A 115343-nucleotide genomic window follows, 5' to 3' on the forward strand; every position below is an offset into this window, starting at 1 on the left:
GGTACTTTTGCTAAAAAATCTAAACCAAAGGTGAATGAAGGGAGGTGATACTATGCAAAAAAATTGGCAAAAACCAGAGTTAGAAACGCTTGATCTTAACATGACTATGGCTGGAAGTCCGAATCAACAATGGGATGCATCATTTACCGATCATAGTCTTGAAGTTCTTGGACCAAATCATAGCTAAGAACAGAATATAACATTAAAGGATTTATAGTAATTTATAGCCCTTATACGAGTCTCTGTATAAGGGCTTTACTACACATTCGCATAAGGGAAGATCAGGTTATTTAGGGGGATTTGCGGTGAAGCAGCTCTTACATTTTGCAAGAAAGCTACATGTGTTTGCAGGGAAGATTATATATATCAATATGATAGGCATGGTTCTGGTTAGTTTGCTAGATGGTGCAGGAGTCATACTCTTAATCCCGTTGATCAGTCTCAGTGGTGTACTTAGCATCAGTTCAGGTTCCGGTACTTTACAGCATATTTTTGGTTTTTTGCAGGATTTTCCTGCGAAATGGAGTTTACTCCTGCTGTTAGGTGCATACGCGGGGATGATCATCTCACAAACACTCATTCAACAAAATTTAAATCAACGAAATCTGCGTATTCTTATGGGGTTCACCAACCATATTCGTATGGAAACCTATCGCTCTTTACTGCAAGCGAATTGGGCTTTTTTTGTTAATAAGAGAAAATCGGATCTCATTAATTCCTTAACGGAAGAAATTTCACATCTTGTGAGAGGGACGAATCTCTTGCTTCAGCTACTGACATCTTTTATTTTCACAGCTATTCAACTGGGTATTGCCTTTTGGCTTTCACCAAAGATTACGGTATTCGTCTTAGCCGCTGGCGTTATTATAGCTTTGTTCTCAAGGCGTTTTATCAAGAAGTCAAAAGTGATTGGGAATGAGACTATTGAAATTGCACAAAGCTATCTAGGTGGAATTACCGACCAATTTAACGGGATTAAAGATATTAAAAGCAACTCTTTAGAAGCATCCCGCTATGCTTGGTTGCGGACGTGGTGCGAACGGGTTGTGGCTGAAAAACTCAAAATAAACAGATTAAAAAACACCTCAGAAACCTTCTACAAAATTACATCAACCTTGCTAATTGCCTCCCTTATTTACGTTTCAATCCAATTATTTAAGGCACAGCCCAGTCAACTCTTATTAATTGTGTTGATTTTCTCGCGATTATGGCCGCGATTTACAGGGATTCAATCCAGTTTGGAGCAAATCGCTTCTTGTATCCCAGCTGTGCAATCGATTCTTCGCTTGCAAGAGGATAGTAAGAATGCTAAGGAGTTTGAAGATGCGGAGAAGTCCGCTAAGCATATCGTGCCCATGGAGGTGAATCAAGGGATCGAATGTAAGCAGATTTATTTTCGTTATAATAAGCAAGAATCTACCTATCAGCTTGAAAATATCCAAGTGCATATTCCGGCTAACCAAACGACAGCCATTGTGGGACGTTCTGGTGCAGGGAAAAGCACATTGATTGATATCATTATGGGGCTTCTTCAGCCAGAGAAAGGTCAAATCTGTATCGACGGTACGCCATTAACCAGCGAAAACTTATTATCCTTTAGACAGGCTATTAGTTATGTTCCACAGGACCCTTTTCTATTTAATGGCAGCATTAGAGAGAACTTATTGATGATTAAGCCGCAAGCAACCGAAGAAGAAATCTGGGAGGCATTAGAATTTTCAATTTCTGCAGAATTTGTGAAACGTCTACCGCAAGGTTTGGATACGCTCATTGGGGACCGTGGTGTTAGACTTTCTGGTGGAGAACGGCAACGTCTTGTGCTGGCGAGAGCCATACTGCGTAAAACGTCCATCCTTGTTTTGGATGAAGCTTCCAGTGCGCTTGATACAGAGAATGAAGCGAAAATTCTAGCAGCGCTAGATCAGTTAAAAGGTAAAATGACCATTATCGTCATAGCTCATCGCCTTTCCACGATACGCAATGCGGATCAAGTGATTGTCGTTGATCAAGGAACCGTCGTCCAGAAAGGTAAGTTTAATCAACTGGCTAACGAGAAGAAAAGCTTGCTGAATCATTTGTTGGAGCAACAAGTTGTTGTTATGCCACATGGTTAGCGTGGGGGAACTTCGCGTAAGAGAGGAGCAAGGAAAGGTGAGTTATATGGTGGATACCGACTTTCGATTAGATGTGTCACAGTTTCCAAAAGAATTAAAGGTACTTCTCATGCTTCTAACCAGTGGACAACATGGAGGGGAATGTAACGCTATCCCGCAAGATTGGCTTGAGGAGCTGGATTGGAATTTGTTCCTTCAGCTAACCTTGCATCATCGGGTGTATCCTGATCTATACAGGAAACTCCAGAATAAGAAAGAATTCGGGGTACCGGTTTTTGTCTTAGAAGCTTTGCGTAAGCAATATCAGAAGAATGCCTTTCAAATGCTGCATTTGAGCGCCGAAATGGAGCAGTTAAGCAAGTCTTTTACAGCGCAGATGATTCGCTCCATCGTGTTGAAGGGGCCAGTACTAGCCGCTGATTTATATGGCGACCTCTCCCTTCGAACCTCTCGAGATTTAGATATTATGGTGCCTATCGATGATTTGGAGCGAGTTGAAGAGCTGCTAGTTAAGCTCAATTATGAGAAGATTGAATACCCGCTAACGATTCTTAATGATTGGAAATGGCGGCATCATCATATTACGTTCTACCATGCAGACAAATGCATTACGGTGGAAGTACATTGGCGCTTAGGGCCTGGCCCAGCGAAAGAACCGAGTTTTAATGAACTGTGGGATAGGAAAAGGATAAGCACGATCACGAGCAGTCCTGTCCACTATTTAGGGAGAGAGGATTTATTTTCGTTCTTGGCAACTCACGGCGCTCGGCATGGCTGGTCGCGTCTACGTTGGTTAGTCGATATGGATCGCATGCTGAGGCAAGATATAGATACGGCCATCCTGTTCAATCAACTCCAGACGAATGGTATCCTTCATATTGGAGCTCAAGCAATCACGTTAGCTGTGCATTTGTTGCAAACACCGCTAACCGAAGAACTGGGATTGCTCACCAAAGGGAATCGCGGAAGGCGTTTAGCCCAAGGGGCGATCTTCTACCTTCGTCAGATGATCAATCTCCATACCGATCCAGTTCCTGAGGATGTATCTAATTATCATAAACGTCATTTGTTCACGCTCATGTCGAATTGGAACAAAGTTTTGTTCGTTCTAAGTTTCATGTATCCCTATCCAGAAGATGTAGAAACCTTACCATTGCCGAAATTTGCACAGTTCCTGTACTTCCCTTTACGCCCGTTCCTATGGGCCTGGAGAAGGACGAAGAAGCAAACGGTCACAACTTGAGTAGGGAGAAAGTCTTATGTTGACACGTTCTCTATAAAGAACTATTATAAGAATATAGACAAATATCCAAGGAATTTCTGCCATGTAAATGTTCTCTATAAAGAAATTCAAGCAAATACTTATTCTCTATCGAGGAGATCCTGATATGACTATTCCTAAGATTATTCACTATTGCTGGTTTGGCGGGAGAGAGAAGCCAGACATAGTAAGACGATGTATAGCAAGCTGGCAGCAGCATCTCTCTAACTATCAATTCATCGAGTGGAATGAGAGGAATTTTGATATCTACTGTCATCCCTACGTAAGTGAGGCGTATGCTGCTGGCAAATTTGCGTTCGTTAGTGATTACGCGAGAGCTCACGCTCTCTATCACGTTGGTGGCATTTATTTAGATACCGATGTGGAGGTTTTCCAATCCTTCGATGACCTTCTGCATCACGAATCGTTCTGGGGTTTTGAACAAGAGAACTACATTGCTACGAGTACGATCGGCGCCAGGAAAGGAAATAAGCTTATCCGCGACTTTCTAGCGTTATATGCAGACATAAAGTTTATTAATAATGATGGGACTTATAATGATCTAACGAATGTAGCAATGATTACTGAAATACTTAAAAGCAGAGGTCTCAAATTGAATGGTGAGTACCAGGTCATAGATGGAGAAGGTGTATTTTACCCTCAGACATATTTCTCCCCTTACGATTATATTAACTGTCGGAAATTTATCTCAAATAACACCTACGCCATGCATCATTTTTATAAGAGTTGGTTGCCGCCTTCAGCTAGGCTAAAGGGTAATATTAAGTTAACATTATCGAAAATTATTGGCGGAGATAATATCGCTAGACTAAGGTCACTTTTACTTAAATAGTTGGGGGGATATCGAATCATGACACTCCAAGTTGTATATTCAAGTGATAATAATTATGCACAACATGTAGGCGTATCTATGTTATCACTCTTTGAAAACAACACAGAATTTAAGGACATTCATGTTAATCTAATCGAAAATAATATCTCAGTAGAGAATAAAAAAAAACTTGAAGAAGTTTGCAGAAAATATAACCGCGGAATTACATTTATTGGATTTGAGGAAATTTCAAATAAATTAAGACTGAATATTGGAAATGCGATTCCTTTGGCGGCATATGCCAGATTATTTTTACCAAGTGCGCTAGAAAGTAATATTGATAAGGTTATTTATTTGGATAGTGATTCCATAATTAATAATTCTCTTTACGATTTATGGCGTACGGACATAAGCGAATATTATGTTGCTGGTGTCTGTGATACGGTGAGCGATCATACAAAAATGAAAATTAACATGAATGCAAAGAGCCCATACATAAATTCTGGCATGCTTTTAATTAACCTTAGTAAATGGAGAGAAGAGGGTATAGAAAGAAAATTTGTTGACTTTATCGCTGCATATGATGGTCAAGTATTTCACCATGATCAAGGAGTCATAAACGGTGTATTGAATCAAAAGTTCTTACTACTCCATCCAAAATACAATGCAATGACTACATACTTTACTATGAGTAGATCTGAGATTATGGCGTATTATGGCCTGAAATCCTACTATAATGAATCTGAATTAATCGAAGCCATAAACAAACCGGTGTTTATTCACTTTACTCCCGCCTTTGTAAATCGGCCATGGATAAAGGGATGTAAGCATCCTTTAGCAATAGTATATAAAGAATATCTAGAGATGAGCCCATGGAGGGGGAAAAGTCTTGACGAGGATAAAAGGAGGTTAATTGAGAAAATTGTATCCAGTTTATATAATCATCTACCGTTTAGGATGGCTCAAGGGATACGAAAGTTAATATTTAAATGAACGAATGAAGATCGGGAGATGTTTATGAAAAAGAAAATACTTATAAGTATGTCTTCGTTACATATTGGTGGAGCTGAACGAAGCTTAATAGGCTTGTTAGAAAGTCTAGATTATACAAAGTGTGAAATTGATTTGTTCTTATACAGACATGAAGGAGAGTTTCTAAAATATATTCCAAGTGAAGTAAAATTGCTTCCAGCGATCAAAGAATATACTACTTTTGAACGACCAGTAAAAGATATTATTAAAGAAGGACACATTTATTTAGGAGTCATCCGGCTTCTAGCTAAAATAAAGGCTGCGATTAAAAATAAAGGAGCCCAGAAAGAGCAAAGAACCTATAAACAAATGCAATATACATGGGATTACTCAATGCCCAAATTACCGAAATTAGAAAAACACTATGACGTAGCGATAAGCTTCTTGGGTCCACACAACTTTATTCTGGATAAGGTGAGAGCGAATATCAAATTGGGTTGGAACCATACAGACTATTTTGCACTCGTAAATCCCGATAAAAAACTGGATGAAAAAATGTGGAGTAGACTTGATTATATCGTCAATGTGTCTAATGACTGTGAGAAGTCGTTTTTAAAAGTATTTCCCAAACTTAATAGTAAGGTAATTGTACTAGAGAACATTATATCCGCATCTTTTGTACGGGAACAATCGCAGGAAAACATATATGGTGAAATGTCTGAAGATGGGTCAATTAAAATTTGCTCAGTTGGCAGATATACGAATTGTAAGGGATTTGATTTAGCCATACTTGCGTGTAAAAGATTAGTACAGTTAGGCTATAACATCACCTGGTATATTATCGGATACGGCACAGAAGAAGATAATTTAAAGCGATTGATTAAAGAAAACAATATGGAGGATAGATTTATTCTATTAGGCAAGAAGATAAACCCATATCCATACATTAAAAATTGTGATATTTATTGTCAACCGTCAAGAAATGAAGGTAAAGCAGTAACAGTTAGAGAGGCCCAGATACTAGCAATGCCCGTTCTCATAACGAATTATCCTACTGCAAATAGTCAACTTGAGAATGGGTTTGATGGGTATATTTGTGAGGCGTCAATAAAAGGGATAACAGACGGAATAGAACATTTATTAAAGGATTCTGAGTTAAAAAGAAGGTTATCTGATAATTGTAAGAGCAGGGATTATAGCAATAGTAATGAAGTGGACAAACTTTATAGTTTGATTAGTTGAATTCAACGAAAGTATGGAGGTACTTATGGCTCCGATTGTAAGTGTTATAGTACCAGTGTATAACTGTGAGAAGTACATTTCAATTTGCTTAGACAGTATTTTAAATCAAACCTACACGAATATAGAAATTGTTATTATTAATGACGGATCGAGAGATGGCAGTGAAAAGATAATAAAGCAATATCAAGAAAGAGATAACCGGATTGTCTATTTACACCAAAATAACAGTGGTCCATCAGCAGCTCGAAATAAGGGGATACTAAATTCAAGTGGTGAATATGTAGTTTTTATTGATTCGGATGATAGCGTTCATGAACTTTATATTGAGAATATGTTAAATAGAATGATTAATTCCTATTCCGATTTAGTTTGTTGTGGATATAGAGATATATCTGTTTCTAGAGTAATGGATTACACGGATTTTCAGTTTGATACGGGTGTCTCCTTATATGATTTTATGAATATGGCTTGTAAAGGTACGGGAGGAGTTCTATGGGGGAAGATATTTAAAGCAGAAATAATAAAAAAGCATAATCTTGAAATGGATATAAATATCTTTATGTCCGAGGATTTAATATTTGTTCTGCAATACGCATCACATTGTAAGTCTTTCGACGCCATAACGGAGTGTTTATATAATTACAATAGACTTAATGAGAATAGTATAAGCTCTAACTTCTCAATGAATTATTTGGAAAATTACTTTTTAGTTTGCGAACATATGGAAAATATATTTAAGTCAGTTAACTTCGGAGAAGAAGAAACAAACCAAATCATTACAAAAATAATTCAAGATGTTGTTATGGACTTAGTAGAACAACAAAGTATGAATATTAAAATTATTGGAATACAAAATGCCATGCATTCCGTAAAGCAGCTAGTCACATCACCATATATCGAGAAGTATAAATATCAATTCTCCACTAGTGTTTCGATGTATAAGCCTTATGTATTTTTTGTTAAAAATAAGTATATCATTGCCTGTATTGCCTATGGAATTATATTAAATATGTTAAGAAGCATTAAAAGGAGAAAAGATGGAGGGAGGTTATTAAGGTATGAGCAAGATGAAACTCCTATTTGTTATTGATTCGCTTATTATCGGTGGTGCAGAAAAAAGTTTGTTATCTTTATTAAGCATGATCGATTCATCAAAATATGAAATAGATCTATTGCTTTTTAAAAAAGGTATGGAACTTGAAAAATTCATCCCCAGTTATGTAAGTGTATTACCTGTTCCGGAGTATTTTAGATTTATAAATAAGGAACAAATTTCTTTTAATAATAAAATTCGCTACTTTTTTTATAGGATCAGAACTTCTGCAAATTTGAGATTTAACAAATATAAAAATAAACCTATACATAGTGAACAAGTAGTGTTCAAGAGCATAAAAAGAATTATTAATTCCTCACCCAAAAAGTATGACGTAGCTATTGCATATAATCAGGGTATGCCAACATACTTTGTTGCGAATAAAGTTGCAGCTAATAAAAAGTTAGCCTGGATTAACACAGACTATGTGAATACGGAATATGACAAAGAAATTGATTACGAATCGTATAAGAAAATAAATAAGATTATTGCAGTATCGCAATATCTTAAAGAGTCGATATCACAGATAAAAGAAGAATATAATAATAAGGTGGATACAATTTTAGATATATTAAACCCAGATGTGATTAATACAATGGCAGAAGAACATCAAATTGAAGAGTTTGATGGATCGGTAATCAATATATTAACAGTAGGAAGATTAGTAGCCGTAAAATCATATGATACTGCTATTGAGGTAGCTAAATTATTAAAACAGTCAGGATATAACTTCAAATGGTTTGTAATTGGTGAAGGTCCCGAGAGGAAAAACCTACTGGAACTCATAACCAAATATAATTTGAAAGATTACTTCATTTTGCTCGGAAAGAAACAGAACCCATACCCATATATGAAGAACTGTGACTTATATGTACAAACATCGATAAAAGAGGGATTTGGGCTAACTGTCTGTGAAGCTAAAATACTCAAGAGGCCTATAGTATGTACGAATTTTCCAACTGCAAAAGAGATAATAAATAATAACGAAGATGGGCTAATTGTTGAGCATGGTGTAAATGATCTGTATGTAGGCATCAAAAGATATTTAGATGATCATATTTTTAAAAATATGATCATGAGAAAGCTTAATTCTATTGAGCAATACAGTTCAGTGGATCAATTACACAAGTTCTATAAAATAATTGAAAAAAAAGAGAGTATGGGGATATCATGAACATTTTTGTGGATATTTATTTAGCATTCAATCTAGGGGACGATTTGTTTTTAGATATTCTTGCAAAGAAATATCCCAATTGCGACTTTACACTAAATTATGTGGGGAAAGATTATGATCAATTTATCTCACAATATAACAATGTAAAGCGAAGGGAATATTCCATATTTGATAAGATCGAACGAAGACTCAAATTATCAGATACGATTACTGATTATGAAAAACTGGCACGGGAGCATGACGCATTGATTTTTATAGGTGGATCGATCTTTAGAGAAGAGGGATATCACCATACATTGTATAGTGATAGGAAGAAAATGGTATTGGAATTCAAGAAATTTAACAAGCAGGTATTTATACTTGGTGCAAACTTCGGGCCATTTTATTCTGAAGAATATTTTAATGATTATAAAGAGTTATTTAAAGTATGTGATGATATTTGTTTTAGGGATGTATACTCCTATGAATTATTCAAGAATTTACCAAACGTAAGATATGCGCCAGATATTGTATTTCAAATGAATGTAGATGATTATAAGGCAACATCAACGAAAGAACGAGTTGGTTATTCGATCATAGATGTTAGACATAAGCAGGGACTTTCCAAATACTATGATGACTATATTACTAGTACTGTAAATTCAATAGAACTCATGGTAAGTAAGGGATATGAGTGTTGCCTAATGTCTTTTTGTAAAGAGGAAGGCGATCTTGGATTAATTGGTGTAATTCAATCTTATCTCTCTCCCAAAGCACTCAGAAAAACCTCTGTTTATGATTACAAAGGAAATTTGAATGAAGGCATTCAATTAATGGCTTCATGTAAGTTGATGGTGGCTGCAAGATTCCATGCAAATATACTAGCGCTTCTGTTAGGTGTTGGAGTCATGCCAATTATTTATAGTTCTAAAACTACACATATGTTCAAAGATATTAACTTTAATGGTCAGCTTATTAATATGTCAGAAATTCATTTGCAGTATGATGATCAGAATGTACAAAGATCCTTCCGAAATAAAGTTGACTTAGCTTCTGTTACCTATGAAGCAAAGAATCAATTTGAAAAATTGACCCATTTTATTAGTGTAGGGTAATTAGTAGGAGGAATATGAAAAAAAAAATAGTTTTTATGATGATAAATATGAATGTGGGAGGAACTGAAAAAGCTTTACTTAATTTGCTCTCAGTGATTCCAATGGATCAATATGAAATTACAATATTAATGTTGGAAGAGTTTGGAGGGTTTTTAAGTTCGATCCCTAAAGAAGTTCATATTGAATATTTGGATGGATATAGGAAGATAAAAGATATGTTGAATAATCCTCCTCAAAGAACGGCACTAGACTTACTTAAGAAGGGGGAGATTATAAAAGCTTTTAATATCATTTTCATCCATAGGATATGTAAGGTAATTAAAAATAGACATCTCTTCTTTAGTTATGTCTTAAAGAATCATCCTTCAATTATTAATCACTACGATGCCGCGGTAGCTTATGCGGGTCCTATGGAATTCATCAGCTATTTTGTATTACATAAAATAAAAGCCAAGAAAAAAATTCAATGGGTACATTTTGACGTATCGAAAATAGGATTTGATCCCAAGTATGAGTCTAGAATGTTCAATAAATTCGATAAAATTTGTGTCGTATCCAATGAGGGGAAAAATAAATTGATTAATATGATCCCTACAATAACCGAGAAAACAGATGTCTTATCAAACATAGTATCATCTGAGTTAATTTGTCGACTAGCGGAAGAAGGGACTGGGTTTTACGATTGCTTTGATGGTCTAAGGATACTGACGGTTGGAAGATTGACATCCGAAAAAGGCCAGGATTTGGCTATACGGGTAATGGCAAGATTAATTGAAGATGGATATAAAGTGAAGTGGTATTGTGTTGGGGAAGGGAATTCGAGGGAGAAGTACGAAGCATTAGTTGCGGAGTATGACTTAAAGGACAAATTCATATTCTTAGGCGCTGATCCAAATCCTTATTCTTACATAAAGCAGTGTGATATTTACGTGCAGCCATCAAGACATGAAGGATTTTGCATAACACTTGCTGAGGCAAGGAGTTTAAAAAGGCCAATTGTAACTACTGATTTTACAGGAGCAAAAGAGCAGATAAAGGATGGAGAAACAGGACTTATTGTAAAGTTCGATGAAAATGAGATGTATAAAGCAATAGTGAATTTAATAACCAATAAGGATTTATGTGAAATGTTTTCCGGTAATCTGGATACAGAAAACTTTGACAATAGACTAGAAATTGATAAACTACAAATGCTTCTATGAGGTAATTACTGGTGTAGAGGCCCAATCAGCCCATGCTTAGCTATGTTTTGATAAGAAAGGTAGTCACTGTATGAAAAGTCAACTAAAAGCAGGTGCAGTTTTATCGTACGTAGCGATGTTTGTTAACAGTGCAATATCAATCCTGTATACACCAATAATGTTACACCAGCTAGGGCAATCTGAATATGGCTTATACAGTTTGGCTACCTCAGTTATGGCTTATTTAGGAGTGTTAGATTTTGGATTAGGTAGTGCTGTAATTAGATATACAGCACATTATAAAGCTCTTAAACAAGAAGAAAAATGCTCGAATTTATACGGAATGTTTTGTGCCATGTATGGTGTTTTAGGAGTTTTAGCAATAATATTCGGTAGTATATTAATATTTACATCGCAACACTATTTTTCAAGCACATTAAGTATCAATGATATCCACGCATTAAAAATTTTAATGGGTATTATGGTGATTAACTTATCTATGGGTGTGGGTTTTGGCCTTTTTAGTGTTCTAATCATAGCACATGAAAGATTTATTATTCAAAAAACAATTGGCATAGTAGTTTCTATTATTAATCCCCTAATAATGTTACCACTTCTATTAATGGGATATGGATCTATTTCAATGGTAATAGTAACAGCAACTTTTAATGTATTAATAATTTCAATCAATATCTATTATTGTTTTAGAGTTATTAAAATAAAAATCACATTTAAAAAATTCGAGATAAGATTATTAAAAGAAATATTATCATTTTCATCATTAATATTTTTGAACTTATTGATTGATAAAATATATTGGTCCACAGATCAAGTTATTCTGGGTATTTTTAGCGGGACAATTGCAGTTTCGATTTATTCAATAGGTGCATCTTTTTCTGGGTACTTTTCAGCATTTTCAGCGGCAATATCCAATGTGTTTCTAAGTAAAGTTACAGGAATGGTGACGAATGAGGTTTCTGATAAAGAAATATCAGATTTGTTTATTAGGATAGGAAGAATTCAGTACATTGTCATCTCGTTTGCTTTAAGTGGATTTATTACTTTTGGACAAGAGTTTATTAATTTGTGGGTTGGAACAAGTTACCGAAGTTCTTTTACCATAGCCTTATTGATACTAATTCCGATGATCATACCTCTCATTCAGGGTATGGGAGGAATCATACTTCAAGCCAAAAATATGTATAAATTTAAAACTATAGTTTATATGGTTATAGCTCTAGCTAATGTATTACTAAGTATACTTTTCGCACAATGGTGGGGCGCAATTGGATGTGCCCTTGCAACTGCAATAGCATTTACTACAGGAAATATAATTATTATGAACATATATTACTGGAAGAAGATAAAAATAGATATTCCAAGTTTTTGGAAGAATATTTTTAATATGAGTGGACCCTTATTCGTAAGTTTTATATTTGGAGTTACAATAAATAGATTTATACATGCCGATAATTGGATATTATTTTTGATGAAGACAAGTATGTTTTCAATTTTATTTATTATTTTGATGTGGTTTACCTCAATGAATAAATATGAAAAGGATCTTTTTAAAGAACCTATGAAAAATGTATTGCTTCGATTTAGAAAGCGAAAATTGGTCGAAATTGAAATTAAGTGAATTGTTGTGATGTTACAAATTGGGGGTTCCTAATGCTAAAATCATTGACATCTTTTAGGTTTGTAGCAGCTATGATGGTGTATATTTATCACAGTGTTGGTATATTTAAGAACTACCAATTTGGATATGTAGGAGTATCATTTTTCTTCGTTTTATCTGGGTTTATATTAGCATACAATTACCATTCGAAGTTTACAGAATTAAACAAATATTCAGTGAAAAGTTTCTATATCGCAAGATTAGCAAAGGTGTATCCTGTCCATTTATTAACACTTGCTTTATCTATACCATACGTATTATTAATCTACCCAAAATCCTTTACCTCAGATTTATTTGGCGGTTTTTTTGCCAACTTATTTATGATACACAGTTTTATTCCCTCGCCCTTTGGCGCTGCTCCTTATGCTTTTAATCTAGTTTCATGGAGTTTGTCTGATGAGATATTTTTTTATCTTGTGTTTCCTTTTATAATTTACATGCTGATAAAATTGAAGATAAATACAGGTGTATTAAAAAAAATATTAATAACAATCTTTATCTTCATAGGTTTTGTCAGCGTTGCAACTTTGTCTTCACTATTAAGAGAAGCGAAAATGGACGATTGGTACTTTTATGTTTTCCCATTGTTCAGATCAATGGATTTTATTATGGGGATTTTGATTGGATTGATTTTTGTTTCAAAAAGAAGACCAATCAGGACTCTAAATAAGTCGATGTTTAGTTTTTTGGAATTATTTTCCCTGATTTTGTTTGTCGGTTGGATTATCCTCTCGCCACATGTTAGTCAAGTATTTAGATTCAGCATTTACTATATTCCTATGTGGTGTATCTTAATTTATATTTTTGCGTTCCAAGGCGGAATTGTATCAAAAGTGCTATCCAATAAATGGCTCGTATTTTTAGGTGAGATTAGCTTTTCATTCTATATGATTCATTTATTAATAATTAATTATGTAGGTATATTTCCCATGGGAAGTTTATTGAATCATATTATTTCTTTCTTTGGCTCCATTCTCTTAAGTGCTGGAATTTATCTTATGTATGAAGAGCCACTAAGAAAGAGAATTCGTTTTGGTGCAAAGAAAAAGGAAATAATACTTCGTGAAGGTTCTGCAATTGCAATAAAAGTATAAATTCAAAGTTTTGATTCAACTACGATTGTATTGGAAAGTCTAAAGATAGAAAGAGTCATCTTTAATTGGCGAACGACTGAGGTCTCTGAGCAGCGAATAGACGAGCTTAGGATAGAAAGTCAAATCATACCGAGGGAGCGGAATGATTCTTACTTCTATCTATGATACGGTTCACCGAACCGTACCCAAACGCAAAGTATCATTTGACCATAAATTATACATTATTGCTATATCTAATAAACCACTCCTAAAGTTGGAGTGGTTTATTAGATATAGTTATTATTTTATTGGCGCCATCGTTCTTCGTTATTCGACTTTTTGACTACCCTTAAATTTATTAATGTGCAACTTTTATAAGCTTGTTCATAACAAACAAATCTTGTCCAAGCATTAACATTAGGACTATTAACTTGAAAGACAGCCTACCTTTAAAATTATTCTTCTCAGAAACCATAAAATTTGAACACTCTTTATTAAACAATATCTGCATACAATATTTTCTGAAAAGTTTGTTTTTAGACGTAGACTTTATACAACTTACTACATATTCTTTGTCTTTTGAAGACCTCAGATGATTTAATGCTGTAGCAAATTGAGAATAAAAGACAACTGGGGCAAGATTAGTAACATTATTTTTCTTTATGTATTCTTCGTATTTACTCACTAATTGAGTTGCATTAAAAATTACATTTGCAGGTACACGACTTAGTGAGCCTGCTCTTTGATAGTAATTAATTAATTCCCTTGACGTTGTATTGATAATATTCGTATGACTTAAGTAAATTAGATTAAATAAAAGATCTTCTCCAAAACTAATTTGTGGATCAAAACTTATTCCGTACCGTTTTATTAAATCATTCCTATACAATTTATTCCAAACAGAAAATGAATGTTTAAACTGTAGAAAACTTATTAAATATTTAGAAATACCAATTTGATCAAACTTAATTAACTCTTCAACCATTTTATGTCTAACTATTCTTCCATTTTCAAATACACTTCGATAGCCGCAGACTACCATATCACTATTATGGTCAATAGCTTTTTTAACTAAAACTTCAAGAAAATTAGAATCAACCCAATCATCTGCATCAATGAAACTAATATACCTACCAGTAGCAATGTCAATCCCTGAGTTCCTAGCTATTGATACTCCACCATTATTTTTATGAATCACTTTTATTCTGTTGTCTTTTCCTTCATACACTTTACATATTTCACTAGATCTATCCAATGAACCGTCATTAACCAAAATAATTTCAATATCTTGGAAAGTTTGACTAATAAGAGAATCTAAACATCTTTCTAAATATTCTTCAACATTATAGACTGGAATAATTACACTAACAAGTGGCATGGTTTTTCCCCTCTGATAATATTTTCTCATGTTATACTAGATAAAAACAGTTAAAGGCTCACTAAGATCTCTATGATTTCGATCTATTTTAATTATACAATAAGTTCTTTATTAAGAACAACTATTTTTAGTTTTTCCTTAACTGGAACGATAGTTGCTTTTAGTCAACAAACATAATGTACTCAGATTTGGGTTGGACACCTCTTCTTATTGCAGCTGCATTTTAAATAGGCACCACAACGCTGACTTTACTCATGGATTGAATTTTCCCCTTTTATAAATCTTATTTACTATTGATGAGATTTCGTTCTTTATAAAGAATTAAACTGAGATATTACTGCTTTACAAGCAAAAAATATAGATATTCTATTTCTATGGATTTTACAAGGGAAGTTAATTCTATTGATAATGTAAGTCAGCCCTCGCATATTTATTTTTAAGGAATATATTAGAACAAATGAGATTAGTTGGAGGTGTATGATATGGCAAAAATCCAAGTCACAACCGAATTAAAAGCAAATTTGCCCATTTTAAGCGTAGGCGAATTTGGATTCTGCTCAGATACTGGTGAGTTATTTATTGGCTCACAAGGTGGAAATGTTCAACTTGGTACAATGAATGATATAGGAATTAAATCGAGTCAGTTAGATAATACAAATAGGACTGAAGGAAAAATTCTTGCAGTTGATTCAACCGGAAAGCTCTCATTTGTAGATAAACCCACTAGTGTAACGAGTCTCGATGAATTAAGTGATGTTGACCTAACTACCTCCTCACCAGTTGGTGGAGATATTTTAAAGTTTGCAAATGGGGTCTGGAAAACTGCAAGTCTAGCTGGAGCTGGAACTAGTCCAACCACCAGCAGTACAATCTATTTTGTTGAGCTTGAACGCTGGGGAATTAAACATGATGGGACCAATGCAATAAACACTACACAAGGTTTAAATAATGCCATTTCATGGGCAAAAGATAATAGTATTAACCAGATCATTTTGCCGAAAGGTAGCTATCTTATAGATAAAAATTCTTCAGTCAATCTATGTAGCGACACTATGTATATGTTTTATGGGTGCACATTTATTAAAGAATCTAATAGTTTTACAGGATATAATATATTGGTGTGTGACAGTGTATCTAACGTGTTAATTCAAGGCGCAACACTAAAAGGTGATAGAGAAACTCATGATTACTCAAGTAGTGGCACACATGAATGGGGTTATGGGATTGAATGCAGAAATGCATGTTACAACATCATAATTAAAGACTGTGATGTGCGTGAATGTACTGGGGATGGACTGGTGACATCTATGGATTTTTCCGCAATAGGTGGAGCACAATTTCCAGGCCATTTTGGAAAAGGAGATATTGATAATCAAGGGAATCTAGATAGCACGAAAACTAATTATACCACAGTAACCAAATATTTCGATGTAACTGGAGAAGTTGTCAAATCTGTTGGTTATTTTTATTATTCTGGTGATGGATATGGTGGATATGGTACGGGAAGTAACCTTAATAAAACGGTCATAAAGGTTCACTTTTACAAAGCAGATGGTTTATATTTAGGCTATAAAAATACAAGGTCTTATGAATTTATTTATTTAGATTCATTACCTATCGGCACGACCCAAGTGAGATTCTCATTCCTTCAAAATTACGATTTAATGGATAATAACTTGCATTATGTAATGTGCGCTAAAATTCCGCAATATATATATTTTGTTAATTGCAAATCGCATAAAAATAGACGACTTGGCGCTTCAGTTAACGGAGGAAGATTTGTTAATTTTGAGAGTTGTGAAATTTATGATAATAGTAATCCGATGAGTATTTCTAATGGTACTGAACCGGGATATGGCATTGATATTGAAGATGGATATATGGCCAATCAAAAAATAACGTTAAGAAACTGCAATATTTATGATAATAGAGCAGGAGCATTTGTATGTGTTAGTACAAGAGGAGTTTATTTAGAAAATAATAAAATTAGAGGAAATGTCAATCTAAGTGGAAGTGGAGATGATTATTTTTCTCTAAATAATATGTACTATGGAGATATTACAGGCAGATCAATTACAAGTGGGGTTGAAAAGGATGGAACGTTTTGCACATTTCGAAATGATTCGGTATTTAATGGAGATTGTAATATAAATGCTGGAAATACTACATTAGAAAATTGTGTTTTTTCAAAAAGCAGCCTTTTATTAGGTGGTGAAACAGCAAAAGTAATTAATTGTAAGCTTACATTTGATGATCCTATCAGACAAGCAATTCGCTTCGCAAGTAAAAATGTAGAAGTTTATCATTCTTTATTTGATATTAGAAGAAGTGGTCCATGGGACGCAGGTTATAATTATAGTGAAAATGTATTATTTTCAAATGTAAAATTCACAACAAATTTTCCAGGCGGATCGTATGCCGGTGGAAATTATGTAGGTAGTAAGAATTTAGTGGTTGCGAACTGTGAATTCATTCATTTAGGTACGAATACAAATTATAGCTCTATGACTGCATCAGAGTCTATGTTAATTGAAAATTCGACATTTAAAAATCATGTATTTAGAATAGAAGGTGGTGGCCTATTTTCTTCAGAGAAGTTAGCTGCTGATCCAGGTTATATTACGCATACCTTCAGAAATAACAATATTATTTGGGACGCGCCTTATAGTTCAGCAGTCCATGAAACCAGAGGTCCCGGGGTTTCCTTCAGTTATATACCGAGGTTAGAAGTTAGCAACAACAAAATTCGTGTTATAGATCAAGGTGTTGATTTAGGCTCCATGCACACCTTACGAGTATTCACTGAAAATCATCTAACGCTAGCAAATAATACGATCGTAACATCAAATAATTCGGGTAATGCTACGAAGGGGAATATTACAATTGAAGGTGCTTATAGAATGGCAGGTTCAACGATTCCAAAACCTAAATCGACCGTAATTTCACAAAGTAATAATCAAATGAACTCAAATATCCTATTTACAAATAACGTTTTATCTCAATTGGAAAAAAATATATTTGGTAGCGATCTAATACCGATATACGCAACATCTGCACCTAATTTTGGTAACTACAGTATTGGTCAACAGGTGTATAACACCGCACCAGCTGCTGGAGGATATGTTGGATGGGTATGCACAGTTCCTGGTACTGCAAATAATAATGCTTGGACAGCGAACAAAGTCTACTCAGTGAATGATTTAGTTAATACGAATGGAAAAGTTTACAAGAGTACTGTGGGTGGAAATAGTGGAACATCAGCCCCATCACATACATCTGGTACAATAACATATGGCAGTGTGACTTGGATGTATGTAAATGTATTGGCGATATTCAAACCGTTTGGAGCAATTACAAATTAGAGCGTATGTTAAATAATATAAGTTGACATGTTCTTTATAAAGAACTACAATAATGATAAGTCAACACAGCTGAATTCCAGCTATTTTTTTTTATGAGAATGTTCTTTATAAAGAATAATTAAGGGGAATATCGTTCTTTATAATGTGTTTAAAGCGGAGATGAACAATATAGTTCTTTATAAAGAACGTGTTGTTATTTGATAAATCCCGGTGATGCCTCCTTACCGTTATCAATGGATGCACTCGATCATGCTGTGGGTTGATAAGACCTTAGACGCGAGTCGTCAAAAGTGTGGTGCGAGGCAGGGTTAGATGCCCTACAACGTATTAAAGGATTTAATTATATGGTCTTGATTCAAAGGCCGTATACTTAAGAACTTTAGTGAGAGGGTGGATTTTATATGTCATATCGCCAACGTTTATCCTTATTAATATTCATTGACTCTTTTATCGTATTAACGTCTATTTTTGTTAGCCGATTTCTATTGAGTGCAGATTTACATGTCGTAACGGTTCCGATGGTTGTGAGTTCCATTACGCTGCTGCTGAGTCATCATATATTTTCATTCAGGTATAAGCTTTATAAAAAAGCATGGGAATATGCGAGTATAGCAGAATTAATGTTCATTGTTAAAGCAGTAAGCTTCTCTATGATTGTGGTCGCGTGTATCCAGCAAGTCATAGCTCAGGATATTTCTTTCCGTCTGCTAGCTGTAACCTGGATGATTCACATTTTGCTAATTGGCGGATCTCGTTTTTGTTGGCGGCTATTTCGTAATACGTATATCAAAAAAGCAGGAAAAAGACGCACATTGGTCGTTGGTGCTGGTTCCGCAGGCCTAATGGTTGCCAGGCAACTGATTAAGAACAACGATGCAGAGCTTGAGCCAGTTGCCTTTATTGATGATAATGCACGCATACATAATCTAGATATTCTTGGAATACCTGTTGTAGGTGGGATTAATCAGATTGAACGAACTGTGAAAGAGATGCAAATTGATAATATCATTATTGCTATCCCTTCTCTTGGTAAAAAGGAACTTAACAACATCGTTCAAGAATGTGCCAAAACGACGGCCAAAACACAAACCTTGCCCATGTTAGAAGATCTTGTTACGGGGAAGCTTTCGGTTAATCAATTCATGGACGTTCATGTTGAGGATCTATTAGGCCGAGAACCGATCCAACTTGATATCGAAAGTATTTCCGAGTTTGTCACGCATAAAGTGGTCTTGGTAACTGGTGCAGGAGGCTCTATTGGCTCTGAAATCTGCAGACAGGTTTCTAAGTTCCAGCCTAGCAAGCTCATCTTATTAGGACATGGAGAGAACAGTATTTATTCAATAGAAATGGAATTGAAGGACATATGTGAATACGCACAAACGGAATTTATTACAGAAATTGCAGACATTCAGGATTCCCGAAAAATGATGGCCATCATGAATAAGCATCGACCTGATGTTGTGTATCACGCAGCTGCTCATAAACATGTTCCACTAATGGAACGAAATCCAGAAGAAGCAGTGAAGAACAATGTAATTGGAACGATGAATGTTGCCATTGCGGCGAGCAAGTACGATGTGAATACATTTGTTATGATCTCAACGGATAAAGCGGTTAATCCAACTAGCGTCATGGGAGCCACGAAGCGTATGGCCGAAATGATCATTCAAGACATGGATAAAAGCAGTACTACAAAATTCGTAGCGGTTCGTTTCGGTAACGTCTTGGGGAGCAGGGGCAGTGTCATCCCAAGGTTTAAGCATCAAATTGAAAAAGGCGGTCCAGTGTCAGTCACCCACCCTGATATGATTCGCTATTTCATGACGATCCCAGAAGCATCTCGGCTCGTTATGCAAGCTGGCGCATTAGCCAAGGGAGGAGAAATTTTTGTCCTCGATATGGGTGAGCCCGTAAAAATTGTTGATTTGGCCAAAAATCTAATTAAGCTTTCGGGTAACTCGGTGGAAGATATCGGTATTGAATTCACCGGAATGCGGCCTGGAGAGAAGCTTTATGAGGAGCTACTAAAGGCTGATGAAATCGAAGAACAACAAGTATATCCGAAGATTTATATCGGTAAAACAGCGGATCTATTTATGGATGAAATCAAAGAGATCATATCCATTTACAGCACGTTAGATAAGGAAAGCTTAAGAGAGCATTTGCTTAATATCGGTAATAGTAATGTCATTCTTTTATCCAAGAAACTATCATCTGTAGGCTGAAAAGGAGCAATCACTTATGAAAGTTAGAAAAGCCATTATTCCAGCTGCTGGTCTGGGGACAAGATTCCTACCTGCAACCAAGGCAATGCCAAAGGAAATGCTGCCCATTGTTGATAAACCGACCATTCAATATATTGTTGAAGAAGCTGTTGAATCGGGCATTGAAGATATTATCATTGTGACGGGTAAAGGGAAAAGAGCTATTGAGGATCACTTTGATAATTCATTCGAGCTTGAGCAAAATTTATTAGAAAAGCAGAAGTTTGAGCTACTATCAGAAGTGAAAAAGTCATCCAATGTGGATATTCATTATATTCGTCAGAAGGAGCCCAAGGGATTAGGGCATGCCATCTGGTGTGCACGCAAGTTTATTGGTAATGAGCCATTCGCCGTATTACTTGGAGATGACATTGTTCGAGCGGATAAGCCTTGCTTGCAGCAATTGATGGAACAATATGAATATCATGATGCATCCATTATTGGCGTGAAGCACGTTCCTGATGAAGAGGTATCCCGATATGGGATCGTGGATGGCTTTGAGTTGGAGAACCGCCTACATAGCGTTAATCATCTTGTTGAAAAGCCACTCAAAGAGTTAGCACCTTCCAATTTAGCGATCATGGGGCGTTATATTTTAACACCTAAAATTTTCGAGATCCTTAATAACCAGCAACCAGGGGCTGGAGGCGAGATCCAGTTAACCGATGCGATCGCACAACTAAATCGGATTGAATCGGTATATGCGTACGAATTTGAAGGTACCCGTTATGATGTCGGGGAGAAAATGGGATTCATTCAAACGACGATCGAATATGCGTTACAGCGTAAAGATTTAAGATACGGGTTAATGAAATATCTGTCCGAACTCATGGAGAAAGAATTAATTAAATAGGTGATGCCACGATGTCTAGAAAAGTGCTGTTTTGCGCAACGGTTGATTATCACTTCAGGGCTTTTCACCTACCTTACTTAAAATGGTTCAAGGATCAGGGCTTCGAGATTCATGTTGCTGCTAGCGGGAATATAGAGCTCCCCTATGTCGATGTGAAGTTTGACATTCCGATACAGAGAACGCCTCTCCACCGTGCAAATCTAGATGCTTATATTGCATTGAAGTCAATCCTTGCTGCGAACAATTATGATATCATCCATTGTCATACGCCAATGGGGGGCGTATTAGCTCGTTTAGCTGCACGATCTGCTCGTAAGAGGGGGACGAAGGTCATTTATACCGCGCATGGCTTTCATTTTTGCCAAGGTGCCCCTTTGTTTCATTGGTTAGCTTATTATCCGCTAGAGAAATTCTTATCTTATTTTACGGATTGTTTGATTACGATTAATGAGGAAGATTACAAGCTTGCTAGGAATCGGCGATTCCGTGCTACTCGCATAGAACATGTGCATGGAGTTGGCGTTAATACAGCGCGTTTTCAACAGATAGACGAATCGCATAGAGCTGAAAGAAAAGTATCCATGGGCTATCAACCAGAGGATATTCTTTTATTTTATGCGGCAGAATTTAATCAGAACAAGAATCAGCAGCAACTCATACGAGCATTAGCTTTAATTCGAAAGGAAGCTCCTCATGTCAAACTTCTGCTCGCTGGAGAAGGAGCACTACAAGTGCAATGTCAAGAGCTTGCTAAGGAGCTTCAAGTTGCCCATCTAGTGGATTTTCTCGGTTATCGTAAGGATATCGATCGCTTGCTGCCTATGTGTGATATTGCCGTTGCATCCAGCCTTCGTGAAGGGTTACCAGTGAACATTATGGAAGCGATGGCATGCGGACTCCCCATCGTTGCGAGTAATAACAGAGGTCACAGAGAACTTGTGCACGATGGAGGTAACGGCTGGTTAACCTCCCCTAATGATCACGAAGGCATGGCAGAGAAGCTCCTGCTCCTAGCTTGTGATCAAGAATTACGAATAAAATTAGGAGCTAGTGGTAGAAAAATGGTTGAAGACAAATACGCAATTGAGCAAGTATTGCATCAAAAAAGTGCGATATATTCCCGATTTATGGACGAAAAGGTGGAGGTCATGTGGGCGATCCAATAAGAATTCTGCATGTCGTTGTAAATATGAATAGGGGTGGAGCAGAGACCCTTCTAATGAATTTATATCGAAATGTAGATCGTACGAAAATTCAATTTGATTTTCTTACTTGTAAAGCAGGTGCCTATGATTCCGAGATTACCGAGATGGGAGGGATTATTCATAGAATCCCCTATGTGTCGGATATTGGCCATGCGAAATATATCCAAGCATTAGATCAATTCTTTGTTAATCATGCGAACTACAGAATTGTTCATGCTCATATGGATAAAATGAGCGGTTTTGTGTTGCGTTCGGCCAAAAGGGCTGATATTCCCATTCGTATAGCACATAGTCACAATACAAGCAGTGAAGGTGGCCTAGCGGCTAAAGCTTATAAATGGCTTGCAGGTACATTTATCGCTTCCTGCGCCACTCATTTTGTGGCTTGTTCCAATAAAGCAGCACAGTGGTTATTCACTAACCAGCGCAACAAAGTTGTGCTGATGAAGAATGGGATCGAGAGTGAGCAATTTGCCTATTCACCCTTGGTAAGGGAAGAGATAAGACGAGAGCTTCAGATTGCACCTGAGTCTTTCGTACTGGGGCATGTCGGCAGATTCAATTATCAGAAGAATCACACCTTTCTCCTGGATGTGTTTGCCCAATTGAATAGAGAGAAACCAGATACGATTCTATTATTGGCAGGTGATGGACCATTGCGGGAAGAGATCGAGAGAAAAGCAAAGGCTCTTGATTTGCAGCATAAAGTCAAATTCCTAGGCGTGCGAAGTGATATCTCCCGCTTACTCCAGGGACTCGATATGTTTGTATTTCCCTCTTTACATGAAGGTTTGCCTGTAACTCTTATTGAGGCACAAGGTGCTGGCTTGCCTTGCATGATCTCGGATGAGATTACGCAGGAAGTGGATATGGGCATTCAATTGGTAGAGAGATTGCCGCTGTCTGACAAAGAGATTTGGGTCCATCAGATGAAGCAAGTAATGGTAAGAAACAAGTCTAGACATATTCCGGCTTTATCCTTATCTAACCAAGGGTACGATATTCGCAATACAGCGGCTTGGACGGAAGGCTTTTATCTAGGCATATCGAGGTGATGAGATGAAAAAACTTACTATTTTTACTCCAACATATAATCGGGCGTATTGTCTTCCGGTTTGTTATGAGAGCTTGAAGAAGCAAACTTCTAAAGATTTCGTATGGCTCATTATAGACGATGGCTCTACAGATGATACGCAACAGGTCGTTGCAGGGTGGATCGAGGAGAACATGATTCAGATCCGATACCACCGACAGGATAACCAAGGCATGCATGGCGCCCACAATACAGCGTATCAATTGATTGATACAGAACTGAATGTATGTATTGATTCGGATGACTACATGCCGCCAGATGCTGTAGAACACATCCTCACTTTCTGGAAGAAACATGGCAGCGAGCGGGTTAGCGGTATTATTGGGCTGGATTCCTTTACGGATGGGCGGGTTATTGGAACCCGATTACCTGAGGCGCTGAAGACTTCGACTTTGTTTGAATTATACAGCAAACATCGCGTGACAGGTGATAAGAAACTAGTTTATCGAAGCGAGTTAACACGAGCTTATCCATACCCCATTTTCGAAAACGAGAAATACGTGGGTCTTGCCTATAAATATTTCATGCTAGACAAGCAGTATGAAATGCTCCTCATGAATGAGGTGCTTTGCTGTGTCGAATACTTACCGGATGGCTCCTCAATGAACATGCTGAGACAGTATCTCAGAAATCCGAAAGGGTTTGCCTTTTATCGAAAAGAACTTATGAAACTCCCTCTAGCAAGCCTGATGTTTAAATATAAACAGTCCATTCACTTTGTATCCAGCAGTATAATCTCAGGTAATCGTCGATTCATGACGGAAACCCCGGCTAAACTCCTCACATTGCTGGCTATTCCTTTTGGCGTCCTTCTCTATTGGTATGTAAGCAGGAAAACAAGGATCTCATAAGATCTGAAAGGAACCTTATATGGCTATTATTTGGCTTAACTTAGTCGTTGTCTATATCGCATCCTATTTCTCCAGGCATATAGCCAAGCCTGTACTTAGCAGCACTGGGGCACCATGGATGAAGCCTAATCAATGGTTGACGGCACTGGTAATGGCAACATTCGTCCTTATCGCCGGACTTCGCAACAATATAGGAGATACATTTTTTTATATGTACTCCTATAAGCTAAGTAATTTTACATGGGCAGAAGTAAAAGCAGAGAAAGATATTGGTTTCGGTATTTTACAAATGATATTGAAATCAATCACAGATAATCCTCAGTTGTTAATTTTTATTACGGCCATGGTGACAAATGTACTTATTGTCTATGTGTTATACAAGTATTCAAAGCTATTTGAACTAAGTATTTATATCTACATTACATCAGGACTCTATATTGTTTCGATGAACGGAGTTCGGCAATTTTTGGCTTCTGCTATTGTTTTCGCGGCAACCAAATTTCTATTTGAAGGAAACTGGAAAAAGTATTTCCTTGTCGTGGGCTTCGCGTCCTTCTTTCATGGTAGCGCACTAATCCTTATTCCCATTTATTACATTGTGAGAAGAAGGGCTTGGACATCCTCTACGATTGTACTCTTGGTAGGTTCTGTGATTTTGATTCTAGGATACGGTGTCATTTCCAATGTTATTTTTTCAGCCATTCAAGATACACATTATAGTGAGTATCAGAATTTTCAAGAGGGCGGAGCTAACATCATTCGAGTTGCGATTAGCGCAGTGCCACTAGTATTCGCCTATTTAGGAAGAAACAAGCTTAGAGAAATATTTCCACATGGTGACTATGTGGTCAACATGTCTCTATTGAATTTTGTTGTCATGGCCATCGCCACACAGAATTGGATTTTCGCTAGGTTTACCATCTATTTTGGCCTATACAATGTGATCCTTATGTCATGGGTTATAAGCCTATTTGTTAAGAAACAGCAGAAATTAGTCTATTTCGCGATCATCGGTTTTTACTTGATCTACTTCTATTATGAGAATGTTGTGACTCTGAACATTATATACAAAAGTGATTTTCTAAAATTCTGAGTATCAAGTAGGAGGGGGATTCAGTTGTCGATCCTAGTAACAGGTGGAGCTGGCTATATTGGGAGTCACACGTGTGTGGAGTTATTAAATGCAGGGTACGAAATCGTAGTTGTTGATAATCTTAGCAACAGCAGCTCTGAATCCATAAGAAGGGTGAAGGAGCTAGCAGGAAAAGATTTCGAGTTCTACCCTATTAATCTGTTACATCGACAGGATCTGGAGATCGTCTTTAGACGTTATCAAATAGAAGCTGTGATTCATCTAGCTGGCCTGAAGGCCGTCGGTGAATCGGTATCCTTGCCGCTGCGCTACTACCAAAATAATATCTCAGGTTCGATTGTGCTTTATGAGCTTATGCAGGAGTATGGGGTGAAGAACATCGTGTTCAGTTCATCAGCAACTGTGTACGGGACGTCTGAAAGTGTTCCAATTTCGGAAAACACTCCATTAGGTGCAACCAATGCTTATGGGCGAACAAAGCTGATGATCGAGGAAATGATGCGAGATCTTCATGTATCAGATCCGACCTGGAGTATTGCGCTGCTGCGCTATTTTAACCCAATTGGTGCACATAACAGCGGACGATTAGGAGAGAATCCCAATGGTATCCCTAATAATTTGATGCCATATATCACGCAGGTTGCGGTAGGTGAGTTGAAAGAGCTCCAGGTATATGGGAATGATTATGCCACATCCGATGGTACCGGAGTAAGAGATTATATCCATGTAGTAGATCTAGCCCGCGGTCACTTGAAGGCGCTGGAGAAGGTTATGTCAACCACTGGGGTGGAGGCGTACAATCTGGGGACTGGACAGGGATATAGTGTACTTGAAATGGTTTCTGCTTTTGAACGTGTAACTGGCAGGAAAGTTCCATACAGGATAACTGCGCGGAGAGCCGGTGACATCGGTGTATGTTACTCGGATCCAACCAAGGCTGAACGAGAACTGGGATGGATTGCACACAAGGGAATTGAAGAGATGTGTTTAGATTCATGGCGTTGGCAAACTTACAACCCACAAGGTTATCTAGAGGAAAATGAAGTGGCTGAAGTGGCAGCAAATCTATGAATAGCATTCGAAGAATTAAAGAGCTTATCTATTCTGTCATATCCGCTTCACTGGAATGATCTTAAGGAGGAACAGTTTTGTCAATGGTTAGTGCAATGAGTCTAAAGAGACTTCAGAATTGGTATGCGCTGTTGCGACAAGGAATGATTGTATCTACCTGGTCTATCAAGGTGTTTCGATCAGACAGTATTATCTCAACAGAGCCACAGCATCATAAATTAACAATACCTAGTTTACAAGCATCAGATGTGACGGATGTACCCGCTGAGTTTGTTGCTGATCCATTTATCATCCAACACGAATCTGACTTTTTTCTTTTCTTTGAAATATTAAATAAGGCATCTGGGCAAGGTGAAATTGGCGTTGCAACGAGTACAGATGGCGTTACATGGAAGTACGGTAGAGTCGTGCTGCGTGAGAAATTCCATTTGTCCTATCCACAAGTATTTATATATAATAACGAATTTTACATGCTGCCTGAAACAGCCGAATCGGATCGCGTAATTTTATATAAAGCCAAAAATTTCCCCTATGAATGGGAAGTTGATTGTGACCTATTAAAGGGCAATTATTTGGATCCTTCGATTGTACATTTCAATGGCAAATGGTGGATATTTACGGGAACAGAAGAGGACAGTTTCCATTTGTTCTACTCGGACCAGTTAAAAGGCACTTGGTCGGAGCACCCTCAAAGTCCAATCATATCAAATAACGACAAAATTAGTAGGCCCGGAGGCAGGCTCATTATTTCAGATGGATGTGTGCATAGGTATACACAAGCGGACTATCCACACTATGGCGAATCTGTCAGAGTATTTAAAGTGAATAAGCTCACTGAGCATGAATATGAGGAAGAAGAGGTTTCTCTTATTTTGAGTGGCTCGAAGGAAGATAAAGACTGGCGTAAGGATGGCATGCACCATATTGACCAGTTAAAGCTTAAGGATAATCAATGGTTAATTGCAGTTGATGGGCATACGTTTAAAAATGTAAATTATATTCTTTGGAAGCTGGATCGGATAAAATCAAAGCTATTTAGTCAAGATCAGTAGGAGAAGATCCCATGAAGCGTGTATTTGATTTATTTGTCGCGGTAACTTTACTCATATTGTTTCTTCCGATTATCGGAGTTGTTGCGATCCTAGTGAGGATGAAGTTGGGATCGCCAATTATTTTTAAACAGCAGAGGCCAGGATTACATGTGAAACCTATTCGAATATTAAAGTTTCGCACAATGACAGATGCCACAGACAAAGATGGAAGACTATTACCTGATTCAATTCGATTAACACCTTTTGGTGAATTTCTTCGAAAGTATAGCCTGGATGAATTATTACAATTGATAAATGTGATAAAAGGTGATTTAAGTTTGGTCGGCCCCAGACCACTATTAAACGAATATTTGTCATTATACACAGTAGAACAAGCCAAAAGACACAACGTTAGACCTGGAATTACAGGTTGGGCACAGGTAAATGGGAGAAATGCGATCTCATGGGAAGAAAAGTTTAATCTAGATTTATGGTATGTTGAAAATCAAAGCTTTCTACTTGATTTGAAAATATTAGTTTTAACATTAAGTAAAGTACTGAGATCAGAAGGAATTCAGAACGGTAAACATGCAACAATGCCAATGTTTGAAGGGAGCATGAAAAATGTTGAACAATAAGATAAATATTTTGTTTACGAGCTCGGGTAGAAGACTATCCTTATTACAACAATTTAAGAAGACGTTCATTCAATATGGTATTAATGGGAGCATAATTACTGCTGATTTAAGACTTACGGCACCTACCGCTTTTATTAGTGATAAGCACTACATTGTACCGAGAGTTACTGATCCTAATTACATGACGAGATTATTAGAGATTTGCCGAAATGAAAAGATTGATATTATTATTCCTCTAATCGACACGGAATTAATGGTTTTATCGGAAAATGAAAAAGTATTTGAAGAAATTGGTGTTAAGTTACTTGTTTCAAGTAAAGAGCTGAACGAAATTTCAGGCGATAAAATAAAGACATACCAGTTTTTTCAAGAAAGAAATATTTCAACTCCGAAAGTTTTTACCGAAGATGAAATTAATAATAAGCAGTATCAATTTCCGCTATTAATTAAGCCTCTCGATGGAAGTTCGAGCGTTGGGGTTACGAAAATCAATAACGAAAAAGAATTGCTATTTTTTAAGGACTATATTCCCAATGCCATGATTCAGGAATTCGTAACGGGTACCGAGTATACGGTTGATGTGATGCTTGATTTTAGCGGAAACATTCGTACTATCGTTCCAAGATTACGAATTGAAACTAGGGCTGGAGAAGTAAGTAAGGGAGTAACGAAGAAAGATGATGACATTATCGCTGCCGTCCAACACGTAGTCAATTTATTACCAGGTCCAGTTGGATGTATTACCTTACAATGCTTCAAAAAGATCGATGGGGAGATTACCTTTATCGAAATTAATCCTCGTTTTGGCGGGGGAATCCCACTTTCTATTGAGGCTGGAGCAAATTTCCCATTGTGGGTCCTCCAAATGTGCAGTGGTGAGAATTTCACCGAAGGGGATTATTCTTGGAGAGGAAATTTGACGATGCTTAGATATGATGATGCCATATTTACGGAGAGTATTCAACATGACCTGTAATGCATTGGTGTTTGATATGGACGATACTTTATATGAAGAAAGACATTATGTGAGCAGTGGTTTTGCAGCAATTGATCGTTGGTTGATCAATACGTATAACCTTTTTGGTTTCTACGAAACAGCAATGGAGTTATTTAATTCAGGTGAAAAAAAATTAATTTTTAATAAAACATTAAATAAGCTCAAGATAGTTTATGATGATTCGACAATTAATGAGATGGTAGAGGTTTATCGCTCTCATAAGCCAGATATTCAGTTATCAACGGATGCCATTTGGATCCTTGACAAGGTGAGGGAAACTGTAAGGATTGGTTTAATTTCAGATGGTTATTTAATTTCACAGGAAAAGAAAGTAGAAGCCCTTAAGCTCGTTGAAAAATTCCATTCCGTTATTCTTACTGATAAATTAGGTAGGGAAAATTGGAAGCCTAGCCTTGTTCCCTATGAACAAGCAAGCCAAGAATTAGGTGTTCCACATAGTCAGTGCGTGTACATAGGTGATAATGTTAATAAAGATTTTTATGCTGCAAAGAAACTCGGATGGACAACTATTCAAATTGATCGTAAAGATGGTATATATTCCGGAATACCTGCAGAAGAGGAATTTACGGCTCATTATAAAATTGATAATTTAAAAAATCTCACGGAATTACCTATGCTCAAACATATGTTTACTGAAGGTGCTGAATAGCACTTTTTTGTATTGTATCCTAATGGAAAAGGGTGTTCATATATCATGTTTACCAACAAAAAAAGAATCTATCTTTCCCCCCCGCATATGAGTGGTAATGAATTAACGTATATCCATGACGCCTTTGATACAAATTGGATCGCTCCGCTAGGTCCGCATGTCGATGCTTTCGAAAAAGAGCTAGCAACTTATGCAGGTCTTGTTGATGCGGCAGCAGTTAGTTCGGGAACAGCGGCCATTCATCTTGCCTTGCGATTATTGGATGTTACAGAAGGGGATACCGTTTTTTGTTCAAGTTTAACTTTTGTGGCTAGTGCTAATCCAATTGTCTATTTAGGAGCTACGCCTATTTTTATCGATTCAGAGCCTGAAACGTGGAATATGTCCCCGCAGGCTTTGGAACGTGCTTTGAATGAGGCATCTCGTAATGGGAAATTGCCTAAAGCCGTTATTGTCGTTAATTTATATGGTCAAATTGCCAAAATGGACGAAATCTCTGCCTTATGCAAATCGTTTCAAGTACCAATCGTTGAAGACGCGGCAGAATCCTTAGGATCGACCTATAAAGGAAGAGCAAGCGGATCATTTGGAAAGTTTGGCATCTATTCCTTCAATGGCAATAAGATTATTTCCACATCAGGCGGAGGTATGCTGGTATCTAATGATATTGAGGGGCTGAACAAGGCGCGCTTTCTAGCCACACAGGCACGAGACTATGCGCCACATTATCAGCATAGCCAGATAGGCTACAACTATCGTATGAGTAACGTATTGGCAGGAATTGGCCGCGCGCAGCTTGCCGTTTTGGAAGAGAGAGTCCTTGCTAGACGGGGGGTATTTGAACGCTATTATCACGAATTAGCACATTTACCAGGCATTCAATTTATGCCGGAGTTAGCGAATACGCGATCTAATAGATGGCTGACCGCATTGACAATCGACGCGAAGGAAGCCGGCGTAACGGTGGAGTCATTAATAAATGTCCTAGCGGAAGAGAATATCGAGGCTCGTCCAGTATGGAAACCGCTGCATATGCAGCCGCTATTCGAGGGGGTTGCCTATTATCCGCATAGTGATAATGACAGTGTGTCGGAGCGATTATTCCAATCAGGTTTATGCTTGCCATCGGGTTCTAGCATGACGGAAGAAGAGCAAGATCGAGTTATTGCTTGTATTCAGAAATCTATAAAAAAAGCCAAGAGTATCAGTGCTTAAGTAAGGGTTTGTCTACTTATTTTCATCCATTTTGGCGCGATGATGAATGATTTTCTGAAATAAGGTTATTTTCATTTGTATGTCAAGACAGTCTCGATAGAGGATATAATTGTAGTCATGCATGAATTTATGGTACGCATGTATCACCTTTTTCCATACGTTGATCCCAAATGAGGTCATAGCATGATTCCCCCTTCTGTACAAACGTATGAGTAAATAGATAAATCTATTCAAGTATTACTAAATACTGTCTTGCTGTTCTTTATTGAGAATCATAGATGAGGAGGCTATAATCATGTGCGGAATTGTGGGATATATCGGGAGTCAGGATGCGAAGGAGATTTTGGTAAAAGGATTAGAAAAACTAGAATATCGAGGGTATGATTCTTCGGGGATTGCGATTTTAAACGACAGCGGCTTACATCTGTATAAAGAGAAAGGCAGGATTGCGGCGCTTCGGGAAGTTATCGACCCTGAGCAAGAGGCGCGGGTGGGCATAGGTCACACGAGGTGGGCGACACATGGCAAACCAAGCCGTCGCAATGCACATCCGCATCAAAGTAATAACGGCCGATTTACGGTTGTACATAATGGTGTCATTGAAAATTATCCAGAGTTGAAAGAGAAATCTCTTGCGCATATCCCCTTCTCTAGCGATACGGACACAGAAGTCATTGTACACAAGATGGAGCAATTGGTGGAGACGGGGCTCTCCGTAGAAGAGGCTTTCCGGCTGCTGCTTCTAGAAATTAAAGGCTCTTACGCTGTTGCCATATTAGATAGTCAGGACACGGAAACGATTTATGTTGGTAAAAATAAGAGTCCATTGCTCATTGGGCTGGGCTCAGATTTCCATGTCATCGCAAGCGATGCGATGGCGATGCTCCAGTTAACCAATCAATTCGTCGAATTGATGGATGAAGAGATGGTTATTCTTCACCAGCATGCCAAGACAATCAAAAACTTGAATGGAGAAATCATTCACAGAAGACCTTTTCAAGTAAAGCTGGACGCCAGCGATATGGAGAAAGGTCTATATCCGCACTATATGCTGAAGGAAATTGATGAACAACCATTGGTTATTCGCAAGGTGATTTCCAAATATCAGGATAGCCAAGGTGGAATCCGAATTGACCCACAGTTGCGTGAACGCATGAAGATGGTGGATCGCATCTATATCATCGCTTGCGGAACCAGTTATCATGCAGGCTTGGTAGGTAAGCAACTGATCGAGAAGATCGCAGAAATTCCTGTTGAAACACATATTGCCAGCGAGTTTCTGTATAATAGGCCAATTCTCTCTGCAAATCCACTGTTTATCTTTATTTCGCAGAGTGGTGAGACAGCAGATAGCAGGGGGGGATTGGTAGCGATTAAACAGATGGGTTATCCGAGTGTAACGATAACTAACGTACCAGGTTCAACGTTATCTCGCGAAGCCGATTATACGTTGCTGACACATGCAGGGCCGGAGATTGCGGTGGCATCAACCAAAGCTTACACAGCGCAGATTGCCGTATTAGCTTTACTTGCCTTCGACAGTGTAAGAGGAATTGGGCAGTTACTGGACATCAATCCTTTCCATGAGTTGAGCATCGCCGCGAACGCGATGGAAATATTAATTAATAAGAAAGAGATGATGGAAGAGGTCGTTTGGCAATATCTCACTTCCTCGCGGAATTGTTTTTTTATCGGTCGGGGTGTAGATTATTATGTTGCTTTAGAAGGCGCGTTAAAGCTTAAGGAGATTTCCTACATTCAAGCTGAAGGGTTTGCAGGTGGAGAGCTCAAGCATGGCACAATTGCTTTAGTGGAGGAGGGGACGCCAGCCATTGCACTCATCACGCAGTCTCATATTCGCGCGAATGTTCGAAGCAATGTGCAAGAAATGATGGCTCGTGGCGCTCATGTGTGTATGATTAGCATGGAAGGAACAGAGGAGAGAAGTGATCAGATTGTTCTGCCTGCCGTTCATGAGCTTCTAACTCCCTTGGTTTCCGTTATACCCTTACAATTAATCGCGTATTACGCAGCCAAATATCGAGGCTGTGATATTGATAAGCCTAGAAATCTAGCCAAAAGTGTCACTGTGGAGTGATGATAACGATGATTGGACACAACATATCGAGTATTCGTAAGCAAAGGGGGTATACATTGTCCGAGCTTTCGGAACGGACAGGTATTTCCAAGTCCTATTTAAGTAATATTGAGAGAAATTTGAAACAAAATCCTTCCATTCATGTGATAGAGAAAATCGCGTTGGTTCTCAAGGTTGATTTGAAAATACTCTTAAAAATTGCTGTTGAAGTGGAAACCAACCAGCAGCATGATCAGGAGTGGATGGATTTTGTTGCGGATTTAAAAAAGTCAGGAATCAAAAAGGAACGGATCCATGAGTTGAAAATTTTAATAGAGTTTATGAAATGGCATAATGATAATGTAACTTAGTTTTGAAGGGATATGGGCATATGAATGTTAAAATAGGTATGCAAATTTTCGGAACTGCGAAGAAGATGGTTAAGGAACAACGGTCTTCTAAAAGTCCAATCATTAGACTTGGAGTATCCATCTTGTGTGTTTTGTGGAATGCATCCAAAACTGCGATACGCGTGTGTGTCGATACAAATTATCGCTCTATCCTTCTTTTGAAGTTGCTAAACTCTAAAAATGTTCATCAAACAACGTCCCTTACCTATATGGATCGGTACCCTACAATCTTCTCAGCATGTCGCGACTATTTTAATGGTAAACAAGATCTAAAGATACTTTCTTATGGGTGCTCGACAGGAGAAGAAGTTCTAACCCTTCGTAAATATTTTCCTACTGCGCAAATAATAGGTGCAGATATTAACAAAAGCAATCTTGAAATATGCAGAAAGCTTCCTGTAGACGAGAAAATTACCTTTGTATATTCTAAACTTAGTGAAATTCAAAAGTATGGAGATTTCGATGCAATTTTCTGCATGGCTGTTTTGCAACGAAAGCCCCATTACATTGCAGAAAAAGGCATCAATAATCTAAATAAAATCTATCCCTTTGAAAAGTTTGAGCGACAGATTTTAGAGTTCAATGAGCTGATCAAACCCCAAGGATTACTGATTGTGCACTTCACGCAATATTCAGTTTGGGACACTACTGTAGCCTCTAAGTATGAAGCTTTAGGTAATCATAATCAAAATGATTATTTATCACCAGTATTTGATAAAAATAGCGATGTAGTAAGAAATCCAGCCCTAATGAACAGTATTTTTATTAAATTGCACAAATAAAATCCTAAAATATAGATTAAAGGTAGGGAAGTAAAAACTAGCCCCTTAGGGGGCTAGTTTTGTTCTTTATTAGGAACAATATTTGTTCTTTACAAGGAATTCTGTTATACTAATAAGAGCAACTACTACATTTAAATAAGGGAAGATCTAATATGATTGGTAAACGTGTACAACAATTAAGGAAAGAGAAGGGCTTGTCCCTCACGGAATTAGCTGAACGGGCAGGCGTGGCTAAATCCTATATTAGCAGCCTGGAGCGAGATATCCAGAAGAATCCTTCTATTCAGTTCCTAGAAAAGATTGCAGCTGTATTAAAGGTGCCTGTCGACCGACTTATTGATGATCAGGAAGAAATCGTTGCAGGTGAACGAGAGTTAGATGAGGAATGGTATGAAATCATTAAAGAAGCGATGACTTCTGGTGTAGATAAGCAGCAATTTCGGGAGTTTTTAGATTTTAACAAATGGAGAATGAAGCGACCTAACGATGAATAACTAACGTTGCTTTACGAATCTATGGGGACATACAAGGATCATTTCCATTCGTGTTCTGCATTTGTTTCTTAGGGTGGAAGGGGCTTTTTAGGAATGAACGGATATCTTCCATGGTAAGTCCCATCTTACGCGCGCTCATGATGAGATTGATCCATTCTGCATCATACTCTTCTGTATCCATTTGCTTTAGCATATTCACAATCGACCCCTCCAAAACTTCCTTTGTAAGATACGCTTTGTATCGTTACAAGTATTATCGCATGTTTTTTCTACGAAATCAATCCCAGTTAGATTAAAATTATACAAATTGTATCATTGATTAAAATGGAGTTTTATTGAGTATTTTGTAGAAGATATATGTCTTTAGACCTAATGAGGAGGGGGATGCAGCTTGGATGACACACCCTTAAGTCGCAGGTCATTCCTCAAGCATAGTCTATTGACCGTTGGTTCCTTAGGTATGTTAGTAGGAATGAGTGGAGCATATGGAATTTTCGGTGAGCGTAATTGGATCGAGACAATAACGGTAAAACTGTCATACAATCGATACCCATCTTCGTTTGCAGGTATGCGAATCGTACAATTTAGCGATACGCATATTAGCCAATATTATGGCATATCTCATTTATCTAAATTGGTTGAGCTGCTACAGCTACAAGAGCCTGACGTCCTTGTCTTTACTGGTGATTTATTTGACTCCAGACAAGGTGAAATAACGAATGAAGTAATCCCTATTCTATCTCGACTCCAAGCTAGGCATGGGAAATTTGCCGTACTAGGCAACCATGATATGCGTATGGGGGCAGAACGAATAACAGAAATACTGGAACAATCTGGTTTCAATGTATTAATCAATGACAGCCGAACAATTAGCCGAGGTGACGAAAGCATACATATCGTAGGCGTGGATGAAATGTTCCATGGTAAACCGAATTTACCCCAAGCGCTAAAAGATATTGAACAAAATGAGTTCACTCTCTTACTTGCACATGAGCCGGATTTTGCCGATACGGCTTGGAGGTATCCCGTCGATTTACAGCTTTCTGGCCACAGTCATGGTGGACAGATACGTATTCCGTTTTATGGGAGTCTATTTACCCCTGACCTAGGCCAGAAATACTCGATAGGTTTGTATAGCTTCGGAGATAGTGAGTTCCATGTGTACACCAATCGCGGTATAGGTACAACGCTATTTCCGATTCGATTTAATTGTCGACCTGAAATCACTGTATTTGTCCTCGAGACAAAGCTCATATAAACGCAAAAACTCCGCTGCAGGGAGACTTCAAGCAGCGGAGTTGTAATCTATTAATAGGAAAACCATCTTCTCCAAATATCAAGCGAGCTCATAGCTTCATCGGTTTCCCAGTTTATATCATTAAAGTCTTGATGATTCCAGTTTGACATATATTCATTTAATTCGTCGTTCAGTTCTGTTGGATCGGTAAAAAAGTTTGTGAAAAAGTGATAAAAACTATGTGACTTACTTTGCAAGGGATTTTCAGAGTAATTAGTACTTGATGAAGCTGAAGAATAGGCAGGAAACATAATTGCGCTTGAGAGCAGGAGGATAAAAGGTAATTTTAAAAATTTATACACGCGCACGACCTCCCTTCATAAATAGTACTGAGAAATTGTTCTTTATTAAGAATTATACAGCAAATAATAGGTTTTGAGAACGGTGAAAGCATAGAACATTTTTGAAATTTATGATACAATATGTAACATATTATATATAAGGAGTGTGATAAAGATATAAAAATAACGGATTCAGTTCTACGTGGATACATAACGTAACATATCCTATGAAACTAATTAAAGTATGGTGAGGTGCAAAGGATGCAAGTTGTTCAACCCATTAGAGAACAAGAAAAGATTGAACAGATTCAGGAAGTGTTGAAGGAACAATCGGTTCGTGACTGGCTACTTTTCACAATTGGGATTAATTCAGGACTCCATCTGAGTGATATTCTCTATTTGAAAGTGAAAGATGTGATGGATCGGAATATTGTGAGCGTAAGAGAGGAGAAAACGGGGAAAGTAAAGACATTCCAGCTTTCTTCGCAGCTGAAGGCTTATATTAAGGAATATGTCCAATATATGGATGAAGACAATTACTTATTTCCTTCCCAACGCACCGGTTACCCTATTAAGCGAATACGTGTGTATCGGATTCTTAATCAAGCTGCAAAGCAGGTAGGCTTAACAGATATAGGCACGCATACCCTTCGGAAGACCTATGGCTATCATTACTACCTCAAAACGAGAAATGTCTCTGTACTTAGAGATTTGTTCAATCAGTCAGCACCATCTGTGACTTTAAAGTATATCGGTGTCAACAATTAAGAGTAGGCTGAGCGTTGTAAACGGTTAGTGATTATTCTAACGAACGCTCAGCCCTAACAAAAGCAATGAATCGTCTAGCTTCCTCAGCAGATAGTCGTTTTCCATCCACAGTTAATGAGAACTTTTGTAGGATGCCCTCATCTGTTAAATCCAAATTTTCGACAAAGTCGCGCACATCTTCATCCAAGACGGTTTGTTGAAGGTTAGTACGCCCCAGCAAATAGTCGATAGAAACATTGAAAAAGTTAGCAATCTTATTAATAGTTTCATAATCAGGTTCGCGGCGATTAGTCTCGTAGTGAGACAGGGATGCTCGGGAAATACCTATTTTGATTGATAAATCCTCTTGGGTTAGGCCTCTTTTTTCACGTAAGAGTGCAATACGATCTCCATACTTCAGCTTGATCAGTCCTCACTGTTCATAATCATTCAATTATTATAGCCACTATCATTAACGAAATATACCAGAAGATAATTATAACAAAGCAGAGATTCATTTGACTAGATACAAAATGTATTTAAAATAATTTATAAACCCTTGATAAGTTACGAAATGTATCATATAATGAATATTATATACATATTGTAACAGGTTACGACATTTAGTCATAGATTAAGGGGTGGGCATAGATGATTATTTTTGAAAAGGTATTTTGTGTGGAATGTAACACAATGATGGATAAGTGTGATGCCAAAAAGATTTTTAAGACAGGCTACTATCATACAACGATTCCTTTGGCTCATTGCATCAAATGCGATACGGTGCAAACGATTTACTTTCCAAGCTTTGTTGAAGGAATGACGGTTGCAAGTTGGATTTGAACAGATAAGATAAGGCGGGATCAACTTGAGAGACCTGAAATGGAATTGTCATTACAAATAAGCCACGTTCTCTTATGCACTATAAGAGTCGTGGCTTATTGTGTGTCGTATTTTCGGATTTCATGGAGTTAAATAACTTACTTGTGTTTCTATAACCTCGATGATACAATACGTATCTAATAAATGGATAAGTTAAAGGGAGTGACTACATGCGTCGTTGGGTAGTTTACACTGCAGGCTTTCTTTTTGTTGGATTCATTGGGGGGGGATTAGGACTTTATTGGAAATATGAGCCTGTTCATCACTTTGAGCAAATCGACGTACCCGTTTTAAGTAAGCCATCAGTTCCGGTTCCAGTTGAGGAGGAAGTGGCGGTCGCCCAGCCTAAAGCTGCAATCGAGTCAACACCTCAAGCCACGCAGCAAGTACCATCTAAAACGATTAAGTCATTCAATGTACTTGTCCTTGGAACGGACGCTAGAGGTAAGGAAAACTCAAGATCGGATGTTGTTATGGTGCTGCACGTTATTCCAAGCACACGTAAAATTAATATGATATCCATCCCCAGAGACAGTCGCGTCTACATTGATGGTGCTGGTTACACCAAGATTAACCATGCGCATATGCTTGGCGAGATGAGGGGAGGCAACGAGGAGGGGACGAAGGAAGCTCTTCAAACCGTATCGAATTTTCTCGATGTACCCATTAATTATTATATTAAAACCAATTTTAAGGGCTTTGAGGATTTTATTGATACGATTGGCGGCGTTAATGTAGAGGTCAAAAAGGATATTTATTTACTTCATTCTGGGGTGACATTGCCTCAAGGCGTGCAGCATATCGACGGCAAATTAGCTTTAAGCTTGGCAAGAGAACGATACGCTTTTCCGGATGGCGATTTCGGTAGGCAAAGTGAGCAAACACAAATTTTAAAAAATGTTGCGCAAGAAATATTGAAACCAGAGCATATTGGCGAAATTGCAGGTTTGCTAACCAAGGTCAAGAAGGATATCGTGGATACCAACTTCCAGGATAACGATATCATAAGCTTAGCTTGGTTATTCAAAGGAATGACAGCTGACGATTTTATAACGAAGCAAATTCCAGGTCACAGCGGTTATGAGATGGATCCGTTAGCGAAGTTACGCTTATATTATTGGATTCCCGATATGGCAAAGGTGAAGGAGATTAGCCGTACATTACTTAAAGATTAAAGGTATTAGGTCAAAAAGGAGTCAACTTTCCCAATTATGATACGGATTGTATTTGGATATTTGAGATTGTTTTTTTTGAAAATGTCATATTGCAAGTGCAGCTGATTCTATCAGACTTGGGTGCGCTTACAAGATTTCTTGCTCAAAACCACGCAGGATTCTTAGCATAACCAAGGACTTACGGGCATAACTTTGAAAACAAAAGATGTTATTTTCATGCTTGCAATACAAGTCTTTGAGGATCTATCTAATATTCATATTTGTGAAATTCTCTTGACAAGATACGAGATGTATCATAAATTGAAAGCAGAATTAAAGCGTAAATGTCATAAAACATAACATGATCAGGAGTGGTGTTCTTTTATGGGAAAAGATAAGCCAGTTACACTTGAGATTAACGATGTTTTAAGACATTTGGGGCTGGATATGCAGCAGTTTCTGTTGTGGAAAGAAGGCCAGTCGAAGAAAACCCTCCAAGTAAATCAAGGCAAATCTCCCCTCACTCACGAGCGATAACACACATCGCATCGCGTCCAAATAGTCCCCTAATAGCTCACTTACGTACTCCACAATTGTCGCACATGAAGTCAGCACCTGTTGTAGTCAGGCTCAAAATGATACATACCGTAACATTAAGGAGGGGAATAGATGACTGCATCTTTTGCTGAAGAATCAGAAATGGCTTTGAAATATCCTTGTTATGGTTTGATGAATATTAAGCAGATCGACCAACACAAGATGGATTCCAAGTATACACCGTTTAAAGTGATTGGCATTAGTGCTTCGCGGATGGGCTTCAATTCTTATTTAAGTTTACCCATAAATGAAAATGTGATTTGGTGTTTTCAATTTAAGTTTCATAACGAAGTATTATCCCTTTGCGGGGTTTTGCGTGAAAGAAGCCTGCTAGCGGATGGATATGTCTACTCTGTCGAGTGGTTAGAAGCAGATCAAAGCACTGGAGCTATCCTGCTGCAAACCTTAAGTTTCAGGAAGCATAAATTTAAGTATGAGTTTGAAAAAGCTGTGCGTGGCTATGTCAATGTAATGGAGCTAGAGAGTAAGGCATTCATGGATGTCTCATGCTAATTGATACACACTGTCATATTTTACCCGGCCTAGATGATGGCGCTGGAAGTCTGGAAGAAGCTATTGAAATGGCGAAACAGGCTTCCTGCGAAGGTATTCATACAATCGTGGCTACTCCCCACCATGGCGACGGGAGACACGATAATGATGCGGATAAGGTCGATCTTGCCGTTCAGGAGTTAAACAGTGAGCTGGAGAAACAACGCATTCCCGTTCGAATCCTCCCAGGCCAAGAGGTAAGAGTCTCTAAGGAGCTGCTTCTTGACTTGGATGCGGGACGTATTCGAACACTCAATCACAGCCAATATATATTGCTTGAACTACCACCAACCGGTATTCCAAGTTATTTTAATGAGTTAATGTATGAATTGCATGTCCTAGGACTTACCGTGATCCTCGCACATCCGGAGAGGCAGATGGATTTTATGATGAATCCTCGCTTGCTTTACAACTATGTTGAACAAGGATGCCTGTGCCAAATTACCTCGCAGTCCATAATGGGTCTATTCGGCCGCAAAATCCAGAAACTCGCTATGTATATATGCAAGTCGCATTTATCTCATTTGATCGCCTCGGATGCGCACAATTTAACCAACAGGAGGAGTACGTTAGCGGAAGCTTTATCATATCTGGAAAAGGTGCAAAGTCGTAAAGCAATGGAGCGCTATTCGATTAACGCGGCATGTGTCATACGAAATGAGACGATCGTGACGGAGAGCCATCCGTATAAACGAAGATTATGGTCCTTCAATGGATGAGAAAAAAATTTCGATATCTATCTGACACGAATGGATATGTTAGTTTACATTAAATTAACTATTGGAGGTCACAATGGAAATTGAACTCAGACAATATTTGACCATTGTTCAAAAAAGAATATGGCTCATTGCGAGCATCGTGTTCCTATCGAGTGTGGTTACTGGGCTTGTGAGCTATTATTTGATTTCTCCGCTATATGAAGCGAGTTCTAAAATAATCGTCAACAAATCGATGGATATGCAAGGCGGGGATAATCTCGATTACGATTCCATACGGACGAATGCTTTGTTAATCAAGACCTATAAGGAAATTATTCTAACACCAGCGATACTCGATAGTGTCGTTACGAAGTACCCTGATCTTGGCCTGACAAGTGCTGAACTCATGGACATGATACGTGTTAGCTCAACGGTGGATACACAAGTAATGACCATATCGATCAGAAGTTTCTCGGCAGAGAACGCAGCCAAAACGGTTAATGCCGTTGCAGAGGTGTTCAAGAATACGATTCCTTCCATTATGAAAGTAGATAATGTTGTCATTTTAAATGAAGCAAAGCCCGAAGATGATCAGGGTCCAGTTTCACCTCATATGACAATGAATGTGGCGATCGCATTCGTGGTATCCCTCATGTTCGCAATTGGCTTCGTATTTCTCTTAGATTATTTGGATGATTCCATCCAGTCCGAAGTCGACATTGAACACTTCCTTGGCTTACCTACACTAGCTACCATCTCCAAAGTTAAAACGGAGGATTTGCTTAGCAGAGCACCTTCTAAATCTCAAAGAATGGTAGGGGATACGGTATATGCGAACGCAAACCAATAAGCATCCGCTCATTACGGAAATACATCCTAAATCTCAAGTATCCGAATCCTATCGGACCTTAAGAACGAACATTCAGTTCTCATCCATTGATCGAATGATGAAGACGATTCTAATTACATCGGCGCAACCAGGTGAAGGTAAATCAACAACGGCTGCTAATTTATCAGTTGCTTATGCGCAGGAAGGGAAGAAAGTGCTTATTGTCGATGCCGATTTAAGGAAACCTACCATTCATCATTATTTTGGCAAATCGAATCGGTATGGTTTGACAAGTGCGATCGTGAATCGAACTCAGTTGGATGAGTTTATCTGTGAGACTTCTATAGAGAATTTATTTCTGATTCCCTCAGGTCCGATTCCTCCGAATCCATCCGAATTGCTAATGTCGCAGAAAATGACCGCTTTTCTAGAAGAAATGGCAACCAAATTTGATGTCATTATTATTGATTCGCCGCCAACCCTAGCTGTCGCAGACGCGCAAATACTAGCAACGAAATGTGATGGCGTCGTCATGGTCATTAGTGATGGGAAAGTCAAACGCGATATGGCTAAGAAAGCTATTCATAACTTAGAACGAGTCCAGGCGAAGATTCTGGGCGTTGTCCTCAACAATAAGCGCCATAGAAAAAGTGATGCTGCGTATTACTACTATTACGGAAATAAGGAATAAATAGACTTCCTTATCTCAGTTCTGGGTTATGTCTACTACACCCTTATCATTGTAGACACTCGTTCATGCTGTGGGCTATTAGCCTTAGACGTTATCGTCAGTGGTGTGAAGTGAGGTGGGGTTAAATGCCCTATAGTTTTTATTTAAAAGATCGAGTCGTGCTGTTTTGGTCCTAAAGACAGCATGCCTGGTTTTTTTAAAACCAAAAAAAGCAGCTAAATAGAGAAGAGATAATAGGAGGAGTATTGGATGGAGAGAACAGTAAGGAAAGCAATCATTCCTGCAGCTGGTTTAGGGACCCGATTTCTACCCGCAACGAAAGCAATGCCGAAAGAAATGCTGCCCATTGTGGATAAGCCGACCATTCAATACATCGTGGAAGAGGCAATTGATTCAGGCATCGAGGACATCATCATTGTGACCGGGCGTAGTAAGAAGCCGATTGAGGACCATTTTGATAAGAATTATGAGTTGGAACAGAACCTGGAGAGTAAGAACAAAAGCGAATTACTGCAAATCGTTCATGATTTAACGAATTTAGTTGATATTCACTATGTGAGACAGAAAGAAGCACTAGGATTAGGTCATGCGATCTGGTGCGCACGAAAGTTTATTGGGAATGAGCCTTTTGCCGTTTTGTTAGGCGATATGATTATTGATAGTCAGGTTCCCTGTTTGAGGCAGATGATGGATGTCTATGAAGCAACGGATGGTTCCAACATTATTGCCGTCGAGTCAGTACCATGGGAAGACGTGAATAAATACGGTGTAATTGAAGGAAAAGAAGTTACGGATCGACTCTCCTTTGTTCATAATTTAGTGGAAAAACCTCAGAAAAACCCGCCATCTAATCTAGCGATTATGGGTCGCTACATTCTCAATCCTGAAATTATGGATCTATTAGAACATACGCATCCAGGCGTCGGTGGCGAGATCCAGCTTACGGATGCCTTAAAGCAATTGGCGCAGCAGCAAGCCATGTATAGCTATATGTATGAAGGTAAATTGTACGATGTGGGCAGTAAAATTGGATTTCTAAAGGCAACTGTGGAATTTGCCATGAAGAATCAGGAATTAAGCGAGGAGTTTGAACGGTATTTGTTGGATTACACATTAAGACAACATGTAATCAAAGCTATTGTGTAAGGAAGTGACTGGGGACTATGGAAATGATCAATATCGAGAGTAGAGCGAAAGTTACGTTATCCTCACAATCGTCGATCGCTGAGCCAAGTGGCATATATGTCCAAATCATCAAGCCGCTTATTGATTTGCTAGTAAGTTTAATACTACTGATCTGCTCATCCCCTCTATTCCTTTGCGTAGCCATCCTGATTAAATGCGATTCCAAAGGTCCTATCCTCTTTAAGCAGCAACGATATGGTAAGCATGGCCGTGTGTTTCACATTTATAAGTTTCGTACGATGTATGCGGATGTTCCAACGGAGGGAAGATCACCGATATCGGGTGAAGACACAAGAATTACACCAATCGGTCGCATACTGAGGAAAACGAGTATCGATGAATTGCCTCAAATGATCAACATTCTGAAGGGGGAAATGAGCTTCATTGGGCCACGCCCAGAGCAAAAATCGATCGTAGAGGCAGAATACACGGATTGGGAGCGCCAACGCTTTTGTATAACGCCAGGTATTACTGGTTTATGGCAAATTAGCCCCGAGCGGAAGCTGCCTATTCATGAGAATTTGCAGCATGATTTCAAGTATGCCCGAGATATTTCTTGGCAAATGGATCTGAGAATCATATGGGGAACATTGCTGGTTATGATGAGAAGTAATACACATTAAAACCTAAGAGGATTTGGATATGAACATATTTGAAAAAGCAGTAGATGTGTATGCCCGAGTTAAAGCTAGCAAGCTTGCAGCTGAATCCTTCTGGATGTTAATTGGTCAAGGAATGAAAATAGTGATTCAAGCCGTATATTTTGTATTTCTTGCTCGTTCATTGGGATTAGAAGGGTATGGCGCATTTGTTGGCACATTGTCAATTCCTCTGATACTGTCACCTTTCAGCAGCTTAGGAATAGGCAATCTATTAATTCAGCATGTTGCAGTAGATAAAAAAGTTTTCAATGAATACTGGGGAAATAGTTTGGTATTGACGGGCATTTCTGGACTATTCAATACAGCACTTGTTGTTTGGATAGCTAGCTTTATTCTCCCACAAACCATTTCCCTGCAAGTCATTTTATTCATTTCCATATCCGAGCTGATTTTCGCCAAAATCGTAGATATCTGCAGTCAAGCCTTCCAGGCTTTTCAAAAAATGAAGTGGACAGCATTCCTAAGTGTGTTCTTAAGCGTCATTCGAATGATTTTTATTCTGCTTGTAGCGAGTATCTATGATCATCCTACTTTGGATATCTGGTGTAAATATTATTTGGTTTGTTCTGCGGCAACAGCACTTGTGGGCTGCTTCTCTGTTCATACAATTCTAGGAAAGCCTGCGATAAATACTAGGAGAATCCTGCATGATTTAAAAGATGGCATTTACTATTCAATTAGTCTATCGGCAGATACGTCCACGATTGAAGTGAACAAAACACTTTTGATCAAATTGTCGAGCCTTGAAGCAACAGGTATTTATGCAACAGCCTATCGGTTAATTGAGGTCATGATAACCCCCGTCCTAGCTGTCATAAAAGCTTCCTATGTAGCGTTCTTTCAACATGGAGCGAAAGGGATAGGTGCAGCGCTCCAATACGCCAGAAGAATACTGCCAGTTAATGTACTTTATGCGGTTATTGTCGGAGTGATCCTATACCTTATTGCTCCGTATGCGCCTTTGCTGCTAGGCAAAAGCTTTGCTCAGGCTGTGGATGCGATTCGGTTATTGTCCGTTGTTCCCTTGCTTAAAACGATTGTTTACTTCGCATCCAATGTACTGACTGGAGCAGGCTATCAGAAGTATAGAACTTACATTCAGTTAGCCAGTTTAGGTGTTAGTGTTGGATTAAATATGATACTGATCCCTACCTACCATTGGATTGGGGCTGGTTACTCAACAATTGGAGCACTTGTGTTCTCCATTATTGGTTTGACATCCTTCATCTATCTGTTGCTCCATAGAGCTTCCTCAAGAACAACCAAAAAGTCATGGCTTGGGAGAGATGCTTGATTGAACACGATGAGAGTAAACCTATTTCTCCGAGTTGAGAGTGCATTTGCCGTACTAAGTGTTTTTATGTTTACTGGGGCGCTCTTACCCTTGTTAAGTAGAAATATAACGGGTTTAAGCTTACTCATTCAGCTGGTGTGGGTATTCATTTATAGTGTGACACTGCTAGTTATTCTACCGAAGCTTAAGATGGTATTCACGACAATCTCCCATGATAAAGTATCACTGGTTCTCGTTATATGTATTATGTGCTCGATGCTGTGGTCAGCTGCTCCTGAAGTCACGTTTACGAAAGCTATTTCTTTGTTAGGTACTACGCTATTTGGTTTCTATTTAATCACAAGGTATCAAATGAATGAAATTCTTAAAATATTAGCTTGGGCATTAGGTATAGCAGCAATTGGCAGTCTTTTGTTCGTTATTTTCCTTCCGCAATATGGCATTTCTACAGGTTATCAAGAGGGAGATTGGCGAGGACTATTCGAGCATAAGAACCATTTGGGTCGATTTATGGCTTTAAGTAATTTAGTGTTCTTGTTGTTATATCTCTACGATAAGAAGAAGGTCGTCTATCTTCTTTTTATGATGACCTCTGTTGCGTTGGTGATTTGCTCGAATTCAAAAACGGCCTTAGTCATTCTTATTATTACGTATCTAACAATACCCTTCCTAGCATTTATGAGAGCTAATAAGATATTAGTGCTCTCCGTTCTATTCTTTGGGTTAACGTTCTTGATATCTGCAACAGTTTGGGTTGTTACTAACCCAGATACCTTTTTCGAGCTGCTGGGGAAAGATGCGACCTTAACGGGAAGAACGGTGATCTGGGATGCTGTGATGGATAAAATAGCCCAAAGGCCTTGGCTGGGTTACGGATATGGCGCGTTCTGGCTAGGTGAAAATGGGGAGTCTGCCTATGTTTGGTCGCTAGCAAGATGGGAAGTACCCCATGCACATAATGGTTATCTCGATTTATGCCTAGATACGGGCATTATGGGAATGCTCGTTATTTCGGCCAGTTTATTACGGAGTGCTGCGAGGACGATCAGCTTAATCATATCCAAAAAGAAGTATAACCATTTCATTTTTCCACTGGTCTTCTTCGTCTTTTTAATTTCGTATAACTTTTCTGAAAGCACCATTTTAAGACAAAACAACTTGTTTTGGGTGCTCCAAATTGTCTGTGTCGTGGAGATTAATAGAACGTATAGGTTAAATAGAATTGCCAAGCGGGTTAGTCCAGAGATCCAATATGCTAACTTTCAAGATAGGGTCTCGTTCAAGGAAAGGAGAATCTAGGTATGCAAGTCGCCATATGCATCATCACTTGTTTGAGACCCAAAGGGTTGCACAGACTGCTTACAAGCTTGAATACGCTCGAATTTAGAAAGGTTGAGTCACCTGATATCGAAGTTATTGTCATTGATAATGATGAGCAAGCGTCATCTAAGTCAATTTTCGACACGTTCAATCACGACTCGAAATGGAAGGCTTACTATGACATTGAACCGCTGAAGGGAATCCCATTCGCAAGAAATAGAGCCTTAAGAAAGGCCGCTGAATCGGACTTTATCGTATTCATCGACGATGATGAGGAGGCTACAACGAATTGGTTGGATGAGTTACTGGATGCGCAGCGAAATGCAAATGCGGATGTGGTGAGTGGTCCTGTGCTTCCCAAATTTGAAGCTGACGAGACGCCAAGGTGGGTTAAACAAGGTAAATTTTTCGAAAGAGCTAGATTTAGAACAGGTGATACCATGAAATACGTTGCGACGAACAATGTGTGTATACGGACTTCTATTTTGCAGGAGATGGATACATGGTTTGATGAAAGACTTGCACGCACAGGGGGGAGTGATACCCACTTCTTTCTTCGAGGATATAAGCGAGGCTGGCATATGATCTCATCTGATGAAGCTATCGTATATGAGTGGATTCCAGTGAGCAGAGCTAATGAGAAATGGTTATTACAAAGAGCTTTTCGATTGGGAAATAGCATCACCTTTTGTGAAAATGATGTTGAATCCAACTATGTCTCAAAAATCATTCGTGTTGGTAAAGGTATTTCTAATATAACTATGGGTCTATTGGCAGCAACGATAACCTGGTTTAGTAAAGCGCTGTTCATCAGAATGAAGCAAAGAGTGTATCGAGGTATGGGCATGATCTATGGCATGCTTGGAAATCAATATGAAGAATATAAGACCATCCATGGTAGTTAGAAAAATAGGAGTGCTTCTATGAAAAAAATTGCATTTTTCCATGTAACTGGCGATTTATATGGTTCTAGCAGGTCGATGCTATCCATTATTAAGAGCTTGGATACTGACGACGACATGAAGCCTATCGTTTTCCTACCTGAAGCGGGTGCGTTAGTAGACGAACTTCTTCAAACCGGCGCGAGCGTGTATGTTCGACCTCAATTAACGATTCTGAGGAGGAAAACGTTTCGTAACCCGAAGGAGCTTGGCAAATTTATCTTATCGATTGTAACCTCAACGATCCAGATTAGCCGCATTTTAAGAAAAGAAAAAATAGATTTGGTTCATAGTAATTCGGCCATTATCCTATCGGGGGCACTTGCAGCGAAGTTGCTTAGAATTCCGCACATTTGGCATATCAGAGAGGTGTTTGATGATTTTCCCTCTATGATTTGGTCCTTGTACAGTTCCTTCATTCAGGCATGCTCACAAGTTGTCGTTTGCATATCTTCGGAGGTTAGGAATCGATTTCGAACGAAACGTGCATCCACTAAGTTCAAGGTTGTACATAATGGGATTGAGAGCGACTATGCCGGGGAGCGAAGTGCACGCGTTCGCACAGCCTTTAGAAGAGCGTATAACATTCCGGAAGATGCTTTGGTGGTCGGTAATGTGGCCCGTATTAGTCAATGGAAGGGACAGGATTTGCTCATACAATCGTTTGCTAAGCTGCCTACGAGGCCCAATACGTATCTTTTACTAGTGGGAGATTGTTATCCAGGGAATGAAGAGGTTCTCATTACTTTGAAGCAATTAGTAGCGGATAATCATCTCGAAGAAAGCGTGATCTTTACGGGTTTTATCAAAGAGACACAAGACGTCTATCAAGCCATTGATATCTTTGTATTGGCTTCAACGACGCCAGAGCCCTTTGGCCGAGTTCTCATTGAAGCCATGAGTCATGCTATGCCTTGCATAGCTACGAACGGCGGAGGACCCGTGGATATTATTCGGCATGGAGAAGACGGGCTGCTTGCGGAACCTACCGTTGAGGCCATGCACCATGCGCTGGATATGTTGATGCTGGATGCTAATCTCCAGGAACGTTTGGGACGTAACGCCAGGCAACGTATTCAGGATTCCTTTCTCGTTGATAACACGGTAGCAGCAGTGAAAGGCATCTATGACGTGTTGCTTCAAGCACCAGAGATAGCCTTAAAATCCAGCGATTTAAGTTTACCTATAACTCATAAACAGAGGAGTGTTGATTAATGTCTATCGTATTGATCACAGGTTCCGCCGGTTTAATCGGTTCCGAGGCAACGGAGTTTTATGCTGGTTTAGGTTACAAGGTCATTGGTATCGATAATAATATGCGTGAACTATTCTTCGGGCCAGAAGGATCTACCATATGGAATCGTAATCGCATGGAGGGAGCACTCGGGAAGAAATATGAGCATCATACGATAGATATTCGAAATGCAGATCAACTCAATGACTTATTTCGTCAATATGGCAATGAGATTTCATTGATTATTCATACGGCGGCACAGCCTTCGCATGATTGGGCAGTCAAAGACCCTTTCGTGGACTTCGGAGTAAACGCCAATGGCACCTTAAATCTGCTTGAGGCGATGAGACATCATTGTCCTGAAGCTGTTTTTATTTTCACCTCCACGAATAAGGTGTATGGAGATCGACCGAATACTCTGCCGCTCATTGAAATGGAGACCCGTTGGGAAATAGACCCTCAGCATCCATTTACGAATGGCATATCGGAAGAGATGAGTGTAGACCAAAGCATGCATTCCTTATTCGGGGCCTCCAAGCTGGCAGCGGATGTGTTAGTCCAGGAATATGGCCGCTATTTCAACTTCAAGACCGTATGCTTCCGAGGTGGTGTATTAAGCGGTTCTAAGCAATCGGGTGTGCAGCTGCACGGTTTTATTAATTACTTAATGCGATGTGCGATAACGGGAACGCCGTATACGATTTTTGGTTATGAAGGCAAGCAGGTCAGAGATGTTATTCATGCTAGTGATGTCATTGCGGCTTTCCACGCATTTTATACGAATCCAAGAAGAGGTGGTGAGGTCTACAACTTAGGAGGCGGCAGAGACTCCAATGTTTCGATGCTTGAAGCTATCCAAATTTCGCAAGAGATTACAGGCAGGGAATTCGTTTATACGTATTCAGATGTAGCTCGAGCAGGGGATCATCAATGGTATGTATCTGATTTGGCCAAGTTTAAGGCTCATTTCCCAGCGTGGAAGCAAGCGTACAACCATATTGAGCTCATTATGAAAGGCATTTATGAAGAAAATAAGGATCGATGGAGCGTGGCGATATGATGGATAAAGGCAAGCATGCCATCTGTGGCGTTCATATTGCGGCTGTTGATTATGACGCTGCCGTCCAGCAAATTACGAATGCTGCTCACCATAATCAACCCTATGCCGTGTCTGCCTTAGCTGTTCATGGGGTGATGACGGGGTATCTAGATGCCGAGCATCGTCGCCGGTTAAATGGGTTGGATTTAGTTGTTCCCGATGGGCAGCCTGTCAAATGGGGGCTGAATCTGTTACATAAAACAGGGCTGAAAGAACGTGTTTATGGTCCTGAATTGACACTGAGGGTGGCTGAAGCCGCTGCGAAAGAGCAATTGCCCATTTATTTATACGGCAGCAAGCTGGAAACGTTAGAGCGATTCGAAAAGAATTTGCAAGAAAGGTTTCACGGTCTGCAAATTGCAGGTAAAGAAGCCTCTAAGTTTAGAAAAGTAACGTCTGACGAGAAAAGGGAGATTATAAACAGGATACATGCTAGCGGTGCTCAGATCGTATTCGTTGGACTTGGATGTCCAAGACAGGAGGTGTGGGTATTCGAGTACAGGGATTTATTAGCGATGCCACTTCTTGCTGTTGGAGCAGCCTTTGATTTCCATGCAGGCACACTGAAGCAGGCACCGCCTTGGATGCAGCAAAGAGGGCTTGAGTGGTTCTATCGCTTCCTTCAGGAACCTAGAAGGCTTTGGAAAAGATATATGGTGCTAAATCCATTGTACGTATTCACACTTTTGGGGGAATTGATTGGTGTTAGAAGGATCCCTGCGCTGCTTCCCACGGGTAGAGAGACTGAGCAATCGTTTGGATAGTGATCTCAATAAATAGGAGGTACATGTCAATGAGCAAAATTATCGTAACGGGTGCAGCGGGTTTCTTAGGGTCACATTTAACGAAGGAATTACTGGGGTTAGGCCACCAAGTTGTTGGTGTTGATAACCTAGTGACAGGAAGACTTTCTAATCTAGAACAGGTACGCGCCCATCCGAATTTTTGTTTTATTGAATATGACGTGTCGAACACTTCTGTTATTGATCTCGAAGGCGTTCAAGAACCAGATGAGATTTATCATCTTGCCTCACCTGCTTCTCCTAAGCTTTATCAAGCGTCATCCATTGAAACGATTTATGTTAATACCATTGGTACTCAAAATATGTTAGAGCTGGCGCGCATGTACAATGCCAAGGTGTTATATGCAAGTACCAGTGAAGCTTATGGTGATCCGGAGGTACACCCGCAGCCTGAAGAGTATCGAGGCAATGTGAATACTTGGGGGCCACGGGCCTGCTACGATGAAGCCAAGAGGCTGGGTGAGGTTTACTGCTATGAATATCATCGCTTATATCAGGTTCGAACCAAAGTTGTACGTCTATTCAATACGTATTCTGCCGGATTACGGAATGATGATGGAAGAGTCATCTCTAATTTTGTCACACAAGCCCTGACGGGAGAAGAGATTACGGTCTATGGGGATGGGAGTCAGACGCGTTCATTCTGCTATGTCGATGATACGATTAGAGCGCTAATGTTAATGATGGAATGCGATGCGGCGACGGGGCTCATCATGAATATTGGCAATCCAACGGAGCATTCAGTTTTAGAGGTTGCGCAACTAGTGAAGGAATTGACGAATACCGCAAGTAAAATTACATTTCATGCACTCCCAGAGGATGATCCGAAGGTTAGGAGACCTGTGATCGATCGGGCAACGGCCGTTTTGGGTTGGCAGCCAGAAGTACCGCTTCGAGAGGGGCTGCGAAGAACCATTGCGGAGTACCAAGAGAAATTAGCACTGATTTAAAGCAATGAGACAAATGAGAGATAATAGGAGGGAACCTACATGAATATCGTGTGTATTGGATCAGGTTACGTAGGAAGTGTAACAGGGGCAGCCTTTGCCGTTCTTGGGCACCACACAACGGTGCTGGATATCGACCACAACAAAATAGATCTGATGAACGCGGGGAAGAGTCCTATTTATGAACCTGGCCTGGATCATCTCATTGAGAAGTATATTGGAAGGACCCTATTCGCAACCACCGATTATCAGGTTATCTATCAAGCGGACGTCGTATTTATCGGGGTGGGTACGCCTTCCAAAGCCGATGGAACGGCTGATTTGAAATTCATTAGACTGGCAGCTGAAAGTATTGGAAAGCATTTAAATCCGAATAAATTCACTGTGATTATAAATAAATCAACGGTACCCGTTGGAACAGCTGATCTGGTAGCTTCGATTATAGAAGAAGCATCGGGTTTACAAGTTAATAAGCATTTTGCCATGGCCAGCAATCCGGAGTTTCTGCGAGAGGGCTACGCCTTAGAGGATGTGTTTTTCCCAGATCGGATTGTGATAGGAACAGAGCATGAAAGATCCAAGAAGGTGATGCAAGCTTTGTATTTCAATTTGTTAAATAGGGTAAACTATGATGATAAATCGTCGGATTTCAAGTTTGCCTACAATCCGCATGCTGCGCTGCCAACCTACTACGAGACAGATATCAAAAGTGCTGAGATGATCAAGTATGCATCTAACGCTTTTTTGGCCGTGAAGGTCAGTTATATTAATGAAATGGCAAGGCTTTGCGAAACGTTAGGAGCGAATATTACCGAAGTAGCCAATGGCATGGGTATGGATTCTAGAATTGGATCGAAGTTCCTTCAAGTGTCTAGTGGCTGGAGCGGCAGCTGCTTTCCTAAGGATACGGCTGAGTTATTAGCGACAAGTCAAAAGTATAGCTGTGAACTTACCGTTGTCCAGGCAGCTGTGGATTCTAATCAACAGATGCATGACTACGTGGTTGACAAGATTAAGCGGAAATTAAAGACGTTGACTGGGAAAAATATTGGCATCCTCGGTCTCACCTTTAAGCCAAATACCGATGATGCACGTAAAACTCAGGCTTCTGTCATAATTAAAGAGCTAATTGATGCTGGCGCTAGAATTAAGGCACATGATCCACATGGGATGGAAATGTTTCAACAATTGAATGCAGCTTTAGACGTACAGTACGTAACTAATGCAATTGATGTTACGAATAACGTTGATGCGGTTGTTTTATTAACGCATTGGGATGAATATTTACTTATTGATTGGTCGCAAGTCTTAACTAACATGCGGAGCCCCTACTTGCTCGATACTCGCAATGTATTAAAGCAAAGTCACTTGCAAAAGTTAGGCTTTGACTATGAGGGACTAGGAATTAACTCATTGAAAAACAAAATTGAATTCGAGGTTAAGGGCGCTTGATCCGTTTCATAACCAATGGCTTCCTCTTTCTACTTGGTAGGATGGGGAAGCCATAATTTAATGCACAAATTGTAAGCGTTTCCACAATAGAACGGCAAGCCCCCGTAAAGGGGATGAGCCTAGTTAATTCAACAAATGCTTGAACGCGCTGTAATCAATCTGCTGCTTCTCCAGAAAGCTCGTCAAACTCCGATAATCTCGCTTCGGCGTTGCTAATATATATCCCTCGATACAGTGATCTCTTGTAACTTCCTCCGCTTTCGCCTCAAGTGCAACTTGTCCAATTCGCGCTGCGATAGAATGCTTGGCAATATCACGGAAGGCCGTTGGCACAGGTGAAACCAATTGGTCGAGAAATGCTTTGGAATCTGCCGTCCATAGATGTCGTGAATTGTCCACGTAATGATTCTGCCAATCCAGCTTGGATTTGCCATCCTCTTTCGGGAGTACCTTGATAAACTTACGGAACATGAAGTATCCGCCCACGGACATGAAGAAAAGCAGCACGCATACCCAGAAAATGATGAACCACATGAATAAATCATTCGCCATTTATTTGTCACCTCACTAATTTGCTTCAAATAGATAGTAAGAATTATACCTTATTTCTAGATTTCTTGCGACAATACGAGTAAAATAGGAGGGTAGCAGCTACTAATAAAGGAGTTATGGACTATGCCTAAAATTGGATCACACGTTTCGTTCTCAGATAAAGGTTTACTAAATGCAGCAGAAGAAGCCGTTTCCTACGGATCATCCACGTTTATGATATACACAGGCGCACCGCAGAATACGCGCCGTAAACCGATCGAAGAGCAGTACATTGAAGAAGGCAAAGCTGTGATGGACAAGCATGCGATGAATGAAATCGTTGTTCATGCACCTTATATCATCAATTTGGGCTCTTATAAGGAAGATACCTTCGAGCTTGCGGTACGTTTCCTTCAAGAAGAAATCCGTCGGACGGATTATATCGGCGTTCGCAATATCGTGCTTCATCCAGGTGCATATACAGACAAGGATGCGGACTATGGGATTGCTAGAATTGCTGATGGCTTAAATGAAGTGCTTGCTGGAGTCAAAGATACGAATGTTAACATTGCCTTGGAAACCATGGCAGGCAAAGGAACCGAAATCGGTCGCAGCTTTGAAGAAATCGCAGAAATCATGGAGCGTGTAGAGTTCAACAACAAACTGACAGTTTGTATGGACACTTGTCATATTCATGATGCTGGCTATGATATCGTGAATGATTTAGACGGCGTTCTGCACCATTTCGATCGCACGATCGGACTTGAGAAGCTCGGCGTTATTCATTTGAATGACAGCAAGAATCCACGCGGCGCAAGCAAGGATCGCCACGCACCGCTTGGCTCAGGATGGATTGGCTTTGAAGCAATGAACAACATTGCGAACCATGAGAAGCTGCAACATTTGCCGATGATTCTAGAAACCCCTTGGATCGGTAAAGAAGACAAAACACAACGTCCGATGTACGAAGCGGAAATTGCGTTGCTTTCCGGCAACCTGAGTGGCCGATTTGGCGGCGAGTTCCTGGATCAAGTGGAGCGAATTGACTTTTTGATGAACAAAAAAGACATTCACTACCGCGATTTCGTTGTTAAAACATGGGAACTGCTCAAAAACGATGCGAAGGCGAAGAAAGCGGACGGACGCGAGCCGTTGGAGCGCTTGTACGATATTCTTCACGAGGAACAACTTTTCGCTGATCTTAGCGAAGAACAAATTAATCAACGATTGATTGTCTGGCTTGCAGGTAATGACATCTTGAAGAAGGCTTAGCTTTCGCTCAGTCCGAAATCAGTAGGGGGATAAACATGGAAGCGGGAACCACGAATAGCTCAACTCGCCGGGAGAGCGAATTGATAAATAGAGCAAGAATGCTGATTTCTTGCCCGGATCAACCGGGTATTGTAGCAGCTGTATCGCAATTTCTATTTGAATATGGTGCGAATATTGTGCAATCTGATCAGTACACGATGGATCCAGAAGGCGGAATGTTTTTCATCCGAATTGAGTTCGATTTAGCGGAGTTGGCCAGCCGCGTTGAGAAGTTACGAGCGGATTTCTCTGTCGTAGCAGAAAAGTTCTCGATGGATTGGAGCCTTTCCTTGGCAAGCCAGAAGAAGCGGATTGCGATCTTCGTCTCGAAGGAAGACCATGCGTTGCTCGAGCTGTTATGGCATTGGCGTGCAGGGGATCTCAACGCAGATATTGCAATGGTGATCTCTAACCATAATGATATGCGGTCCCTCGTGGAGCCATTTGGGATCCCATTCCATCACATTCCGGTTACCGCGGCAACGAAAGCGGAGGCGGAACAGCGCCAGCTTGAGGTTATTGGCGATACCGTAGATGCGATCGTCCTTGCGCGCTACATGCAGATCGTTTCACCATCGTTCATCCAGCATTATGCGAATCGTATCATCAATATCCACCACTCCTTCCTACCTGCTTTCGTAGGTGGAAAGCCTTATGCGCAGGCGCATAACCGCGGGGTGAAAATTATTGGGGCGACAGCGCACTATGTGACTGACGAATTAGACGGCGGACCGATTATTGAGCAGGATGTGCAGCGTGTAAGTCACCGGGATAATGTCGAGGATTTGAAAAGAATCGGTCGTCACATCGAACGAATCGTTCTTGCACGGGCAGTCGCTTGGCACGTTGAGGATCGGATTATTGTCCACAATAATAAAACGGTTGTTTTTAACTAGAGGTGAACCAGGTTGTATCCGATTATGGGTACAGCCTATTTACATATAGGAGAGAAGTATAAGGTTTTAATGAGTTATTGTGGCAATGCCTTAAAGCAAATGGTACAATAATGCAAGCGAGAAAAGTCACTTGTATGTACAAGTTAATGGCTGATGAAAATACAGATATCATGGAGGGAAATTTCGAATGACTGCATCAAACAAAACAATTGAACAATTAGCCGTCGACACGATCCGTACACTCGGTATCGACGCGGTTGAGAAAGCAAAATCAGGCCACCCAGGTATGGTAATGGGAGCTGCACCAATGGCTTACGTGCTGTGGAAACAACATATGAAGCACAATCCTTCGAATCCTAAATGGGTTAACCGCGACCGTTTCGTTTTATCTGCAGGACACGGTTCCATGCTTCTATACAGCTTGCTTCACTTGTGCGGATATGATCTGCCAATGGAAGAGATCAAGAACTTCCGCCAATGGGGAAGCAAAACGCCTGGTCACCCTGAGTACGGTCACACAGCAGGTGTTGACGCAACGACAGGTCCACTTGGACAAGGTGTTGGTATGGCAGTCGGTATGGCAATGGCAGAAGCTCATTTGAGAGAAACATACAACAAAGAAAACTTCCCAGTGATCGATCACTACACGTATGCAATTTGCGGTGATGGCGATATGATGGAGGGCGTTTCCTCTGAAGCGGTTTCCCTTGCAGCGCACTTGAAATTGGGCAAATTGATCATGATGTACGATTCCAACGATATTTCGCTTGATGGCGAATTGAATATGGCATTCTCTGAAAACGTGCAAGCACGTTTCGAAGCTTACGGCTGGCAAGTATTGCGCGTAGAAGAGCAAAACGACCTAGCGGCGATCTCCAAAGCGATTGCAGAAGCGAAAGCTGACACAACGCGCCCTACGTTGATTGAAGTAAAAACGACAATCGGCTTCGGTTCCCCGAACAAAGGCGGTAAAGGCGGTCACGTTGGACCTCATGGTTCACCACTTGGCGGCGACGAAGTGAAATTGACGAAGCAAGCTTACGGCTGGCCGGAAGAGCCGGACTTCTTAGTTCCGGATGAAGTACGTGCACATTATGCCGAAATTCAAAAAGAAGGTTCTGCAGCCGAAGAAGCTTGGAGCCAACTTTTGAACGATTACATCAAAGCTTACCCAGAGCTTGGCAACCAATTCAGCGCTGCTGTGAATGGCGAGCTTCCAGCTGGTTGGGATGCTGACCTACCTAAATACACAACAGAAGACAAGCCTATGGCTACGCGTGTTGCTTCTGGTAATGCGATCAATGCTGTTGCAGGCAAGTTGCCGCAATTAATTGGGGGTTCCGCGGATCTAGCGAGCTCGAACAACACGATGATCAAAGGCGAATCCAACTATAGCGCTAGCAACTATGCTGGACGCAACGTATGGTTCGGTGTTCGTGAGTTCGGTATGGGTACAGCGATGAACGGTATGGCTCTTCATGGTGGAGTCAAAATATACGGAGCAACTTTCTTCGTATTCTCAGATTATCTACGTGCTTCCATCCGTCTTGCAGCGCTTATGCAGCTTCCAGTCATTTATGTACTAACGCATGACAGTATTGCTGTTGGTGAAGATGGACCGACGCATGAGCCGATTGAACAACTACCGGCACTTCGCGTGATTCCAGGCATCACAGTAATCCGTCCAGCTGATGGTAACGAAACGTCCGAAGCTTGGCGTTATGCGATTTCCGAAGCCAAAGGTCCAGTTGCGCTCGTTTTGACTCGTCAAAACTTGCCGATCCTTCCAGGTACAGTTGAAGGTGCAAAAGCTAACCTAAGCAAAGGTGGATACGTCGTATCTGATGCTGCAAATGGTAAACCGGATGCACAAATCCTAGCAACAGGTTCTGAAGTACAACTAGCTGTGGCAGCTCAAAAATTGCTTCAAGCAGAAGGTATCAACGTTCGCGTTGTCAGCCTACCGAGCTTGGAGTTGTTCGAGAAGCAATCCAAAGAATACAAAGATTCCGTTATCTTACCAGGTGTGAAGAAGCGTCTTGCTGTTGAGATGGCTTACCCACTTGGCTGGGAACGTTATACAGGTGACGAAGGTTCCATCCTTGGTATCACGACATTTGGAGCATCTGCGCCAGGGGATACCGTGTTGAGAGAATACGGCTTCTCACCAGAGAACGTTGCAGCACGCGTGAAAGCTTTGTTAGGTTAATAAAAATGGTTGGGGCTCAGCACGTCTGAGCCTCGGCTTGCCATCATTCGTATTCATTTTAGAGGGGGAAATATTAATCATGTCCAGCTTTGAAAATGTAACCGTACTTACGAAAGCCAATGTTTATTTCGATGGAAAAGTAACTAGCCGCACTGTGCAATTCGCGGATGGCACGAAGAAAACACTAGGCATCCTGCTTCCAGGTGAATACGAATTCGGAACAGATGTGAAAGAAATCATGGAAATTCAAGCTGGTGAGCTGAACGTATTGCTTCCTGGCAGCAGCGAGTGGATTACGATCAGTGGCCAAGGCGAATTTACTGTGCCAGCTAACGCGAAATTCAAGCTCGAAGTGAAAACAGTGAGCGACTACATCTGCTCCTATATCGCAGAGTAATTCAAGCTAACCGCAGACTCCCCTTCTCCTTCTGGATGCATGATTCCAGTGGCGAAGGGGAGTCTTTTTCATTTAAGGATAGGACCAGACACACCATATGCAGCATATAACCAATGTGCAGGAGACAACTTCTTTCTTCATTTGTGCTGCACATGAAACCTGGGAGCCCTTATGTAGCAAGCTCTAAGGTTCAGTTGGCAAATTGGTTGTCTGGAGTGCATAGCTGATCAAACACTTTTCCTTAATAATAAGATTAACAATATTAGGTAAGGAGAGCATACATCATGACAGAGAAAGTTCAATCTGTGAAAGTACCTGATTTTCCGAATAGACACTATGTGATTACTGATTTTGGCGCTGTAGGGGATGGACGCCACTCCAACACAGTAGCGTTCAACAAGGCGATTGAGACCTGTGCAGCATCGGGCGGAGGAACGGTTGTCATCCCGCGCGGGATTTGGTTAACAGGTCCCATCCAATTGCAAAGCCGAGTTCGGCTTCATACGGATGAAGGGGCGCTAGTTACGTTCAGCCGTAAATGGGAGGAGTATCCGCTCATCCTGAGCAACTACGAAGGCCTGAAAGCGGTGCGGGCCATGCCGGCCCTGTATGGGGATCAGCTGCAGCAAGTGGCGATAACAGGGAGAGGTATTTTCGACGGTTCAGGAGATGCATGGCGTCCAGTAAGGAAACATGAAATCCCCGAGCAGCGATGGAACGATATCGTGCGATCTGGCGGCGTTGTGGACGACAATGAGCTGTGGTGGCCAACCGAGGAAGCGATGATCGGGAGAAAGCACACAGAAGCACTTCAAGCTGAAGGAAATTACGAAATTGCTCAATATGAGCCCTATCAAGTTTACTTACGTCCTGTACTCTTAGGGTTAACGGCTTGCACCGAGGTCCTATTGGATGGACCAACCTTCCAAAACTCAGGCAGCTGGTGCCTGCACCCACGCTTGTGTGAGCATGTGACGATTCGCAACGTCAAGGTGCGGAATCCATGGTATTCCGTCAATGGAGACGGGCTTGATCTAGAATCATGTCGATTCGCGAACATTCATGATTGCATGTTTGATGTGGGGGATGACGCGATCTGCCTGAAATCAGGTAAAAACCAACAAGGCCGCGAGACGGCCGCGCCTACTGAATATGTCTCCATTCGCAACTGCACTGTTTACCATGGACATGGCGGATTTACCGTGGGGAGTGAAATGTCGGGCGATATCCGTCATGTTGATGTATCAGATTGTACGTTCATAGGCACAGACAACGGACTTCGTTTCAAGAGCACGAGAGGTCGCGGCGGCATCGTCGAACATATCCAGATAACAAATATTCAAATGAAGGATATCATCCACAGTGCGATTGTTTTTGATATGTATTATGAAATCAAACAGGATGAGGTGGACTGGGTCGAGGTCACAGAGGAAACGCCTTGCTTCCGTCATATCTCGATTAAGGATACGGTGAGTGAGGGCTCGTCCAAGGGTATTTTTATCCGGGGACTACCGGAAATGCCGATTCAGGATCTACATTTTGAACGAGTAACCGTTGCCGCAGATACAGGTATCATCTGTATCGACGCGCAAGATATCCTGTTTCAGGACGTTCGTATCACCCCGAAATCAGGTGATGTGCTGACACAAAGGAACTGCCGTAATATCCGAATTATAGATCGCCATCGGAAACCAACCTGGTTTGCTGATTTGGGAGATGGTCAATTCCGCAACCCCATTCTGTATGCCGATTACTCGGATCCTGATGTCGTACGTGTCGGGGAAGATTTCTATATGACGGCTTCCAGCTTTAACAGCTCTCCTGGCTTACCTATTCTTCACTCGAAGGATTTGGTGAACTGGACCGTCATCGCCTATGCGATTGATCGTCTACCCGATAGTTATGATGCGGTGCGTCATGGAGAAGGTGTCTGGGCTCCGAGCATTCGTTATCATAATGGCAAGTTTTGGATTTTCTTTAGCGCGCCGGATGAGGGGATATATATGACAACTGCCGAGAATGCGGCGGGTCCATGGTCACCTTTGCACTTGGTTAAAGAAGTGAAAGGCTGGATTGATCCATGTCCATTGTGGGATGAAGACGGCAAGGCCTACCTGGTTCATGCTTTTGCAAAGAGTCGTACGGGCATTAAAAGTATGCTGAAAATTTGCCCAATGCGTCCTGATGGGACGGCACTTCTGGGCGATGGTGAGATAATTTTTGATGGTACAGAGCATCACCCAACGATTGAAGGTCCTAAGCTATATAAGCGAAATGGCTATTACTATATCTTTGCCCCTGCCGGGGGCGTGCCGATTGGTTGGCAGACGATTCTGCGCTCCAAACAGATTATGGGCCCTTATGAGGATAAGATTGTTCTGCACCAAGGAGATTCTCCGACCAACGGTCCTCATCAAGGCGGTTATGTTGAACTGGATTCAGGTGAGGCATGGTTTCTTCATTTCCAGGATCGTGAAGCATACGGAAGAATTGTACATCTTCAGCCAATGAGCTGGGAGAAGGATTGGCCAGTCATGGGCATCGATACGAACGGCGATGGCATAGGCGAGCCTGTACTTATTCACGTTAAGCCTAACGTAGGCCGGGACTATCCATTTACGGTGCCGGAAACCAGCGACGAGTTCGATGCTCCATCCTTAGGGCTGCAATGGCAGTGGCAAGCGAACTATCGAAATGAGTGGTATTCACTCACAGCGAATCCAGGCAGTTTGCGCCTCTACGCTCAACAGCTCCCTGAGCAAGCGGCTACGTTATACGGGGCTCCGAATGTGCTCTGTCAGAAGTTTCCTGCGCCTGTATTTGCGGCGACAGCCAAGCTTTCATTCCAGCATATGGCTAAACATGAGCTGGCGGGATTGACCGTTTTTGGGCATTCGTACCGATACACAGCGTTGCAAAAAACAGATCTAGGGTTTAAGCTAGTTTTTGGCGAAGGCAGCGGGAATAAAGAATTTTCAAGTGAAGAGATGACGGAAAGTGTAGCTGTACCGTATGGAGCTCACGAGATCTATTTGCGTGTTGACGTAGAATTAGAGGCATCCTGCACGTTTAGCTATAGTTGGGATGGGAAGAATTACTCACCAATTGGCGGGGGGTTCGAAGCAGTACCCGGCGGCTGGGTAGGTGCCAAGCTTGGGTTATTTTGCCTCAACAAGGGTGAACCGACAGTCCAAGGGTATGTGGATATCGATTGGTTTCATGTGGATTAATTAAGACTGGTTGAAGGCATCGAGGATTCCGCATGCCGGTCTTTACTAAATAGGAAGGGAATCGTGCTGGCATGCAAAAGTACTTACTTCGATTACTCGGTTTCACTCTTATCCTCGGTGCGCTTCCAACAGTCATCATTGGTATTGCTTCTTACTATATTGCTACACAGGATATCGAAGAGAAAGTCAATGAGGGTAACTTGCAGCTATTGCAGCAAACGCAGATGCGTGTAGAACAAACCTTAAGATCGATGGAATTGTCCGCCCTTCAGTTCGTCAACTCCTCACTCGTTAAGGGAAGTATGAATGAATCATTGACGGGTGAAGATTTCATACAAGTTCGAGAGCTCATGACGGGATTATATAATATGCAGTCCAAAGCCGTCGTCAAGCAAGCCTATCTCATGAATATTGAGAAAGATTGGGCGGTTTCCTTAAATGGACTAAAGCTAGCAGACAATATGGACAACAAGAAAGAATTTCTAGCCTATGCGAAGCAGCCGGAAAGTATTTTTTGGAATACAAGGGATATAGGGAGTGTTAATACGGCACTTGAGGATGATTCGACATCGGAGCTTACTTCTGCCCCTAGTGAAACGATCAGTCTCGTGTACAAGATCCCGCTTTCTCCGAAGACGAATACACCCAAGGGACTGCTCGTCGTTCAGATATCAACCTCTGAAATTCATGGCGGGTTGACGGCCAAAAATACGCTAGGCAACAATTATGTGCTGGACAAAACGGGGATGGCCTTCCTGTCAACAGCTAGCGACAAAGAAGCAAATAGTGAAATCAATCGTATCATTCAGGATCGTGTGAGCAATCAACTGCAAAAACAAGGCTTTTTCAAAGCGAAAATCGGTGATAAGAACATGGGAGTTTCGTATCTTGCTTCTGGGAACAATAGCTGGACCTTTGTTAATGTCGTTTCGATCGAGGAAATTACGAAAGGAAGTAAGAAAATTGCCTTATTCACTGCCGGTGTATGTGGGCTAATCTTACTACTTGTCCTCATCTTTGCTTTCTATGGAAGCCGACGCATGTATTCACCAATCCGCAGCCTGCTTGAATTCATGAAAAAGATGGATACCGATGCCAATCCAGAGCGTTTGGGTACAGATGAATGGAGTTATATCAAGGAAAGCTTGCAATCTTTATTCGTATCAAGAGGACGGCTAGAGAAGCAAATGCAGGGGCAATCGGCTCATTTGAAGGAATTTTTTGTGTTGAAACTGTTTACGGGCCAAATCTCCGATAGTGATTTCATGTACCGCTCTAGAATGTATGGGTTTCCGACAGAGTGGGATCATCTGGGTGTTCTTACGATACAAATCGATAACCTTCAGGACACACGCTATCAGGAACAGGATCGAGAACTGCTGTTGTTCGCTATTAATAACATTGTAGGGGAGCTTCTTCCGCAGCAAGCTAGGTTTAGTCCCATCCTATTGAATGAATCCCAAGTTACGTTGCTGGCGGTGTCAGCGGATCAAACTCAGGATCTGAAAACGTATTTCTATCAAACGGCTGAGCTGATTAAATCGACTGTGGAACAGTACCTTCAACTGCAAGTGAGCATTGGCATCAGCGGTGCCTTTGATAAGCTTTCCTACACGGTTAAAGCTTATGGTGAGAGTCTGACGGCGTTGAAATCTCGGATTAGTCTTGGGGCCGATATCATTGTTCACTATGAGGACATGGAGCAGAACGGGAATACGGAAACCGCCGTATATGCGCATCTGAAGGTCGTGGAAGATCAGTTGATTCAGGCGCTGAAGGATGTTCAGTTACCCAAAGCGGTGGACATCTTTAACCAATACTTATCTTCGATTCTGCATAAGGACGGGTTTCTACATGAGCATCATATTTTATTAATGCAGGTCATGGCTCGTATCTTATTAATCGTGCAGGACCGAGGCGTATCTGTGAAAAAGGTGTTGGACGGCGAGGGAGATATTGAGCGATTCCTCAAGCTGCAGACGCGCGAGGAAATTTCCTTATGGTTTCAATCACGGTTATTCGCGCCAGTCGTTCGCATTCTCACCGAGAAGGCGGATACACAGTTCCTGAATATTGCTGATCGGCTAATGCGAATGATTCATGAACAGTACGATCAGGAAATGACGTTGGAATCGTGTGCATCTGCGCTCAATTTCCATCCTGTCTATTTAAGCCGCGTATTCAAGAAAGAAATAGGCGTATCCTTCAGCGATTATTTGTCGGAGTACCGCATGAACATGGCGAAAGTGATGCTGGAGACGACGAACCTGAAGATATCAGAAATCGGGGAGAAATTGCAGTATAAAAATATTAGTGCATTCATCCGGACCTTCCGTAAAACCTTCGGTGTGACACCAGGCAGCTATCGGGAGCTGCTGGATCAGAAGTAGCTGTCGCCTAAGATCATGAAGACTATCTCTTATCGGTTAGATACCGGTTAATGAGGTAGTCTTTTTCCTTTTCACTCTTGTTAAAGCAGGTTTCTTTCGGCATATGCCAAGTTGTATGCAAGCTATGTCTGACTTCAAAAGGCTATAGATCGGTGGTTCTCTTCCTCATTTCCAATCAAGTTATCTGCAAGGTATTTCTTTACATGTGGGCATCACACATACTCGAGTCATATCGGATGGATGGCAGAAGGAGAGAATGGACATGAAGCTAGATACAGGGTTGAAAGTGGCTCCACTCAAAAAAGTGAAAATCAAACAGCGCAAGCATGTTTGGATGCAAGATCTTATTCGGGACAAATGGCTTTACTATATGTTGCTGCCAGGGGTCGTTTATTTCATTATTTTCAAATACATTCCGATGTATGGCATCCTGATGGCTTTTCAGGATTACAAGCCTCATTTGGGATATATGGGAAGCCCCTGGGTAGGTTTGAAGCATTTTCAGCGTTTCTTTAGTGAACCGCAATTTTTGGGATTATTCCGTAATACCGTGTTGCTCGCCTTATACAATATTGCTTTCTTTTTCCCCTTACCTATCGTGCTCTCCTTAATGATGAACGAAGTACGCAGGGAGAAGTTCAAACGGTTCGTGCAAACGCTGGTTTATATCCCCCATTTTGTTTCATGGGTCGTGGTCGTAGGTATATTTTACATTTTGTTGACGACAGAGAACGGTATACTCAACGAATTATTGTTTAAGCTGACGGGTGAGAAGATCGCCTTTCTCATGGAGCCGGAATGGTTCCGAACGATGATCGTGTCACAGTCGATTTGGAAGGAAGTTGGTTGGGGGACAATCATCTTTTTGGCAGCGCTCGCCGGAGTTGATATGCAGCTATATGAAGCGGCAAGAATGGATGGTGCCTCCCGTTGGCGCCAGGTGTGGCACATCACGCTGCCTGCCATCAGCTCTACAATTGTTATTCTCTTCATCCTCCGCTTGGGCAACTTTCTTGATGCGGGCTTTGAGCACATCTTCTTGATGCTTTCGCCAACAAACCGCGAGGTTGGGGAAGTGTTTGATACTTACGTGTATATGAAAGGCTTGGAGCAAGGCCAGTTCGGATACAGCGCGGCTGTCGGCCTTTTCAAATCTATGGTTGGTTTGTTACTAGTCCTAGGCTCTAATTGGCTCGCCAAACGATTCGGGCAAGAGGGCGTCTACTGATAATGTATAAAATGGAGGAATGACTGCAATGTCTTATGATAAAACTCTCGGGAACCGCATCTTTGATGCGATTAACTATACGGTGCTGCTCATTGTCGCACTCGTCTGTATCTTGCCCTTTGTGTATGTATTAGCCATTTCGTTTACAAGCCCATCCGAGGTGGCCAGTGGCGGCATCCTATTATTTCCCAAGGAATGGTCGCTTTCTGCCTACAAATATATTTTTTCCACGAATACCCTGATTCGCAGCATGATGGTTTCCATTTACATTACGGTCGTAGGAACGCTTATCAACTTATTATTTACAGCCCTCATGGCCTATCCGTTAGCGAAAAAGAAATTGAGAGGACGTCAAACGATTTTACTTGGCGTTCTGATCACGATGTTGTTCAGCGGTGGTATGATTCCAACGTATTTTGTAGTCAAGGACTTGCATCTGACGAATACGTTGTGGTCGCTGATGATCCCAAGTGCCATTAGTGCCTTCAATCTCATCGTTTTGAAAAACTTCTTCCAAGAGATTCCGGACGGGTTAGAAGATTCGGCCAAAATTGATGGCTGTACAGACCTCGGTGTCTTGTTCAGAATCGTGCTGCCGCTCTCTATGCCAGCGATGGCCACCTTCGGCTTATTCTATGCGGTGGCGCACTGGAACCAATTTTTCAACGCGATTATTTATATCAATGATAATGCGAAGTGGCCGATTCAAGTGCTTCTACGGGAAATTGTTATGCTGGCACAGAGCCGTATTGGTGACACGGGATTCGATGAGGCGGAAATTCAACCTTTGACGATCCGCATGGCGGTCATTGTGTTTGCGACATTGCCGATCTTGATTGTGTATCCGTTCTTGCAAAAGCATTTTACAAAAGGCGTCATGCTAGGCTCTGTCAAAGGATAGAAGCTTGGCGCTAATAAACGACAAATAGCCCTTTCATGAAGAGGAGATGAGTACACATGTCTACATTTCGTAATCCGATATTACCTGGATTTTATCCTGATCCTTCGATTTGCAGGGTCGGGGAAGATTATTACATGGTGACATCCACGTTTGAGTATTATCCAGGGGTTCCTATTTTTCATAGTAAGGACCTCGTTCACTGGCAGCAGTTGGGGCATGTGCTGGATCGTCCCTCCCAATTGAACTTAGATGGAACGCCTTGCTCCAAGGGGATTTACGCACCAACGATTCGCTATGTGAATGGTGTCTTCTATATGATCACGACATTCGTTGTTAGCGCGACAGGAGAGCGGAGAAATTTCTTCGTAACGGCTGACAATCCGGCTGGCCCTTGGTCAGATCCATTCTGGCTGCAAGGTGCGCCCGGGATAGATCCATCTTTGTTTTTTGATGAGGATGGCAAAGCGTATTACACGGGTAACCGTATGCCGCCAGCCGGGCAGCAGTATCCGAAGCATATGGAAATATGGTTGCAAGAGCTCGATCTGGAGACGAAACAACTCGTTGGTCCAACCTTCAGCTTATGGGACGGCGCGTTGAAGGGCATTCATGCGCAGGAAGGGCCGCATTTGTACCGTATCAACGGCTATTATTACTTGATCATTGCAGAGGGTGGAACTGGACATACGCATTCCGTGACGATTGCTCGCTCGGAGACATTGACTGGACCTTACGAAGTTGGCAAAACGAACCCGATTCTGACGCATCGCCATTTAGGGCAAGCCTATGGCATCGTAAACGTCGGGCATGCGGATATTGTGGAGACGCAAAACGGGGAGTGGTGGATGGTCTGTCTAGCATCCCGGCCTTACGGAGGGCACTACCGGAACATGGGGCGTGAAACGTTCCTAGTTCCGTTTATATGGGAAGAAGGTTGGCCAGTTGTCAATCCAGGCAAAGGCATCGTGGAATTGGAGCTGCGTCGGCCAGATTTACCGCAGTATCGTTGGTCCTCGAAGCCAGCGTGCGATCATTTCGACGCACCTGAACTGGATCAGCGGTGGAGCTTTCTGCGAACACCGAGGGGCGATTTCTGGAGCCTCACGGAGCGGCCAGGGCATCTCAGGCTGCGGCTGAAGCCGGATTCCATCACGAAGTATGAGAATCCAAGCTTCGTAGGGCGGCGTCAGCAGCACTTCTCATTTGCCGTGCGAACTTCGGTGGCGTTCACGCCGGGAAGCCCTCATGAAGCTGCAGGAGTGGTGCTGCTGCAGAACAATGACTTCCAATTCAGGCTGGAGATCAGCATGAATGAGAGTTCGCAACCGATCCTGCGGCTCGTACGCAGGGAGAATGGCATCGAGACGTTACTTGCGTCTCAGAGTCTTCATGCCGATCGCGTCTATCTGAAGGTGGAAGCGCTCGAGCAAAGCTTACGCTTTGACTATGCTGAAACTGCTGAAGTTTGGACTTTGTTATGTGATGATGTCGACGCAACCATCTTGAGTGCGGATAAAGCGGGTGGATTTGTCGGCGCTTATATCGGCCTGTTTGCGGAGAGTAATGGGCAACCGAGCAATAACCACGCGGATTTTGATTATTTTGAGTACGTTGAACTCGATACGAATTGATCTTCAGCCACACAGTAACGGCTCAAGCTTCATTTAGCGTATAATCATTCATTGGAGGGGTTAAAAAGAATGAACAGAAGAAAACAAATTGCGATGCTTGTGGGAACAGCTCTAATGACAACGACCGTATTAACAGCTTGTTCGAGTACGGGAGATCAAGGTGCAGCGAGCGCGACGAAGGAGCCAGACAATACGCCATTTCCGCTCTCCCTTGTGGTGAATCAAGTTGGTGAAGTCCCTTCGAAAGACAGTGAAATGGAGAAAGCGATTAGAGCCTACACGAAAACAGATCTGCAAATTCAATGGATCCCTCAGGCTGCGTATGATGAAAAGGTCAATGTTATGATCGCCTCAAATGAGCTGCCTAAGTTGATTAAATTAAACTACAACAATCCGAGCATCATTAGCTCCGTCAAATCGGAATTATTCTGGGAGATTGGCCCCTACCTCAAAGAGTACAAAAACCTGTCTGCTCAGAACCAGCAGTTCTATGACAATATTGCGGTTAACGGCAAAGTGTATGGTGTTCCGCTGTTCCGGGATTTAGGGCGTTCTGTCGTTCATTATCGCAAGGATTGGATGGACGCGCTCGGGCTTAAATCACCCAAAACCTACGAGGATTGGTACAATGTTGCCAAAGGGATGACGACAGGTGACCCAGATAAAAATGGAAAGAACGATACCTACGGACTCTTTTTATCAAAAAGATATAATCAAGAAGCGGATTCCTTGTTGACGCGTATTACGGTTTCCCAGGGCGGTCCGAACAAATGGCAAGTCGTGGATGGCAACTTTACACCAGAATTCGTAACGGAGCCATTCTTCGAAACGATGAAGCTGTTCAAGCGTCTATACGAAGAGAAGTTGATTAATCAAGACTTTGCAGTAGTTGATGTGACGGAGGTCGATAAACAATATCAATCAGGACGCGGCGGTATTCAAATTAGCGGAGGCAATGCCCAAACTTGGCAGGATAAGATCTCTAAAGTTGTACCGACAGCGGTTATTGATGCTGGACCTTTAGAAGGCCCGAACGGGATCAAATTACCGAGTGAGAGCGGGAACAATGGTTTCTTGGCGATTCCGAAGTCATCTGTGAAGACCGAAGCTGAAATGAAAAAGGTATTATCCTTTGTAGACAAGCTCATGGATCCAGCTATGGCGACGCTGCTGGTAAAAGGGATTGAAGGTAAGCATTGGGTGGATAAGGGTGAATTTACCGAGCCACTTGATCGCGACGCGGATGCGAAGGAAGTGAAGCCTTACCGTGATAATTTGCCACAACGCAGCGAGGCATACAATATAGCGAAACCTATGAAACAGCCCGATCTGTTCAATAAAAACAAGAAGATCGGACAAGAAAATGAAAAGTATATTGTGGTGAATCCGGCTCTTACGCTAGATTCGGCTACGATTTCAGAGAAAGGTAAAGAGCTTGATCAAATGATCACAGATGCCGAAACGAAATTCATCATGGGTAAAATTGATGAAGCGGGCTGGAAGGCTGAAATTCAGAAGTGGAGAACAGCTGGCGGAGATAAAGTGATTCAAGAATTCAAAGAGTCTTATGCAAAAGCGAAAAAGAAATAACGGTTACCCGAAAGAGCTGTCCCTTAGGACGGCTCTTTTGCATAACGCAAAAACCGTCTCTCCCAAGCTGGGAAAGACGGCATGCAACACACTTATATTAGGTGACGCTTTGATCTCTTACACTGTACTCGCAATATGATCCTCAATATACTGCTCCAACTTAATCCGTACGTATGGCGGAAGTCCTGAGAGCATACAGCCATATCGGAAGCTGCGGCCCTCTGTCACGATGCGAATGACGCGACCCGTGATAGGCGGTAATCCTGCTTCCTGCGGGAAGTGAATGACAACGAACATATCCGGAGCTAGCAGCACATTGGTTGTGATCTGCAGTCCGCTCTCAGATAGATCGAAGAGAGTACCGTCGATGTTTTGCCCGGAGAAAGAGCCTTCTTGCTCCCATTGATAAATGGACAGCTTCAGGTTAATATCCAACTGAACACGTGTATTCTTGCGACGTTCGCGACCAGAGAGCGGTGAGGCTGGCTTCTGAGCTTCATGGATATGCTCGCTAGGCTTAACAACGGGTTGTCCCATCCATTCCTCGTAGCACTTAATGACAGCACTAAGATCTTCTTCCCCTAAGCCCTTGCTGAGGCCGATTTGGAATAGATTTGTAGCCGATTGCAGCATTGGAGTTGGTAATTGGAATTTAGCCGTTATTTCTTGCGCTAGGAGCAAATCTTTCAGCATCAGCTTCAAGGAGAATTGATTGCTGAAATCGCGATCGAGAATTTTCTCGCCTTTGAGCTCGACTTGTTTGCTATTGGCTCCGCCAGAGCGGACGATTTCTAAGAATTGGCTAGGGTGAATCCCAGCTTTCGTTGCAATAGACAAGCCTTCAGCAAGCCCTGCAAGGTTAATACCGACCATCGTATTGTGAGCGAGCTTCGCATAGGAACCAGAACCGCTTGGACCTAGGTAAAGTGCTTTGCTGCCAAGGGCGTGGAACAAATCAAGCTGCTCCTCGAACACTTCTTGGCTGCCGCCGACCATGAACGTAAGCGTACCTGCTTCAGCAGCCGGCTTCGTCCCTGTAACAGGCGCATCTAGGAAGTCGACGAAGTGCGCAGCGAGCTCTTCCGCGAGCTTTTGACTTGTTTGGGGAGATACGGTACTCGAGTCAATAATAGTGAGTGCCGGGTGAATACCGCTCAGAATGCCCTGCTCACTGTAAAATGTTTCAAGGAGCGCAGCATCATTGCTGAGCATCGTGAATAAGACATCTGAATGGCGAGCGACTTCCGCAGGAGTAAGGCCAACTTCAGCACCTAGTTGCGCAAGCTCGTCCACTTTTCCAGATGTTCGATTATACACAGTTACCATAAACCCTTTTTGAATAAGGTTAGCAGCCATGGGCTTACCCATTGTGCCAAGTCCAATAAAGCCGATACGTTTCATGCCCTTCACCTCTGAGTTCATTTTAGCATGGGAATTAATACCTGTGAATTCCTTTCTCGCTTGCTTTTGGACAAGCAAATAAGTATGCTAGGAAAAGGTAAAAAATAGAGATGGAGGCGAACCTATTGAGTAAAAAACTACAATTTGATTACAGTAAGGCATTATCCTTTTTATCCCAGCATGAGGTCGATTACTTGGCGGCTCAAGTCGAGTTAGCCCATAATCAACTGCATAACAAAACAGGCGCTGGCTCTGATTATTTGGGCTGGGTGGATCTTCCTGAGAACTACAATCGTGAAGAGTTTGCCCGTATTCAAGCATCCGCGAAGCAAATTCAATCGGATTCCGACGTACTTGTCGTGATTGGTATTGGTGGCTCTTATCTAGGCGCTCGCGCTGCACTAGAAATGTTGTCTCATTCCTTTTATAACATTTTGCCAAAAGATAAACGCAAAACGCCTGAGATTTATTTCGTGGGAAATAACATCTCTTCGACATATGTCACACACTTGCTTCAATTGCTAGAAGGTAAAGACTTCTCCGTGAATGTGATTTCCAAATCCGGTACGACAACTGAGCCAGCGATTGCTTTCCGTATTTTCCGCGAACTATTGGAGAAGAAATACGGTAAGGAAGCAGCTCGCAAACGGATCTATGCAACAACGGATCAAGAGAAGGGTGCGCTCAAAACACTAGCAACAGCAGAAGGTTACGAGACTTTTGTTATTCCGGATGATGTAGGTGGACGTTACTCTGTACTTACAGCGGTTGGTTTACTTCCAATTGCAACAGCTGGCATTGACGTTGAAGCGATCATGAAAGGTGCGGCAGACGCGCAGCAAGAGTTCTCCAATCCGAAGCTGAGCGAGAATCAAGCTTATCAATACGCAGCTGTACGTAACTCCCTATATCGTAAAGGGAAAACGATTGAAATCCTTGTGAACTATGAGCCATCCTTGCACTTCGTTTCGGAGTGGTGGAAGCAATTGTTCGGGGAGAGCGAGGGCAAGGACTACAAAGGGATTTACCCTGCCTCTGTTGATTTCTCAACGGATCTTCACTCGATGGGACAATTCGTTCAAGATGGCAATCGCATTTTGTTCGAAACCGTTATCCAAGTTGACCAAGTGGCAGATCATATCACCATCGGTACAGATGCAGATGATTTGGATGGTTTGAATTTCCTTAGCGGTAAAACAATGGACTTCGTGAACAAGAAGGCGTTCCAAGGCACGATGCTTGCGCACACAGACGGTCAAGTACCGAACCTGATCGTAACATTGCCGGATATGACGCCTTACTCTTTCGGATACATGGTCTATTTCTTTGAAAAAGCTTGCGGCATCAGCGGTTATTTGATGGGTGTGAATCCTTTCGATCAACCGGGGGTTGAAGCGTACAAAAAGAACATGTTTGCTCTGTTGGGCAAGCCTGGTTACGAGAAAGAAAAATCGGAACTTGAAGCTCGCTTGCAGCAGTAATTAGTCTTGAAAACGAAAAACGATTTATCCTATCGGATAGGTCGTTTTTTTGCACCTTTTTTTCCATTATTTATGTGGTAAATTTTCTTTCTATATTGTCGAAGTCCTATGTTGTGTGTAGAATATAGTGAAACAGTTGTTTCCTTCTACCGAGAAAGGTTGGCTATGCTAGCACATTATAAAACAATCCATTCGTATGGTTCGTCTGAGATTATCATCAAGAAGTCACGTTTCATCGGTCATGCTAAGCCCGTAGAGTCAGAAGAAGAAGCAATCCAGTTTATTGAAGCGATCAAGAAGGAACACAGGTCGGCAACGCACAATTGCAGTGCATATGTCATTGGTGAGCGGGATCAAATCCAGAAGCAATCCGATGATGGAGAACCCAGCGGTACCGCAGGGAAGCCGATTCTGGAAGTGATGAAGCATCAAGGGCTCAAGAATACCGTTGTCGTAGTTACTCGTTATTTTGGTGGCATCATGTTGGGTGCTGGCGGACTTATTCGTGCTTATACGGATGGGGCTGTGGCAGGCATAGAAGCAGGAAAGCCGATTTATAAAGTAAATCATCAGCTCGTGCTGATTGAAGTCGATTATACATGGTATGGCAAGCTGGAAAATGAACTGAGAAATCAAGGGATGCTGCTTGGAGACATCGGGTTTACGGACAAGGTGACCGTTCCTTGTTATCCTTTGGCTGCTGAAGCGGAAGCATTCATGAATTGGGCAACTGATGTTACACAAGGTCAAAGCATGATCGTCGCTGGTGAGAACGAATACATCGTTCACGAGAGCTTGCCTGAATAGGCAGGCTCCCCAGAAGACCAAACAAATTTCATATGAGCTGAGGATGCGGAGGGATAGGAATGGCTAGGAAAGCAGTCGCGCAAGAGCTTAGCAGAGAACGAATTCTTACGGAGGCGCGGGAATTATTCGCTACTTTTGGCTATCGCGCTTTAACGATGCGAAGCATTGCTAAAGCAATGGGGTACAGTCATGGTGCGTTATATTACCATTTTAATGAGAAAGCTGAATTATTTTATGCACTAATTAAAGACGATTTTGCCTTACTGCTGCAGCGTCAGCGGGAAATGATTGTTCGTGAGCATGGGTTTAGCGTGAATTTGCTTCAGAAGTTAATGATGGAATTCGTATGGTTTGGATTAAGCAATCCGAATCACTACGAAATGATGTTTATGATTAACGAGCCAGAACTACAACAGTACTCGCGTACCGAACAAGCACAATGCTTGGATATGTTTGCCATTGTGATCCGTGAAGTCTTGGTAGATCAACCGGGAGCCGAAGGTCGGAAGTTTACACTTCCTTGGAATTTGTTTATGTCTTTACATGGCTTTATCTCTTATTGTATTCAGTTTAAGCTATCCTACGAGGAAGCACGCAAATTGGCAGATGAGCATATCCGCTTGATCTGTGTTAGCCTCGATGTGGATTCGATTGAATTGCAGCGTCCGCTAGTCAAAATGGTTGGGCCGAATGTACGGAAATCATTCGTTATATAGAAGAAATGAAGGAAGCGAGACGATGTGTCTTTGCTTCTTTTTGCGTACTGGGGCAATCTGTATTTTACATTACCCTGACTGTGCTTTAAAATGATGAAAAGACAGCGATGGAAGGATGATTACGATGGATTTGAATATATGGTCGGAAGCGAACGTTGAATTTATGTTTGAAGGTATTACGAGAAAGCTGCGCATGGCAACAGGGGGATCTATTAAAGCCTCCAACGTGAAAGAAGAAATGTACGAGGATTTGAAAGATCTTTATGACATGGTCACGAGCAAGGATCGCTTCAGCATCAGCGAGATTGATGCGATTACAACCGAGCTTGGGAAGATTCGTAAGGCATAATAAACAAATACACCTGCCATAAGAATGCCGCTGTATCTGACCTTGAGTTGGAACGGCGGTTTTTTTGTCTTTGCGAAGCGAGTACGCGACCCCGAGCCCGACCCCGAACCCGAACCGAACCCGAATCGAACCCGACCCCGACCCCGAACCCGAACCCAAACCCAAAGCCAAACCCAAACCCAAACCCAAACCCAAACCCAAACCCAAACCCAAACCCAAACCCAAACCCGAACCTCGCCCCCGAACTCGAACCGAACCCGAACCCGAACCCGAGCCCCCGAACCCGAACGGAACCCGAACCCGAACCCGAACCCGAACCCGAACCCCAACCCGAACCCCAACCCCAACCCCAAACCGGAGCCCCAACCCGCCACCGAACCCATGCGCCACACGCCTCGTTGTGGCCTGCTGAACAGAATAACTGGATTTTCTGCATCTAATTCGCATGAAATCCCTTCATTTGAGCAAATAACTGGATTTCCTCCCGTTAATTTCAGCCGATTTCGTCAAACGGGTCACTTTGAGCAAAATTAACTGTACAAAATCCATCTAATCGCCGCCAGTAGGATATTTCCCTGAAATTAGCTGTATGAAATCCAGTTAATCCATAAAACAGCCCCAGCAAGGAACCCGAGAGAGTTCCGGCTGAAGCTGCTATTACACTAGTGTCGTTTTCTCATTTGTAAAGCTGATAATAGATATAACAGAAGCGTCACGCTAAATAAATTCCAGATGCTTGGTATGCTTGCTACAGACATATAGAGTCCGTAGGGGAGTGACCAGAGAAAAGCTACCAATATGAGTTTCCAACTTCTCACTAACGAACCAATCAACCCTAGTCCCGCAGGTGCAACTAACATCACGAGAAGGATTAGTACAGTATCCGAACTCGCAACTGTCTCTGAATAGGGATTCCAAAAAAGGAACCAACAACAGAGCAGAATGCTGCCTAATGAAGCATAAACGCCAACGTGGGAAATTGTCCTTTTCATAATGCCCCCTTATTAATTACCAGTAAGCTCTAATCGCCAATCATGACATTGCATGAAATGTCCTGGTGGGTACTCGAATTCACACTCACGCGTAAGGACAAAGTTAAGCTTTCGACACACGGCATTTGATGCAGGATTGTGAATGGAAGGGAACGCATGCATCCAACGAAATTTAGCCTCTGAGCTTGCGTGGGAAATAGTTGCCTGTAAGGCCGCACTGGCTAGCCCTCGCCCTTGAAAGCCGGGAAGCACGCTCCAACCGACTTCGTAGACATTTTCCCCTTGCCAATGGCTATCCCAGTATCCAATACTGCCTACGACTTCACGTTCAGGCAGCAATACGATGCTAAACATATGTCCTTTACCTTTTTCGCTGATGGTAAGATACCGTTGATGTCGAGTCAGAAGCTGCTCATCCGTTTCGGGGCCTCCAAGATGCTCCATCATATCAGGCGCATTGATGAGCCGCAGAAGTTTAAGATCCGATTCGGACCAAGGAACGATATTAACCTGTGACGCACTCACTTTCTCTGACATTTTCTCACTCCTAGTATACATAGTAAACTCGCAATTTGGTTCTAATGTTATCTCTATCATAGTGGAACGTATGTTCCGTGGCAAGGCGTTATCGATTCCTCATACATACTATCAACACTCCTAGGACAAAATAGGTAGAAATTGGTACAAAAGGAGAACGTAAATTGACTCAACATGGAGAGGCTTCTACCGCAGCTTTACCACAATTCCCTAAATCATTCTGGCTCGACTCAGTGGACAAGATCCCTCAGTTTACCACCCTGACAACTGATCTGAAGACCGATGTAGTCGTCATCGGCGCAGGTATTACTGGGATCACCACGGCGTATTTACTCGCTAAACGAGGTGTTAAAGTTGTTGTTCTGAATGCAGGTCCTATCCTCGAAGGTACGACAGGACACACCACTGCTAAAGTTACCACGCAGCATGGACTTATTTATCATGAGTTTCTTTCCCATTTTGGCGAGGAGAAGACCCGTCTGTATTATGAAGCGAACAACGAAGCGCTGATGCTCGTCAAACAAACGGTTAATGAGCTAGGCATTGAGTGTCAGTTTACCGAAGAAGATGCTTATCTGTATACGAGTGATGATACTTATTTAGAGCAACTACAAGACGAATATCTGGCATATGGGCAGATGCAAATTGGTGGTGATTATCTGGAATCAACCCCTCTGCCATTCGCGACGAAAGCAGCCATCAGAATAAAGGATCAAGCTAGGTTCAATCCTGTGCCTTACTTGATCAGACTCATCCAGGAGATTACCCAGCTGGGTGGCCAAATTTTTGAAGGAACAACGGTCGTCGGTGCATCCCATGAGCAGCCATCCGTTGTCACAACAAAGCAGGGGCATCAGGTCACTTGTAATTACGTTGTCACAGCCTCGCACTACCCGTTCAACGATATCAAGGGCGCATACTTCACTCGTCTGCATGCCGAGAAGTCATACGTGATCGCTGCACGCACGGAGAAAGCTTTCCCTGGCGGGATGTATATCAACGTGGAGAAGCCAAGTCGGTCTCTCCGAGCAGTTACGATACATGGAGAGCCAGCGGTTCTTATTGGCGGCGAGGGGCATAAGACGGGGCAAGGGCTTTGTACCCATCAGTACTATGAGAATCTACAGAAGTTCGGAGAAGAGACGTTCGGACTCCGGGAGATTCTGTATCGCTGGTCAGCGCAAGATGTGTTCACGTTAGATAAAATGCCCTACATTGGGCAGCAATTCTCCGATGCTCCTCATCTCCTTATGGCGACTGGATATCGCAAATGGGGAATGACGAACAGCATGGTAGCGGCGATGCTGAATACGAAATTAATTCTAGGGGAGCAAAGCCCCTATGAAGACGTATTCACACCACATCGTTTCCATGCCGATCCTAGCATCAAAACATTTATCATGCAGAATGCCAACGTCGCGAAAGAGTTTGTTGCTGGTAAGTTTGATTTGGTGCATAAGCAACCGGAAGAGCTGTCACCAGATGAGGGCGCTGTCGTTCGTGTGAAGGGCAAGAGAGCTGGCGCTTATCGAGAACCGAATGGGGAGCTGCATGTGGTCGATACGACTTGTACCCATTTGGGATGTGAAGTCGAATGGAACGATGCGGAGCGAACATGGGATTGTCCATGCCACGGGTCCAGATATTCCTACCAAGGTGATGTGATCGAAGGACCTGCGAAAAAGGCATTGACTAAACTCACCGTAGAGACATGAGCGTATTTTTGCGTAAAAATGGACAGCTATCCATGCGATGTTACCCCATTAGCCATACACTGTAGAGCAATGTATCTCTGTTGGGTGAAGGAGGTGGACGTTCGTGGCATCCAGAATTCGTAAAGACGAAGTGCGTAAATTGATCGGAAAAGACATTTTGGCTGTTAAGAAAGATGGTACACAGGTGACTGGTAAATTGGTGCGGATCAGCGGTAACACGTTGATTGTTGCTCCACAAAACGGCAAAAAAGTGCAAATTAAAGCGATTATCCCATTGGTTTTATTTGATTTGCTGGCTATTGGCACTGCACCTTATGCGTATGGTGGTTTCGGTGGTGGTTATGGCTTTGGCGGTGGCTTTGGTGGCTATCCGTATGGCGGTGGCTTTGGCGGCTTCGGTGGTCCAGGACTCTGGTTCTGAGGATGATCGAAATCAAAGACTCTTTCCCTCTGGGGAAGAGTCTTTTGGTTGTTGTGAGAACCAATTCGAAATGCCGCACCAATCCGCTGCCCCCTGAATAGGCTAAGATACAGGTTTACGGCAGAGGCACCGTACATAGGGTGATGCTCTGGAAACCACCGCGGATAGGGAGTGAGCAGCATGCCGAGTTCCATCGTGTTTAACATGATCAATATTAATAATCAGAATACGAATGCAACGATCGGGATTGGAGAGAATGCCCAATCCAGCTGGGATTCCCATAGCAAAAACAATTACGGCACCGGTGAATTCATCGGTAATTCAGTCACTTGCAACATCGTCAATTTCATTTATGATAATGACTTTATCGATGCACCAATTAATGATCAGGACTTTAAACCAGCCATAACCAATCAAGTTTAGGGAAAGGGTGGTTGTAAGCCATGATGAATCTGCCTGGACCCTTAGATCCACCATTGATTCAATTTGACTCTATTCATGTCAATTCGATAGCGGATGCCTCTGGCATATTCATTGGCACCAATGCACAAGTGAATTGGTCAACGAGCGGTAAAAGCAATAGCGGCCTCGGTGAAGTGAGCGGTGAGCACAATCTGGTGTGGAACAATGTGAACACCGTATATGATAACGATATCATTGATGCGCCGTATACCAAAGGTGATTTAATCATTGGTCGTGTTTAAAAAAAGCTCCGCGACAGCCTTATTCGGCTGTTTGCGGAGCTTTGGTCGTTGCTTCTGTTGGAGGAGCTGAAGCTGCTGCTGTGTTAGCCGTGAAGCCTGATGCCTGTGCTTGCACAGTAATCATCTCTTGCAGCCACTCCGGCGTCTCGTTATCACCGACATTGAGCATATCGAGGAAATCCGAATCGTTCAGCATCGAGCGGGTACCAACCAACTGATTATGATCGCCTTCGACAGCGCCAAAGCCTTGAACTGTTTTTTGATTACTTTGAAAATCAGTGGGCCAATTATTTCCCATATTGATGCAGGATGCACTTTCGACGGATCCAATACGGATCGAGCCGATGATAAAGGTTGGGGACATGAACGACGACACGGTCAATCACCTCATCTTTACGCTTTAGACTGGGGCGGGGTATAGCGATAGCCGGTTGAGGTTCGCTCGGGACCTGAACCCTCTTGTGCAGTTGATGAATTCGAAGCACCGTCGGTGGATCTCTCTGGTTTCGATTCTTTGGTCACCTGTGAACGTTGGAAAGCCTTATCCACCGCATCATCATGTGCTTTCCCATTCGGCTTAGCGCCGAAATTGTTCCCTAAATTCAACGAACCGCTCAATTCCTTAATATCGAGCTGGTCGAGTCGAAAGGTCAAATTTTCGAGAACAGGCTGATGGACGTGAAGGTTATCAATATGAATGCGCGGGTGCTTGGCAGAGAGATCGGCCAGTTGTTCTTCAAGCCTTCTCAGCCGTTGTTCCAATAGGTGGACGGTTTGGGTGTGAACGGAAGACGACACAGTCTCGTTTCTCATTAGAGATGCCCCTTTTGGAGGTAAAACTGGTGATTCAGATGGTGGCCGCGATGCTTTCTTTTTTGGAAACCACATAGGCAGAGTCAGCTCTTTCGTGTATTCGGTATATAATCAAACGTATCATTATCCAGGACTGAATGTTTCCCGCCTAACACCACATTGTGATCACCTGTTAATTCACCGATCCCTTGATTCGTCTTGACTGAATGCCTTCTGCCGCTGATCCGATTGCTGCCTTTATTCACGCTGGAATTTTCCGTTATGTCATCGATATGAATGGATTGAAATTGGATCCGAACCATCGTCATTCCCTCCAAATCCTCAGTTTCGCATAGATCTCCTTTTATTTATATGGGGACAAACGAAGAATCATTTCTCTTTTTGCAAAAACAAAAAGATCACCGTTCTCCCCAAGAAGTGGAGTCGGTAATCTTCATCAACCATTGTCTCATGTAAACTGTATCGGGATGACCTTCTCCCCATCAGGTGGTGCAAGTGGAATACGAATAATGAGCAAGCCATTATGATATTGCGCTCGCATCTGATCAGTCAAAGCCCTGCCAGGCAAGCGAATCGCTCGCTCAAATGTGCCAAAATAACGCTCGGACAGCCGCATTTGCTCATCGCTAACCTGATAAGGCCGAACGAGCATGCCTCGAATCAAGAGCGATTGGTCGCGAAAAGATAACTGGATGTTCTCAGGGGACGACAGTCCTGGTACCTCTGCGACGACAACGAGTTCTTGTGGTGTCTCATACATATCAACTCTAGGTCCGGTTAGTGGAATAATACTGGCAATATCCTGCCAGAATTCGGGGCCAAGCACATCGCCGGCTTGCGCCGACAGTCCCTTCCAATCGGGCTTTGACGAACGATTGCCTGGAGGATTCATCTGCCATCATCACCTGACTTCACCATTAAAAGTAGAGCTGCGAGCAGCTCGCTACTAGTTTATGTGCAATCGCGGCAGATTATGGCTGACTTCTAGATTCGGACATGTTTCCTATTGCGGTGGCCGCTGATTGGCGAGCTGCTGTTGGGCCATGCGAACAAGCTCTCTCACCATCGCGCCGCCGATTGGACCTCCGACTCTGCCGGCATCTTCTGAGCTGAGTTGTCCATTATAGCCTTGCTGTAAGGGAACGCCGAGCGTGCGCGCGACCTCATATTTCACAAGATCTGGCCGTTCAGGATTTACGGCGTACCCTTGATTTTGCATGACGTGAGCCTTCAAAAGCCCTAAGCCATGTTCGGATCCGGGCACCATGGCCCGGTTTCTTCTTCTTCGTGACATCGTCTATCACCTCTTAGGCGTTAGGATGCCCTGTCACTTTTCAGATCATGAGTACGGAAGGTGAAATATTTATGCCCGATATAATTGCCAATCGTGTACAAGCCGTTGCCAGCCAATATGGCGCCATTATGGAGCCAGCTCGCACTAGCATTCGTCAGATACGATCCTAGCGCATCGGCAAGCAGCCAGCTGACCCCATAGGAAAATCCGTAGCAGACGAGGATAACAAGTCCAAATTTCCACCAACTGCTGCCGATACTGGCATTCGAGCGAAACGTAAACGTGCGATTAAGCAGGTAACTCACCACGGCACCGATCGTATTGCCGCCAAAGGTCGATACCCAATAATTTAGATCAAATAGGTTGAAGAGTGCGAAACTGGCGGACAAGCCGACCAACGTATTCAAAACACCAACGAGTAAGAAACGCGCGAAGCTGCCTGTTAAGATAGGTTTCAAAGAACTCATCCCATTACCGCCTTGATGAAACAGGTCGAACCGCCTGCGAAGTGGCAGATTCTATCTCCTGAGCGTGTTCCGTCAATTCCTTTTCGATAACAAATAGGGGACGCTGCTTCACTTCTTTATAAATTTTACCTATGTATTCGCCGATCAACCCGATAGCAAGGAGCTGCACACCGCCTATGAACCAAACGGAGAGAACAAGGGAGGTCCAACCCGTTACGTTTGCGCCTAGAAATTTGCCTACGATCGCATAGATAGCAGCAACCACGCTAAGTGCAAAGAGCAGAAAGCCCATAACTGTGACGAAACGTATAGGAGTTACGCTGAATGAGGTAATGCCGTCGAAGGCAAAAGCAAGCATTTTGCGCAGCGGATATTTGGATTCACCAGCAAATCGTTCTTTTCGGTCATAATAGACCTGTGTGGAGGGAAATCCTAGCAGAGGGACTAAGCCGCGGAGGAATAAGTTAACCTCTTGAAATTTCTCCAAATTATCAAGCGTGCGTTTACTCATTAAGCGGAAATCTGCGTGATTGTAATGTATTTTTACACCTAAGGATGTCATGAGTTTATAAAAGCCTTGCGCGGTAGCTCGCTTGAACAAGGTATCTGATGAGCGATCCTGACGAATACCGTAGACAATATCGTAGCCTTCATGAAATTTTACGAGAAATTCTCGAATGACAGCTGTATCATCTTGGAGATCCGCATCGATGGAAACGACACAGTCGGAATACGCTTTCGCTTTCATAAGTCCGGCGAGTAAGGCACTTTGATGGCCGGCATTTTTCGCGAGCTTAAGTCCCGTAACGAACGAATTGGAGAGATGGAAACGCTCAATCAACGACCAAGTTGCATCTTTACTGCCATCATCTACAAACAAGACCGTACTATTGGGGGCAATCAATTGATCTGTTATTAGAGAATCTAGGACCTCACTGAGCTGAAAAACGGTTTCCGGGAGTACTTCTTCTTCGTTATAACAAGGGACCACAATGGTCAAAATCGGTTTAGACACAGTACCTCGTCTCCGTCCTGAGTTGGGAATAAATGATATTCATTGCTTAAGTTTTAATTATAGCTAAAAGGACTTAAAAAAGTAAGCGGCCGGTACGGAAATCATCCGTCCCAGCCGCCATGATACTATCTACCTATTGATTACCAACCAAATCCGAACGTAGCTAGAACAATAACCAAGAGGACGTATAGAACGAGGACTACAGCAGTGCTTGAACCAGCAGGGTATCCACAACTCATGTCAATCCCTCCCTTCACAAAATTACTATATGTCATACGACTAGAGGGTGTATGGATGAATGCCCGATTGCGAAATAAATATTTGGGCAACGTGTCCACCTTTGTGGGACTGGTTGGGAGTGATTAGAGCAACAGAACAATGTAGAGACATCATGCAAGGAAAGGAGGCAATCATACATATGCTTTACGAGGAACGTCAACCGGATGAGACATTGCATCGATATGTGAAATGTTATTGGTATTTGGAGCGGGATTACAGTGCAGTGGAAGAGGGAGAAACCCTATGGCCAGATGGCTGCCAAGAGTTGATTTTTCATTTTGGAGCTGATTATTCCGTAGGTGGGCAAGTTCTGCCAAGAGCGTTTTTTGTCGGCACACTATCCCATTATCATCCGCTTACCGCAGAAGGTCCCATTCGTTTATTCGGAGTACGGTTGCTGCCATGGGGATTGCGTGCTTTCAAAGAGATGGATCATCGTGAGTTGATCGACAAGTTTCTTCCGCTCTCAGATTTATTTCCCGAACATGAACTTACTGAGCTAGTTCCGCAGTTGGCAGAGGCTGATTTAGACGAGGGGGTCGCATTATTAACGGCCTATTTGTACCGTCATTTTCAACCGGAAACCAAGCATGCCGCTATGATTAATATATTGTCCAAGCTATATCGAACTCCGATGGAACAGGATGTTCCCATCAGTGTTGCTGAGAGTGGCTACTCCCAGCGGCACTTTGAGCGAATTTGTGCAGAGCTCGTCGGCATGTCGCCCAAGCGATTAAATTCCGTATCCCGATTTAATCTGGCCCGGCTTCAAATCTTCTTCAATCCCACGGTGGACATAGCAAGCTGTATGGGGCAGTTTGGCTATTATGATTATGCGCACTTCTCCAAGGAATTTAAAAGGTGCCTTGGTATTACGCCAACGGAATATAAGAAGTGGCTGTTGCGACTTGCGGAGATGTGAGAGTAACACGAGTAACACCGATACAAACAGTAAAATCGATAAGACCGATAAGACCGATAAGACCGATAAGACCGATAATAGCAGTAATACCAGCAAAACGGCCATACCAGCAATACCAACAACACCGATACAGACAACTCCGGGGGCCGTTTAAGGAAATAACTGGATTTTCTCCATCTAATCGCAGAGCAAATGGGCAAATTTATGAAATAGCTGTATTTTCTCCAGTTAATATTGGCCATTCCCTTCTACAGGAGAGTTTTAGGCGAAATTAACTGGAGTTTTTCCATTTAAATTTCAAAAATAGTGGAAAGTTCCGAAAATAACTGGAGTTTTTCCATCTAAAGTTACTCAGAGGAACTGGAGGGTAGGTAGAAACAGAAAAAACAGAAGGAACAGAAGGAACAGGACAAGGACAATCGTGGGGTGTCCTAATTCAAGATAAGGTTTCCCACTTCGCCCACATTTCCCTAGGGTTCAACTCATAGATTTCACTTTCCCGAAACATAAACTGGTGCATAATCAACTCTCGGCGCAAGGTTGCAAAATCCGGATGATAATTTTTGAGAATGATGTTTAGTTCTTTCTCGGCATAGGAGCGCCCTTTTTCAAGCTCGGTAACCAGATGCTCGAGGACAATCAATTTCTTCTTAAGTTGAGCAGGAATATGTTTGAGTTTGCCATCTAACGTGAAAAAATTCCGTATAACCGACTGCTTGAGATTCGAGTTTTTGTCTGCTATTTCCATGGATGCAGGTACCTCCTTTTTATTTTTGAAAATAAGATCAGCAGTTGCCTGACCGTGACTGCGAATGAACGCGTCATTCAAGGTGAAATAAATCGTATTCTTATCACGACGCTCATGAATGAGGTTGGCTTCGCGAAGTTTTGCAGCGTGATGTGTTACGGTCGCAGGGGTCACGCCCAATTTTTCAGCGAGTGTTAGCCCGTTGGATTCACCGTCCGCAAGCAGAATAAGCATTCGTATACGAGTCGCATCGGAGAGCGCTTTATGATAGGTGATAATTTTATCCAGTTGCATAGGTGGCAGCTCCTAAGTTTAAATTAGATGTATATCTAATTAGATAATATTTAAATTAGTTGAGTGTGTCAAGCGCGAAAGTTTCCTTCTGGACAGGGGTCATGTAAAATACGAGTATAGAAGTCAAAGCTTAAAGGGGAAAAACCATGCGAATACTTGTCATGACAGCAGTCGCTCCTGAACGAGATGCCATTCAGCGGGGTCTTGGTCAGGATCGTAGATTCGAATATGCGTTAGCAGGCGTGGGTATTGCCGCGGCAGCGGTGAATGGAGCCCTCGAGCTTGCCAAAGCCGATTATGACCTATTGATTATCGCCGGTATTGCAGGCGGTTTCGTGGGTCAAGCGGAGGTTGGCTCGCTTGTTATCGCGAGCGAGATCATCGCCGCTGATCTGGGTGTTGAGCTGCTGGACGGCTTCAGCAGCCTAGACGAGCTGGGCTTCGGCTCAACGCGCATCAGCGTTGCGTCCGACCTGGCCCAGCGCGTGACGGCGGCGCTGCAAGCAGCCGGCCTGAAGGCGCAAGCGGCGCCGGTGCTGACGGTGGCAACGGCCACCGGAACAGCGGCAACCGCCGCTGCGCTGGCAGCGCGCGTGCCTGGCGCTGCGGCCGAAGCCATGGAAGGCTTCGGCATTGCGACAGCTGCGCAGCAGCGCGGCGTGCCCGTGCTCGAGATCCGCGCGATCTCCAACGCGGTGGGGCCGCGAGACCGAGACGCCTGGCGGATCGGCGATGCCTTGAAAGCTTTAGAAGCAGCAGGTTCAGTCTTAGCGGAGGTGCTTTAATATGAAAATAGCGTTCTCACCTTGTCCAAACGATACCTTTGTTTTCCATGCCTGGGCGCATGGCTTAATCCCAGGAGCGCCAGAGCTCGATGTCCTCTACGCGGACATCGACATAACGAACCGTCTGGCCGCCGAAGGCACTGGCCCCGACGTGCTCAAGATCTCCTATGCAGCACTCCCTTGGGTGCTGCAGGATTACGCCCTGCTGCCCTGCGGCGGCGCCTTGGGCAGAGGCTGCGGGCCGCTTGTGCTGACGAAGCCAAGCGAAGGCTTTACGGCTGACCCGGCTGCACTTAGCGGCCGCCGTGTTGCTGTGCCAAGCGAGCGCTCGACCGCGTACTTACTGTTCCGCCTATGGGCCGAACAGAACGTACCTGGCGGCGTAGGCGAAATCGTGGTCATGCCGTTTCACGAGATCATGCCCGCCGTGCGGGACGGCCTCATCGATGCCGGCCTCGTTATTCATGAAGCGCGGTTTACTTACCCGTCGTACGGGTTAGCGCTTCTAACAGATTTGGGCAGCTGGTGGGAGTCCGACACCGGGCTGCCAATCCCGCTCGGCGCCATCATTGCTCGGCGCACCATGGATCTGGAGGCTCTCGCAGGTTGGGCTCGCGCCTCGGTTGAGTACGCGTGGGCGCATCCGGAAGCTTCGCGCGACTACGTCATGCAGCACGCGCAGGAGATGGATCCGCAGGTCGCGCAGCAGCACATCGACCTTTACGTCAACGAGTTCACTGCTGATCTCGGCGATAGCGGCTATGGCGCTGTCTTGACCTTGCTTCAGCGTGCTGCTGAGACAGGCCTTGTGCCACAGATGGATTATGCGGCCTTATTGAAATAGTCCTTACATTGGATCGTTGGATGAAGTGTCCAATAGCAACATCAAAAAAGCTGTCTATCCCGTAGATGAAATCTACTGGAAGACAGCTTTTTGGTATTTCCGAACCTACCCGATCACATTCACAGGCGTACCCTGAGCAAAACTCCGCGCATTACTGCTCGCAACAGCCATCAACCTAGCTCTGGCTTCTTTCGTTGCCCATGCAATATGCGGCGTAATGATCACGTTCTGTGCATGCAGCAAGGGATTATCTGGTTTCGGTGGTTCAACCGTTAGTACGTCAAGCCCAGCACCAGCAAGGCGGCCTTCATTCAAAGCTTGCGCGACATCCGACTCGTTAAGCAGCCCGCCTCTGGCTGTATTAATCAGAATAGCTGATGGTTTCATCAAAGCGATCCGCTCCGCATTGATCAGCTCGCTCGTCGCTGGTGTCAGTGGACAATGCAGACTAATCACATCTGCACGGTGGAGCAGTTCTTCAAGCGATACCCATTCAATGCCTTCCACAGGTTGTGGAACACTTCGCCCGCTGCCTGTAGCAATGACCTTCATACCCATCGCTTGAGCGATCAGCGCCGTTTGTTTGCCGATCTGACCAAGCCCGATCAGGCCCATGGTTTGGCCGCTTAGCTCCACAAGGGAGGACCTGCTGTAGCTGAAATCGATCGACGCAGCCCAATCGCCTTGAAGCACACTGTCGCTATGGCGCTGCACCCGATGACAGATCTCCAATACCAATGCAAAAACCAACTGAGCAACCGAATGCGTGCTGTACGCAGGAACATTTGTAACTAAAATGCCTTTCTCCTTCGCCGCTTGGATATCGACAATATTGTAGCCAGTCGCCAGAACACCAATGTAGCGGAGTTTCGGCAACTGTCCGATTGTTTGCGCTGAAAGAGGAGTCTTATTCGTCAACACCATGTCTGCATGTGCGGCGCGTTCTACAATCTCAGATTCAGAAGTACGTTCATAGACTGTCAACTCACCTAGCGCTTCCAAACTGCTCCAGTCCAAATCACCTGGATTTAATGTATAACCATCAAGTACAACGATATTCATGTGGATTTACTCCCCTAGCGTTTTATTTCTTCACACCTGGTTCTTTAAAAGGGTTTAAAAACATCTTCGGAATATGCGTCTCGAAACGCATTAACTTGCCTGTCGTCGGGTGCAAAAAGGCTAGCACACGCGCATGAAGACCAAGCCGATTGATCTCCTTCGATTTGGAGCCATACTTTTTATCCCCAGCAACGGGATGCCCGATATCCTGCATATGAACGCGAATCTGGTTTTTACGGCCGGTTTCCAAGTTCACCTCAAGCAGGGAGAAACTCTTGTTCGCTTGCAGCGTTTTGTAATGTGTGACCGCATGCTGTCCGTCGTTCGGGTACGGTGTAGAGAACATTTTGAGCGACTTCGCGTGCTCCTTGAGCCACGAAGAGATTGTTCCCTCAGGCTTGCGCACCATGCCTTCCACTAGTGCAACGTATGTGCGCTCCTTAACGCTTTCCTGCCAAGTGTTCTGTAGGTGCTGTTGGGCCTGTTCGTTTTTGGCAAACATCATCACCCCTGAAGTGTCCCGATCTAGACGATGAACGACAAAAATCCGTGCCTTCGGATCATGATTCCGTACATGCGCCGTAAGCTGGCGATAGGCCGTAATTTGATTTTCCTGCGTATCCGTTGCTATGGATAGAAGGCCAGCATCCTTTTGAATCACAATGACATCGTTATCTTCGTGCAAAATCGTCATACCTGCTAGCGGGATATCCTCCACGACTTTATCTTTGTTAATCGTTACGGTCATCTCAGGTTGCAAGGGGTAATTATAAGCGGTGACCGCTTTACCATTCACTGCGACTTGTCCACGAGCGAGGATAGCTTTGACCGCATTTCGACCTAGACTCGATAGCTTTTCTAACAAAAAGGGCAAAAGTTCAATAGATTCCTTTACCGTATACTGGCGAGTGCTCGACTCCTGGCTCACCTTAGCTGTGTGCGAGGGTTGGCCCTGCGGTTTATGCGTACCGAATTTGGGTTTATAGTTTGGGTTGGATTTTGGACGTGAACCTTGTTTTTTTTGCATATTAAAATACCTCCTAGTGCGATGGCTTACCTTCCGGTCAGATCATTCGACCTCCAATATACCACGTTCGTAAAAGCAAATGAAATGATAGACCATTACATTTATATATGAGTTACCAAGTGTTTCCATGTTTAACCTAGAGCTTCTGAATCGTACTCCCTGTGAAAAAATCACCCTGCAGCCGCACATGCTCAAAAGGTAAATGCGGATTCGCAATCCGCCATAGCATGCGATCTGCTGCGCGATAGCCAGCCTCTCGAATCGGCAGCTGAGGGCGAGAGCAGAGCGGCAGCGTGTCGCTCTGCTCATTCAGCAGCGCAACCAGCGAGCATTGCTGAGGTACGTTAACGCCTAATCGGCGAAGCGTGTGATACACAGGCGCTGCCTCCTCATCAATGCCGCAAATCACAGCCGTCGGTTGACGCAGATGATACTTCCTCTCAAAATCCTGCAGCCATGCCTCCGAGCCATCTCGGTCAATCGCGTGCTCACCAGGATCCACATTTATCCCAGCTTCCTTCATTGCTTCCGAGAAAGCCTGCCAACGGATGACGAATCCGCGTTGATCCTTCGTGTCACCTACATAAAGGATGTTTCTGTGGCCCATGCGCACCAGCCTTCGCACCGCCTGATAAACCGCCTCATACACATCCCAAATGACACTGTCGACCTTAGACTCAGGTGGCGGAAAATTCAATAGAATCCGTGGGAGCTGCAGTTCCAGCAGCTTTTGCTCCAAGAGATCCCAATTCATCCGTGGTGCAATAAACACACCTTCTGCATACAGCAGTCCTTGATCCTCGGCCCAGTCATCGAATTGAGAGGGCTTCAGTTGAGGCGGTATGAGAAGAGGCTGAACCGTGTGGCCAAACTCCATGAAGCGTTCATGCAAGCCTTGCAGCAGCAGGCGATTGAAGTTTAACGATTGTTTGTTCTGAACGAGCACGAATCTGCGTTGTACAACGGGATACGGTGAGATGAGATCCTGCTGAAGGGTCTGTTTCTGATCTTTGGTCATGTAGCCAAGCTCACGCGCGAGCTTGAAAACCTCACTTCTTGTCTGCTCTGACATACCAGGCAGTCCGCGCAGCGCTTTGGATACCGTTTGAATCGTTAAGCCGAGCTGGGCGGCCAAATCGTGGAGTGTAATTCGTTTGCGCATACGTCTGAGATGTCTCCTTTTCTGCTACCTTCTGTATCTCTAATTTTAAACTAAATTTAAACTAAAAAGAAGGTTGTTTTTAAACTACACTAAGAGAGAAGAAGTGAACTGAGAGGCATATGGCATGCCAATAAATGAACAAAGGGAGCGAAGTCAGATGATCAAACAGATAGAAGCAGATGTGGTTGTTGTAGGGGGAGGTCCAGCGGGTGTTAATGCAGCAATTGCGGCAGGTCGAAGCGGGGCCAAAACCGTTCTCATAGAGAAATACGGCTTTATTGGCGGGATGTCCACCGCAGCGCTGGTGTATCCTTGGATGACGTTTCATACAACGGATGGCAAGCAGGTTATTGCGGGTCTCGCGCAAGAAATCATTGACCGCCTCATGGCGATGAACGCATCCCCAGGACACCTTCGTGATACCGTCGGTTTTGTGAATACGATAACACCTTATCATCCAGAGATTTATAAAGTGCTTGCGGTAGATATGTTGAAAGAAGCTGGCGTTAAGCTGCTTTTCCATAGCTTTGTGGATCATGTTGAGACCGTGGACAATCGCATTCAATCGGTGCAGCTAACGTCCAAATCCGGCAGAATTGATGTACGTGGCAAAGTGTTTATTGATACAACAGGTGACGCTGATCTTGCATACTTGTCTGGTGCGCCGTGCTTAAAAGGACGTGATGGGGATAAAGCAACACAGCCGATGACTATGAAATTTAGAATGCGCGGTGTAAATCTGCCTGCCGTGAAACAATACATGATCGATCACCCGGATGAGTTTTATAAAAAGACGCCTTTCTCCGAGCTCGCTGATCTCCCTCTGTCTGGTGTACTCGGCTATTTCAAACACTGGAAGGAAGCGAATCTGCCGATTAATCGCGATCAAGTTCTTTTCTTCACCGGCCCAGAGGATGACGAAGTACTGGTCAATACCACGCGTGTGCAAGGACTCGATGGCACCAATGTGGAAGATCTGACAGAGGCTGAGGAGCTTGGACGTAAGCAAGTGTTGATGGTTGCTGAGTTTATGCGAAATAACCTGCCAGGCTTTGAAAAAGCCTCCATTTCCAACGTTGGCGCACAAATTGGTATTCGTGAAACGCGCCGGATCGACGGTCAGTATGCGCTGCAAGTGGATGATGTCGTGCAAGGCCGTCATTTTGATGACGTTATCGCACGCAGCGGCTACCCGATCGATATCCACGATCCGTCGGGCAAAGGCGTAACCGCAGCGTGGGTCAAAGGGGACGGCGCCTACGACATCCCGTACCGCTGCCTGCTGCCGCAAAAAATCGAAAACCTGCTCACCGCAGGTCGCTGCATCTCGACTACGCATGAAGCGCTTGCGACCACGCGACTTACGCCGAGCTGTATGGCCACGGGTCAAGCTGCAGGCTCCGCAGCCGGACTCGCTGTGAAGCACGGCGTGCTTCCAGCGGAGATTAATGTTGCCGAATTGCAGGCCGTCCTTGAGAAGGATGGGGCCTTGTTGAAGTAATTAGTTGTTCAATTTAAATTTAACGTGAAAACCTACAGTTAATTTTCTGCACTTTTAATGTTTTTCCACATGAAATGGAAAACCTCCAGCTATTTTTCGAGTTACTACCGCATTTGCGGAAAATCCTCGGAATTAACGGGAGGTTTTCCATTTATTTTACTATTTCAAGCGAAAACCACAAAATTAGCTGTAGCTTTTCCAGTTAATCCTGCCAAAGGACGTGATGGAGGTTAGGCGCCCGAATACACCCCCTCCAATCAGGGAACACTAGCACATACATCATCAATCGTGTGAGAGAGGCGAGTCCCTATGCTACTATACCAATTAACCCAGTGGTTCGAAGAACGCTCTACCTTACAGCAAGCGCTGCAACGTGAACCGGCAGAATCCGCCGATGTCATCCATCAGAAAATCCAGGAAGTCGAACAACAGCTACACGCTCACGCCGAACGTTGGAAAAACGCCATCGAAGAAGCCTCTTACCTGCAATTCCCCTATGAAGCCCCACATTTGGACGACGACATGGTCCTTTAACGATCCCTTGTTTGTCTATCCATGGTTCATACCGGCTCAATAATTCGATGAAACGCTGCACAAGTCGTCCCTCATGGGAGGGCTTACCTTTGTATTTCTTCCATTTTCGTGTAGAATTAGAGGGCACGATAATTGAGAATAGAACGAGGTTTTTTGCATATGAAGGTACTTGTATCCACACTGAACGCCAAATTCATTCATACCTCCTTGGCTTTGCGCTATCTGAAAGCGTTCTGCGAGAAGGATTTTGATGTTGAAATATCCGAATATACGATTAAAGACCCCGTCATGAATGTCGTCTCTGACATCTACCAGAAGGCGCCGGATGTGCTGGGCTTTTCCTGTTACATATGGAACATCGAAGAGACGATTAACATTATCAAAATGATCAAAAAAATCAGACCCGAAATCCTCATCGTCCTTGGTGGACCTGAGGTTTCTTATGACACGGACTACTGGATGGAGCGCATTCCAGAGGTTGATTTCATCGTCATGGGCGAAGGGGAAGAGACGTTCCACCAACTGCTTACCGAGATCTCAACAACTCGCAAATACCACTTTGTCTATGGCGTTGCTTATCGGAAGGAACAAGAAGTGATTCTGATGCCGGGCAGACCGAAGCTGAAGCTTGATGATATCCCATCGCCGCATCGCTTCAAGGAAGATCTTCCGAGCCTAGCCAATCGTGTTGTCTACTTCGAGACGAGCCGCGGCTGTCCTTTCTCATGTCAATTCTGCCTATCGAGTATCGAGGTGGGTGTGCGGTATTTTGACATGGAGCGGACGAAGGCGGATCTGCTGTACCTGATTGATTCGGGCGCGAAGCTGATCAAATTCGTAGATCGTACGTTTAACATTAAGCGGGATTATGCGATGGAGATTTTCGAGTTTCTGATCAAAAATCATCGAGGCACCGTTTTTCAATTCGAGATTACGGCGGACATCATGCGTCCAGAGGTGCTTGACTATTTAGCTGAAAATGCCCCTCTAGGGACGTTCCGTTTCGAAATCGGCGTTCAATCGACGAATGACACGACGAATGACCTCGTGCAGCGGAGACAGAATTTCTTCAAGCTGAGCCGTACGGTGTCTAAGGTGAAAAACAGTCTCAAAATCGATCAGCATCTTGATCTCATCGCTGGACTACCAGAAGAGGATTATAACTCGTTCCGTAAGACGTTTAACGACGTATTCGAGCTAGGACCGGAAGAGCTGCAACTCGGCTTCCTCAAAATGCTGCGCGGTACAGGCATGCGTAACGATGCCCATAAATATGGCTATATTTATATGGATCACGCACCTTACGAGATTCTCGGCAACGACATCCTGCCATTCACGGACTTGATTCGCATCAAGCGCGTGGAGGATGTGCTCGAGAAGTATTGGAACGCCCACCGTATGGATCACACGGTGAAGCACTTGATCGCCCACGAATTCGCTTCGGCGTTCGATTTCTTCCAAGAGTTCGGCGACTTCTGGGAAGGCCGCGGCTGGCAGAAGATCGGGCATCAGCTCGAGGATCTGTTCACGCGTTTGCACGAGTTCCTGATGCATCGCGGAACGTCAAACATGCACATCATCGAAGGCCTGATGAAGCTCGATTACTTCCTCGGCCATAAATATAAGCCGCGCAAAATCTGGTGGGACTTCACCTTGGAGAAGTCCGAACAGAATGCGTACCTCAAGCTGATTGCTGAGCAGCCTGAGCTCGTCAGCGGAGACTTCCATAGCCTCCGCATCAACGAAAAAGACCTCCACAAGCATGCGATGCTTGAGGTTTTGCCCTTTGCTTTGCAGACGTATCTGCAAAGCGGCGAGATCGACCAAAGCAGCAAGGAGCTGCTTGTCGTGCATTTTCCGCCTGACGCGCAGAAGCCGGCGTCCTACTATACGATGCCGCTGCAACAGCTGGCAACGATCTAATCTTCCATGCCCTTCACGAACGCCGTGAGGGGTATTTTTTGTCCCAAACTGGGTAATCTAGGGTAGTTAAAGCAGATTGAGATTGAGAGGAGAGCGAAATATGATTGAAACGAAACATTCACAACTTGAAGAACAAATCATCCAGGTACTGAACGCCAATCGCGTCTGCTCCTTCGCTACGATTGACGGTAACAAGCCTAAAGTGCGCTACATGGCCTTGTTTCACGAAGGGTTGGAGATCTATTTAACGACGAGTAAAAAAACAGATAAGGTGGAGGAACTCCAAGAGAATCCCCATGTGAATATTCTTGTGGGATATGACGGTAAGTCTACGCCAAATATTTTGCAAATTCAGGCTACAGCTACGATTTCTTCGGACAATGCCCTTCGGGAGAAGCTATGGAATGAGGATATGAAGCAATGGTTTGAGGGGCCGCATGATCCTAACTACGTCGTGATGGACATTACTCCGACTTATATCGAATATTCGAGTCATGGCTCCGAGCCACAGGTTTGGAGGAAATAACACTGATTCGCAGCCTACTGAACATTTCCCTAAAAAATCCATTGACCACAGGCAAGGTTCAGTGATAAGATTATAAAAATTTACCTATGGATCAATCAAAGGAGAGACTTTGAGCTACGCTCAAAGATCCCTATATTTAGGAGGGAATTGTAAAGTGGCTACGTATTATATGGAACCATCGCGTACGTTTAGTGAGTTTCTGTTGATTCCTAACCTGACGACGAAGGCATGTACACCGGCGAATGTAAAGCTGAAGACTCCGCTAGTCAAGTTTAATAAAGGTGAGGAGCCTGCGATCTCACTGAATATCCCGTTTTCTTCTGCTGTCATGCAAGCCGTATCCGATGATGGAATGGCTATTGCATTGGCGCGTAGTGGCGGGATTTCGTTCATTTTTGGCTCTCAGTCGATCGAAGAGCAAGCACTGATGGTGCGTAAGGTAAAAGGGTACAAGGCTGGTTTCGTAGTAAGCCGCTCCAACCTGACGCCTGAGCATTCGCTTAGTGATGTGCTAACCTTGAAAGAAGAGACAGGCCACTCGACAGTTGCGATCACAGATGATGGCACAGCGAACGGAAAATTGCTGGGGATCGTAACGGGCCGTGACTACCGCAAGAGCCGCGATCCGCTAGATCGTAAGATTTCGGAGTTCATGACGCCTTTTGAGAAATTAATTTATGGCAAGTCTGGCATTTCTCTGTCGGAAGCAAACAACCTAATCTGGGATCATAAGCTGAACTGCTTGCCGATTGTCGATGACAATGGAAATCTCGATACGCTTGTTTTCCGTAAGGATTATGATGAGCACAAAGAGAATCCGATGGAACTTCTCGATAAGAATAAGAGCTATATTGTTGGTGCTGGAATCAACACGAAGGATTATTTGGAGAGAGTACCAGCACTGGTTGAAGCGGGCGTAGACATTCTAGTGATCGATTCTTCGGACGGTTACAGCGAATGGCAGCATGAGACCGTGCAGTATGTGAAACAGAATTTTGATGTGAAAATTGGCGCGGGTAACGTTGTTGATCGTGAAGGATTCCGCTATTTGGTAGAGTCAGGTGCTGACTTTATTAAAGTGGGGATCGGCGGCGGTTCTATCTGTATTACGCGTGAACAAAAGGGTATCGGCCGCGGTCAAGCTTCCTCTGTGATGGAGGTTGTGGAAGCGAGAGACGAATACTTTAGAGAAACTGGTACGTATATTCCGATTTGTTCGGATGGTGGTATTGTACACGACTACCATGTGACCCTTGCTTTGGCGATGGGAGCTGACTTTGTTATGTTGGGCAGATATTTCGCTCGTTTCGATGAGAGCCCGACAAGAAAGCTTAAAGTGGGTAACAACTACGTGAAAGAATACTGGGGCGAAGGCTCCAATCGTGCCCGTAACTGGCAGCGTTATGATACAGGCGGCAAGAGCAAGCTTCTGTTCGAAGAAGGCGTGGATTCCTACGTTCCTTATGCGGGAAGTCTGCAAGAAAACTTGGACAAGACGCTGGGTAAAATCAAATCCACGATGTGCAACTGCGGTTCCTTGACGTTGGATGAACTGAAAGCTAATGCGAGAATCGCGCTAGTTTCCGCGACAAGCCTTGTTGAAGGCGGAGCACATGACGTTATTCTCAAAGAAAGCAGCCTTTCAGAAGAAGGGTAGCTCAAAATAAAAGCTCTCTGACAGTACCCGTTAACCGCGGCTGCTATCAGAGAGCTTTTTTCATTTTAGCTAACAAAAATCAATTATGGTAAGTAACTGCGAATCACCGTCATGCTGCCTTCGAGGGAATAGCTGCCCAAATCGGCAGGAAGCAAGAAGCAGTCGCCAGGCTTAGTTGCGATTTGACCATCAGCCCATTGCAAAGTCCCGTTGCCATCGGCAATCACAAGGATTACGAAGCTATCTGGCGTCGTTGTGAGCTCCCATTGCGGTCCTACAAGACCCTTTTCCACGGTGAAAAAAGGAGAAGAAGCGAGCGTCAGCCATGTGCCAGCTTCCGTCAAATCTGTCTTCATGCGTGTGGAGCCTGAACCTTCATAGGCGATGACATTCAGCGAGTCTTCGATATGCAGCTCACGCATTTTTCCGTCCAAGCCAGGACGGTTATAATCATACAATCGATACGTTGTATCGGAGTTTTGTTGGATTTCTGCTACCAGCACACCTGCGCCTAGCGCATGGACCGTACCAGCAGGTATGTAGAAGGAATCGCCAGCTTCAACAGGTACTTCTTGCAAGCAGTCCATGATGCGGTTCTCTGCGATGGCTTCTGCTAAGCTTTCCCGTGTTACACCTTCTTTCATCCCGTATATAATTTTGGCACCTGGTTTAGCGTCAAGAATGTACCACATTTCTGTCTTGCCAAGTTCACCAGCTGCAAGATTCTCATAGTGATCGTTGGGATGAACTTGAACGGATAGATCGTCTTCACAATCCAACAATTTGATGAGAAGCGGGAAACGACCATTTTTCTCTGAAAATCCTTTGGTGCCGAATAACGTTTTACCGTACTTCTCACGAATTTCGTCTAGACCTAAGCCAGCTAATTCGCCGTTGATGACTTTCGTTGTTCCGTTCGGATGATCACCTATCATCCAACCTTCACCGATCGCACCTTCCGGTAGCTCAAAGCCAAATCGTTCGAGGGTTCTGCCTCCCCAAACACGTTCTTTCATTTCAGGTTGAAATTGCAGCGGGTATGATTTCAAAAACAATCCCTACTTTCCCCTAGTCTCTTCTATGTTTCTGTCATTTATACTCTCTAGCATTATATCATGTAGCTATCTTTTTTCTAGAGCTAAGAGATACGGCGCGGAGGCGCTGCGATTGGCAAATTGATACCGCAGCACTTGAAACTCTGCGAGCGGCAGGCTCTCTGCCCAGCGTTCGACCGCTGCGGCTTCTTCAGACCCGCCATCGTGCCCGCTGTACAGCACGACGGTCACGATCCCGCCTTTGCGCAGCAGGCGGAGGGCAGCTTCTAGAGCAGGAATCGTCGATGCCTGCTCGGTGATAATAGCTGTATCGGCTCCTGGCAAGTAGCCGAGATTGAAGGTGACCGCGGCGACCTTGCCGTGGCGGTCTTGGGGCACCGCCGCTTCCATGAGCGCATGGCTGCATAAGCTCATGGTTACTGGCGCGTCTGGCAGCTCTTTCGCCAGACGCTGCTCGGTTTGATCCAGCGCGGCCTGCTGGATATCGAAGCCGTAGACGCTGCCGCGAGCGCCTACGAGCTTCGCCATGAACAAGGCGTCCACGCCAGTACCGAGCGTGGCATCGATAACGATATCACCAGGCCCAACGCGCTGTCCGATTAGCTGGTGTACATAACTCAGAACTGAAACGAATCCCATGTGTTGAGTGCCTCCAATGATTGCTTGCTAACGCATTTCTCGACAATTTCCCAGGAAATATGGAACGAGAGGACGCAACCTCAAAATTTCCGCGAATGGTCAGCTGTTAGCAACGCTTGCTTTCTCAGCCCAATATTTCCCTTGCCATGTATTTCTCTCCAACAACAACTTGTCGAAAGCATTCAACACTTCCCACTTCTTGAGACTCCACATCGGTCCGATCAATAGATCCCGCGGGGCATCTCCTGTGAGTCGATGAACGATCATTTCAGGTGGCAAAATTTCAAGTGTATCTACTATTAACTTGACGTATTCATCCTTTTCCAAGAATTGCAGTAAGCCAGCTTCATATTGTTTCACCATCGGTGTTTTGCGCATGAGATGAAGCAAATGGATCTTGATGCCTTGTACATCCATTTGAGCAACAGCTTTGCCTGTATCCAGCATCATTTCTTGGGTTTCCCCTGGTAAGCCATAAATAATGTGTGCACACACGCGGATATTATGTTTGCGCAGCTTAGCTACAGCATCCAGATAACATTGGGTATCATGAGCACGATTGATCAGCACCGAGGTGGATTCATGTACCGTTTGCAGACCCATTTCCACCCATAAATAGGTACGTTGATTCAATTCTGCCAAGTATTCAATAACATCATCCGGCAAGCAATCCGGCCGCGTGGCAATTGACAAGCCGACGACACCAGGCTGCTTCAAAATCTCTTCATAATATTCTCGCAGCTCCTCAACGGGCGCGTAGGTATTCGTATAAGCCTGGAAATAGCCAATATAGTTGGCTTCGGTCCATTTTTGATGCTGCAAATCGCGAATCTTATTAAATTGTGTGACGAGATCATCGCGGCGGCTCCCTGCAAAATCCCCTGAACCTCGGGCGCTGCAGAAGGTACATCCGCCTGTTGCAATCTTACCGTCGCGGTTTGGGCAGGTGAAGCCAGCATCTAGCATAACTTTGAAAACTTTTCCTCCGAAAGCATCGCGCATTTCATAATTCCATGTATGGAAACGCTTATCGCCCCAAAGCTGAGGTGATTCCTGAATCATTGTAGACATAGGACATGTATCCTTTCTTTCTGTTGCTTCAAATATGAGAATATAGGTTTTACCTAATAATATGGCTATATTTCTCCATAAACGCCCCGTCTTTGGAGGACAGTGTTGTCGTTTATTTTGTTTCAAGCTATATTGTAGCGAAATTTACGCATGAAAGCGACCCCTGCCTTTCCAACAAGTTCCCCGATAAAACCTCTCATATGCGAGCATGATAACCTTGCACCACAATTACGAGCTGAGAGGGGAAATTGACTACATGAAAAAGTTTCGTACGATAACTTTGGCGGTAGCATTGACAACAGCTTTAAGTATGGGGGCAGCAGGGGTTCAGGCAACGCATATGGATACCGGGAATGCGATCGGAACGGGATCACCAATTGGGACATTGGGGACTACGACATCAACGGGTTATACGGGAAGCAATTATGATGCGACTTCACCGGGAATGGGACTTGGCATCGGCTCTCAGAATTTTAGTGGAAATGGAACGAACGGAGTCTATAATGGAAATTTAACGACTCCTAACACGTATTCAGGCTATGGAACAACCACAAGGGGTACAGGTGTCATGGACCATATCAATGGGTATGGAACAAACCCAGTTGAAAAAGGGGCAAATGCGGTTGAGAGAGGTGTCGAACGCGGAGCCAATGCGGTTGAGAGAGGTGTCAATCGCAGCGCGAACATGGTTGACAGAATGAGTACGAAAAGCATATCGACAACCCCTCCAAGCACTACTTCTTCTTATCGAGCTTATTCAACAACCGATACGTCTAGGGGCATGAATTGGGGTTGGTTAGGTCTAGTAGGTCTATTAGGCTTAGCTGGATTGCGAAGCAATAATAGTAAAAGAGACGAAAGCTATAAATAAACATTTGAACTTCTAAATTAGCGGAGCACCTTCCATTTTGGAGGGTGTTTTCTTTCATTCTTCCATTCATCTACTAGAGGAAAGCTTTGATTTTTTTTATAGAATCGACTATGATTTGTATTCGAAAGCATGTACGTGTAGGAGGCAAATGAATAATGCGTTTACGGGGCAGAAAAGGTATCAGAGAAGATATAGAACGTCAAAAAGAACTCGTTGTATTAAATGCCAAGGATTATAAGGGCAAATGGGCCGAGTTATTCGGAAACAATAACCCGATTCATGCCGAGCTTGGGATGGGCAAAGGGCGCTTTATTAGTGAAATGAGCAAGAAGTATCCGAACATCAATTTCATTGGTGTGGATATGTATGATGAGTTGATTCGAAAAGCAAGTGAGAAAGCCAAGGTTGCTCACGAAATTACAGTGGAAAATGAAGAAGATGCTGTGCTAAGTATTCCAAATCTTAGGTTGATGCTTTTCAATATCGAGCATATTGAGGAGGCTTTTGCTGAAGGTGAGCTAGAGCGTGTGTATTTGAACTTTAGTGATCCTTGGCCGAAGAAAAAGCATGCCCGCAGACGTCTAACGCATCCAGGATTTGTTACTAAATATCAACAAATTTTGAACGCGAAAGGCGAAATTCATCTGAAAACCGACTCGCAATCCTTATTCGAATTCTCTTTGAATTCGTTTGCTGATATGGGTCTAAGAATGCGCAATATTTCGCTGAATCTTCACGTGGATGGGATTCATCCTGATCACGTGATGACCGAGTACGAAACGAAATTCGCTGGGCAAGGCATGAATATTCATCGTTGTGAAGTTGTGATCGGACAAGAAGCATTATCCACACATCAAGAGCAGTTGAAGCAAGCCGCTGCTTCTGCCTTAGCCGCTGAATCGAAAGAATCAGCTGAATAAGCTGCAAGCCAAACAGACTTATCCAGGTTGCCAATGAGCAGCAAGGATAGTCTGTTTTTTTATCCTAAAAGTTGGAGAATCACTTCCGAACCATCACCCGCAGGCAAGTCGCTCCTCTTATGTCGAATGGAAACCCGTTTGGCCTGCACTTCTGCATAGCGGCTAGCCAGCATGGACAACCAATGAGAGATCGTATCTGCCGATTGGATCGATTCCCCAAAGCCATGTCTGGTGAAATAATGTACATTTTCTTCCTCTTGTCCTGGAAGGGGATCATAGAATAACATGGGAATCGACTTGGCCAGTCCTTCTGAGCACGTCATCCCACCTGGCTTCGTAACGAGTAAGTCGGAGACTTCCATAAGTTTACCTATCTCTTGCGTAAATTCGAGCAGGTGAATATGCGGATGTTGATACCGCGGATCTGCTGCTAACTTCGAAATGGCTTTCTTATTATGTCCTAAGCAGAAAATAAATTGAATTTGTTCCCGCCAGGTTAGCAGATGTTCACTCAATGAATCGCCGCCGATGAGGCCCCAACCACCGCCCATGACCAATACAGTAGGCAAGGAAGACAGTCTGAACTGTTGTCGAATCAGTGTTCGATCGTGTGCTTCCCGAAAGCTTGGATGCACGGGGATTCCTGTGATTTCGACATGTGCAGCTGCGATGCCATGCACGATGAGCTTATGTTTCACATCCTCAGAAGACACCATGTATTTATTAACCTCATGACTGATCCATGTCCCATGAACATCATAGTCTGTGATAACGGTGCATAGGGGGATGTGTAAGCCTGCCCTCTTCAAACGAGAAACAACGACACTGGGAAAAGGATGTGTACACACAATGGCTTGTGGCGCCCAATGTCGGATCATTGCTGCCGTTTGGGCATAGAAAATGCGATGAAGCGCGAGCTGAGTAAGTGGATTGAGCGATTTTTGATATTGGGAACGATATAATCGTCCGTACAATTTGGGCTGCGTAGAAATAGTCTTCTTATAGGCGCTAAGAATCCATGGTGCCAATGTCGGATGGAGGAAGGAGCCGAGCTCTACCACACGCGTTTCTATGTTAGAACAGCGCTGTTCGAGGCTGCTAGCCAGCGCGAATGCAGCTTGCGTATGGCCGGCACCGAATCCTTCTGAAAGAATGAGCACTCTTCTTTTTTGCGATTGTTGTTCCATGATTTACCCCCAGAAGGCTACTGTCACTAATGATGCTGTCGTTCCAAGCAAACAACCTACGATACAATCTGAAGGGTAGTGAAGCCCCAGGTAAATCCGCGATAGCCCAACGATACCAGCAAGTGGGATCAGTACGAGTCCGAGCATGGGTAAAGCATATACGATGGGAATCATAACAGAGAAAATCGCAGTAGTATGTCCAGAGGGAAAGGAATGATCTGTCAGAGGGTTTTTATGTGTAATGGTTTGAGGATGGACGAGATAAGGGCGCAGTCTAGGATATCTTTTTTTCATTATGGCAACAGGGATATGGCTGATTGTCAAAGCGATCAGTGCTTGAATACCGGCTATACGCAGCGAGCCTTGCCCAAAGCATGCCAAGCATATGGAAATCATAATAGATGCTGTGGCACCGCCTAGATGCGTCAATTTAGTAAATAAATGATCGAGGAAATGATGTTGGATACGTTGGTTGACGAAGTGGAATAGACGTGTTTCATGATGCTGAAGCCAATGAACAACTTTGCTGCTCATGAATAACCTCCTCCTTCTTATCTAGAATTTCTCTCATCTTTATTGTACGAAGGGTTTATTAGAGGAAGATTAAATGAATGATAAATATGAATAAATTCAAATTAATGTTGCACTAATCTGGCGTTAACATTTCTATGTTAGGATGACAATTATCTTACGACACGACTCGGCGCAATATCTGCGTATGTCTAGTAATTATTCCCTGAATCTGAAGGGGATATCCGGCTCGAGTCACGTATGATATGTCCTTATTGTGAACGACGGACTCTTTCCGACTTCGATATGCGAATGTTTTTAAGGTGGTAAGTTCCATCCATTAACAGGGTAATTAAGCAAAAGTTGTCAGCATTACGTTGATTGACTTATAATAATGACGTTGCCACTTAGAAAAGCTAGTGTTCGTCTAAATGGTGAACTTTTGGTACACAATAAATGAAAAACGATGAAAACAAGACATTTTCGACCTGATTTCAAGCGCATGCTCTATTTCGCGTGTGCGAACCTCCATAATATCAAAGAACTGCCGCTTTTTCGTAGTTTGCAGACTTTGACAAACGGGGGGAAAGAGAGGAAAATCAAAAACGATTGTTTCACCGTTAGGATTGTTAACATGAATGACCTGTACATAAAAGCACTAGGCATACAAAAAGATAGCTGACGTGCACAAAAAAAGGGGGACTTTGCTTCATGCTAGACAAGATTATGCTTTCCGTTCAAGTCTTTTTGGCTTTGATCGGTGCGTATCAGTTGTTTTTAACGTTTTTTGGTTGGTATCGTCCCAAAAACAAAAAGATGTTTGCTCCGCAGAAATCGTTTGCTGTATTGGTTGCCGCTCATAATGAGGAACAAGTTGTTGGGGCTTTGATTGAGAATTTGAAGGCGTTGGATTACCCGAAAGAGTTATTTGATATCTTCGTGATCTGTGACAACTGTACAGATAACACAGCTGACATTGCACGCCACCATGGTGTGTACGCAATGGAACGCCGGAACCCGAACCTCAGAGGCAAAGGTTACGCGATTGAATGGATGCTCAAAGAGTTATGGAAACGTGAGCGTCAGTATGACGGGATCGTGATGTTTGATGCGGATAACCTGGTTAGCCCTGATTATTTGATCCACATGAATAATGATCTGTGTTCAGGTTCCCGTGTTATTCAAGCTTATCTCGATACGAAAAATCCGAATGACTCATGGATAACGGGGTCTTTTGCTATCTCGTACTTCTATGCGAACCGTTTTGTCCAAACGCCTAGATCGAACTTGGGACTAGCCAATTATCTTGGTGGTACGGGCATGTGTTTCGACTCTAATTTGCTCAAAGAAATCGGATGGCGCGCAACTAGCTTAGTTGAGGATCTTGAGTTCTCAATGAGATGTATCCAAATGGGGATCAAACCTACTTTCAATTATGATACGCGAGTTTACGATGAGAAGCCGTTATCCTTTAACGCTTCCGCTAAGCAGCGTCTACGCTGGATGCAAGGTCACTTTGAAGTGGCCAAACGCTTCTTCTTCCCATTGCTGTGGCAGGGGATTAAAACGGGAAGCTGGATGAAAATTGACGCGGCGATCTATTCGGCGAATGTATACAATTTCTTCTTTGGTGCAATTCTAACGGTTATGCTATGGATCCAATCCATGACATCACATGGGACAGCTGATTCAGCTTTGGTTCATATCAATCCAGCTGTTATCAATTCACTCAGCTTGGCGATCTACGTATTGCTTCCGATGTCGATGTTGATTGAAAAGGCTCATAAGAAGACCTACAAGTATTTACTGCTATATCCAATTTTCATGCTATCTTGGTGGCCGATTACGTTCTATGCGTTCTTCACGCAAAACAACAAACAATGGAGTCACACCGAGCATACACGTGTCATTCGTTTGGATGAAATGAAAAGTAAACAAGTGAGTTGACTTTTCTAGAATGAGATGATATTATATTTCGAGTAAAGCAGAAGCGCCCGCTTCTCACCTGACTAACGTAACGTTGGCTGGTTTGAATGAATCATCATGTACATTCAATAGGTTTGTTATAAACCTGTTATTGATGAAGATGTGGGCCCACTGCGCCCGCATCTTTTTTATATTTGGAAGAGAGTTACATACTTTATGGAGGTGGAACACAATTAGCAAAGACCATATGATTAATGACGAGATTCGTGTGAAGGAAGTACGCCTTATTGGGGCGGACGGAGAACAACTTGGTATTACGCCAATTCGCGAAGCTCTTCAAATTGCACTTGACGCGAACCTTGATTTAGTAAACGTTGCACCGACGGCGAAGCCGCCTGTCTGCCGCATTATGGATTACGGCAAGTTCCGTTATGAAACGCAAAAGAAAGAAAAAGAAGCTCGTAAGAACCAGAAGATTGTGGATATCAAAGAGATTCGCCTAAGTGCGACGATCGATGAACATGATTTCCAAACGAAGCTTCGCAACGCAGTTAAGTTTCTTGGCGAAGGCGATAAAGTGAAAGCCAGCGTCCGTTTCCGTGGTCGTGAAATTGCGCACTCGGAGATTGGTCGCAAAGTGCTTGAGCGCCTTGCTACAGAAACTGCTGAAATCTCCTCGCAGGAGCGTGCTCCAAAGCTTGAGGGAAGAAGCATGATCATGATCTTAACGCCAAAAGCGACAACTTAGGCGAGTATACTAAATTAGGAGGAACAACAACATGCCGAAAATGAAAACACACAGCAGCCTGAAAGGCCGTTTCAAAATCACTGGCACAGGCAAAGTGATGAGATACAAACAAGGTAAGAACCACTTGCTTTCTGGTAAATCATCCAAGCAAAAACGCGTATTGTCCACGAACCCAACAATGGCTCCTGGCGATGTACGTCGTTTGCAACAACAACTGTCCCTGATCAAAGGTTAATTGTAACGTAACATAAAATTCGAACATCATTTATATATCCCAGGAGGTAGTTCACAATGGCAAGAGTCAAGGGCGGATTTATTCGCGCTCACCGTCGTAAGAAAATTTTGAAATTAGCAAAAGGTTATTTCGGTTCCAAACACCGTTTATTTAAAACAGCTAAAGAGCAAGTAATGAAGTCATTGGTATATGCATACCGTGACCGTCGTCAAACAAAACGTAACTTCCGTAGACTTTGGATTACTCGTATCAATGCAGGCGCTCGTCAAAACGGCTTGAGCTACAGCAAATTGATGCACGGCCTTAAATTGGCTGGTATCGAAGTTAACCGTAAAATCTTGGCTGACCTAGCTGTGAATGATTCCAAAGCGTTCAACGATTTGGCAACAGCTGCAAAAGCGAAAGTAAACGCGTAAGCTTAGCTTCGCGTCAGAGAGCTTGTCCCCATCAGGGGGCAGGCTCTTTTTTCATATAAAAAAGAATTGCTGGCAGAACTCAGATGTCTGATGAGGCCTGTGGGGCTGGGAGTTTCCGAAAACGGATCACGATAAACATGAGTATCGGAATGATTACCTGGAAAAGTGGGTAAAGCTTCACACTAAACTTAAGCCCTAGCCAAACGTGTACGGAGTAGTTGGGTTCAAGGAATGAAGTGAAAAAGATAAGGCTGCCGACAATGACAAGCCAGGTAGCTTTCCGTAAGGAAGGAAAGATGTGCGCGAAGGCATAAACAGCTCCCCAGAAGAAGGTTGTCATTTTGACAAACAGGCCAAGAAAGAGCAGTAACGTGACGAGAACATCCAAGCGTTCGAATATATCGCCAACCTCAATGAGCTGCACAGTTTGCAAGAAAGGTAATGTGCTGTTGGCAGCAAGGGTGGTGCCAAGTACCGTAATGTTGATGATATTCATCATAATCAAGAAGAGGGAGACGATCGTGTAAGCCGTAAGACTTAGCTTTTTCACTTTTTTTTGTTCAGGCAGCATATGCCATATCATGAAGAAGATGATTGTTTGTCCGAAAGGGAACGAGACCATGTCAGGGAACGCCGCATGAAGGACCGGTTTGAAACCATTTTCCAGGATGGGCAGCATATGATCGAAATGAATTAAATGTGCGATGCTAATGAGGAAAATAAGAATGCCGTAACTGATAGCTACGATGGGAAGCAGCGCTTCTGTCACCCGAAATAGCGTGTCTACCCCCATCATGATGGCATACGAAGCTAATAATAGGATAATGAACATGGTGATGTATTTAGGTGTTGTGTTTAGTAATGTTAAATTCGAGATTTCACCGAAATCACGGACATTTCTCATGGACTCATAAGCAAAATAGATCGCGAACAGAACCCCGAGGATGCTGCCGGCGATTTTGCCGAAACAGATCCGAAGGATTCCTGTAATGTCCTGCTCAGGAACTCGTCGTTGAATGGTAACAAACATCAGCAGTAAGAGAAATCCGGCTGCGGCTGCAGCAAACATGGCAAGCCAAGAGTCCTGCTTCGCACTGCTCCCTAGCGCAAATAGCGGGGTGCTCCCGATTTCGAATAGAATGATCATAACAACGAGTTGATAGTTCGTAATGCGATCTTCCATGTCCCTCGGCACCTCCTCTTATAACGAACGGATTACTCAGCTGAATCTTTGGTCATTTCCATGAAGGATTTGCCGCTCATGCCGATTCTTGCGATTTTCACCTTGACGTGAGACTCGAATTGAAGGTTTGCAAAATGCTCATCCCAATCGGGTTTTATCTGTTTCCAATACTTGGGATCATGCTTGTGGATCTTGTCTGCGAGATGGAATACGTCTAGATTTTTCTTTACAGCCGTCTGAAAGGATTCGGCCATGAGGCGTGTAATTTCCGCACTTGCGACTTGCTCAAAAGCCTGCAAATCTTTCGGCTGTGTGAGGTCATTGGGACAGGAATTTTCATTGATGGTACCAACGGTGTCTACATCAACATGCATAATCAAGCGCCCATCGCTTGTGTGAATAGGCTTCATTTTACTTGTGTTATGATCGACTCGTAGTGCTGCTTTAATGTCTTTACTGCCTGGCGTACAGCCAAAAAACAAGGTTGTCCGTTTAATTGTATTCCGAATCCAACTGATGCCGTATTCTTCATCGGGAGTAAACCAACCGGCTAATTTATCTTTTTTGAAAACAGCCATTCTGCCAAGCTTGAGCTTATTGGTAAAAGAGGTTTTTTTGAGCGTGGCAATGGTATTGTTTTCACCTTCGCCTGAAATGACAATTTCAGGAACTAACGTATAGGGTGCGTCACTAGCAATTCCCATCATCATTTGATGAATGGATACTTGCTTAAAATTCGAGCTGTTCTTATCCTCATTGGTAATCATGTTTTTAATGGCGGCTCCTGGAACTTTCTCCAGTGGAACAATTTGTTCGAGAATCTTGCGCCCTTCGCCACTTGTAACTAATAAGCCTACCGTCTCGCGTGAATCTGAATTGCGCAGGTAGACGTCCAATAGCTGGGAAATTCCTTCTTTAGCGGCCTTTTCACCAATGACAATCACACGATTATGTGCAAAAAATAGAGATCTGGGCATCTCCAAGCTCGATTTCTGCACAGCACCACGAATCGAACCGCCGCTTGTTGAGAAAACCATGACGGGTGCTTGCTGCCCAGAGCCCCCCATATTGGAACTTGCGATGGATTGCGGAATAACAACCTGATACGAAACGGTCCAGACCTTCCCGTCCCAATCGACGGCGGTCGCTGAGGTGATAGCAAGTTGGTTCAATTCTTTGCGATCCCAACAGCCTGTAAGCAGTAAACAGCATGTACTGAGGATCATCAGACACTGCATGCAACGGTTGAACTTCTGACTCATGTCGATAACCTCCCAGAGAATGTCTTAGAAGCGATCTTTTCTAGGTGGAGAAGGCTTATCGTAGGGTTTATTTCTAGTTGTGTTCGAGCGCGTAAACGGACGTAAGCCTGTTAACCAGCGCGGTACCCGAAACAATGTGTCCTTGAATGAACTTACTGTGAGTGGTGCGACAGGCGATAAATAAGGAACACCAAAGGAACGCAGCGAAGCCAGATGAATCAAGATGGCCATACAGCCCGTAAGGATGCCGAATAATCCAAAGGAACCCGCAAGCAGCATCAGCCCGAACCGAATTAATCGCGCAGCGACGGCCATATTCAGTGCTGGAGTCACGAAGTTCGAAATGGCTGTAAAGGAAACAATGATAACCATGGCGGCAGAAACTAACCCAGCCTGAACAGAAGCTTGTCCAAGTACAAGCGCACCTACGATCGAAATGGCGGATCCAATCACACGTGGCATGCGCACTCCTGCTTCACGAAGTACTTCAAAGGTGACTTCCATGAGCAGCGCTTCTAGTAAAGCTGGGAATGGAACGCCTTCGCGTTGTGCGGCCAAGGAGATGAGCAAGGTTGTCGGCAGCATTTCCTGGTGAAACGTCGTGATTGCGATATAAAGGGACGGAAGCAGCATCGAGACGAAAAAGGAAATATATCGAATGGCTCGTATGAACGTTGCAATATCAAAGCGCTGATAGTAATCCTCACTTGATTTCAAAAAGCTAAAAAAGGTAACGGGCGCCTGTAAAACGAAAGGTGTGCCATCGACAAGGATCGCAATCTGACCTTCGAGGATACCTGCAGCTACCGCATCAGGTCGTTCGGAATTCATAATAGTAGGAAACGGGGAATAGGTGACATCCTCGATATATTCCTCAATAAATCCGCTTTCTAGAATACTGTCCGTATCAATTCGCTCTAATCGCGATGTAGCTTCTATGACGACGCGTTCATCGGCAATGCCTTCCAGGTAGGCAATGATAACCTCTGTTTGGGTTTGCCGGCCGATGCGCAGGGAGATAAAACGAAGATCAGGTGATCTTATTTTTCTCCGTAATAAAGAGGTGTTCGTACGAATATCCTCCGTAAAGCTTTCCTTTGGGCCACGGACTACGGTTTGCGTTTGTGGTTCTTCAATGGCCCTCTTGTCCCAGCCCGAGGTGCCAGCGATGATAACCTCGTCATAGCCATCCGCAATAAGAATGGTATTTCCCCCGAGAAGGGCTGCGAGGACGGCGGTTCCTTCATTACTGAAGGATAGCTCGCTGATTGTGATCGCCTGACACAGCAAATCATGGAAGCATAGATCTTGCTGCCAATAGGATGCATTCTCATGAGCGCTAAGGAGAGGCTTTGAAACATGTTCATTCAAAATGTCATTCTGAACGAGCCCATCGATGTAAAATAAAGCAACGCTATTCGTTTCAGGGTACACGCCGATTTCCAATTGGCGATAGTACACATCTGAGCTTTTTCCTAATTTATCTCGAAGCCATTTGACATTGTCTTGTAGCGATGTGGACATAGGGAAAGGGACTTGCAGAGACGTTTTCATTGTTAGCCTCCTCAGAACTTTCCATAGAATTGGTATTATCTTCTCTCACTTCCCATTGTTTTATTCGATCTACCTATTGACTATTGGCCTTCGGATGCATATAATAATCTTTAATCATATTTGATATGGTGAAGCATACGAATGAATCGCTATGAAGAGGAAGAAGTAATAAGGGCACTTATGCGCAGAGAGCGTTGGACTTGCTGAAACCATCGCCTTAATCCCTTACGTACGAAGTCACCTCGGAGCTGTTTTCCTGAAACCTACAGATTGCTTGTAAGTAATAGGGAGAATCGGAAGAGCACACGTTATCGTGCTGAGGGTAATGTTCATTTATGAACATACCTGCTAAGGTTATGTGCTGTGAGGCATATAGCAAATTTGGGTGGTACCACGGAAGCTTAAACCCCTTTCGTCCCGTTGAACACGTTAAGTGCGTGTCCGGGATGATAGGGGTTTTTCTTATTTTCATGGCATGGTAGACGATGACACGAATTGACTTTTCGAGAGGAGGATCACAATGAATGTTCAAACTGAACCAAAACGCTCTAAAGAAGAACTAATTGAAAAGCTGTCGCAGCCTGACCTGATTACAGGTTCCGAAATCTTGCTAAGAAGCTTATTGCTGGAGGGTGTGGACTGCGTCTTTGGATATCCAGGCGGCGCTGTATTGTACATCTATGATGCGATGCATGGTTTTGACGATTTCAATCACTTGTTGACTAGACATGAACAAGGCGCGATTCATGCGGCTGATGGCTACGCTCGTTCAACAGGTAAAGTTGGTGTATGTATCGCAACTTCCGGACCGGGGGCTACGAACCTCGTCACAGGGATTGCTACAGCATATATGGATTCTGTTCCTATGGTTGTTATTACAGGTAACGTGGCAACAAGCTTTATCGGTACGGATGCTTTCCAAGAGGCTGACATTACCGGCATTACAATGCCGATTACGAAGCACAGCTATCTGGTTAGAGACGTAAATGACTTGCCGCGAATCATTCATGAAGCCTTCCATATTGCGAACACAGGTCGTAAGGGGCCGGTTCTCATTGACATACCAAAGGATGTCTCCGCTCATAAAACGATATTTAAGCCTGCAAAGGATGTAAGCATTCGTGGTTACAACCCTACGGTGCAACCTAACAAGCTGCAAGTCGATAAGCTGATCAAAGCCATCGAAGAGGCTGAACGTCCAGTTATCATTGCAGGGGGCGGCGTTGTTTATGCCAATGCTTCCAATGAATTGATCGAATTTGTTAATAAAACAAGGATCCCTGTTGCAACAACATTGCTTGGCTTAAGCGGCTTCCCGAGTGCACACGAGCTATGGCTCGGAATGCCGGGAATGCACGGAACGTTTACAGCTAACACAGCGATCCAAAATGCAGATCTATTGATTTCAATCGGTTCCAGATTCGATGATCGGGTAACGATGAATTTGAATGGTTTTGCTCCAAAGGTGAAACTAATCGCGCATATCGATGTGGATCCAGCGGAAATCGGTAAGAACGTGAAAACGGATATCCCTTGCGTAGGTGATGTGAAAGCCGTTCTCGAGTATGCGAATACGAAAGCAAAGCCTGCGAATAACGCAGCGTGGATCGCTGAGTTACAAGAAAGCAAAGAGAAGTTCCCGTTGAAATACGGCGAAACTGAAACTGAGCTTAAACCGCAATACGTTATTGAAATGATCAGTGAAACAACTAAAGGTGAAGCGATCATTACAACTGACGTTGGTCAACATCAAATGTGGGCCGCGCAGTTCTATAAATTCAAAAACCCGCGCTCCTTAGTAACATCAGGTGGACTTGGCACAATGGGCTTCGGATTCCCATCCGCGATCGGCGCTCAAATGGGGAACCCTGATAAGCTGGTTGTTTCCATTAATGGAGATGGCGGCGTTCAGATGTGTGCGCAAGAGCTTGCGATCTGTGCGATCAACAACATTCCGGTTAAAGTTGTTATTATCAACAACCAAGTACTTGGGATGGTTCGCCAATGGCAAGAAATCATTTATGATAATCGCTATAGTCACATTGATTTGGCAGGAAGCCCTGATTTCGTGAAGCTTGCAGAAGCTTACGGCGTGAAAGGCTTGCGTGCAACGACGAAAGAAGAAGCTAGAAGAGCATGGCAGGAAGCCCTCGATACACCGGGGCCTGTCGTTATTGATTTCGTCGTACCGAAGGGCGAGAATGTATTCCCAATGGTTAAAGCGGGCGATACAATTAGTGACATGTTAATGGGGGATTCGGAATGACAACTAAACATACAGTTTCCGTACTCGTAAACAATCAGCCTGGTGTTCTACAGCGTGTATCTGGTCTGTTTGGACGTAGAGGCTTTAACATTGAAAGCATCACCGTAGGAGAGTCCGAGGAAATCGGACTTTCTCGGATGGTCATTGTAACCACAGGTGATGATAATACGTTGGAGCAAATCTCCAAACAATTGTACAAGTTGATTGATGTCATCAAGGTTATAGATCTGAGCTCCAATCCAATGGTAGCCAGAGAACTCGCACTTATTAAAGTAAATGCTGAACCGATCATGCGCCCAGAAATTCTAGGCATCGTTGAAACGTTCCGCGCGGCAGTTGTCGATATCGGTCCGTCTTCATTGATCGTGCAAGTTGTTGGAGATTCAGATAAAATAGATGCTATGGTCGAATTGCTTCGTCCTTATGGCATTCGTGAGCTTTCCCGTACGGGCGTTACTGCGATGATTCGCGGTTCCGTTAAATAAATAGAAACACCCATTTTCAATGAGAAGTAAGCTCTCTTTGAGTGGGGGTTTCAGCGAAGTACCACGGTAAATCGTTGAAACACCCACTCAAGGGGTAGACAAAACGGATTCATTATATCAAAGGAGGATTTATTCGAATGGCAGTTACTACTTACTATGAAAAAGATGCAGACTTAGCGGTACTTAAAGGTAAAACGATTGCGGTAGTTGGTTATGGTTCCCAAGGGCACGCACAAGCACAAAACTTGCGTGATAGCGGGTTGAACGTTATTATCGGGCTTCGTGAAGGCCGTTCATGGAACGCAGCTAAAAACGATGGTTTCGAAGTTGTATCTGTAGAAGAAGCAGCACGTCGCGCTGATGTTATCCAAATTTTGATGCCGGATGAAACACAAGCTCGCGTTTACCGTGAGTCCATTCAACCGAACATGAAAAAAGGCGCAGCAATCATGTTCTCCCACGGATTTAACATCCATTTCGGACAAATCGTTGCTCCTGAAGGTACAGATGTATTCTTGGTAGCTCCTAAATCCCCTGGTCACATGGTACGTCGTACGTACGTTGAAGGCTTTGGTGTACCTGGCTTGATCGCAATCGAGAAAGATGCGACTGGCAATGCAAAAGCAATCGGTCTTGCTTATGCAAAAGGTATCGGCTGTACACGTGCAGGCGTTATCGAAACTTCTTTCCGTGAAGAGACAGAAACTGATTTGTTCGGTGAGCAAGCTGTTCTTTGTGGCGGTGCTTCTGAACTAGTAAAAGCTGGTTTCGAAACATTGGTTGAAGCAGGATATGCACCTGAAATGGCTTACTTTGAGTGCTTGCACGAATTGAAATTGATCGTTGATATGATGTATGAAGGCGGACTTGCTTCCATGCGCAGTTCCATCTCCAACACAGCTGAGTATGGTGACTATGTAACTGGTCCTCGTATCATCACAGCTGAAACGAAAAAAGCGATGAAAGAAGTTCTTTCCGACATCCAACAAGGTAAATTCGCTCGCGACTTCATCTTGGAAAACCAATCCAACTTCGCATTCATGAACGCAACGCGTCGTAACGAAGCTCAACATCCAATTGAAGTTGTTGGCGGACAATTGCGCGAAATGATGCACTGGATCAAAAAATAATCTTCGGTATTATTGAATCTTATAGGTTGTACATCCCACAGGGAGTGATTGAGGAGAATTTCCCAATTGCTCCCTGTGAATACTATAACGACTTGGAAAAAATATCTTAGCAAAAGCTTACGAAGCAAGTTTTCTATTGAGAACTTTTAGGAGGTGACATGGTGCGTAAAATTTACATTTTTGATACAACCCTTCGTGATGGAGAGCAATCACCAGGTGTGAACTTGAATACACAGGAGAAGGTTGAGATCGCCTTGCAGCTGGAGAAGCTGGGTGTGGATCGTATGGAGGCTGGTTTTCCTGCGGCATCACCAGGGGATTTGGCGGGTGTGAATGCGGTCGCTAGAGCGATTAAAAATGCTTCTGTTATCGGTTTGTCCCGTGCGAGAGAGAATGATATCGAGGCTGTGCGTGAAGCCCTTCAAGGTGCACAAGATCCATGCATTCATCTTTTCCTTGCTACGTCTCCGATTCACCGTCAGCATAAGCTGCGGATGGAGAAGCACCAGGTGCTGGAAACGGCTGAGGCGGCAATTAAATATGCGAAGAAGTATTTCAGCAAAATCGAGTTCTCACTCGAGGATGCTGGACGTACAGAGCTGGACTTTATCGCTGAAGTGACAAGCATGGCGATTCGTGCTGGCGCTTCTGTCGTGAATATTCCAGATACGGTCGGATTTATGACACCGTATGACTACGGTAATATTTTCAAAATGCTGAAGGAAACAGTACCAGGCATTGAGAAAATTCAATTGAGCGCGCACTGCCATGACGACTTAGGCATGGCGACTGCGAACGCGCTCGCTGCTGTTCTGAATGGTGCAGATCAAATCGAAGGCACTATCAATGGAATTGGCGAGCGAGCAGGGAACACCTCGATCGAGGAAGTAGTTATGGCGCTGGAAACACGCCAAGACTTCTACCAAGCGAAGACTTCGCTTGTGCTGAACGAGATCTACCGCACCAGCCGTCTTGTCAGCAAGCTGACAGGCATGGTGGTTCCAGGCAACAAGGCGATTGTTGGCGCTAACGCCTTCGCGCATGAGTCCGGCATCCATCAGGATGGTATGCTCAAAGAGAAAACCACATACGAGATTATGTCTCCAGAAACGATCGGCGTGAAGGAAAGTAAGCTCGTCATGGGCAAACATTCCGGACGTCATGCATTCCGTGAGAAGCTCATTGATCTCGGCTATGAGCTCGGCGACGAGCAAGTAAACGTGGCTTTCGCTAAGTTCAAAGATTTGGCGGATCGCAAGAAGCAGGTAGAAGACGAAGATATTCGTGCTTTGATCGAAGAGAAATTGATCGAGACACCGGAAGTTTTCGCACTTGGCACGCTTCAAGTTGCCTACGGCAACCAAATGACGCCAACCGCAACAGTTCATGTTCGCTTCCAAGATGGCAGCGAAGTGGCTGAAAGCGCGGTAGGTAACGGTTCGGTTGACGCGATTTACAACGCGATTGATAAAGCCACGAAGGAAAACGTGGAGCTTGATGACTATTCCATCAAATCCGTTTCACACGGGAAAGATGCGCTTGGTGAAGTTCACGTGGTTCTGAAACAGGACACCATTTCCGTTCAAGGGCGCGGTATTTCAACAGATATTCTGGAAGCTAGCGCGAAGGCTTACCTAGACGCTGTGAACAGACTCATCGAGAAACGCAAAAACCCAACAAGTAACAGAAGCAACGTTACGTTAATATAATCTCTTAGCTATCATGGCAA

Annotated in this window: 112 protein-coding genes, 1 pseudogene and 1 other annotated feature; of the genes and pseudogenes, 85 read left to right on the forward strand and 28 right to left on the reverse strand. The window is 43.2% G+C overall.

Annotated elements, in window-relative coordinates:
* The first annotated feature begins 52 nt into the window (after window positions 1-52).
* From AC58QG_RS30885 to AC58QG_RS30940, 12 genes are all read left to right on the forward strand, one after another.
* Window positions 53-187 carry a paeninodin family lasso peptide gene (locus AC58QG_RS30885; RefSeq protein ID WP_497364354.1) on the forward strand — a complete coding sequence of 45 codons (135 nt, stop codon included), beginning with the start codon at window positions 53-55 and terminating at the stop codon, window positions 185-187.
* A 118-nt stretch (window positions 188-305) separates the two neighbouring features.
* Entirely contained in the window at window positions 306-2114 is a 1809-nt protein-coding gene (locus AC58QG_RS30890; RefSeq protein WP_497365881.1) for an ABC transporter ATP-binding protein, read from the forward strand.
* A 49-nt stretch (window positions 2115-2163) separates the two neighbouring features.
* Window positions 2164-3357: a nucleotidyltransferase domain-containing protein gene (locus AC58QG_RS30895; RefSeq protein ID WP_497366022.1), complete on the forward strand. Its 1194-nt coding sequence runs from the start codon at window positions 2164-2166 to the stop codon at window positions 3355-3357.
* A gap of 145 nt (window positions 3358-3502) precedes the next feature.
* Window positions 3503-4228 carry a glycosyltransferase family 32 protein gene (locus tag AC58QG_RS30900; RefSeq protein WP_497365882.1) on the forward strand — a complete coding sequence of 242 codons (726 nt, stop codon included), beginning with the start codon at window positions 3503-3505 and terminating at the stop codon, window positions 4226-4228.
* An 18-nt stretch (window positions 4229-4246) separates the two neighbouring features.
* Entirely contained in the window at window positions 4247-5200 is a 954-nt protein-coding gene (locus AC58QG_RS30905; RefSeq protein WP_497365883.1) for a glycosyltransferase family 8 protein, read from the forward strand.
* A gap of 24 nt (window positions 5201-5224) precedes the next feature.
* Window positions 5225-6421, forward strand: a complete 1197-nt coding sequence (locus AC58QG_RS30910; RefSeq protein ID WP_497365884.1) for a glycosyltransferase — start codon at window positions 5225-5227, stop codon at window positions 6419-6421.
* A gap of 25 nt (window positions 6422-6446) precedes the next feature.
* Entirely contained in the window at window positions 6447-7511 is a 1065-nt protein-coding gene (locus AC58QG_RS30915) for a glycosyltransferase family 2 protein (RefSeq protein ID WP_497365885.1), read from the forward strand.
* Window positions 7480-8688 carry a glycosyltransferase gene (locus tag AC58QG_RS30920; protein WP_497365886.1) on the forward strand — a complete coding sequence of 403 codons (1209 nt, stop codon included), beginning with the start codon at window positions 7480-7482 and terminating at the stop codon, window positions 8686-8688. The genes AC58QG_RS30915 and AC58QG_RS30920 overlap by 32 nt, the downstream gene beginning before the upstream one ends.
* A complete protein-coding gene (locus tag AC58QG_RS30925) occupies window positions 8685-9782 on the forward strand; it encodes a polysaccharide pyruvyl transferase family protein (protein ID WP_497365887.1) in 1098 nt (365 codons plus the stop codon). The genes AC58QG_RS30920 and AC58QG_RS30925 overlap by 4 nt, the downstream gene beginning before the upstream one ends.
* A gap of 14 nt (window positions 9783-9796) precedes the next feature.
* Complete coding sequence (locus AC58QG_RS30930; protein WP_497365888.1) at window positions 9797-10984, forward strand: glycosyltransferase; 1188 nt, start codon at window positions 9797-9799, stop codon at window positions 10982-10984.
* 70 nt (window positions 10985-11054) lie between these two features.
* Window positions 11055-12602 carry a lipopolysaccharide biosynthesis protein gene (locus tag AC58QG_RS30935; RefSeq protein ID WP_497365889.1) on the forward strand — a complete coding sequence of 516 codons (1548 nt, stop codon included), beginning with the start codon at window positions 11055-11057 and terminating at the stop codon, window positions 12600-12602.
* Window positions 12603-12634: 32 nt separating this feature from the next.
* Window positions 12635-13735 carry an acyltransferase family protein gene (locus AC58QG_RS30940; protein ID WP_497365890.1) on the forward strand — a complete coding sequence of 367 codons (1101 nt, stop codon included), beginning with the start codon at window positions 12635-12637 and terminating at the stop codon, window positions 13733-13735.
* Between the two features lie 337 nt (window positions 13736-14072).
* Here AC58QG_RS30940 and AC58QG_RS30945 read toward each other — a convergent pair whose 3' ends face one another.
* Window positions 14073-15092 (reverse strand): glycosyltransferase family 2 protein, encoded by a 1020-nt coding sequence (locus tag AC58QG_RS30945; protein ID WP_497365891.1) that lies wholly within the window; start codon window positions 15090-15092, stop codon window positions 14073-14075.
* Between the two features lie 482 nt (window positions 15093-15574).
* On the opposite strand from AC58QG_RS30945, the gene AC58QG_RS30950 reads away from it, so the two are divergent.
* The 13 genes from AC58QG_RS30950 to AC58QG_RS31010 all read left to right on the forward strand — a co-directional run bounded on the left by AC58QG_RS30950 (window position 15575) and on the right by AC58QG_RS31010 (window position 31438).
* Entirely contained in the window at window positions 15575-18454 is a 2880-nt protein-coding gene (locus AC58QG_RS30950; RefSeq protein WP_497365892.1) for a right-handed parallel beta-helix repeat-containing protein, read from the forward strand.
* 401 nt (window positions 18455-18855) lie between these two features.
* Window positions 18856-20682, forward strand: a complete 1827-nt coding sequence (locus tag AC58QG_RS30955; protein WP_497365893.1) for a polysaccharide biosynthesis protein — start codon at window positions 18856-18858, stop codon at window positions 20680-20682.
* 16 nt (window positions 20683-20698) lie between these two features.
* A complete protein-coding gene (galU, locus tag AC58QG_RS30960; RefSeq protein ID WP_497365894.1) occupies window positions 20699-21574 on the forward strand; it encodes a UTP--glucose-1-phosphate uridylyltransferase GalU in 876 nt (291 codons plus the stop codon).
* Window positions 21575-21585: 11 nt separating this feature from the next.
* Entirely contained in the window at window positions 21586-22740 is a 1155-nt protein-coding gene (locus tag AC58QG_RS30965; protein WP_497365895.1) for a glycosyltransferase family 4 protein, read from the forward strand.
* On the forward strand, window positions 22725-23834 hold the full coding sequence (locus tag AC58QG_RS30970; RefSeq protein ID WP_497365896.1) for a glycosyltransferase family 1 protein: 1110 nt from the start codon (window positions 22725-22727) through the stop codon (window positions 23832-23834). The genes AC58QG_RS30965 and AC58QG_RS30970 overlap by 16 nt, the downstream gene beginning before the upstream one ends.
* A 4-nt stretch (window positions 23835-23838) precedes the next feature.
* Window positions 23839-24723, forward strand: coding sequence for a glycosyltransferase family 2 protein (locus tag AC58QG_RS30975; RefSeq protein WP_497365897.1), 885 nt, complete (start codon window positions 23839-23841; stop codon window positions 24721-24723).
* 19 nt (window positions 24724-24742) lie between these two features.
* Window positions 24743-25816 carry an EpsG family protein gene (locus tag AC58QG_RS30980; protein WP_497365898.1) on the forward strand — a complete coding sequence of 358 codons (1074 nt, stop codon included), beginning with the start codon at window positions 24743-24745 and terminating at the stop codon, window positions 25814-25816.
* A gap of 24 nt (window positions 25817-25840) precedes the next feature.
* Window positions 25841-26887: a UDP-glucose 4-epimerase GalE gene (gene galE / locus AC58QG_RS30985; RefSeq protein ID WP_497365899.1), complete on the forward strand. Its 1047-nt coding sequence runs from the start codon at window positions 25841-25843 to the stop codon at window positions 26885-26887.
* A gap of 83 nt (window positions 26888-26970) precedes the next feature.
* Window positions 26971-27939, forward strand: a complete 969-nt coding sequence (locus AC58QG_RS30990) for a glucosamine inositolphosphorylceramide transferase family protein (RefSeq protein WP_497366023.1) — start codon at window positions 26971-26973, stop codon at window positions 27937-27939.
* Between the two features lie 11 nt (window positions 27940-27950).
* Complete coding sequence (locus tag AC58QG_RS30995; RefSeq protein ID WP_497365900.1) at window positions 27951-28556, forward strand: sugar transferase; 606 nt, start codon at window positions 27951-27953, stop codon at window positions 28554-28556.
* Window positions 28543-29532: an ATP-grasp domain-containing protein gene (locus AC58QG_RS31000; RefSeq protein ID WP_497365901.1), complete on the forward strand. Its 990-nt coding sequence runs from the start codon at window positions 28543-28545 to the stop codon at window positions 29530-29532. Before AC58QG_RS30995 ends, AC58QG_RS31000 begins: the two co-directional genes overlap by 14 nt.
* Window positions 29522-30223, forward strand: coding sequence for an HAD family hydrolase (locus AC58QG_RS31005; protein WP_497365902.1), 702 nt, complete (start codon window positions 29522-29524; stop codon window positions 30221-30223). Before AC58QG_RS31000 ends, AC58QG_RS31005 begins: the two co-directional genes overlap by 11 nt.
* Before the next feature lie 45 nt (window positions 30224-30268).
* On the forward strand, window positions 30269-31438 hold the full coding sequence (locus AC58QG_RS31010) for a DegT/DnrJ/EryC1/StrS family aminotransferase (protein WP_497365903.1): 1170 nt from the start codon (window positions 30269-30271) through the stop codon (window positions 31436-31438).
* A gap of 12 nt (window positions 31439-31450) precedes the next feature.
* Here AC58QG_RS31010 and AC58QG_RS31015 read toward each other — a convergent pair whose 3' ends face one another.
* Window positions 31451-31618, reverse strand: a complete 168-nt coding sequence (locus AC58QG_RS31015) for a hypothetical protein (protein WP_497365904.1) — start codon at window positions 31616-31618, stop codon at window positions 31451-31453.
* 115 nt (window positions 31619-31733) lie between these two features.
* Between AC58QG_RS31015 and glmS the strand changes: the two genes are divergently transcribed.
* The 4 genes from glmS (at window position 31734) to AC58QG_RS31035 (ending at window position 35201) form a co-directional block, all read left to right on the forward strand.
* Window positions 31734-33536 carry a glutamine--fructose-6-phosphate transaminase (isomerizing) gene (gene glmS / locus AC58QG_RS31020; RefSeq protein WP_497365905.1) on the forward strand — a complete coding sequence of 601 codons (1803 nt, stop codon included), beginning with the start codon at window positions 31734-31736 and terminating at the stop codon, window positions 33534-33536.
* 8 nt (window positions 33537-33544) lie between these two features.
* Window positions 33545-33886 (forward strand): helix-turn-helix domain-containing protein, encoded by a 342-nt coding sequence (locus tag AC58QG_RS31025; RefSeq protein ID WP_497365906.1) that lies wholly within the window; start codon window positions 33545-33547, stop codon window positions 33884-33886.
* 20 nt (window positions 33887-33906) lie between these two features.
* A complete protein-coding gene (locus tag AC58QG_RS31030; protein ID WP_497365907.1) occupies window positions 33907-34707 on the forward strand; it encodes a class I SAM-dependent methyltransferase in 801 nt (266 codons plus the stop codon).
* A gap of 152 nt (window positions 34708-34859) precedes the next feature.
* Window positions 34860-35201, forward strand: coding sequence for a helix-turn-helix domain-containing protein (locus AC58QG_RS31035; protein WP_497365908.1), 342 nt, complete (start codon window positions 34860-34862; stop codon window positions 35199-35201).
* 19 nt (window positions 35202-35220) lie between these two features.
* Here AC58QG_RS31035 and AC58QG_RS31040 read toward each other — a convergent pair whose 3' ends face one another.
* Window positions 35221-35394, reverse strand: coding sequence for an anti-repressor SinI family protein (locus tag AC58QG_RS31040; protein WP_497366024.1), 174 nt, complete (start codon window positions 35392-35394; stop codon window positions 35221-35223).
* 198 nt (window positions 35395-35592) lie between these two features.
* Here AC58QG_RS31040 and AC58QG_RS31045 point away from each other — a divergent pair, with 198 nt between their 5' ends.
* On the forward strand, window positions 35593-36459 hold the full coding sequence (locus tag AC58QG_RS31045; RefSeq protein WP_497365909.1) for a metallophosphoesterase: 867 nt from the start codon (window positions 35593-35595) through the stop codon (window positions 36457-36459).
* Between the two features lie 50 nt (window positions 36460-36509).
* Here the strand turns inward: AC58QG_RS31045 and AC58QG_RS31050 are convergent, their stop codons facing one another.
* Window positions 36510-36800: a hypothetical protein gene (locus tag AC58QG_RS31050; RefSeq protein WP_497365910.1), complete on the reverse strand. Its 291-nt coding sequence runs from the start codon at window positions 36798-36800 to the stop codon at window positions 36510-36512.
* 240 nt (window positions 36801-37040) lie between these two features.
* On the opposite strand from AC58QG_RS31050, the gene AC58QG_RS31055 reads away from it, so the two are divergent.
* A complete protein-coding gene (locus AC58QG_RS31055; protein WP_497365911.1) occupies window positions 37041-37547 on the forward strand; it encodes a tyrosine-type recombinase/integrase in 507 nt (168 codons plus the stop codon).
* 31 nt (window positions 37548-37578) lie between these two features.
* On the opposite strand, the gene AC58QG_RS31060 is transcribed toward AC58QG_RS31055, so the two are convergent.
* On the reverse strand, window positions 37579-37947 hold the full coding sequence (locus AC58QG_RS31060) for a helix-turn-helix domain-containing protein (RefSeq protein ID WP_497366025.1): 369 nt from the start codon (window positions 37945-37947) through the stop codon (window positions 37579-37581).
* Between the two features lie 272 nt (window positions 37948-38219).
* Between AC58QG_RS31060 and AC58QG_RS31065 the strand changes: the two genes are divergently transcribed.
* From AC58QG_RS31065 to AC58QG_RS31145, 17 genes are all read left to right on the forward strand, one after another.
* On the forward strand, window positions 38220-38369 hold the full coding sequence (locus AC58QG_RS31065) for a hypothetical protein (RefSeq protein ID WP_497365912.1): 150 nt from the start codon (window positions 38220-38222) through the stop codon (window positions 38367-38369).
* Window positions 38370-38578: 209 nt separating this feature from the next.
* The gene (locus AC58QG_RS31070; protein ID WP_497365913.1) at window positions 38579-39583 is read left to right on the forward strand and encodes an LCP family protein; all 1005 of its coding nucleotides are present in this window, start codon (window positions 38579-38581) and stop codon (window positions 39581-39583) included.
* A gap of 363 nt (window positions 39584-39946) precedes the next feature.
* On the forward strand, window positions 39947-40099 hold the full coding sequence (locus tag AC58QG_RS31075; RefSeq protein ID WP_497365914.1) for a hypothetical protein: 153 nt from the start codon (window positions 39947-39949) through the stop codon (window positions 40097-40099).
* Window positions 40100-40231: 132 nt separating this feature from the next.
* Complete coding sequence (locus tag AC58QG_RS31080; RefSeq protein ID WP_497365915.1) at window positions 40232-40672, forward strand: hypothetical protein; 441 nt, start codon at window positions 40232-40234, stop codon at window positions 40670-40672.
* Window positions 40666-41430 carry a tyrosine-protein phosphatase gene (locus AC58QG_RS31085; RefSeq protein WP_497365916.1) on the forward strand — a complete coding sequence of 255 codons (765 nt, stop codon included), beginning with the start codon at window positions 40666-40668 and terminating at the stop codon, window positions 41428-41430. The genes AC58QG_RS31080 and AC58QG_RS31085 overlap by 7 nt, the downstream gene beginning before the upstream one ends.
* Window positions 41431-41503: 73 nt before the next feature.
* Window positions 41504-42259 carry a YveK family protein gene (locus tag AC58QG_RS31090; protein ID WP_497365917.1) on the forward strand — a complete coding sequence of 252 codons (756 nt, stop codon included), beginning with the start codon at window positions 41504-41506 and terminating at the stop codon, window positions 42257-42259.
* Window positions 42240-42929, forward strand: a complete 690-nt coding sequence (locus tag AC58QG_RS31095; protein WP_497365918.1) for a CpsD/CapB family tyrosine-protein kinase — start codon at window positions 42240-42242, stop codon at window positions 42927-42929. The genes AC58QG_RS31090 and AC58QG_RS31095 overlap by 20 nt, the downstream gene beginning before the upstream one ends.
* A gap of 249 nt (window positions 42930-43178) precedes the next feature.
* A complete protein-coding gene (galU, locus tag AC58QG_RS31100; protein WP_497365919.1) occupies window positions 43179-44075 on the forward strand; it encodes a UTP--glucose-1-phosphate uridylyltransferase GalU in 897 nt (298 codons plus the stop codon).
* Between the two features lie 17 nt (window positions 44076-44092).
* Window positions 44093-44737, forward strand: a complete 645-nt coding sequence (locus AC58QG_RS31105; protein ID WP_497365920.1) for a sugar transferase — start codon at window positions 44093-44095, stop codon at window positions 44735-44737.
* Window positions 44738-44756: 19 nt separating this feature from the next.
* The gene (locus tag AC58QG_RS31110) at window positions 44757-46070 is read left to right on the forward strand and encodes an oligosaccharide flippase family protein (protein WP_497365921.1); all 1314 of its coding nucleotides are present in this window, start codon (window positions 44757-44759) and stop codon (window positions 46068-46070) included.
* Window positions 46071-46079: 9 nt separating this feature from the next.
* The gene (locus AC58QG_RS31115) at window positions 46080-47369 is read left to right on the forward strand and encodes an O-antigen ligase family protein (protein ID WP_497366026.1); all 1290 of its coding nucleotides are present in this window, start codon (window positions 46080-46082) and stop codon (window positions 47367-47369) included.
* 2 nt (window positions 47370-47371) lie between these two features.
* Window positions 47372-48295 carry a glycosyltransferase family 2 protein gene (locus tag AC58QG_RS31120; RefSeq protein WP_497365922.1) on the forward strand — a complete coding sequence of 308 codons (924 nt, stop codon included), beginning with the start codon at window positions 47372-47374 and terminating at the stop codon, window positions 48293-48295.
* A gap of 18 nt (window positions 48296-48313) precedes the next feature.
* The gene (locus tag AC58QG_RS31125) at window positions 48314-49546 is read left to right on the forward strand and encodes a glycosyltransferase family 4 protein (protein WP_497365923.1); all 1233 of its coding nucleotides are present in this window, start codon (window positions 48314-48316) and stop codon (window positions 49544-49546) included.
* Window positions 49546-50625: an NAD-dependent epimerase/dehydratase family protein gene (locus AC58QG_RS31130; RefSeq protein WP_497365924.1), complete on the forward strand. Its 1080-nt coding sequence runs from the start codon at window positions 49546-49548 to the stop codon at window positions 50623-50625. The genes AC58QG_RS31125 and AC58QG_RS31130 overlap by 1 nt, the downstream gene beginning before the upstream one ends.
* Window positions 50607-51428, forward strand: coding sequence for a WecB/TagA/CpsF family glycosyltransferase (locus tag AC58QG_RS31135; protein WP_497365925.1), 822 nt, complete (start codon window positions 50607-50609; stop codon window positions 51426-51428). Before AC58QG_RS31130 ends, AC58QG_RS31135 begins: the two co-directional genes overlap by 19 nt.
* Window positions 51429-51457: 29 nt before the next feature.
* On the forward strand, window positions 51458-52417 hold the full coding sequence (locus tag AC58QG_RS31140) for a UDP-glucuronic acid decarboxylase family protein (RefSeq protein WP_497365926.1): 960 nt from the start codon (window positions 51458-51460) through the stop codon (window positions 52415-52417).
* A gap of 39 nt (window positions 52418-52456) precedes the next feature.
* Window positions 52457-53866 (forward strand): UDP-glucose dehydrogenase family protein, encoded by a 1410-nt coding sequence (locus AC58QG_RS31145; protein WP_497365927.1) that lies wholly within the window; start codon window positions 52457-52459, stop codon window positions 53864-53866.
* Window positions 53867-53989: 123 nt separating this feature from the next.
* Here the strand turns inward: AC58QG_RS31145 and AC58QG_RS31150 are convergent, their stop codons facing one another.
* Window positions 53990-54418 (reverse strand): DUF2621 domain-containing protein, encoded by a 429-nt coding sequence (locus AC58QG_RS31150; protein WP_497365928.1) that lies wholly within the window; start codon window positions 54416-54418, stop codon window positions 53990-53992.
* A gap of 123 nt (window positions 54419-54541) precedes the next feature.
* On the opposite strand from AC58QG_RS31150, the gene AC58QG_RS31155 reads away from it, so the two are divergent.
* The 11 genes and pseudogenes from AC58QG_RS31155 (at window position 54542) to AC58QG_RS31205 (ending at window position 70180) form a co-directional block, all read left to right on the forward strand.
* Window positions 54542-55669, forward strand: a complete 1128-nt coding sequence (locus AC58QG_RS31155) for a deoxyribonuclease IV (protein WP_497365929.1) — start codon at window positions 54542-54544, stop codon at window positions 55667-55669.
* A 35-nt stretch (window positions 55670-55704) separates the two neighbouring features.
* Window positions 55705-56604, forward strand: a complete 900-nt coding sequence (gene purU / locus AC58QG_RS31160; RefSeq protein ID WP_497365930.1) for a formyltetrahydrofolate deformylase — start codon at window positions 55705-55707, stop codon at window positions 56602-56604.
* Window positions 56605-56791: 187 nt separating this feature from the next.
* The gene (tkt, locus tag AC58QG_RS31165; RefSeq protein WP_497365931.1) at window positions 56792-58813 is read left to right on the forward strand and encodes a transketolase; all 2022 of its coding nucleotides are present in this window, start codon (window positions 56792-56794) and stop codon (window positions 58811-58813) included.
* Between the two features lie 79 nt (window positions 58814-58892).
* The gene (gene ppnP, locus AC58QG_RS31170; RefSeq protein ID WP_173113861.1) at window positions 58893-59210 is read left to right on the forward strand and encodes a pyrimidine/purine nucleoside phosphorylase; all 318 of its coding nucleotides are present in this window, start codon (window positions 58893-58895) and stop codon (window positions 59208-59210) included.
* Window positions 59211-59494: 284 nt separating this feature from the next.
* A pseudogene (locus tag AC58QG_RS31175) lies at window positions 59495-60598 on the forward strand (glycoside hydrolase family 28 protein); the annotation flags it as partial.
* A gap of 282 nt (window positions 60599-60880) precedes the next feature.
* On the forward strand, window positions 60881-62440 hold the full coding sequence (locus AC58QG_RS31180; RefSeq protein ID WP_497366027.1) for a glycoside hydrolase family 43 protein: 1560 nt from the start codon (window positions 60881-60883) through the stop codon (window positions 62438-62440).
* Window positions 62441-62511: 71 nt separating this feature from the next.
* Window positions 62512-64830 (forward strand): helix-turn-helix domain-containing protein, encoded by a 2319-nt coding sequence (locus AC58QG_RS31185; RefSeq protein WP_497365932.1) that lies wholly within the window; start codon window positions 62512-62514, stop codon window positions 64828-64830.
* A gap of 334 nt (window positions 64831-65164) precedes the next feature.
* Window positions 65165-66058 carry an ABC transporter permease gene (locus AC58QG_RS31190; RefSeq protein WP_497366028.1) on the forward strand — a complete coding sequence of 298 codons (894 nt, stop codon included), beginning with the start codon at window positions 65165-65167 and terminating at the stop codon, window positions 66056-66058.
* Between the two features lie 28 nt (window positions 66059-66086).
* On the forward strand, window positions 66087-66959 hold the full coding sequence (locus AC58QG_RS31195; protein ID WP_497365933.1) for a carbohydrate ABC transporter permease: 873 nt from the start codon (window positions 66087-66089) through the stop codon (window positions 66957-66959).
* Between the two features lie 56 nt (window positions 66960-67015).
* The gene (locus tag AC58QG_RS31200; protein ID WP_497365934.1) at window positions 67016-68590 is read left to right on the forward strand and encodes a glycoside hydrolase family 43 protein; all 1575 of its coding nucleotides are present in this window, start codon (window positions 67016-67018) and stop codon (window positions 68588-68590) included.
* A 69-nt stretch (window positions 68591-68659) separates the two neighbouring features.
* Window positions 68660-70180, forward strand: a complete 1521-nt coding sequence (locus AC58QG_RS31205; protein WP_497365935.1) for a type 2 periplasmic-binding domain-containing protein — start codon at window positions 68660-68662, stop codon at window positions 70178-70180.
* A 117-nt stretch (window positions 70181-70297) separates the two neighbouring features.
* Here the strand turns inward: AC58QG_RS31205 and AC58QG_RS31210 are convergent, their stop codons facing one another.
* Window positions 70298-71659: an NAD(P)-binding domain-containing protein gene (locus AC58QG_RS31210; RefSeq protein WP_497365936.1), complete on the reverse strand. Its 1362-nt coding sequence runs from the start codon at window positions 71657-71659 to the stop codon at window positions 70298-70300.
* A gap of 47 nt (window positions 71660-71706) precedes the next feature.
* Here AC58QG_RS31210 and AC58QG_RS31215 point away from each other — a divergent pair, with 47 nt between their 5' ends.
* The 4 genes from AC58QG_RS31215 (at window position 71707) to AC58QG_RS31230 (ending at window position 74934) form a co-directional block, all read left to right on the forward strand.
* On the forward strand, window positions 71707-73062 hold the full coding sequence (locus AC58QG_RS31215) for a glucose-6-phosphate isomerase (RefSeq protein ID WP_497365937.1): 1356 nt from the start codon (window positions 71707-71709) through the stop codon (window positions 73060-73062).
* Window positions 73063-73227: 165 nt separating this feature from the next.
* Window positions 73228-73869 (forward strand): YigZ family protein, encoded by a 642-nt coding sequence (locus AC58QG_RS31220; RefSeq protein ID WP_497365938.1) that lies wholly within the window; start codon window positions 73228-73230, stop codon window positions 73867-73869.
* 59 nt (window positions 73870-73928) lie between these two features.
* Entirely contained in the window at window positions 73929-74585 is a 657-nt protein-coding gene (locus tag AC58QG_RS31225) for a TetR/AcrR family transcriptional regulator (protein ID WP_497365939.1), read from the forward strand.
* A 124-nt stretch (window positions 74586-74709) separates the two neighbouring features.
* Window positions 74710-74934: a DUF1128 domain-containing protein gene (locus tag AC58QG_RS31230; RefSeq protein WP_497365940.1), complete on the forward strand. Its 225-nt coding sequence runs from the start codon at window positions 74710-74712 to the stop codon at window positions 74932-74934.
* Window positions 74935-75938: 1004 nt separating this feature from the next.
* On the opposite strand, the gene AC58QG_RS31235 is transcribed toward AC58QG_RS31230, so the two are convergent.
* On the reverse strand, window positions 75939-76463 hold the full coding sequence (locus AC58QG_RS31235; RefSeq protein WP_497365941.1) for a GNAT family N-acetyltransferase: 525 nt from the start codon (window positions 76461-76463) through the stop codon (window positions 75939-75941).
* A gap of 164 nt (window positions 76464-76627) precedes the next feature.
* Between AC58QG_RS31235 and AC58QG_RS31240 the strand changes: the two genes are divergently transcribed.
* The 4 genes from AC58QG_RS31240 (at window position 76628) to AC58QG_RS31255 (ending at window position 79303) form a co-directional block, all read left to right on the forward strand.
* Window positions 76628-78178: an FAD-dependent oxidoreductase gene (locus AC58QG_RS31240; RefSeq protein WP_497365942.1), complete on the forward strand. Its 1551-nt coding sequence runs from the start codon at window positions 76628-76630 to the stop codon at window positions 78176-78178.
* 103 nt (window positions 78179-78281) lie between these two features.
* The gene (locus AC58QG_RS31245) at window positions 78282-78599 is read left to right on the forward strand and encodes a hypothetical protein (protein ID WP_497365943.1); all 318 of its coding nucleotides are present in this window, start codon (window positions 78282-78284) and stop codon (window positions 78597-78599) included.
* Between the two features lie 180 nt (window positions 78600-78779).
* On the forward strand, window positions 78780-79022 hold the full coding sequence (locus AC58QG_RS31250) for a spore germination protein (protein ID WP_436238391.1): 243 nt from the start codon (window positions 78780-78782) through the stop codon (window positions 79020-79022).
* 20 nt (window positions 79023-79042) lie between these two features.
* The gene (locus AC58QG_RS31255; RefSeq protein WP_497365944.1) at window positions 79043-79303 is read left to right on the forward strand and encodes a hypothetical protein; all 261 of its coding nucleotides are present in this window, start codon (window positions 79043-79045) and stop codon (window positions 79301-79303) included.
* Window positions 79304-79322: 19 nt separating this feature from the next.
* Here the strand turns inward: AC58QG_RS31255 and AC58QG_RS31260 are convergent, their stop codons facing one another.
* The 8 genes from AC58QG_RS31260 to AC58QG_RS31295 form a co-directional block, all read right to left on the reverse strand.
* Window positions 79323-79667, reverse strand: coding sequence for a hypothetical protein (locus AC58QG_RS31260; RefSeq protein WP_497365945.1), 345 nt, complete (start codon window positions 79665-79667; stop codon window positions 79323-79325).
* A gap of 29 nt (window positions 79668-79696) precedes the next feature.
* Window positions 79697-80116, reverse strand: a complete 420-nt coding sequence (locus tag AC58QG_RS31265; RefSeq protein WP_497365946.1) for a hypothetical protein — start codon at window positions 80114-80116, stop codon at window positions 79697-79699.
* 83 nt (window positions 80117-80199) lie between these two features.
* On the reverse strand, window positions 80200-80418 hold the full coding sequence (locus tag AC58QG_RS31270) for a hypothetical protein (protein ID WP_497365947.1): 219 nt from the start codon (window positions 80416-80418) through the stop codon (window positions 80200-80202).
* A 146-nt stretch (window positions 80419-80564) separates the two neighbouring features.
* The gene (locus AC58QG_RS31275) at window positions 80565-81008 is read right to left on the reverse strand and encodes an Hsp20/alpha crystallin family protein (RefSeq protein ID WP_171631165.1); all 444 of its coding nucleotides are present in this window, start codon (window positions 81006-81008) and stop codon (window positions 80565-80567) included.
* A 111-nt stretch (window positions 81009-81119) separates the two neighbouring features.
* Window positions 81120-81410 (reverse strand): alpha/beta-type small acid-soluble spore protein, encoded by a 291-nt coding sequence (locus tag AC58QG_RS31280; RefSeq protein ID WP_497365948.1) that lies wholly within the window; start codon window positions 81408-81410, stop codon window positions 81120-81122.
* 20 nt (window positions 81411-81430) lie between these two features.
* On the reverse strand, window positions 81431-81877 hold the full coding sequence (locus AC58QG_RS31285) for a GtrA family protein (protein WP_497365949.1): 447 nt from the start codon (window positions 81875-81877) through the stop codon (window positions 81431-81433).
* A gap of 4 nt (window positions 81878-81881) precedes the next feature.
* Window positions 81882-82892 (reverse strand): glycosyltransferase family 2 protein, encoded by a 1011-nt coding sequence (locus AC58QG_RS31290; protein ID WP_497365950.1) that lies wholly within the window; start codon window positions 82890-82892, stop codon window positions 81882-81884.
* 140 nt (window positions 82893-83032) lie between these two features.
* Window positions 83033-83131, reverse strand: coding sequence for a YjcZ family sporulation protein (locus AC58QG_RS31295; protein ID WP_497365951.1), 99 nt, complete (start codon window positions 83129-83131; stop codon window positions 83033-83035).
* Between the two features lie 179 nt (window positions 83132-83310).
* Here AC58QG_RS31295 and AC58QG_RS31300 point away from each other — a divergent pair, with 179 nt between their 5' ends.
* Window positions 83311-84093: an AraC family transcriptional regulator gene (locus tag AC58QG_RS31300; protein ID WP_497365952.1), complete on the forward strand. Its 783-nt coding sequence runs from the start codon at window positions 83311-83313 to the stop codon at window positions 84091-84093.
* 436 nt (window positions 84094-84529) lie between these two features.
* Here the strand turns inward: AC58QG_RS31300 and AC58QG_RS31305 are convergent, their stop codons facing one another.
* Window positions 84530-85135, reverse strand: coding sequence for a DUF2087 domain-containing protein (locus AC58QG_RS31305; protein WP_497365953.1), 606 nt, complete (start codon window positions 85133-85135; stop codon window positions 84530-84532).
* A 146-nt stretch (window positions 85136-85281) separates the two neighbouring features.
* On the opposite strand from AC58QG_RS31305, the gene AC58QG_RS31310 reads away from it, so the two are divergent.
* Window positions 85282-85920: a futalosine hydrolase gene (locus AC58QG_RS31310; protein WP_497365954.1), complete on the forward strand. Its 639-nt coding sequence runs from the start codon at window positions 85282-85284 to the stop codon at window positions 85918-85920.
* A gap of 1 nt (window position 85921) precedes the next feature.
* Window positions 85922-86764, forward strand: a complete 843-nt coding sequence (locus AC58QG_RS31315) for a 1,4-dihydroxy-6-naphtoate synthase (protein WP_497365955.1) — start codon at window positions 85922-85924, stop codon at window positions 86762-86764.
* 105 nt (window positions 86765-86869) lie between these two features.
* Here the strand turns inward: AC58QG_RS31315 and AC58QG_RS31320 are convergent, their stop codons facing one another.
* The 3 genes from AC58QG_RS31320 to AC58QG_RS31330 all read right to left on the reverse strand — a co-directional run bounded on the left by AC58QG_RS31320 (window position 86870) and on the right by AC58QG_RS31330 (window position 90015).
* Complete coding sequence (locus AC58QG_RS31320; protein ID WP_497365956.1) at window positions 86870-87826, reverse strand: D-2-hydroxyacid dehydrogenase; 957 nt, start codon at window positions 87824-87826, stop codon at window positions 86870-86872.
* Window positions 87827-87848: 22 nt separating this feature from the next.
* Complete coding sequence (locus AC58QG_RS31325) at window positions 87849-88853, reverse strand: RluA family pseudouridine synthase (RefSeq protein WP_497365957.1); 1005 nt, start codon at window positions 88851-88853, stop codon at window positions 87849-87851.
* A 136-nt stretch (window positions 88854-88989) separates the two neighbouring features.
* Window positions 88990-90015 (reverse strand): LacI family DNA-binding transcriptional regulator, encoded by a 1026-nt coding sequence (locus AC58QG_RS31330; RefSeq protein ID WP_497365958.1) that lies wholly within the window; start codon window positions 90013-90015, stop codon window positions 88990-88992.
* Between the two features lie 157 nt (window positions 90016-90172).
* Between AC58QG_RS31330 and AC58QG_RS31335 the strand changes: the two genes are divergently transcribed.
* The 5 genes from AC58QG_RS31335 to AC58QG_RS31355 all read left to right on the forward strand — a co-directional run bounded on the left by AC58QG_RS31335 (window position 90173) and on the right by AC58QG_RS31355 (window position 96156).
* Window positions 90173-91516, forward strand: a complete 1344-nt coding sequence (locus AC58QG_RS31335; RefSeq protein WP_497365959.1) for an FAD-dependent oxidoreductase — start codon at window positions 90173-90175, stop codon at window positions 91514-91516.
* Window positions 91517-91825: 309 nt separating this feature from the next.
* The gene (locus AC58QG_RS31340; RefSeq protein ID WP_497365960.1) at window positions 91826-92050 is read left to right on the forward strand and encodes a hypothetical protein; all 225 of its coding nucleotides are present in this window, start codon (window positions 91826-91828) and stop codon (window positions 92048-92050) included.
* A 159-nt stretch (window positions 92051-92209) separates the two neighbouring features.
* A complete protein-coding gene (locus AC58QG_RS31345) occupies window positions 92210-93973 on the forward strand; it encodes a B12-binding domain-containing radical SAM protein (RefSeq protein WP_497365961.1) in 1764 nt (587 codons plus the stop codon).
* Between the two features lie 100 nt (window positions 93974-94073).
* On the forward strand, window positions 94074-94499 hold the full coding sequence (locus tag AC58QG_RS31350) for a pyridoxamine 5'-phosphate oxidase family protein (protein ID WP_497365962.1): 426 nt from the start codon (window positions 94074-94076) through the stop codon (window positions 94497-94499).
* A 154-nt stretch (window positions 94500-94653) separates the two neighbouring features.
* Window positions 94654-96156: an IMP dehydrogenase gene (locus AC58QG_RS31355; protein ID WP_497365963.1), complete on the forward strand. Its 1503-nt coding sequence runs from the start codon at window positions 94654-94656 to the stop codon at window positions 96154-96156.
* Between the two features lie 83 nt (window positions 96157-96239).
* On the opposite strand, the gene AC58QG_RS31360 is transcribed toward AC58QG_RS31355, so the two are convergent.
* The 3 genes from AC58QG_RS31360 to mnmL form a co-directional block, all read right to left on the reverse strand.
* The gene (locus AC58QG_RS31360; RefSeq protein ID WP_497366029.1) at window positions 96240-97205 is read right to left on the reverse strand and encodes a type I phosphomannose isomerase catalytic subunit; all 966 of its coding nucleotides are present in this window, start codon (window positions 97203-97205) and stop codon (window positions 96240-96242) included.
* A gap of 72 nt (window positions 97206-97277) precedes the next feature.
* Window positions 97278-97850 (reverse strand): tRNA 5-(aminomethyl)-2-thiouridylate-methyltransferase MnmM, encoded by a 573-nt coding sequence (gene mnmM, locus AC58QG_RS31365; RefSeq protein ID WP_497365964.1) that lies wholly within the window; start codon window positions 97848-97850, stop codon window positions 97278-97280.
* A 99-nt stretch (window positions 97851-97949) separates the two neighbouring features.
* The gene (mnmL, locus tag AC58QG_RS31370) at window positions 97950-98921 is read right to left on the reverse strand and encodes a tRNA modification radical SAM protein MnmL/YtqA (protein ID WP_497365965.1); all 972 of its coding nucleotides are present in this window, start codon (window positions 98919-98921) and stop codon (window positions 97950-97952) included.
* Between the two features lie 256 nt (window positions 98922-99177).
* On the opposite strand from mnmL, the gene AC58QG_RS31375 reads away from it, so the two are divergent.
* Together AC58QG_RS31375 and trmB are read left to right on the forward strand one after the other, a co-directional pair.
* On the forward strand, window positions 99178-99792 hold the full coding sequence (locus AC58QG_RS31375) for a WGxxGxxG family protein (RefSeq protein WP_497365966.1): 615 nt from the start codon (window positions 99178-99180) through the stop codon (window positions 99790-99792).
* A gap of 155 nt (window positions 99793-99947) precedes the next feature.
* The gene (gene trmB, locus AC58QG_RS31380; RefSeq protein WP_497365967.1) at window positions 99948-100712 is read left to right on the forward strand and encodes a tRNA (guanosine(46)-N7)-methyltransferase TrmB; all 765 of its coding nucleotides are present in this window, start codon (window positions 99948-99950) and stop codon (window positions 100710-100712) included.
* 59 nt (window positions 100713-100771) lie between these two features.
* Here the strand turns inward: trmB and AC58QG_RS31385 are convergent, their stop codons facing one another.
* Window positions 100772-101899 carry an MGDG synthase family glycosyltransferase gene (locus AC58QG_RS31385; protein WP_497365968.1) on the reverse strand — a complete coding sequence of 376 codons (1128 nt, stop codon included), beginning with the start codon at window positions 101897-101899 and terminating at the stop codon, window positions 100772-100774.
* Window positions 101900-101902: 3 nt separating this feature from the next.
* Complete coding sequence (locus AC58QG_RS31390; RefSeq protein ID WP_497365969.1) at window positions 101903-102433, reverse strand: phosphatase PAP2 family protein; 531 nt, start codon at window positions 102431-102433, stop codon at window positions 101903-101905.
* A 687-nt stretch (window positions 102434-103120) separates the two neighbouring features.
* Here AC58QG_RS31390 and AC58QG_RS31395 point away from each other — a divergent pair.
* From AC58QG_RS31395 to rplT, 4 genes are all read left to right on the forward strand, one after another.
* Window positions 103121-104356: a glycosyltransferase family 2 protein gene (locus AC58QG_RS31395; protein WP_497365970.1), complete on the forward strand. Its 1236-nt coding sequence runs from the start codon at window positions 103121-103123 to the stop codon at window positions 104354-104356.
* Window positions 104357-104385: 29 nt separating this feature from the next.
* Window positions 104386-104530 (forward strand) — a sequence feature (ribosomal protein L20 leader region).
* Window positions 104531-104582: 52 nt separating this feature from the next.
* Complete coding sequence (infC, locus tag AC58QG_RS31400; RefSeq protein WP_056609101.1) at window positions 104583-105083, forward strand: translation initiation factor IF-3; 501 nt, start codon at window positions 104583-104585, stop codon at window positions 105081-105083.
* A gap of 31 nt (window positions 105084-105114) precedes the next feature.
* On the forward strand, window positions 105115-105318 hold the full coding sequence (gene rpmI, locus AC58QG_RS31405) for a 50S ribosomal protein L35 (RefSeq protein ID WP_028553997.1): 204 nt from the start codon (window positions 105115-105117) through the stop codon (window positions 105316-105318).
* Window positions 105319-105374: 56 nt separating this feature from the next.
* Window positions 105375-105734 (forward strand): 50S ribosomal protein L20, encoded by a 360-nt coding sequence (gene rplT, locus AC58QG_RS31410; protein ID WP_028553998.1) that lies wholly within the window; start codon window positions 105375-105377, stop codon window positions 105732-105734.
* 79 nt (window positions 105735-105813) lie between these two features.
* Here rplT and AC58QG_RS31415 read toward each other — a convergent pair whose 3' ends face one another.
* The 3 genes from AC58QG_RS31415 to AC58QG_RS31425 are packed head-to-tail and all read right to left on the reverse strand — an operon-like array spanning window position 105814 to window position 109733.
* On the reverse strand, window positions 105814-106917 hold the full coding sequence (locus AC58QG_RS31415; protein ID WP_497365971.1) for a GerAB/ArcD/ProY family transporter: 1104 nt from the start codon (window positions 106915-106917) through the stop codon (window positions 105814-105816).
* Window positions 106918-106949: 32 nt separating this feature from the next.
* The gene (locus AC58QG_RS31420; RefSeq protein ID WP_497365972.1) at window positions 106950-108179 is read right to left on the reverse strand and encodes a Ger(x)C family spore germination protein; all 1230 of its coding nucleotides are present in this window, start codon (window positions 108177-108179) and stop codon (window positions 106950-106952) included.
* A 24-nt stretch (window positions 108180-108203) separates the two neighbouring features.
* Window positions 108204-109733 carry a spore germination protein gene (locus AC58QG_RS31425; RefSeq protein ID WP_497365973.1) on the reverse strand — a complete coding sequence of 510 codons (1530 nt, stop codon included), beginning with the start codon at window positions 109731-109733 and terminating at the stop codon, window positions 108204-108206.
* Between the two features lie 520 nt (window positions 109734-110253).
* On the opposite strand from AC58QG_RS31425, the gene ilvB reads away from it, so the two are divergent.
* The 4 genes from ilvB (at window position 110254) to AC58QG_RS31445 (ending at window position 115323) form a co-directional block, all read left to right on the forward strand.
* Window positions 110254-111999: a biosynthetic-type acetolactate synthase large subunit gene (gene ilvB / locus AC58QG_RS31430; RefSeq protein WP_497365974.1), complete on the forward strand. Its 1746-nt coding sequence runs from the start codon at window positions 110254-110256 to the stop codon at window positions 111997-111999.
* Entirely contained in the window at window positions 111996-112484 is a 489-nt protein-coding gene (gene ilvN / locus AC58QG_RS31435; protein ID WP_497365975.1) for an acetolactate synthase small subunit, read from the forward strand. The genes ilvB and ilvN overlap by 4 nt, the downstream gene beginning before the upstream one ends.
* A gap of 137 nt (window positions 112485-112621) precedes the next feature.
* Window positions 112622-113614: a ketol-acid reductoisomerase gene (gene ilvC / locus AC58QG_RS31440; RefSeq protein WP_056609110.1), complete on the forward strand. Its 993-nt coding sequence runs from the start codon at window positions 112622-112624 to the stop codon at window positions 113612-113614.
* A 161-nt stretch (window positions 113615-113775) separates the two neighbouring features.
* Window positions 113776-115323: a 2-isopropylmalate synthase gene (locus AC58QG_RS31445; RefSeq protein WP_497366030.1), complete on the forward strand. Its 1548-nt coding sequence runs from the start codon at window positions 113776-113778 to the stop codon at window positions 115321-115323.
* Window positions 115324-115343: the final 20 nt, after the last annotated feature.

It is taken from the genome of Paenibacillus sp. J22P169, assembly GCF_059691995.1.

What these genes read in the sequence shown, in the direction of transcription:
- AC58QG_RS30885 (WP_497364354.1), top strand. Translation starts at nt 53, where the DNA reads ATGCAAAAAAATTGGCAAAAACCAGAGTTAGAAACGCTTGATCTTAAC.
- AC58QG_RS30900 (WP_497365882.1), top strand. Translation starts at nt 3,503, where the DNA reads ATGACTATTCCTAAGATTATTCACTATTGCTGGTTTGGCGGGAGAGAG.
- AC58QG_RS30905 (WP_497365883.1), top strand. Translation starts at nt 4,247, where the DNA reads ATGACACTCCAAGTTGTATATTCAAGTGATAATAATTATGCACAACAT.
- AC58QG_RS30910 (WP_497365884.1), top strand. Translation starts at nt 5,225, where the DNA reads ATGAAAAAGAAAATACTTATAAGTATGTCTTCGTTACATATTGGTGGA.
- AC58QG_RS30915 (WP_497365885.1), top strand. Translation starts at nt 6,447, where the DNA reads ATGGCTCCGATTGTAAGTGTTATAGTACCAGTGTATAACTGTGAGAAG.
- AC58QG_RS30920 (WP_497365886.1), top strand. Translation starts at nt 7,480, where the DNA reads ATGAGCAAGATGAAACTCCTATTTGTTATTGATTCGCTTATTATCGGT.
- AC58QG_RS30925 (WP_497365887.1), top strand. Translation starts at nt 8,685, where the DNA reads ATGAACATTTTTGTGGATATTTATTTAGCATTCAATCTAGGGGACGAT.
- AC58QG_RS30930 (WP_497365888.1), top strand. Translation starts at nt 9,797, where the DNA reads ATGAAAAAAAAAATAGTTTTTATGATGATAAATATGAATGTGGGAGGA.
- AC58QG_RS30935 (WP_497365889.1), top strand. Translation starts at nt 11,055, where the DNA reads ATGAAAAGTCAACTAAAAGCAGGTGCAGTTTTATCGTACGTAGCGATG.
- AC58QG_RS30940 (WP_497365890.1), top strand. Translation starts at nt 12,635, where the DNA reads ATGCTAAAATCATTGACATCTTTTAGGTTTGTAGCAGCTATGATGGTG.
- AC58QG_RS30945 (WP_497365891.1), bottom strand. Translation starts at nt 15,092, where the DNA reads ATGCCACTTGTTAGTGTAATTATTCCAGTCTATAATGTTGAAGAATAT.
- AC58QG_RS30950 (WP_497365892.1), top strand. Translation starts at nt 15,575, where the DNA reads ATGGCAAAAATCCAAGTCACAACCGAATTAAAAGCAAATTTGCCCATT.
- AC58QG_RS30955 (WP_497365893.1), top strand. Translation starts at nt 18,856, where the DNA reads ATGTCATATCGCCAACGTTTATCCTTATTAATATTCATTGACTCTTTT.
- galU (WP_497365894.1), top strand. Translation starts at nt 20,699, where the DNA reads ATGAAAGTTAGAAAAGCCATTATTCCAGCTGCTGGTCTGGGGACAAGA.
- AC58QG_RS30965 (WP_497365895.1), top strand. Translation starts at nt 21,586, where the DNA reads ATGTCTAGAAAAGTGCTGTTTTGCGCAACGGTTGATTATCACTTCAGG.
- AC58QG_RS30975 (WP_497365897.1), top strand. Translation starts at nt 23,839, where the DNA reads ATGAAAAAACTTACTATTTTTACTCCAACATATAATCGGGCGTATTGT.
- AC58QG_RS30980 (WP_497365898.1), top strand. Translation starts at nt 24,743, where the DNA reads ATGGCTATTATTTGGCTTAACTTAGTCGTTGTCTATATCGCATCCTAT.
- AC58QG_RS30990 (WP_497366023.1), top strand. Translation starts at nt 26,971, where the DNA reads ATGGTTAGTGCAATGAGTCTAAAGAGACTTCAGAATTGGTATGCGCTG.
- AC58QG_RS30995 (WP_497365900.1), top strand. Translation starts at nt 27,951, where the DNA reads ATGAAGCGTGTATTTGATTTATTTGTCGCGGTAACTTTACTCATATTG.
- AC58QG_RS31000 (WP_497365901.1), top strand. Translation starts at nt 28,543, where the DNA reads ATGTTGAACAATAAGATAAATATTTTGTTTACGAGCTCGGGTAGAAGA.
- AC58QG_RS31005 (WP_497365902.1), top strand. Translation starts at nt 29,522, where the DNA reads ATGACCTGTAATGCATTGGTGTTTGATATGGACGATACTTTATATGAA.
- AC58QG_RS31010 (WP_497365903.1), top strand. Translation starts at nt 30,269, where the DNA reads ATGTTTACCAACAAAAAAAGAATCTATCTTTCCCCCCCGCATATGAGT.
- AC58QG_RS31015 (WP_497365904.1), bottom strand. Translation starts at nt 31,618, where the DNA reads ATGACCTCATTTGGGATCAACGTATGGAAAAAGGTGATACATGCGTAC.
- glmS (WP_497365905.1), top strand. Translation starts at nt 31,734, where the DNA reads ATGTGCGGAATTGTGGGATATATCGGGAGTCAGGATGCGAAGGAGATT.
- AC58QG_RS31025 (WP_497365906.1), top strand. Translation starts at nt 33,545, where the DNA reads ATGATTGGACACAACATATCGAGTATTCGTAAGCAAAGGGGGTATACA.
- AC58QG_RS31030 (WP_497365907.1), top strand. Translation starts at nt 33,907, where the DNA reads ATGAATGTTAAAATAGGTATGCAAATTTTCGGAACTGCGAAGAAGATG.
- AC58QG_RS31035 (WP_497365908.1), top strand. Translation starts at nt 34,860, where the DNA reads ATGATTGGTAAACGTGTACAACAATTAAGGAAAGAGAAGGGCTTGTCC.
- AC58QG_RS31040 (WP_497366024.1), bottom strand. Translation starts at nt 35,394, where the DNA reads ATGCTAAAGCAAATGGATACAGAAGAGTATGATGCAGAATGGATCAAT.
- AC58QG_RS31055 (WP_497365911.1), top strand. Translation starts at nt 37,041, where the DNA reads ATGCAAGTTGTTCAACCCATTAGAGAACAAGAAAAGATTGAACAGATT.
- AC58QG_RS31065 (WP_497365912.1), top strand. Translation starts at nt 38,220, where the DNA reads ATGATGGATAAGTGTGATGCCAAAAAGATTTTTAAGACAGGCTACTAT.
- AC58QG_RS31070 (WP_497365913.1), top strand. Translation starts at nt 38,579, where the DNA reads ATGCGTCGTTGGGTAGTTTACACTGCAGGCTTTCTTTTTGTTGGATTC.
- AC58QG_RS31075 (WP_497365914.1), top strand. Translation starts at nt 39,947, where the DNA reads ATGGGAAAAGATAAGCCAGTTACACTTGAGATTAACGATGTTTTAAGA.
- AC58QG_RS31080 (WP_497365915.1), top strand. Translation starts at nt 40,232, where the DNA reads ATGACTGCATCTTTTGCTGAAGAATCAGAAATGGCTTTGAAATATCCT.
- AC58QG_RS31085 (WP_497365916.1), top strand. Translation starts at nt 40,666, where the DNA reads ATGCTAATTGATACACACTGTCATATTTTACCCGGCCTAGATGATGGC.
- AC58QG_RS31090 (WP_497365917.1), top strand. Translation starts at nt 41,504, where the DNA reads ATGGAAATTGAACTCAGACAATATTTGACCATTGTTCAAAAAAGAATA.
- AC58QG_RS31095 (WP_497365918.1), top strand. Translation starts at nt 42,240, where the DNA reads ATGCGAACGCAAACCAATAAGCATCCGCTCATTACGGAAATACATCCT.
- galU (WP_497365919.1), top strand. Translation starts at nt 43,179, where the DNA reads ATGGAGAGAACAGTAAGGAAAGCAATCATTCCTGCAGCTGGTTTAGGG.
- AC58QG_RS31105 (WP_497365920.1), top strand. Translation starts at nt 44,093, where the DNA reads ATGGAAATGATCAATATCGAGAGTAGAGCGAAAGTTACGTTATCCTCA.
- AC58QG_RS31110 (WP_497365921.1), top strand. Translation starts at nt 44,757, where the DNA reads ATGAACATATTTGAAAAAGCAGTAGATGTGTATGCCCGAGTTAAAGCT.
- AC58QG_RS31115 (WP_497366026.1), top strand. Translation starts at nt 46,080, where the DNA reads ATGAGAGTAAACCTATTTCTCCGAGTTGAGAGTGCATTTGCCGTACTA.
- AC58QG_RS31120 (WP_497365922.1), top strand. Translation starts at nt 47,372, where the DNA reads ATGCAAGTCGCCATATGCATCATCACTTGTTTGAGACCCAAAGGGTTG.
- AC58QG_RS31125 (WP_497365923.1), top strand. Translation starts at nt 48,314, where the DNA reads ATGAAAAAAATTGCATTTTTCCATGTAACTGGCGATTTATATGGTTCT.
- AC58QG_RS31130 (WP_497365924.1), top strand. Translation starts at nt 49,546, where the DNA reads ATGTCTATCGTATTGATCACAGGTTCCGCCGGTTTAATCGGTTCCGAG.
- AC58QG_RS31135 (WP_497365925.1), top strand. Translation starts at nt 50,607, where the DNA reads ATGGAGCGTGGCGATATGATGGATAAAGGCAAGCATGCCATCTGTGGC.
- AC58QG_RS31140 (WP_497365926.1), top strand. Translation starts at nt 51,458, where the DNA reads ATGAGCAAAATTATCGTAACGGGTGCAGCGGGTTTCTTAGGGTCACAT.
- AC58QG_RS31145 (WP_497365927.1), top strand. Translation starts at nt 52,457, where the DNA reads ATGAATATCGTGTGTATTGGATCAGGTTACGTAGGAAGTGTAACAGGG.
- AC58QG_RS31150 (WP_497365928.1), bottom strand. Translation starts at nt 54,418, where the DNA reads ATGGCGAATGATTTATTCATGTGGTTCATCATTTTCTGGGTATGCGTG.
- AC58QG_RS31155 (WP_497365929.1), top strand. Translation starts at nt 54,542, where the DNA reads ATGCCTAAAATTGGATCACACGTTTCGTTCTCAGATAAAGGTTTACTA.
- purU (WP_497365930.1), top strand. Translation starts at nt 55,705, where the DNA reads ATGGAAGCGGGAACCACGAATAGCTCAACTCGCCGGGAGAGCGAATTG.
- tkt (WP_497365931.1), top strand. Translation starts at nt 56,792, where the DNA reads ATGACTGCATCAAACAAAACAATTGAACAATTAGCCGTCGACACGATC.
- ppnP (WP_173113861.1), top strand. Translation starts at nt 58,893, where the DNA reads ATGTCCAGCTTTGAAAATGTAACCGTACTTACGAAAGCCAATGTTTAT.
- AC58QG_RS31185 (WP_497365932.1), top strand. Translation starts at nt 62,512, where the DNA reads ATGCAAAAGTACTTACTTCGATTACTCGGTTTCACTCTTATCCTCGGT.
- AC58QG_RS31190 (WP_497366028.1), top strand. Translation starts at nt 65,165, where the DNA reads ATGCAAGATCTTATTCGGGACAAATGGCTTTACTATATGTTGCTGCCA.
- AC58QG_RS31195 (WP_497365933.1), top strand. Translation starts at nt 66,087, where the DNA reads ATGTCTTATGATAAAACTCTCGGGAACCGCATCTTTGATGCGATTAAC.
- AC58QG_RS31200 (WP_497365934.1), top strand. Translation starts at nt 67,016, where the DNA reads ATGTCTACATTTCGTAATCCGATATTACCTGGATTTTATCCTGATCCT.
- AC58QG_RS31205 (WP_497365935.1), top strand. Translation starts at nt 68,660, where the DNA reads ATGAACAGAAGAAAACAAATTGCGATGCTTGTGGGAACAGCTCTAATG.
- AC58QG_RS31220 (WP_497365938.1), top strand. Translation starts at nt 73,228, where the DNA reads ATGCTAGCACATTATAAAACAATCCATTCGTATGGTTCGTCTGAGATT.
- AC58QG_RS31225 (WP_497365939.1), top strand. Translation starts at nt 73,929, where the DNA reads ATGGCTAGGAAAGCAGTCGCGCAAGAGCTTAGCAGAGAACGAATTCTT.
- AC58QG_RS31230 (WP_497365940.1), top strand. Translation starts at nt 74,710, where the DNA reads ATGGATTTGAATATATGGTCGGAAGCGAACGTTGAATTTATGTTTGAA.
- AC58QG_RS31235 (WP_497365941.1), bottom strand. Translation starts at nt 76,463, where the DNA reads ATGTCAGAGAAAGTGAGTGCGTCACAGGTTAATATCGTTCCTTGGTCC.
- AC58QG_RS31250 (WP_436238391.1), top strand. Translation starts at nt 78,780, where the DNA reads ATGCCGAGTTCCATCGTGTTTAACATGATCAATATTAATAATCAGAAT.
- AC58QG_RS31255 (WP_497365944.1), top strand. Translation starts at nt 79,043, where the DNA reads ATGATGAATCTGCCTGGACCCTTAGATCCACCATTGATTCAATTTGAC.
- AC58QG_RS31260 (WP_497365945.1), bottom strand. Translation starts at nt 79,667, where the DNA reads ATGTCCCCAACCTTTATCATCGGCTCGATCCGTATTGGATCCGTCGAA.
- AC58QG_RS31265 (WP_497365946.1), bottom strand. Translation starts at nt 80,116, where the DNA reads ATGAGAAACGAGACTGTGTCGTCTTCCGTTCACACCCAAACCGTCCAC.
- AC58QG_RS31270 (WP_497365947.1), bottom strand. Translation starts at nt 80,418, where the DNA reads ATGGTTCGGATCCAATTTCAATCCATTCATATCGATGACATAACGGAA.
- AC58QG_RS31275 (WP_171631165.1), bottom strand. Translation starts at nt 81,008, where the DNA reads ATGAATCCTCCAGGCAATCGTTCGTCAAAGCCCGATTGGAAGGGACTG.
- AC58QG_RS31280 (WP_497365948.1), bottom strand. Translation starts at nt 81,410, where the DNA reads ATGTCACGAAGAAGAAGAAACCGGGCCATGGTGCCCGGATCCGAACAT.
- AC58QG_RS31285 (WP_497365949.1), bottom strand. Translation starts at nt 81,877, where the DNA reads ATGAGTTCTTTGAAACCTATCTTAACAGGCAGCTTCGCGCGTTTCTTA.
- AC58QG_RS31295 (WP_497365951.1), bottom strand. Translation starts at nt 83,131, where the DNA reads ATGAGTTGTGGATACCCTGCTGGTTCAAGCACTGCTGTAGTCCTCGTT.
- AC58QG_RS31300 (WP_497365952.1), top strand. Translation starts at nt 83,311, where the DNA reads ATGCTTTACGAGGAACGTCAACCGGATGAGACATTGCATCGATATGTG.
- AC58QG_RS31305 (WP_497365953.1), bottom strand. Translation starts at nt 85,135, where the DNA reads ATGCAACTGGATAAAATTATCACCTATCATAAAGCGCTCTCCGATGCG.
- AC58QG_RS31310 (WP_497365954.1), top strand. Translation starts at nt 85,282, where the DNA reads ATGCGAATACTTGTCATGACAGCAGTCGCTCCTGAACGAGATGCCATT.
- AC58QG_RS31315 (WP_497365955.1), top strand. Translation starts at nt 85,922, where the DNA reads ATGAAAATAGCGTTCTCACCTTGTCCAAACGATACCTTTGTTTTCCAT.
- AC58QG_RS31320 (WP_497365956.1), bottom strand. Translation starts at nt 87,826, where the DNA reads ATGAATATCGTTGTACTTGATGGTTATACATTAAATCCAGGTGATTTG.
- AC58QG_RS31325 (WP_497365957.1), bottom strand. Translation starts at nt 88,853, where the DNA reads ATGCAAAAAAAACAAGGTTCACGTCCAAAATCCAACCCAAACTATAAA.
- AC58QG_RS31330 (WP_497365958.1), bottom strand. Translation starts at nt 90,015, where the DNA reads ATGCGCAAACGAATTACACTCCACGATTTGGCCGCCCAGCTCGGCTTA.
- AC58QG_RS31335 (WP_497365959.1), top strand. Translation starts at nt 90,173, where the DNA reads ATGATCAAACAGATAGAAGCAGATGTGGTTGTTGTAGGGGGAGGTCCA.
- AC58QG_RS31340 (WP_497365960.1), top strand. Translation starts at nt 91,826, where the DNA reads ATGCTACTATACCAATTAACCCAGTGGTTCGAAGAACGCTCTACCTTA.
- AC58QG_RS31345 (WP_497365961.1), top strand. Translation starts at nt 92,210, where the DNA reads ATGAAGGTACTTGTATCCACACTGAACGCCAAATTCATTCATACCTCC.
- AC58QG_RS31350 (WP_497365962.1), top strand. Translation starts at nt 94,074, where the DNA reads ATGATTGAAACGAAACATTCACAACTTGAAGAACAAATCATCCAGGTA.
- mnmM (WP_497365964.1), bottom strand. Translation starts at nt 97,850, where the DNA reads ATGGGATTCGTTTCAGTTCTGAGTTATGTACACCAGCTAATCGGACAG.
- mnmL (WP_497365965.1), bottom strand. Translation starts at nt 98,921, where the DNA reads ATGTCTACAATGATTCAGGAATCACCTCAGCTTTGGGGCGATAAGCGT.
- AC58QG_RS31375 (WP_497365966.1), top strand. Translation starts at nt 99,178, where the DNA reads ATGAAAAAGTTTCGTACGATAACTTTGGCGGTAGCATTGACAACAGCT.
- trmB (WP_497365967.1), top strand. Translation starts at nt 99,948, where the DNA reads ATGCGTTTACGGGGCAGAAAAGGTATCAGAGAAGATATAGAACGTCAA.
- AC58QG_RS31385 (WP_497365968.1), bottom strand. Translation starts at nt 101,899, where the DNA reads ATGGAACAACAATCGCAAAAAAGAAGAGTGCTCATTCTTTCAGAAGGA.
- AC58QG_RS31390 (WP_497365969.1), bottom strand. Translation starts at nt 102,433, where the DNA reads ATGAGCAGCAAAGTTGTTCATTGGCTTCAGCATCATGAAACACGTCTA.
- AC58QG_RS31395 (WP_497365970.1), top strand. Translation starts at nt 103,121, where the DNA reads ATGCTAGACAAGATTATGCTTTCCGTTCAAGTCTTTTTGGCTTTGATC.
- infC (WP_056609101.1), top strand. Translation starts at nt 104,583, where the DNA reads ATGATTAATGACGAGATTCGTGTGAAGGAAGTACGCCTTATTGGGGCG.
- rpmI (WP_028553997.1), top strand. Translation starts at nt 105,115, where the DNA reads ATGCCGAAAATGAAAACACACAGCAGCCTGAAAGGCCGTTTCAAAATC.
- rplT (WP_028553998.1), top strand. Translation starts at nt 105,375, where the DNA reads ATGGCAAGAGTCAAGGGCGGATTTATTCGCGCTCACCGTCGTAAGAAA.
- AC58QG_RS31415 (WP_497365971.1), bottom strand. Translation starts at nt 106,917, where the DNA reads ATGGAAGATCGCATTACGAACTATCAACTCGTTGTTATGATCATTCTA.
- AC58QG_RS31420 (WP_497365972.1), bottom strand. Translation starts at nt 108,179, where the DNA reads ATGAGTCAGAAGTTCAACCGTTGCATGCAGTGTCTGATGATCCTCAGT.
- AC58QG_RS31425 (WP_497365973.1), bottom strand. Translation starts at nt 109,733, where the DNA reads ATGAAAACGTCTCTGCAAGTCCCTTTCCCTATGTCCACATCGCTACAA.
- ilvB (WP_497365974.1), top strand. Translation starts at nt 110,254, where the DNA reads ATGAATGTTCAAACTGAACCAAAACGCTCTAAAGAAGAACTAATTGAA.
- ilvN (WP_497365975.1), top strand. Translation starts at nt 111,996, where the DNA reads ATGACAACTAAACATACAGTTTCCGTACTCGTAAACAATCAGCCTGGT.
- ilvC (WP_056609110.1), top strand. Translation starts at nt 112,622, where the DNA reads ATGGCAGTTACTACTTACTATGAAAAAGATGCAGACTTAGCGGTACTT.